Annotated in this window: 108 protein-coding genes and 3 tRNA genes (2 of these 111 running past the window's edge); 64 read left to right on the top strand and 47 right to left on the bottom strand. The window is 64.9% G+C overall.

Going from position 1 to position 111,164, the window contains the following annotated elements:
* Together BRSPCE3_RS08990 and BRSPCE3_RS08995 are read left to right on the top strand one after the other, a co-directional pair.
* On the top strand, nt 1-295 hold the end of the coding sequence (locus tag BRSPCE3_RS08990) for a tRNA-uridine aminocarboxypropyltransferase (RefSeq protein ID WP_244065439.1). 431 nt of this gene lie to the left of the window's left edge; only the last 295 of its 726 coding nucleotides appear in the window; its start codon lies off the left edge, out of view; the stop codon is at nt 293-295.
* 55 nt (nt 296-350) lie between these two features.
* Nucleotides 351-424 (top strand) — tRNA-Cys (locus tag BRSPCE3_RS08995).
* A 43-nt stretch (nt 425-467) separates the two neighbouring features.
* Here BRSPCE3_RS08995 and BRSPCE3_RS09000 read toward each other — a convergent pair.
* Both BRSPCE3_RS09000 and BRSPCE3_RS09005 read right to left on the bottom strand, forming a co-directional pair.
* On the bottom strand, nt 468-650 hold the full coding sequence (locus BRSPCE3_RS09000) for a hypothetical protein (protein WP_244065440.1): 183 nt from the start codon (nt 648-650) through the stop codon (nt 468-470).
* A 359-nt stretch (nt 651-1,009) separates the two neighbouring features.
* Nucleotides 1,010-1,657, bottom strand: coding sequence for a TetR family transcriptional regulator (locus tag BRSPCE3_RS09005; protein WP_244065441.1), 648 nt, complete (start codon nt 1,655-1,657; stop codon nt 1,010-1,012).
* A gap of 91 nt (nt 1,658-1,748) precedes the next feature.
* Between BRSPCE3_RS09005 and BRSPCE3_RS09010 the strand changes: the two genes are divergently transcribed.
* The 8 genes from BRSPCE3_RS09010 (at nt 1,749) to BRSPCE3_RS09045 (ending at nt 9,931) form a co-directional block, all read left to right on the top strand.
* Nucleotides 1,749-2,234, top strand: coding sequence for a DUF1772 domain-containing protein (locus BRSPCE3_RS09010; RefSeq protein WP_244065442.1), 486 nt, complete (start codon nt 1,749-1,751; stop codon nt 2,232-2,234).
* Between the two features lie 144 nt (nt 2,235-2,378).
* Nucleotides 2,379-2,717, top strand: a complete 339-nt coding sequence (locus tag BRSPCE3_RS09015) for a hypothetical protein (protein WP_244065443.1) — start codon at nt 2,379-2,381, stop codon at nt 2,715-2,717.
* A 260-nt stretch (nt 2,718-2,977) separates the two neighbouring features.
* Nucleotides 2,978-3,052: transfer RNA gene (locus BRSPCE3_RS09020), tRNA-Asn, on the top strand.
* Between the two features lie 136 nt (nt 3,053-3,188).
* Nucleotides 3,189-3,368, top strand: a complete 180-nt coding sequence (locus BRSPCE3_RS09025) for a hypothetical protein (RefSeq protein ID WP_244065444.1) — start codon at nt 3,189-3,191, stop codon at nt 3,366-3,368.
* Between the two features lie 136 nt (nt 3,369-3,504).
* A complete protein-coding gene (locus BRSPCE3_RS09030; RefSeq protein WP_244065445.1) occupies nt 3,505-4,170 on the top strand; it encodes a protein-L-isoaspartate O-methyltransferase in 666 nt (221 codons plus the stop codon).
* Between the two features lie 215 nt (nt 4,171-4,385).
* On the top strand, nt 4,386-5,768 hold the full coding sequence (locus BRSPCE3_RS09035) for a TolC family outer membrane protein (RefSeq protein ID WP_244065446.1): 1,383 nt from the start codon (nt 4,386-4,388) through the stop codon (nt 5,766-5,768).
* 342 nt (nt 5,769-6,110) lie between these two features.
* Nucleotides 6,111-6,848, top strand: coding sequence for a PopZ family protein (locus tag BRSPCE3_RS09040; RefSeq protein ID WP_244065447.1), 738 nt, complete (start codon nt 6,111-6,113; stop codon nt 6,846-6,848).
* 215 nt (nt 6,849-7,063) lie between these two features.
* A complete protein-coding gene (locus BRSPCE3_RS09045) occupies nt 7,064-9,931 on the top strand; it encodes a valine--tRNA ligase (protein WP_244065448.1) in 2,868 nt (955 codons plus the stop codon).
* 15 nt (nt 9,932-9,946) lie between these two features.
* Here the strand turns inward: BRSPCE3_RS09045 and BRSPCE3_RS09050 are convergent, their stop codons facing one another.
* Nucleotides 9,947-10,552 (bottom strand): DNA-3-methyladenine glycosylase, encoded by a 606-nt coding sequence (locus tag BRSPCE3_RS09050; protein WP_244065449.1) that lies wholly within the window; start codon nt 10,550-10,552, stop codon nt 9,947-9,949.
* Nucleotides 10,553-10,684: 132 nt separating this feature from the next.
* Here BRSPCE3_RS09050 and lipA point away from each other — a divergent pair, with 132 nt between their 5' ends.
* The 3 genes from lipA to BRSPCE3_RS09065 all read left to right on the top strand — a co-directional run bounded on the left by lipA (nt 10,685) and on the right by BRSPCE3_RS09065 (nt 12,729).
* Entirely contained in the window at nt 10,685-11,644 is a 960-nt protein-coding gene (lipA, locus tag BRSPCE3_RS09055; protein WP_244065450.1) for a lipoyl synthase, read from the top strand.
* Between the two features lie 78 nt (nt 11,645-11,722).
* A complete protein-coding gene (locus BRSPCE3_RS09060; protein WP_244065451.1) occupies nt 11,723-12,262 on the top strand; it encodes an AAA family ATPase in 540 nt (179 codons plus the stop codon).
* Entirely contained in the window at nt 12,262-12,729 is a 468-nt protein-coding gene (locus tag BRSPCE3_RS09065; protein WP_244065452.1) for a type II toxin-antitoxin system RatA family toxin, read from the top strand. Before BRSPCE3_RS09060 ends, BRSPCE3_RS09065 begins: the two co-directional genes overlap by 1 nt.
* A gap of 84 nt (nt 12,730-12,813) precedes the next feature.
* Here BRSPCE3_RS09065 and BRSPCE3_RS09070 read toward each other — a convergent pair whose 3' ends face one another.
* The 3 genes from BRSPCE3_RS09070 to BRSPCE3_RS09080 form a co-directional block, all read right to left on the bottom strand.
* The gene (locus BRSPCE3_RS09070) at nt 12,814-13,206 is read right to left on the bottom strand and encodes a BA14K family protein (RefSeq protein ID WP_244065453.1); all 393 of its coding nucleotides are present in this window, start codon (nt 13,204-13,206) and stop codon (nt 12,814-12,816) included.
* Nucleotides 13,207-13,379: 173 nt separating this feature from the next.
* On the bottom strand, nt 13,380-13,979 hold the full coding sequence (locus BRSPCE3_RS09075) for a CinA family protein (RefSeq protein ID WP_244065454.1): 600 nt from the start codon (nt 13,977-13,979) through the stop codon (nt 13,380-13,382).
* 1 nt (nt 13,980) lies between these two features.
* Nucleotides 13,981-15,177, bottom strand: coding sequence for a bifunctional 2-C-methyl-D-erythritol 4-phosphate cytidylyltransferase/2-C-methyl-D-erythritol 2,4-cyclodiphosphate synthase (locus tag BRSPCE3_RS09080; protein ID WP_244065455.1), 1,197 nt, complete (start codon nt 15,175-15,177; stop codon nt 13,981-13,983).
* A gap of 284 nt (nt 15,178-15,461) precedes the next feature.
* On the opposite strand from BRSPCE3_RS09080, the gene dusB reads away from it, so the two are divergent.
* From dusB to mgtE, 9 genes are all read left to right on the top strand, one after another.
* A complete protein-coding gene (gene dusB, locus BRSPCE3_RS09085; protein WP_244065456.1) occupies nt 15,462-16,463 on the top strand; it encodes a tRNA dihydrouridine synthase DusB in 1,002 nt (333 codons plus the stop codon).
* A complete protein-coding gene (locus tag BRSPCE3_RS09090) occupies nt 16,460-17,635 on the top strand; it encodes a nitrogen regulation protein NR(II) (protein WP_095734711.1) in 1,176 nt (391 codons plus the stop codon). Before dusB ends, BRSPCE3_RS09090 begins: the two co-directional genes overlap by 4 nt.
* A 12-nt stretch (nt 17,636-17,647) precedes the next feature.
* Nucleotides 17,648-19,090, top strand: coding sequence for a nitrogen regulation protein NR(I) (ntrC, locus tag BRSPCE3_RS09095; protein ID WP_021079341.1), 1,443 nt, complete (start codon nt 17,648-17,650; stop codon nt 19,088-19,090).
* A gap of 184 nt (nt 19,091-19,274) precedes the next feature.
* Nucleotides 19,275-21,794: a PAS domain-containing sensor histidine kinase gene (locus tag BRSPCE3_RS09100; RefSeq protein ID WP_244065457.1), complete on the top strand. Its 2,520-nt coding sequence runs from the start codon at nt 19,275-19,277 to the stop codon at nt 21,792-21,794.
* 17 nt (nt 21,795-21,811) lie between these two features.
* A complete protein-coding gene (locus tag BRSPCE3_RS09105) occupies nt 21,812-23,182 on the top strand; it encodes a sigma-54 dependent transcriptional regulator (protein WP_244065458.1) in 1,371 nt (456 codons plus the stop codon).
* 375 nt (nt 23,183-23,557) lie between these two features.
* Nucleotides 23,558-23,806: an RNA chaperone Hfq gene (gene hfq / locus BRSPCE3_RS09110; protein ID WP_006020546.1), complete on the top strand. Its 249-nt coding sequence runs from the start codon at nt 23,558-23,560 to the stop codon at nt 23,804-23,806.
* An 11-nt stretch (nt 23,807-23,817) separates the two neighbouring features.
* Nucleotides 23,818-25,212: a GTPase HflX gene (gene hflX, locus BRSPCE3_RS09115; RefSeq protein WP_244065459.1), complete on the top strand. Its 1,395-nt coding sequence runs from the start codon at nt 23,818-23,820 to the stop codon at nt 25,210-25,212.
* 43 nt (nt 25,213-25,255) lie between these two features.
* Complete coding sequence (locus tag BRSPCE3_RS09120; RefSeq protein ID WP_244065460.1) at nt 25,256-26,431, top strand: FAD-dependent oxidoreductase; 1,176 nt, start codon at nt 25,256-25,258, stop codon at nt 26,429-26,431.
* Between the two features lie 158 nt (nt 26,432-26,589).
* Nucleotides 26,590-27,960 (top strand): magnesium transporter, encoded by a 1,371-nt coding sequence (gene mgtE, locus BRSPCE3_RS09125; RefSeq protein ID WP_244065461.1) that lies wholly within the window; start codon nt 26,590-26,592, stop codon nt 27,958-27,960.
* Nucleotides 27,961-28,108: 148 nt separating this feature from the next.
* Here the strand turns inward: mgtE and mazG are convergent, their stop codons facing one another.
* A complete protein-coding gene (mazG, locus tag BRSPCE3_RS09130; protein ID WP_244065462.1) occupies nt 28,109-28,963 on the bottom strand; it encodes a nucleoside triphosphate pyrophosphohydrolase in 855 nt (284 codons plus the stop codon).
* A gap of 128 nt (nt 28,964-29,091) precedes the next feature.
* On the opposite strand from mazG, the gene queC reads away from it, so the two are divergent.
* Nucleotides 29,092-29,811, top strand: coding sequence for a 7-cyano-7-deazaguanine synthase QueC (gene queC, locus BRSPCE3_RS09135; RefSeq protein ID WP_244065463.1), 720 nt, complete (start codon nt 29,092-29,094; stop codon nt 29,809-29,811).
* 368 nt (nt 29,812-30,179) lie between these two features.
* Here the strand turns inward: queC and BRSPCE3_RS09140 are convergent, their stop codons facing one another.
* The 3 genes from BRSPCE3_RS09140 to nthA are packed head-to-tail and all read right to left on the bottom strand — an operon-like array spanning nt 30,180 to nt 31,842.
* Nucleotides 30,180-30,557: a nitrile hydratase accessory protein gene (locus BRSPCE3_RS09140; protein WP_244065464.1), complete on the bottom strand. Its 378-nt coding sequence runs from the start codon at nt 30,555-30,557 to the stop codon at nt 30,180-30,182.
* On the bottom strand, nt 30,557-31,216 hold the full coding sequence (gene nthB, locus BRSPCE3_RS09145; protein WP_244065465.1) for a nitrile hydratase subunit beta: 660 nt from the start codon (nt 31,214-31,216) through the stop codon (nt 30,557-30,559). Before nthB ends, BRSPCE3_RS09140 begins: the two co-directional genes overlap by 1 nt.
* On the bottom strand, nt 31,213-31,842 hold the full coding sequence (gene nthA, locus BRSPCE3_RS09150; RefSeq protein WP_244065466.1) for a nitrile hydratase subunit alpha: 630 nt from the start codon (nt 31,840-31,842) through the stop codon (nt 31,213-31,215). Before nthA ends, nthB begins: the two co-directional genes overlap by 4 nt.
* A gap of 74 nt (nt 31,843-31,916) precedes the next feature.
* On the opposite strand from nthA, the gene BRSPCE3_RS09155 reads away from it, so the two are divergent.
* On the top strand, nt 31,917-32,723 hold the full coding sequence (locus BRSPCE3_RS09155) for an enoyl-CoA hydratase/isomerase family protein (protein ID WP_244065467.1): 807 nt from the start codon (nt 31,917-31,919) through the stop codon (nt 32,721-32,723).
* 9 nt (nt 32,724-32,732) lie between these two features.
* Here the strand turns inward: BRSPCE3_RS09155 and BRSPCE3_RS09160 are convergent, their stop codons facing one another.
* The gene (locus BRSPCE3_RS09160; RefSeq protein ID WP_244065468.1) at nt 32,733-33,980 is read right to left on the bottom strand and encodes a DUF763 domain-containing protein; all 1,248 of its coding nucleotides are present in this window, start codon (nt 33,978-33,980) and stop codon (nt 32,733-32,735) included.
* Between the two features lie 233 nt (nt 33,981-34,213).
* Here BRSPCE3_RS09160 and BRSPCE3_RS09165 point away from each other — a divergent pair, with 233 nt between their 5' ends.
* Nucleotides 34,214-34,921 carry a L,D-transpeptidase gene (locus BRSPCE3_RS09165; RefSeq protein WP_244065469.1) on the top strand — a complete coding sequence of 236 codons (708 nt, stop codon included), beginning with the start codon at nt 34,214-34,216 and terminating at the stop codon, nt 34,919-34,921.
* A gap of 88 nt (nt 34,922-35,009) precedes the next feature.
* On the opposite strand, the gene BRSPCE3_RS09170 is transcribed toward BRSPCE3_RS09165, so the two are convergent.
* Nucleotides 35,010-35,498, bottom strand: coding sequence for a ferritin-like domain-containing protein (locus BRSPCE3_RS09170; protein ID WP_050404515.1), 489 nt, complete (start codon nt 35,496-35,498; stop codon nt 35,010-35,012).
* A 174-nt stretch (nt 35,499-35,672) separates the two neighbouring features.
* Here BRSPCE3_RS09170 and BRSPCE3_RS09175 point away from each other — a divergent pair, with 174 nt between their 5' ends.
* The 5 genes from BRSPCE3_RS09175 (at nt 35,673) to BRSPCE3_RS09195 (ending at nt 41,541) form a co-directional block, all read left to right on the top strand.
* Nucleotides 35,673-35,876: a CsbD family protein gene (locus tag BRSPCE3_RS09175; protein ID WP_097671907.1), complete on the top strand. Its 204-nt coding sequence runs from the start codon at nt 35,673-35,675 to the stop codon at nt 35,874-35,876.
* 115 nt (nt 35,877-35,991) lie between these two features.
* Nucleotides 35,992-36,552 (top strand): phosphatase PAP2 family protein, encoded by a 561-nt coding sequence (locus tag BRSPCE3_RS09180; protein ID WP_244065470.1) that lies wholly within the window; start codon nt 35,992-35,994, stop codon nt 36,550-36,552.
* A 374-nt stretch (nt 36,553-36,926) separates the two neighbouring features.
* A complete protein-coding gene (locus BRSPCE3_RS09185; protein ID WP_244065471.1) occupies nt 36,927-37,946 on the top strand; it encodes a TRAP transporter substrate-binding protein in 1,020 nt (339 codons plus the stop codon).
* Between the two features lie 34 nt (nt 37,947-37,980).
* Nucleotides 37,981-39,867 (top strand): TRAP transporter large permease subunit, encoded by a 1,887-nt coding sequence (locus BRSPCE3_RS09190; RefSeq protein ID WP_244065472.1) that lies wholly within the window; start codon nt 37,981-37,983, stop codon nt 39,865-39,867.
* Nucleotides 39,868-39,891: 24 nt separating this feature from the next.
* The gene (locus BRSPCE3_RS09195; RefSeq protein ID WP_244065473.1) at nt 39,892-41,541 is read left to right on the top strand and encodes an acyl-CoA synthetase; all 1,650 of its coding nucleotides are present in this window, start codon (nt 39,892-39,894) and stop codon (nt 41,539-41,541) included.
* A 139-nt stretch (nt 41,542-41,680) separates the two neighbouring features.
* Here BRSPCE3_RS09195 and BRSPCE3_RS09200 read toward each other — a convergent pair whose 3' ends face one another.
* From BRSPCE3_RS09200 to BRSPCE3_RS09235, 8 genes are all read right to left on the bottom strand, one after another.
* Nucleotides 41,681-42,148: a MarR family winged helix-turn-helix transcriptional regulator gene (locus tag BRSPCE3_RS09200; RefSeq protein WP_244065474.1), complete on the bottom strand. Its 468-nt coding sequence runs from the start codon at nt 42,146-42,148 to the stop codon at nt 41,681-41,683.
* A complete protein-coding gene (locus tag BRSPCE3_RS09205; protein ID WP_244065475.1) occupies nt 42,129-42,887 on the bottom strand; it encodes a nitroreductase family protein in 759 nt (252 codons plus the stop codon). The genes BRSPCE3_RS09200 and BRSPCE3_RS09205 overlap by 20 nt, the downstream gene beginning before the upstream one ends.
* A gap of 151 nt (nt 42,888-43,038) precedes the next feature.
* Nucleotides 43,039-43,845, bottom strand: a complete 807-nt coding sequence (locus BRSPCE3_RS09210) for an MBL fold metallo-hydrolase (protein ID WP_244065476.1) — start codon at nt 43,843-43,845, stop codon at nt 43,039-43,041.
* Nucleotides 43,842-44,633: a TatD family hydrolase gene (locus tag BRSPCE3_RS09215; protein WP_244065833.1), complete on the bottom strand. Its 792-nt coding sequence runs from the start codon at nt 44,631-44,633 to the stop codon at nt 43,842-43,844. The genes BRSPCE3_RS09210 and BRSPCE3_RS09215 overlap by 4 nt, the downstream gene beginning before the upstream one ends.
* 14 nt (nt 44,634-44,647) lie before the next feature.
* The gene (metG, locus tag BRSPCE3_RS09220) at nt 44,648-46,621 is read right to left on the bottom strand and encodes a methionine--tRNA ligase (RefSeq protein ID WP_244065477.1); all 1,974 of its coding nucleotides are present in this window, start codon (nt 46,619-46,621) and stop codon (nt 44,648-44,650) included.
* Nucleotides 46,622-46,725: 104 nt separating this feature from the next.
* Nucleotides 46,726-47,766 (bottom strand): DNA polymerase III subunit delta', encoded by a 1,041-nt coding sequence (locus BRSPCE3_RS09225; RefSeq protein ID WP_244065478.1) that lies wholly within the window; start codon nt 47,764-47,766, stop codon nt 46,726-46,728.
* Nucleotides 47,763-48,449 (bottom strand): dTMP kinase, encoded by a 687-nt coding sequence (gene tmk, locus BRSPCE3_RS09230; protein WP_244065479.1) that lies wholly within the window; start codon nt 48,447-48,449, stop codon nt 47,763-47,765. Before tmk ends, BRSPCE3_RS09225 begins: the two co-directional genes overlap by 4 nt.
* Nucleotide 48,450: 1 nt before the next feature.
* Nucleotides 48,451-49,605 (bottom strand): D-alanyl-D-alanine carboxypeptidase family protein, encoded by a 1,155-nt coding sequence (locus BRSPCE3_RS09235; protein WP_375709893.1) that lies wholly within the window; start codon nt 49,603-49,605, stop codon nt 48,451-48,453.
* Between the two features lie 275 nt (nt 49,606-49,880).
* Here BRSPCE3_RS09235 and BRSPCE3_RS09240 point away from each other — a divergent pair, with 275 nt between their 5' ends.
* A complete protein-coding gene (locus BRSPCE3_RS09240) occupies nt 49,881-50,813 on the top strand; it encodes an alpha/beta fold hydrolase (RefSeq protein WP_244065481.1) in 933 nt (310 codons plus the stop codon).
* 48 nt (nt 50,814-50,861) lie between these two features.
* On the opposite strand, the gene BRSPCE3_RS09245 is transcribed toward BRSPCE3_RS09240, so the two are convergent.
* Nucleotides 50,862-51,794, bottom strand: coding sequence for a septal ring lytic transglycosylase RlpA family protein (locus BRSPCE3_RS09245; RefSeq protein ID WP_375709878.1), 933 nt, complete (start codon nt 51,792-51,794; stop codon nt 50,862-50,864).
* 786 nt (nt 51,795-52,580) lie between these two features.
* On the opposite strand from BRSPCE3_RS09245, the gene BRSPCE3_RS09250 reads away from it, so the two are divergent.
* Nucleotides 52,581-53,015: an NUDIX domain-containing protein gene (locus BRSPCE3_RS09250; RefSeq protein ID WP_244065483.1), complete on the top strand. Its 435-nt coding sequence runs from the start codon at nt 52,581-52,583 to the stop codon at nt 53,013-53,015.
* Here BRSPCE3_RS09250 and BRSPCE3_RS09255 read toward each other — a convergent pair.
* On the bottom strand, nt 53,008-53,439 hold the full coding sequence (locus BRSPCE3_RS09255) for a low molecular weight phosphatase family protein (RefSeq protein ID WP_244065484.1): 432 nt from the start codon (nt 53,437-53,439) through the stop codon (nt 53,008-53,010). The genes BRSPCE3_RS09250 and BRSPCE3_RS09255 overlap by 8 nt on opposite strands.
* A gap of 420 nt (nt 53,440-53,859) precedes the next feature.
* Here BRSPCE3_RS09255 and BRSPCE3_RS09260 point away from each other — a divergent pair, with 420 nt between their 5' ends.
* Together BRSPCE3_RS09260 and BRSPCE3_RS09265 are read left to right on the top strand one after the other, a co-directional pair.
* A complete protein-coding gene (locus BRSPCE3_RS09260; RefSeq protein ID WP_244065485.1) occupies nt 53,860-55,020 on the top strand; it encodes a calcium-binding protein in 1,161 nt (386 codons plus the stop codon).
* 61 nt (nt 55,021-55,081) lie between these two features.
* Nucleotides 55,082-55,366, top strand: a complete 285-nt coding sequence (locus tag BRSPCE3_RS09265) for a hypothetical protein (RefSeq protein ID WP_244065486.1) — start codon at nt 55,082-55,084, stop codon at nt 55,364-55,366.
* A gap of 47 nt (nt 55,367-55,413) precedes the next feature.
* On the opposite strand, the gene BRSPCE3_RS09270 is transcribed toward BRSPCE3_RS09265, so the two are convergent.
* A tRNA-Ser gene (locus tag BRSPCE3_RS09270) sits at nt 55,414-55,503 on the bottom strand.
* Between the two features lie 198 nt (nt 55,504-55,701).
* Between BRSPCE3_RS09270 and BRSPCE3_RS09275 the strand changes: the two genes are divergently transcribed.
* Nucleotides 55,702-56,121, top strand: a complete 420-nt coding sequence (locus tag BRSPCE3_RS09275; protein ID WP_244065487.1) for a hypothetical protein — start codon at nt 55,702-55,704, stop codon at nt 56,119-56,121.
* 125 nt (nt 56,122-56,246) lie between these two features.
* Here BRSPCE3_RS09275 and BRSPCE3_RS09280 read toward each other — a convergent pair whose 3' ends face one another.
* A complete protein-coding gene (locus BRSPCE3_RS09280) occupies nt 56,247-56,618 on the bottom strand; it encodes a hypothetical protein (protein WP_244065488.1) in 372 nt (123 codons plus the stop codon).
* A 99-nt stretch (nt 56,619-56,717) separates the two neighbouring features.
* On the opposite strand from BRSPCE3_RS09280, the gene BRSPCE3_RS09285 reads away from it, so the two are divergent.
* Both BRSPCE3_RS09285 and BRSPCE3_RS09290 read left to right on the top strand, forming a co-directional pair.
* Nucleotides 56,718-56,915, top strand: a complete 198-nt coding sequence (locus BRSPCE3_RS09285) for a hypothetical protein (protein WP_244065489.1) — start codon at nt 56,718-56,720, stop codon at nt 56,913-56,915.
* Between the two features lie 327 nt (nt 56,916-57,242).
* Nucleotides 57,243-58,340 carry a 2OG-Fe(II) oxygenase gene (locus BRSPCE3_RS09290; protein ID WP_244065490.1) on the top strand — a complete coding sequence of 366 codons (1,098 nt, stop codon included), beginning with the start codon at nt 57,243-57,245 and terminating at the stop codon, nt 58,338-58,340.
* A gap of 44 nt (nt 58,341-58,384) precedes the next feature.
* Here the strand turns inward: BRSPCE3_RS09290 and BRSPCE3_RS09295 are convergent, their stop codons facing one another.
* Together BRSPCE3_RS09295 and BRSPCE3_RS09300 are read right to left on the bottom strand one after the other, a co-directional pair.
* Nucleotides 58,385-58,657: a hypothetical protein gene (locus BRSPCE3_RS09295; RefSeq protein ID WP_244065491.1), complete on the bottom strand. Its 273-nt coding sequence runs from the start codon at nt 58,655-58,657 to the stop codon at nt 58,385-58,387.
* A gap of 173 nt (nt 58,658-58,830) precedes the next feature.
* Nucleotides 58,831-59,751: an alpha/beta fold hydrolase gene (locus BRSPCE3_RS09300; RefSeq protein WP_244065492.1), complete on the bottom strand. Its 921-nt coding sequence runs from the start codon at nt 59,749-59,751 to the stop codon at nt 58,831-58,833.
* A 149-nt stretch (nt 59,752-59,900) separates the two neighbouring features.
* On the opposite strand from BRSPCE3_RS09300, the gene BRSPCE3_RS09305 reads away from it, so the two are divergent.
* Nucleotides 59,901-60,359: a helix-turn-helix domain-containing protein gene (locus BRSPCE3_RS09305; protein ID WP_244065493.1), complete on the top strand. Its 459-nt coding sequence runs from the start codon at nt 59,901-59,903 to the stop codon at nt 60,357-60,359.
* Between the two features lie 84 nt (nt 60,360-60,443).
* On the top strand, nt 60,444-60,611 hold the full coding sequence (locus BRSPCE3_RS09310) for a hypothetical protein (RefSeq protein ID WP_244065494.1): 168 nt from the start codon (nt 60,444-60,446) through the stop codon (nt 60,609-60,611).
* Between the two features lie 12 nt (nt 60,612-60,623).
* Here the strand turns inward: BRSPCE3_RS09310 and BRSPCE3_RS09315 are convergent, their stop codons facing one another.
* Nucleotides 60,624-61,442 carry an aminoglycoside phosphotransferase family protein gene (locus BRSPCE3_RS09315; RefSeq protein WP_244065495.1) on the bottom strand — a complete coding sequence of 273 codons (819 nt, stop codon included), beginning with the start codon at nt 61,440-61,442 and terminating at the stop codon, nt 60,624-60,626.
* A gap of 200 nt (nt 61,443-61,642) precedes the next feature.
* On the opposite strand from BRSPCE3_RS09315, the gene BRSPCE3_RS09320 reads away from it, so the two are divergent.
* The gene (locus BRSPCE3_RS09320; RefSeq protein ID WP_163153833.1) at nt 61,643-61,900 is read left to right on the top strand and encodes a hypothetical protein; all 258 of its coding nucleotides are present in this window, start codon (nt 61,643-61,645) and stop codon (nt 61,898-61,900) included.
* 11 nt (nt 61,901-61,911) lie between these two features.
* Here BRSPCE3_RS09320 and BRSPCE3_RS09325 read toward each other — a convergent pair whose 3' ends face one another.
* The 5 genes from BRSPCE3_RS09325 to BRSPCE3_RS09345 form a co-directional block, all read right to left on the bottom strand.
* Complete coding sequence (locus tag BRSPCE3_RS09325) at nt 61,912-63,255, bottom strand: sorbosone dehydrogenase family protein (RefSeq protein WP_244065496.1); 1,344 nt, start codon at nt 63,253-63,255, stop codon at nt 61,912-61,914.
* A gap of 81 nt (nt 63,256-63,336) precedes the next feature.
* Nucleotides 63,337-64,947 carry a DHA2 family efflux MFS transporter permease subunit gene (locus tag BRSPCE3_RS09330; RefSeq protein WP_244065497.1) on the bottom strand — a complete coding sequence of 537 codons (1,611 nt, stop codon included), beginning with the start codon at nt 64,945-64,947 and terminating at the stop codon, nt 63,337-63,339.
* Nucleotides 64,944-66,011, bottom strand: a complete 1,068-nt coding sequence (locus BRSPCE3_RS09335; RefSeq protein ID WP_375709879.1) for an HlyD family secretion protein — start codon at nt 66,009-66,011, stop codon at nt 64,944-64,946. Before BRSPCE3_RS09335 ends, BRSPCE3_RS09330 begins: the two co-directional genes overlap by 4 nt.
* Nucleotides 66,012-66,186: 175 nt before the next feature.
* The gene (locus BRSPCE3_RS09340) at nt 66,187-67,680 is read right to left on the bottom strand and encodes a sensor histidine kinase (protein WP_244065834.1); all 1,494 of its coding nucleotides are present in this window, start codon (nt 67,678-67,680) and stop codon (nt 66,187-66,189) included.
* Nucleotides 67,681-67,696: 16 nt separating this feature from the next.
* Entirely contained in the window at nt 67,697-73,987 is a 6,291-nt protein-coding gene (locus BRSPCE3_RS09345) for a HAMP domain-containing protein (protein ID WP_375709880.1), read from the bottom strand.
* A 282-nt stretch (nt 73,988-74,269) separates the two neighbouring features.
* Between BRSPCE3_RS09345 and BRSPCE3_RS09350 the strand changes: the two genes are divergently transcribed.
* The gene (locus BRSPCE3_RS09350) at nt 74,270-76,258 is read left to right on the top strand and encodes a PAS domain-containing sensor histidine kinase (RefSeq protein ID WP_244065499.1); all 1,989 of its coding nucleotides are present in this window, start codon (nt 74,270-74,272) and stop codon (nt 76,256-76,258) included.
* A gap of 15 nt (nt 76,259-76,273) precedes the next feature.
* Here the strand turns inward: BRSPCE3_RS09350 and BRSPCE3_RS09355 are convergent, their stop codons facing one another.
* Nucleotides 76,274-76,492 carry a hypothetical protein gene (locus BRSPCE3_RS09355; protein ID WP_244065500.1) on the bottom strand — a complete coding sequence of 73 codons (219 nt, stop codon included), beginning with the start codon at nt 76,490-76,492 and terminating at the stop codon, nt 76,274-76,276.
* Nucleotides 76,493-76,621: 129 nt separating this feature from the next.
* A complete protein-coding gene (locus BRSPCE3_RS09360) occupies nt 76,622-76,972 on the bottom strand; it encodes a hypothetical protein (protein WP_244065501.1) in 351 nt (116 codons plus the stop codon).
* Nucleotides 76,973-77,033: 61 nt separating this feature from the next.
* Here BRSPCE3_RS09360 and BRSPCE3_RS09365 point away from each other — a divergent pair, with 61 nt between their 5' ends.
* Together BRSPCE3_RS09365 and BRSPCE3_RS09370 are read left to right on the top strand one after the other, a co-directional pair.
* On the top strand, nt 77,034-77,234 hold the full coding sequence (locus BRSPCE3_RS09365; RefSeq protein ID WP_244065502.1) for a DUF3072 domain-containing protein: 201 nt from the start codon (nt 77,034-77,036) through the stop codon (nt 77,232-77,234).
* A gap of 104 nt (nt 77,235-77,338) precedes the next feature.
* Nucleotides 77,339-77,593, top strand: coding sequence for a hypothetical protein (locus BRSPCE3_RS09370; RefSeq protein ID WP_244065503.1), 255 nt, complete (start codon nt 77,339-77,341; stop codon nt 77,591-77,593).
* Nucleotides 77,594-77,792: 199 nt separating this feature from the next.
* Here the strand turns inward: BRSPCE3_RS09370 and BRSPCE3_RS09375 are convergent, their stop codons facing one another.
* Nucleotides 77,793-78,050 (bottom strand): hypothetical protein, encoded by a 258-nt coding sequence (locus BRSPCE3_RS09375; RefSeq protein ID WP_244065504.1) that lies wholly within the window; start codon nt 78,048-78,050, stop codon nt 77,793-77,795.
* Nucleotides 78,051-78,162: 112 nt separating this feature from the next.
* Here BRSPCE3_RS09375 and BRSPCE3_RS09380 point away from each other — a divergent pair, with 112 nt between their 5' ends.
* Nucleotides 78,163-80,232 carry an ATP-dependent helicase gene (locus BRSPCE3_RS09380; protein WP_244065505.1) on the top strand — a complete coding sequence of 690 codons (2,070 nt, stop codon included), beginning with the start codon at nt 78,163-78,165 and terminating at the stop codon, nt 80,230-80,232.
* Nucleotides 80,233-80,376: 144 nt separating this feature from the next.
* On the opposite strand, the gene BRSPCE3_RS09385 is transcribed toward BRSPCE3_RS09380, so the two are convergent.
* Complete coding sequence (locus tag BRSPCE3_RS09385; protein WP_244065506.1) at nt 80,377-81,108, bottom strand: adenylate/guanylate cyclase domain-containing protein; 732 nt, start codon at nt 81,106-81,108, stop codon at nt 80,377-80,379.
* An 86-nt stretch (nt 81,109-81,194) separates the two neighbouring features.
* On the bottom strand, nt 81,195-81,491 hold the full coding sequence (locus BRSPCE3_RS09390; protein WP_244065507.1) for a PilZ domain-containing protein: 297 nt from the start codon (nt 81,489-81,491) through the stop codon (nt 81,195-81,197).
* A gap of 222 nt (nt 81,492-81,713) precedes the next feature.
* On the opposite strand from BRSPCE3_RS09390, the gene BRSPCE3_RS09395 reads away from it, so the two are divergent.
* The 3 genes from BRSPCE3_RS09395 to BRSPCE3_RS09405 are packed head-to-tail and all read left to right on the top strand — an operon-like array spanning nt 81,714 to nt 84,743.
* Nucleotides 81,714-83,123 (top strand): MFS transporter, encoded by a 1,410-nt coding sequence (locus BRSPCE3_RS09395; RefSeq protein WP_244065508.1) that lies wholly within the window; start codon nt 81,714-81,716, stop codon nt 83,121-83,123.
* 11 nt (nt 83,124-83,134) lie between these two features.
* The gene (locus BRSPCE3_RS09400) at nt 83,135-84,322 is read left to right on the top strand and encodes an acyl-CoA dehydrogenase family protein (RefSeq protein ID WP_244065509.1); all 1,188 of its coding nucleotides are present in this window, start codon (nt 83,135-83,137) and stop codon (nt 84,320-84,322) included.
* 19 nt (nt 84,323-84,341) lie between these two features.
* The gene (locus tag BRSPCE3_RS09405) at nt 84,342-84,743 is read left to right on the top strand and encodes a VOC family protein (protein ID WP_244065510.1); all 402 of its coding nucleotides are present in this window, start codon (nt 84,342-84,344) and stop codon (nt 84,741-84,743) included.
* Nucleotides 84,744-84,998: 255 nt separating this feature from the next.
* Here the strand turns inward: BRSPCE3_RS09405 and BRSPCE3_RS09410 are convergent, their stop codons facing one another.
* Complete coding sequence (locus BRSPCE3_RS09410) at nt 84,999-85,769, bottom strand: Spy/CpxP family protein refolding chaperone (RefSeq protein WP_375709881.1); 771 nt, start codon at nt 85,767-85,769, stop codon at nt 84,999-85,001.
* A 447-nt stretch (nt 85,770-86,216) separates the two neighbouring features.
* Between BRSPCE3_RS09410 and BRSPCE3_RS09415 the strand changes: the two genes are divergently transcribed.
* The 9 genes from BRSPCE3_RS09415 (at nt 86,217) to BRSPCE3_RS09455 (ending at nt 95,716) form a co-directional block, all read left to right on the top strand.
* Nucleotides 86,217-87,557: an ABC transporter substrate-binding protein gene (locus BRSPCE3_RS09415; protein ID WP_244065511.1), complete on the top strand. Its 1,341-nt coding sequence runs from the start codon at nt 86,217-86,219 to the stop codon at nt 87,555-87,557.
* Nucleotides 87,558-87,671: 114 nt separating this feature from the next.
* Nucleotides 87,672-88,610: a carbohydrate ABC transporter permease gene (locus BRSPCE3_RS09420; protein ID WP_244065512.1), complete on the top strand. Its 939-nt coding sequence runs from the start codon at nt 87,672-87,674 to the stop codon at nt 88,608-88,610.
* Nucleotides 88,610-89,521, top strand: coding sequence for a carbohydrate ABC transporter permease (locus BRSPCE3_RS09425; protein ID WP_244065513.1), 912 nt, complete (start codon nt 88,610-88,612; stop codon nt 89,519-89,521). The genes BRSPCE3_RS09420 and BRSPCE3_RS09425 overlap by 1 nt, the downstream gene beginning before the upstream one ends.
* Nucleotides 89,522-89,552: 31 nt before the next feature.
* A complete protein-coding gene (locus tag BRSPCE3_RS09430) occupies nt 89,553-90,653 on the top strand; it encodes an ABC transporter ATP-binding protein (RefSeq protein WP_244065514.1) in 1,101 nt (366 codons plus the stop codon).
* 29 nt (nt 90,654-90,682) lie between these two features.
* Entirely contained in the window at nt 90,683-91,672 is a 990-nt protein-coding gene (locus BRSPCE3_RS09435) for a hydroxyacid dehydrogenase (protein ID WP_244065515.1), read from the top strand.
* 69 nt (nt 91,673-91,741) lie between these two features.
* On the top strand, nt 91,742-93,166 hold the full coding sequence (locus tag BRSPCE3_RS09440; protein WP_244065516.1) for an amidase: 1,425 nt from the start codon (nt 91,742-91,744) through the stop codon (nt 93,164-93,166).
* Between the two features lie 82 nt (nt 93,167-93,248).
* Nucleotides 93,249-93,902 carry a hypothetical protein gene (locus tag BRSPCE3_RS09445; protein WP_244065517.1) on the top strand — a complete coding sequence of 218 codons (654 nt, stop codon included), beginning with the start codon at nt 93,249-93,251 and terminating at the stop codon, nt 93,900-93,902.
* A gap of 50 nt (nt 93,903-93,952) precedes the next feature.
* Entirely contained in the window at nt 93,953-94,726 is a 774-nt protein-coding gene (locus tag BRSPCE3_RS09450) for a transporter substrate-binding domain-containing protein (RefSeq protein WP_244065518.1), read from the top strand.
* Between the two features lie 177 nt (nt 94,727-94,903).
* The gene (locus BRSPCE3_RS09455; protein WP_244065519.1) at nt 94,904-95,716 is read left to right on the top strand and encodes a DUF2147 domain-containing protein; all 813 of its coding nucleotides are present in this window, start codon (nt 94,904-94,906) and stop codon (nt 95,714-95,716) included.
* 155 nt (nt 95,717-95,871) lie between these two features.
* Here the strand turns inward: BRSPCE3_RS09455 and BRSPCE3_RS09460 are convergent, their stop codons facing one another.
* A complete protein-coding gene (locus tag BRSPCE3_RS09460) occupies nt 95,872-96,276 on the bottom strand; it encodes a cupin domain-containing protein (protein ID WP_166205030.1) in 405 nt (134 codons plus the stop codon).
* Nucleotides 96,277-96,299: 23 nt separating this feature from the next.
* Nucleotides 96,300-96,998, bottom strand: coding sequence for a ribonuclease activity regulator RraA (locus tag BRSPCE3_RS09465; protein ID WP_244065520.1), 699 nt, complete (start codon nt 96,996-96,998; stop codon nt 96,300-96,302).
* 215 nt (nt 96,999-97,213) lie between these two features.
* On the opposite strand from BRSPCE3_RS09465, the gene pxpB reads away from it, so the two are divergent.
* The 4 genes from pxpB (at nt 97,214) to BRSPCE3_RS09485 (ending at nt 100,373) form a co-directional block, all read left to right on the top strand.
* Nucleotides 97,214-97,945: a 5-oxoprolinase subunit PxpB gene (pxpB, locus tag BRSPCE3_RS09470; protein WP_244065521.1), complete on the top strand. Its 732-nt coding sequence runs from the start codon at nt 97,214-97,216 to the stop codon at nt 97,943-97,945.
* A 7-nt stretch (nt 97,946-97,952) separates the two neighbouring features.
* Nucleotides 97,953-98,987 carry a biotin-dependent carboxyltransferase family protein gene (locus BRSPCE3_RS09475; protein WP_244065522.1) on the top strand — a complete coding sequence of 345 codons (1,035 nt, stop codon included), beginning with the start codon at nt 97,953-97,955 and terminating at the stop codon, nt 98,985-98,987.
* A 31-nt stretch (nt 98,988-99,018) separates the two neighbouring features.
* Nucleotides 99,019-99,792, top strand: coding sequence for a LamB/YcsF family protein (locus BRSPCE3_RS09480; RefSeq protein WP_244065523.1), 774 nt, complete (start codon nt 99,019-99,021; stop codon nt 99,790-99,792).
* A 149-nt stretch (nt 99,793-99,941) separates the two neighbouring features.
* On the top strand, nt 99,942-100,373 hold the full coding sequence (locus BRSPCE3_RS09485) for a hypothetical protein (protein WP_244065524.1): 432 nt from the start codon (nt 99,942-99,944) through the stop codon (nt 100,371-100,373).
* Nucleotides 100,374-100,447: 74 nt separating this feature from the next.
* On the opposite strand, the gene BRSPCE3_RS09490 is transcribed toward BRSPCE3_RS09485, so the two are convergent.
* The 3 genes from BRSPCE3_RS09490 to BRSPCE3_RS09500 form a co-directional block, all read right to left on the bottom strand.
* Nucleotides 100,448-100,600 (bottom strand): hypothetical protein, encoded by a 153-nt coding sequence (locus BRSPCE3_RS09490; protein ID WP_244065525.1) that lies wholly within the window; start codon nt 100,598-100,600, stop codon nt 100,448-100,450.
* A 252-nt stretch (nt 100,601-100,852) separates the two neighbouring features.
* Complete coding sequence (locus BRSPCE3_RS09495; protein ID WP_244065526.1) at nt 100,853-102,010, bottom strand: CmpA/NrtA family ABC transporter substrate-binding protein; 1,158 nt, start codon at nt 102,008-102,010, stop codon at nt 100,853-100,855.
* Entirely contained in the window at nt 102,007-102,597 is a 591-nt protein-coding gene (locus BRSPCE3_RS09500; RefSeq protein ID WP_074130515.1) for an ANTAR domain-containing response regulator, read from the bottom strand. Before BRSPCE3_RS09500 ends, BRSPCE3_RS09495 begins: the two co-directional genes overlap by 4 nt.
* 118 nt (nt 102,598-102,715) lie before the next feature.
* Here BRSPCE3_RS09500 and rimO point away from each other — a divergent pair, with 118 nt between their 5' ends.
* Nucleotides 102,716-104,041, top strand: coding sequence for a 30S ribosomal protein S12 methylthiotransferase RimO (gene rimO, locus BRSPCE3_RS09505; RefSeq protein ID WP_244065527.1), 1,326 nt, complete (start codon nt 102,716-102,718; stop codon nt 104,039-104,041).
* Nucleotides 104,042-104,158: 117 nt separating this feature from the next.
* Nucleotides 104,159-105,448, top strand: a complete 1,290-nt coding sequence (locus BRSPCE3_RS09510; RefSeq protein ID WP_244065528.1) for a tetratricopeptide repeat protein — start codon at nt 104,159-104,161, stop codon at nt 105,446-105,448.
* Nucleotides 105,449-105,473: 25 nt separating this feature from the next.
* Here the strand turns inward: BRSPCE3_RS09510 and BRSPCE3_RS09515 are convergent, their stop codons facing one another.
* Nucleotides 105,474-105,764: a hypothetical protein gene (locus BRSPCE3_RS09515; protein ID WP_244065529.1), complete on the bottom strand. Its 291-nt coding sequence runs from the start codon at nt 105,762-105,764 to the stop codon at nt 105,474-105,476.
* Between the two features lie 309 nt (nt 105,765-106,073).
* Here BRSPCE3_RS09515 and BRSPCE3_RS09520 point away from each other — a divergent pair, with 309 nt between their 5' ends.
* Nucleotides 106,074-107,270 carry an acetylornithine transaminase gene (locus BRSPCE3_RS09520; protein WP_244065530.1) on the top strand — a complete coding sequence of 399 codons (1,197 nt, stop codon included), beginning with the start codon at nt 106,074-106,076 and terminating at the stop codon, nt 107,268-107,270.
* 142 nt (nt 107,271-107,412) lie between these two features.
* On the opposite strand, the gene BRSPCE3_RS09525 is transcribed toward BRSPCE3_RS09520, so the two are convergent.
* The 3 genes from BRSPCE3_RS09525 to pcsA all read right to left on the bottom strand — a co-directional run bounded on the left by BRSPCE3_RS09525 (nt 107,413) and on the right by pcsA (nt 109,981).
* Nucleotides 107,413-108,387, bottom strand: coding sequence for a quinone oxidoreductase (locus BRSPCE3_RS09525; protein ID WP_244065531.1), 975 nt, complete (start codon nt 108,385-108,387; stop codon nt 107,413-107,415).
* A 143-nt stretch (nt 108,388-108,530) separates the two neighbouring features.
* The gene (locus BRSPCE3_RS09530; RefSeq protein WP_244065532.1) at nt 108,531-109,256 is read right to left on the bottom strand and encodes a TerC family protein; all 726 of its coding nucleotides are present in this window, start codon (nt 109,254-109,256) and stop codon (nt 108,531-108,533) included.
* Nucleotides 109,253-109,981, bottom strand: coding sequence for a phosphatidylcholine synthase (pcsA, locus tag BRSPCE3_RS09535; RefSeq protein ID WP_244065533.1), 729 nt, complete (start codon nt 109,979-109,981; stop codon nt 109,253-109,255). Before pcsA ends, BRSPCE3_RS09530 begins: the two co-directional genes overlap by 4 nt.
* 133 nt (nt 109,982-110,114) lie before the next feature.
* Here pcsA and BRSPCE3_RS09540 point away from each other — a divergent pair, with 133 nt between their 5' ends.
* Nucleotides 110,115-111,164: the 5' portion of a UbiH/UbiF family hydroxylase gene (locus BRSPCE3_RS09540; RefSeq protein ID WP_244065534.1), read on the top strand. 135 nt of this gene lie beyond the right edge of the window; the window shows 1,050 of its 1,185 coding nt (coding positions 1-1,050); its start codon is at nt 110,115-110,117; its stop codon lies off the right edge, out of view.

Here is a 111,164-nt window from a genome sequence, read left to right on the forward strand (position 1 = left end):
GGCCAAGGCGCTGTGGTGGCGCAACGCCTGGATGCTGAAATGCCAGCGGGTGATTCTCGGGCCGAAACGGCCCTCGCTGTACGGCAAGCTGCGCCGGGAACCGCGCCGCGACGGCCTGTCCACCATCGAGGCGGCAGCGATCCTGCTCGCTGGGCTGGAGAAGCGGCCGGATATCGCCACAGCGTTAACCGATAGTTTTGAGCGGATGCTGGCGAGATTCCGCGAAGTGCAGGCCGAAATGCCGGAATTGGCGCCCAAACCGAAGAAGCGGGACCTCCGGAAGCGCCGGCGTTAGCTGTCCAGCTTGGTTGCCTATCGCGGAGAGGGCGTATATGAAGTGCGCCGCAAGGGGCCACGTGGCGGAGTGGTTACGCAACGGTCTGCAAAACCGTGTACACCAGTTCAATTCTGGTCGTGGCCTCCACTCACCTCATCAATGGCTTGCAGCCAACACATGAAAAGCCGCTTTAGCTCGCGGCGTACCAACCTTCGGGAAACGGAATCAGCGGCCACGGCGCCTGGTTGTCATTGGCGGCGCGCGGCGCCGGCTGAATGCGAGGCGAGGGTTGAGCCACGAAATCCTCCTGAGCAATAGGCGCGATCGCCGTCCGCACGGCGTCCAGCAGCAGATCAAATTCGACTTCGCTCATCGCGCTCTCCGAGGTTCGAGAGCGCCATGGTCGCAAAACTGTCTTCGGTCCGGATTGAGCTAATCGTTCGAATTTTATGAAAAGAACGATGGCGCCCGCTTTGGTTAATGAACGGCTGACGACCCCGCGGGGAACCTAGGTCGGCAGGGCCGCACCTCGTGTGAGACAAATCACATCTTGCGAAAAACTCTTCCCGGACTTTCCGGCGGTACTCATAGCGCTCGAATGTCGCAGGAATTTTAGGAAGACATGACAATGACGACAAACGCAGCGGGCTGCTCCTGAACGGTGCACATCGTGTAGGCCTGCTGTCTATCGCCTCTGCGCGGAGGAAATTCCCGAAACCCGCGCGCGCGTGATCATGTCAGCCCGGAGAGATCAGCCGGCAGCATGGCCTTGAATTGCGTCAACGCCTGCCGCGCCTTCTTCGGCGGCAGGGTGATGGCGTGACGCACCGCGGCCGCGATCAGCGTCATCAGCAGCCCTGAGAATGTGGTGAGGGTGGCGGCAGGCACGGTGGGTGCTACCCGTTTGATTGCATCGGAGAGCAAGCCGGAGAGCACGGCCATGTCGTCCGCATCGAGCCTCTGCAGGGCGCGGTCGGCTTGCGTCGCCTGCCAGATGTCGCGCATCACAGGCTCGCGCATGAACATCTCGTAGTAGCTGTCGACGATCCGGCACAGCGCCGGGTGCAGGTCGTGCTCGGCCGCGACGGCGGCCAGATCGCGCCCGACGCAATCACGTCCGACGGCGTTGTGCCGCTCCGCCAGCGTGCCGATGATCGCGGCCTTGTCCGGGAAGTACTGGTAGAGTGAGCCGAACGCGATGCCGCTGCGTTCGACGATGTCGCTCATGCGGAAGGCCTCGCTGCCCTTTTCCGCCATGATCTCGGTCGCGCAGGCAAGGATGCGCTCGAACCGCTCGCGGCTGCGCTGCTGCGTCGGCGCAAGCCGCGCCAGGGCGGGCAGGGGCGCCTCCTCCGTGCGCGCGGTCTTTCGTTTCGCCATCGCTCTCCTCCGCAGGGGCTTGACGTTTCTAATACGAGAGTTTATCGCATTTTTCAAATACGAGTATCTCTCGCATTTGGAGGATGGAACGATGCGCAATGTCCTGACCTCGGGCTTGTTGTGGTTTTCGGCGCTCGGCTGCGGGCTGCTTGCCGGGGTCTATTTCGCGTTCTCGGCCTTCGTCATGACCTCGCTCGGCCGCATCGAACAATCCGCCGGCATCTCGGCGATGAACGCGATCGATTTCGGCATCGTGCGCTCGCTGTTCATGCCGGTCTTCCTCGGCACCACGCTGTCCTGCGCCGTGCTGGTCGTGCTCGGCGCGCTGCGCTGGCAGGAACCGGGCGCGGTGGCGATGATTGGCGGCGGCGTCCTCTATGTCGTCGGGATGTTCGTCGTCACGGCGGTCTTCAACGTGCCGCTGAACGATCAGCTTGCGGCCACCGATCCCGCGAGCGCTGCGGCCGCGCCGGTCTGGGCGCGTTATCTGACCGACTGGACCTTCTGGAACCACGTGCGGACCATCGCCTCGCTCGCGGCGACCGCGCTGTTCATCGTGGCCATCGCGGCGCGATAGCGCGGTTTCACGCGCTGCGCTTCGCATTTTGTGCACGATTTGTACTCGTGCGGCGCGGTCGTTAAGGAAGTGATGCCGCACGCCGACGTGCGGCCGACTGCCAGGAGAATTTCAACGAAACACATTTTACCGGCACTGCTTGTGATGGGACTGGCGCTGATTGCATCGCCCGCGTCAGCCGCCGATAACCGCAACGTCTCGGTGGTCAACGAGACCGGATACGCCATCAAGTTTCTCGGCTTCAACGGGCCCGATGACGGCCTCGACGAGTGGGAGAACGAGCTCGAGGGCACGCTGAAGAATCAGGACACCGCGTACGTCGAGTTCGGCAACGACGACGAAGGCTGCGTCTGGAATATCAAGGTGGACTGGGCCAACTACAATGAATCGGTGCTCTGGAAGAACGTCAACCTGTGTAAGCTCAACGTTCTGAGGCTGCGCTACGACCCCGGCACCAAGACCACCTCGTTCACTGCGGAATGACGATGGCGGCACGCGCGGCGTGCACGCCGAAGAATCAAGGGCGCGGCGGATTGGCCGCGCCGGCGGCGTATCGAGGCCCTCTCGGCGCCGATAGCGGGACAGCCGGGACAGGCCTGCATCACCCTGGAACGCCCGCAAAGCCTTGCGCGGCAGAGGTTTACTGTCTCTGGCTAAAGTTTCGCCGGAGGCCCATTTGGTTCTTTGCAAGCCCGAAAGGCTTTGTTATACGCTGCCCGCTCGCGAACGTTTTGTTCGCCTATTCCTCGGTAGCTCAGCGGTAGAGCATTCGACTGTTAATCGAATGGTCGCTGGTTCGAATCCAGCCCGGGGAGCCAGTTTTGCTGGCCCCATCAAACTCTCGTCATCGCCAATCACAAGCTTGTGGCCCGCAACCGGCAGGCCAAAAACGTCGTCAAATCGACTCAATAGCCGTCGACACTTTGTCCTGCCGGGTCTTGAGAGGTGATTTTGATGGCCATTAACCTGATCGACCTGTCGATGCCGCAGCCGACACTGGTGCCGAATGATGCGCCCTGCATCAGCGACGATGAGTGTGTTCGCCGGCTCGCGAGGGCCGTCGAGGAGCATGATTCCGAGCATCTCGATGAGGTCGCCCGCTTGATCGGCCGGCTCGCCGTTACGATCGAATAAAACGCACCAGGGTGCGCGTCCCGGGAGCGCGTTTCGCGCGCCAACGCCGTGTTGCGTTTTGGCGGAGCTTGTTCCAAAAGATGGCCCTGTTCTAGCTTCTCCAGCGGCAATGCCGCGACTTGCAGGGTCTCCGCCAATGAACGGTTTTTCGACCGCGCGCCAGTACATGGTCGATGGTCAGGTGCGTCCGAGCGACGTGACTGACGATCGAATTCTCGAAGCCATGCTGACGGTGCCGCGCGAGGTGTTCGTCCCGGCCAGCAAGCAGGCGCTCGCCTATCTGGACCTCGATCTGGATGTCGCCGAGGGCGGCGCGGCCAAGCGCTGTCTGATTACGCCGGCGCTGCTCGCCAAGATGCTCCAGGCCGCCGAGATCAAGGTGACCGACCGGGTCCTGGTCGTCGGCTGCGCGACCGGCTACGCCGCCGCCATCGTGGCGCGGTTTGCGGCGCAGGTCAGCGCGACGGAGAGCGATCCGGCGCTTGCCCCGAAGGCGACTGCCGTCTTGGCCCAGCTCGGGCTGCAGAACGTGACGGTCAGGACCGCCGCGGCCGCCGACGGCGATGCCGCGGGCGCGCCCTATGACGTCATCGTTCTCAATGGCGCGACCGAGATCGTTCCGACCGGGTTGTTCGGCCAGCTCAAGGAGGGGGGCCGGCTGGTCGGGGTGTTCGGCCTGACGCCACCGCCGCGCGCCACCCTCGTGACCCACTCCCACGGGGATTTCGGCCATCGCGAGCTGTTCGACGCCGCGGCGCCCGTGCTGCCCGGATTCGAGCGGGTTCCTGCCTTCGTCTTCTGACCGCTACCGCGCTGCGCTGGCTGATAAAATCCCGTTCTGAATCAGAAGTGTGGCCCGTTTGCCCCATGTGAAGAGTTTCCACCATGTTCCGTTGCGGGGTAGTTCCGTTGCCCTTAGCTGCGGACTAAGGTGAGGCGGGACTCACTTCGTCTGAAGCGACCGCCGGAACTGACTTGGGTGTGGAGACGGCGACTACAATGATTGGATTACCGGGGATGCGTGGGGTGAAGGCTATCACCGCGGCTGCGACTGCCGTCCTGATATTGGCAGAGATGGGCCCCGTGCCCGCGCTGGCCGAAACGATCGAATCCGCGCTGGTGCGGGCCTACCAGAACAATCCCCAGCTGAACGCACAGCGTGCGTTCGTGCGGTCGACCGACGAAAACGTTCCGCAGGCGCTCTCGGGTTACCGTCCGAAGGTCTCGCTGACGGCCACCGCCGGCGGGCAATACACCGACGAACAGTTGACGCAGGGGAGCCCGGCATTGTCCGGCGTGAGCCGGCAGCGCACCGTCGGCATCACCGCCAGCCAGTCGCTGTTCAACGCACAGAATGCGCCGAAGGTGCGCCAGGCCGAAAGCCAGGTGTCGTCGGCGCGTGAAGGCTTGCGCGTGCTCGAGCAGTCCGTGCTTTTGAGCGCCGCCACCATCTACATGGACTATCTCCGCGATTCCGCCATCGTCGAGGTTCAGCGCAGCAATACGCGGGTGCTGGAACAGACGCTGAAGCAGACCCAGGACCGCTTCAACGTCGGCGAAGTGACGCGAACCGACGTTGCGCAGTCCGAGGCCCAGCTTGCGGCCGGCAAAACCCAGCAGCTCACCGCCGAATCCAACCTGACGACGACGCGATCGAACTATCGCCGCATCATCGGCAACGAGCCGCAGAATCTCGCGCCAGGCTCGCCGGTCGACCGGTTCCTGCCGGCGACGCTCTCTGCCGCTGTCGAGCTCAGCCTGACCCAGAACCCGAACGTCACCGGTGCGATGTTCGGCGTCGACGTCAATTTCCTGCAGACCAAGGTTGCCGAAGGCGCGCTGCTGCCGACGGTTGGGCTGCAGGCATCGGTCAGCCAGGGCTATGAGACGCAGTTGACCGTGTACCGCCTGTTCAACGCCTCGGTCGGGGTTCAATTCTCGCTGCCGATCTATCAGGGCGGCACGGAATATTCCCTGATCCGCCAGTCCAAGGAATCGCTGGCGCAGCAGCGTCTGGTGCTGGATCAGACCAGGGATCAGGCCCGCGCCAACGTGATCACCGCCTGGGGCCAGCTGGTCGCCGGCAAGTCGCAGGTGTCGTCGGCGCAGGCGCAGGTCGCCGCATCCGAGATCGCGCTCAACGGTGTGCGTGAAGAAGCCAAGGCCGGCCAGCGCACCACGCTCGACGTGCTCAACGCGCAGCAGGCGCTGGTCACCGCGCGCAACACGCTGGTCAACGCACAGCACGATCGCGTCGTCGCGTCCTACAACGTGCTGAACTACATCGGCCGGCTGTCGCCGCAGGTGATGGGCCTTTCGACCACCGTCTACGATCCGAGCGTGCATTACCAGCAGGTTCGTGACAACTGGACCGGCGTCCGCACACCCGACGGCCGCTAACGTCCGGACATCTTCACGTCGTCATCGCTTGTCGCGCCATGTTTGTGGTTCTGAGTTAATCAGGACCACGGACAGGCGCGTTTGCTTGCAATCGATAATTGGCCTGACATACCGTTTTATCGGGCAGCAAGGCGATTCGCGGCGAGCCGGCGTAGCGTGATGACAGGTGCGACGCCACCTGTCATCACGCTGCATTGGGCGACACGAAGCTTGCACGAGGCCGCGGGCGGGCGTGATCTGGGGACAAGTCGGGCGGGAGCAACGAAAATCTCCGCCCGCTTCATCGGAACCGGCGAATCCTCTCAGGCTTGATGTAAAATAAGTTTCGATGTGGAGTCGGAGATGACGCAACCTGCGAAGGTCCAAGAGCCCTCGATGGAGGAGATCCTGGCGTCGATCCGTCGCATCATTGCCGATGACGAGGCGAAGCCGGCCGCAGCCGACAAACCTGCGGCGGTCGCAGCGCCGCCGCCCAAGGTCGAGCCACCAGCAGCCAAGCCCGCGATGAAGAGCCCGCCGCCCGCAGCGCCTCCGGCCGCGAAGGCTGCCGCGCCAGCGCCGAAGTCGGCGCCGCCTGCACCGGCGCCAGCCAGCAACAGTCAGGACGACATCGATTCGCTGCTCGCCAGTCTCGACGAGGCGACGCCCGCGGCCGAGATCAGGCCGTCGCCGCAGCCCGAGGCCCAACCCGAAGCCGATGTGTTCGAGCTGACCGACGATATGGCACTGCCGGAGCCGGCCGCCGCGCCGTCGTTCCGCAAGGTCGAGCCGCAGGACGATGTCGAGTTCACGGAAGCTCGCACACGGGCGCCGGAACCGATGCGAGAGCCGGTTCGAGAAGCACCGGCGGTCGAAACCGCGCCGATGCAGCAGATCATCTCGGGAACCACGATGCGGGCGGTCGAATCCGCCTTCAACTCGCTGGCCAACACCGTGCTGAGCAACAATGCTCGGACGCTGGAGGATCTGGTCAAGGAGATGCTGCGGCCGATGCTGAAGTCCTGGCTGGACGACAATCTGCCGGGGCTGGTCGAGCGGATCGTCAAGGCAGAGATCGAGCGGGTCTCCCGCGGGCGCTAGCGCCGCCGCACGGGCCTTGGCAGCCGCTATTCAGCTCCCCAAATGCCCCAGAGAGCCGCGGTTCTGGTAAGGTCAGAGCCGAAACTCTAACCCCCTGTTTTGACGCGTTTCGCTCGAAAACGCCTTCGACGCCCGCTTTTGGCGTGCCGGTCCGGTTGACTTGGTGCGCTCTGGCGGCTTTCTACCCTTTCCCCCATGGTCCACAGCGCATTGTCATGATCGAGAAAAACTACCAGCCCGCCGATATCGAGCTCCGGATGGCCCAGATCTGGGAGGAGAGCGGTGCGTTCAAGGCCGGCCAGCCCGAGCGCAAGGACGCCGCGCCTTTCACCATCGTGATCCCGCCGCCGAACGTCACCGGCTCGCTGCACATGGGCCACGCGCTCAACAACACGCTGCAGGACATCCTGTGCCGCTTCGAGCGGATGCGCGGCCGCGACGTGCTGTGGCAGCCCGGCACCGACCATGCCGGCATCGCCACCCAGATGGTGGTCGAGCGTCAGCTGATGGAACGGCAGGAGCCGGGCCGCCGCGACATCGGCCGGGCCAAGTTCCTCGAGCGGGTCTGGCAGTGGAAGGCCGAAAGCGGCGGCACCATCGTCAACCAGCTGAAACGCCTCGGCGCATCCTGCGATTGGTCGCGCGAGCGCTTCACCATGGACGAGGGGCTGTCGCGCGCCGTCGTCAAGGTGTTCGTCGAGCTGCACCGCCAGGGCCTGATCTACAAGGACAAGCGTCTGGTCAACTGGGACCCGAAGCTGCTCACCGCGATCTCCGATCTCGAAGTGGTGCAAAAGGAGATCAAGGGGCATCTCTGGTACCTGCGCTATCCGATCGAAGGCCGCAGCTTCAGCCCCGAGGATCCGAAATCGTTCATCGTGGTCGCGACCACGCGTCCGGAGACGATGCTCGGCGACACCGCGGTCGCGGTGCATCCGGACGACGAGCGCTACACCGACCTGGTCGGCAAGCACGTCATCCTGCCGCTCGTCGGCCGCAAGATTCCGATCGTCGCCGACGACTACTCCGATCCCGAGAAGGGATCGGGCGCGGTCAAGGTGACGCCGGCGCACGACTTCAACGATTTCGAGATCGGCAAGCGCCACGGCCTGCCGCAGATCAGCGTGCTGGATCAGGAAGGCTGCCTGAATCTCACCGGCAACGAGGACTATCTGCGCGGCTTGCCGGCGGGCGTCGACGAATTCGCGGCGGAGTTTCACGGCATCGAACGCTTCGCCGCGCGCAAGAAGATCGTGGCGCGGCTGGAGGAGTTCGGCTTCCTCGAGCGGATCGAGCCCAACACCCACATGGTGCCGCATGGCGACCGCTCCGATGTGGTGATCGAGCCCTATTTGACCGACCAGTGGTACGTCGATGCCCATACGCTGGCGCAGCCGGCGATGGCGGCGGTGCGCTCGGGCGAGACGACGTTCGTCCCGAAGAACTGGGAAAAGACCTATTTCGAGTGGATGGAGAACATCCAGCCCTGGTGCATCTCGCGCCAGCTCTGGTGGGGCCATCAGATCCCGGCCTGGTATGGACCCGACGGCAAGGTGTTCGTCGCCGAGACCGAGGAAGAGGCGGTCGGCAACGCGCTCGGCTATTACGTCGAACAGGAAGTCATCACGCCGGAGCAGGGCCACGACATGGCGGTTGACCCCGCCAAGCGTGAGGGCTTCATCACGCGTGATGAAGACGTGCTCGACACCTGGTTCTCGTCGGCATTGTGGCCGTTCTCGACGCTGGGCTGGCCGGACGACACGCCGGAGGTCGCGCGCTACTACCCGACCAACACGCTGGTCACGGGTTTCGACATCATCTTCTTCTGGGTCGCCCGCATGATGATGATGGGCCTGCATTTCATGAAGCAGGCGCCGTTCTCGACCGTCTACATCCACCGCCTCGTCCGTGACGAGAAGGGCGCGAAGATGTCGAAGTCGAAGGGCAACGTCATCGACCCGCTCGGCGTGATCGACGAATACGGCGCCGACGCGCTGCGCTTCGCGCTGACCCGCGAGGCGGCGCAGGGCCATGACATCCGGCTGTCGCCGCATCTGGTCGAGACCAACCGCAACTTCGCGACCAAGTTCTGGAATGCCTGCCGCTTCGCCGAGATGAACGAGTGCGTCAAGCCGGACGGTTTCGATCCGAAGGGCGCCAAGGAGACGTTGAACCGCTGGATCGCGCACGAAACCTCGCGCGTCACCCGCGAGGTGACCGAGACGATCGAGGATCATCGCTTCAACGATGCCGCGGCTGCGATCTACCGCTTCGTCTGGAACGTGTTCTGCGACTGGTATCTCGAGCTCGCCAAGCCGGTGCTGATGGGCGAGGAGGGCGCCGCCAAGGCCGAGACCCGCGCCATGATCGCCTGGACGCGCGACGAGATCCTCAAGCTGCTGCATCCGTTCATGCCCTTCATCACGGAGGAGCTGTGGGCGGTGACGGCAAAACGCGACGGCCTGCTCGTGCTGGCGCCCTGGCCACGCAAGCCGGGCGTGACCGGCGAGCAGCTGGCGGCGATCGCGACCGCCGGTCCGGTGGTCGATCCGATCATTCCGCCAGTGATTGCCGCGCTCGACGCCGACGCGTTCAGCGATCCCGCGGCTGAAGCCGAGATCGGCTGGGTGGTCGATCTCGTCACCGCGATGCGCTCGGTGAAGGCGGAAATGAACATCCCGCCGTCGACGCTGACGCCGCTGGTGATCGTGACGACTTCGGACGAGACGCGCGACCGCGCCCAGCGCTGGAACGACACCATCAAGCGCCTCGCGCGCTTGTCGGAGATTTCCTTCGCCGACGCCGCGCCGCAAGGCGCCATGCAGCTGCTGGTGCGCGGCGAAGTGGTCGCGCTGCCGCTCAAGGGCGTGATCGATCTTGCCGCCGAACGGACACGGCTGGAGAAGGAGCTCGGCAAGGCCGATGCCGACATCAAGCGCGTCGACGCCAAACTCTCCAACGAGAAGTTCGTCGCCAACGCGCCGGAAGAGCTGGTCGAGGAAGAGAAAGAAAAGCGCGCGGCTGCGCAGGAGCGCCGGGCCAAGATCCTCGAGGCGATCGAGCTGCTGAAGAAGGCGTCATGATCCGCGCCTCGACGCTCAGAACCGCTTGCTGAGGAATTTCGATCCCTTCAGCCCGTAGCGCCAGGGCAGCTCGACGGCCTTGGTGATGCCGATCCGCACTCCCGTGACGATGTCGGGCGGCTCCAGCCGCGCGTGGAGCGCGATCGGCGGCCGGTCGAGCGGCAGTTCGCTGTGCGCGATGGTGATGCCCATCGCCTCGCACAGCTTGCCGGGGCCTGAACACAGCGCGCGCTCGTCCTCGAGCCCGCGCCGGCGGCGCATCGCGGCGAGCCCGTGGGTCGGTTCGATCGCGCGGATCAGCACGGCGCTGGCCGAGCCGGCTTCCTCGCAGACGAAGTTGACGCACCAGTGGATGCCGTAGGAGCGGTAGACATAGGAGAAGCCCGGCGGGCCGAACATCACCTGGTTGCGCGGGGTCGGGCCGTTGTAGGAGTGCGCGGCCGGTTCGGTGTGATGGTAGGCCTCGACCTCGGTGATGATGCCGCCGACGCCGCCGACCAGGAAGGTCGCGCCGATCAGCTCGGGCGCGACCTCATGGACGCTGCGGTCGAAGAACGCGCGTTTCAGAGTTTTGCCGAGGCGCGGCGCGGTCGCGCGGGTGAAGCGGGGTTTTTGAGCCATTTTGAGGTAGGAATCGGCGTGGAACGGACCGCAAGACTGCCAATATCTGGGCTGATCTGCTAGGGTCGCAGGGCGGGTTGCGAGCCGCATCAACACCGATTAGCTAAGGTCTCTCGCGACTTGCAGGCACCTATGGTCACCATCGTCGACACCATCTCCACCACTCAGCTCCGCCCGCGTCACCCCGAAAAGGTGAACCGGCCCGATGCCGTGTCGCCGCCGAAGCCGGACTGGATCCGGGTTCGCGCGCCGAACACGCGCGGCTATGCGGATACGCGCAAGATCGTGAAGGAGAACGGCCTCGTCACGGTGTGCGAGGAGGCGGGCTGCCCCAATATCGGTGAGTGCTGGGACAAGAAGCACGCCACCTTCATGATCATGGGCGACACCTGCACCCGCGCCTGCGCGTTCTGCAACGTCAAGACCGGCATGCCCGGCGCGCTCGACGCCCATGAGCCCGAACACGTTGCCGAGGCGGTCTCCAAGCTCGGCCTGGCCCATGTCGTCATCACCTCGGTCGATCGCGACGATCTCGCCGACGGCGGCGCCGAGCATTTTGCGCAAGTGATCCGCGCCATCCGTGCGCGCTGCCCGACCACCACGATCGAGATCCTGACACCGGACTTCCTGCGCAAGGAAGGCGCGCTCGAGCGCGTGGTCGCGGCCAAGCCCGATGTCTTCAACCACAATCTGGAGACCGTGCCGTCGGGCTATCTGACGGTCCGTCCCGGCGCGCGCTATTTCCATTCGATCCGGCTGCTGCAGCGGGTCAAGGAAATGGACCCGACCATCTTCACCAAGTCCGGCATCATGGTCGGCCTCGGCGAAGAGCGGCACGAGGTGCTGCAGGTGATGGACGATCTGCGCTCGGCCGACGTCGACTTCCTGACCATCGGCCAGTATCTGCAGCCGACCCGCAAGCATCACGCCGTGATGCGCTACGTGACGCCGGACGAGTTCGCCGGCTACGAGCGCGTCGCCTATACCAAGGGTTTTCTGATGGTGTCGGCGAGTCCGCTGACACGCTCGTCGCACCATGCCGGCGAGGATTTTGCCAAACTGCAGGCGGCCCGCACGGCCCGCGGCCGCTAGATTTTGTAACCGGCGGTGAGCCGGCGCCATCACGCGCCGTCGCTCGATCGAGCCATGATTGAGCCTTTGGACGGGACAATGCAGCGCGTTCTGGTGATGGGATCGTCGGGATCCGGCAAGTCGACCTTTGCGCGGCGGCTGTCCGCCATGACGGGCATCCCGACTGTGTCGATCGATGCGCTGTTCTGGAAGCCGGGCTGGATCGAATCCGACAAGAACGAATTTGAGCACCGTATGACCGAAGCCGCCCGCGCACCGCGCTGGATCATGGATGGCAACTATATGCGGCATGGTGCGGGTGAGCTGCGCCGCGAGCTCTCCGACACGATCATCTGGTTCGACCTGCCGCGATCGACCTGCATGCTCGGTATCTTCAGGCGGATTGCCGGCAGCTATGGCCAGGTCCGCCCCGAGATGGCGGAAGGCTGCCCCGAGAAGATCGACCTCGAATTCTTCCGCTACGTCTGGACCTATCGCCAGCAGCAGCGGCCGAAGCTGCTCGAATATTTTGCCGGTCTGCGCGCCGATCAAGCGCTGGTCTGCTTCACCGATCGGGCCCAGGCGGACGATTACCTGAAGCGCCTCGCACGCCTGCAAAACCGTGCGAGTATCCACTGATGCCGCGATTCTCCAGCAAACGGCGGGTCCGCCACACCGCATCTCAAATGTTCGATCTGGTCGCCGACGTCGAGCGCTATCCCGAATTCGTGCCGCTGTGCCAGGCGCTCAAGGTCCGCCAGCGCACGCCGAAGGACGACGGCACCGAGATCGTGGTGGCCGACATGACGGTCTCCTTCAAGCTGGTCAAGGAAACCTTCACCAGCAGGGTGACGCTCGACCGGCCCAACCTGAAGATACTGGTCGAATATCTGCGCGGCCCGTTCAGCAATCTGGAGAATCGCTGGAGCTTCGAGCCGAAGTCCGAGGCCGAATGCGATGTCGGCTTCTTCCTGAACTACGAGTTCAGGAGCCGGATGCTGGCGATGCTGATGGGCTCGATGTTCGACGCCGCCTTCTCACGCTTCGCGGCGGCGTTCGAGAAGCGGGCGGATCAGGTCTACGGCAAGCCTCAGCTGTCGACGTAGCGACGCCGCCTCGGCATTCCCGGAACGCAAATGCCCGGCGCAGGGCCGGGCATGACGGATGATGCGTGGGGCTCGTTCGCCGACTTACGGGCAGGAACGACGTACGCCGCCGGAGGCGATGTAGGTACCTGACGCCGGGTCGTAGGAGCGGAAACGCTGCGAGCAATAGGCGTCGTTGTTGGCCTTGGCCTGGCTTGCTGCGATGGCGCCACCAATGATCGCACCGGCCGCAAGCCCGCCGATGATCGCAGCGCCGTTTCCGCCACCGTGATGGTGGTATCCGCCACGGTAGCCGCCGCGATAGCCATAGCGCGGGCCGCCGCCGTGCCAGTGACGGTACTGGACGTGTTCGACGGAGGTCGGCTGGTCCTGCGGGCGTGCAGGTACGAGCGGGGCGGCGAACGAGGGAGCAACAGTCGACAGAGTCATGGCGCCAGTGGTGATTGCGGCCACGACCAAAGTTCCCAACTTCATCATTTTCTCCTTGTTGTGGGATTTTGCTGTTCGAAGAACGGCTGAAACAGCAGAGTTGGATCAACAGAAAACGGCGAGCTGACGTCCAAGTTCCACCTGAGATAGGCGGCACTGGGTCGCAGTTGACTTGAGGGTAGTGTGAAGTCGGCGCTTTGCGCGATTCGACTCTCGTCGACCTAGCCGCGCGGCGGCCGCCGGCGTTTCGCAGCGTGGCTTCGCGGCGAGCGGGCAACCCTCGGCCGCAACCGGCTGGCGGCCTCGCGGCGCGGCTTTGCGGCCTGCGGCGGGCGCGCGAGTTCCATCAGCATGCGTAGCGCCTCGACCACCGAGCGCTGCCGCACCGTGCTGCGGCCGATCGCGCCGAAGCGTTGCTCGCGATGCAGGATGCGGCCGTCGCGCGCGGCGACGGCGAAATGCACCAGGCCGACCGGCTTGCCCGGCGTCGCGCCGCCGGGGCCGGCAATGCCGGTGATCGAGACCGCAAGGTCGACGCCGGCCTTTTCCAGCGCGCCGATCGCCATCGCTGTCGCGGTTTCCTTGCTCACCGCGCCGAATGTCTCCAGCGTCGCGGCCCTGACGCCGAGCATGACCCGCTTGGCCTCGTTCGAATAGGTGACGAAGCCGCGGTCGATCACGTCGGACGAGCCGGGGATGTCGGTGAGTGCGCCGGCGACCAGGCCGCCGGTGCAGGATTCGGCGGTCGCGATGGTCAGCTTGCGCATCCGGCACAGGTCGAGCAGCGAGCGGGAGAGGGCACGAGCGTCGCTGCCGCCCATCTCAGGCACTCCAGCCGTCTTCATTCCAGGGGAGGCGGACCGTGGCGCTCGCGGTTGCCGCGATGCCTTCCTCGCGGCCGGTGAAGCCGAGCCGCTCGCTGGTGGTCGCCTTGACCGCGACGCGCGAGATGTGGACGCCGGAGATCTCCGCGATCTTCGCCCGCATGGTGTCGCGCAGCGGGCCGATCTTCGGCCGCTCGCAGATCATCGTCACCTCGAGATTGGCGATCCGTCCGCCGCGCGCGGTGACGCGCTCGATGGCGTATTTCAGGAACTGGTCGGAGGAGGCGCCCTTCCACTTGGCGTCGCTCGGCGGGAAATGCGAGCCGATGTCGCCGTCGGCGAGCGCGCCGAGGATCGCGTCGACCAGCGCATGCAGCCCGACGTCGCCGTCGGAATGCGCCAGGAAGCCGCGTGTGTGCGGCACGCGCACGCCGCAGATCATCACATGGTCGCCGTCGCCAAAAGCGTGCACGTCGTAGCCGGTGCCGGTCCTGATGTCGCCGAGCTGGCTTGCGAGCCGCGCTTCCTCGCGCACGAAGTCTTCGGGTGTGGTGAGTTTCATGTTGGCAGCATCGCCTTCAAACGTCGCAACGGTCAATCCCGCCCATTCGGCAAGCGCGGCATCGTCGGTGAAATCGCTGCGGCCCTCGCGCGCCGCGCGACGATGCGCCTCCAATATTACGTCGAAACGAAAAGCCTGTGGCGTCTGCGCGATCCGCAGCCGCGCGCGCTCCGGCGTCGCCTCGACATCGCCGGTATCGCCGGTGAGCTTGATCGTGTCGGTGACGGGAATCACCGGGATCGCAGCCCCGGTTCGACCGGCCGCGGCGATCGCGCGCGAGATCACCGCGGGCGTAACGAAGGGGCGGGCGGCGTCGTGGATCAGAACGATGTCCGGCTTCTCGCTGGCGAGCGCCTCGAGCCCGGCATGGACCGAGGCCTGCCTTGTCGCGCCGCCAGGCGTCGGCGGCTGATGGCGGAGGCCCGCGACCGCTTCATCGAACAGCGCGGCATCGTCAGGATTGACCACCGGCTGTACCGCGAAAACGTCCGGATGTCCGGAGAACGCCTCCATGGCGCGGTAGATCACCGTCTGTCCGCCGATCGTCCGGTACTGCTTTGGTCCGCCTGCGCCGGCGCGCAGTCCACGGCCGGCTGCGACAAGGATGGCTGCGGTACGCTCAGGCTTCGGCATTTTGAACCAGTGACAGACGAATCGGGGATGAGGGGAGCGGCGTCGACCGCCGCGCACAGCCCTTAGCATGACCGCTGCGCAAAAACAGAGCGTTTGCGATGACTGTGGGAAAAGCAGATTTTGTTGCAGTGCACTTGCACTGGTGGTAGGAATGTCTAAACCGTAGGCATGAACCTTGACTGCACAAGAATTGTGCGCAGAATAGACACCGTCAGCTGCAATGGCGTGGCTGACAGAACGACGAGACGGCTGTGACCGGCGTGCAAAGTACCCCTCGTAACCCATTGAAGATAGGTGATATTGCTGTCGCCAACCGGGTTCTCCTCGCGCCCATGTCCGGCATCACGGACGCGCCGTTCCGGCGACTCGCCGCTACCCTGGGCGCCGGCCTGGTGGTCTCCGAGATGACCGCCAGCGACGATCTGGTGAACGGCAAGCCGATGTCGAAGCTGCGTTGTGAGGCAGCAGGGATCGGGCCCCATGTGGTCCAGCTTGCGGGCTGCGAGACCCACTGGATGGCGGAGGGCGCACGGATCGCCGAAGGCGCCGGTGCCGACATCATCGATATCAACATGGGCTGCCCGGCGCGCCACGTGACCGGCGGTCAGTCCGGCTCGGCCCTGATGCGCGACCTTGATCACGCGGTGACGTTGATCGAGGCGACGCTGGCGGCAGTCAAGGTGCCGGTGACACTGAAGATGCGGCTCGGCTGGGACGATCGCTCGCTCAATGCGCCCGAGCTGGCGCGTCGCGCCGAGGCGGCAGGCGTGCAGATGATCACGGTGCATGGCCGCACCCGCTGCCAGTTCTACAAGGGCGAGGCGAACTGGAGCGCGGTGCGCGCGGTCAAGGAGGCCGTCACGATTCCGGTCGTGGTCAATGGCGACATCACCTCGTTCGACAAGGCTCTCGGTGCGCTGGAAAAGTCGGGCGCCGACGCCGTCATGATCGGTCGCGGCGCGCAGGGCCAGCCCTGGCTGCCCGGCCAGATCGGCCGCCGGCTCGAGACCGGGATCGCCGAGGCTGCGCCGTCGCTGGCGGAGCAGCTCAAGCATGTTCGCGCACTCTATGACGAGGTCTGCAGCCATTACGGCCTGCGTATCGGGCTCAGGCATGCGCGCAAGCATCTCGGCTGGGCGCTGGAGACCGCTGCGGCTTACAGCTGCGCGCCGGCGGCAACGCTGAAGGCCTGGCGGCAGACGATTCTGACCTCGGAGGAGCCGTCCGGCGTGCATCGAGCGCTGCAGGACGCCTACGACGATTTTGCCTGGAGTGCTGCCGCATGACGTCAGCCATGGAATTTCGACGGCCCGTGCCGACCGACGGCGAGGCCATCCTCAACGCGCTGCCCAATCCGGTGCTGCTGGTCGCGCCCGACGGGCGGATCGTCGATGCCAATATCGCAGCCGAGTCCTTCTTCGAGATATCGACCCAGTTCCTGCGCCGGCAGTCGCTCAAGGAGCTGGTGCCGTTCGGCAGCCCGCTGCTGGCGCTGATCGAGCAGGTGCGGGCCAGCGGCTCGCCGGTCAACGAATACAAGGTCGATCTCGGCACGCCGCGGATCGGTGGGGATCGCCAGGTCGACCTGCATGTCGCGCCGCTGACCGAGCGGCCCGGGCACATCGTGGTGATGCTGCAGGAGCGCACCATTGCCGACAAGATGGACCGCCAGCTCACCCATCGCAGCGCGGCGCGCTCGGTGATCGCGCTGGCCGCAATGCTCGCCCACGAGATCAAGAACCCGCTGTCGGGCATTCGCGGCGCCGCGCAGTTGCTGGAGCAGCAGGCGTCCTCCGAGGACCGCCTGCTGACCCGCCTGATCTGCGACGAGGCCGACCGCATCGTGACGCTGGTCGACCGCATGGAAGTGTTCGGCGACGACCGTCCGGTGGCGCGCGGGCCGGTCAACATCCATTCCGTGCTCGACCATGTGAAGCGGCTGGCGCAGTCCGGCTTTGCCCGCAATGTCCGTTTCATCGAGGACTACGATCCGTCGCTGCCGCCGGTGCTGGCCAACCAGGACCAGTTGATCCAGGTCTTCCTCAATCTCGTGAAGAACGCAGCCGAGGCGGTTGCCGATCTCGGCACCGATGCGGAGATCCACCTCACCACGGCGTTCCGGCCGGGCGTGCGGCTGTCGGTGCCCGGCAAGAAGTCGCGGGTCTCGCTGCCGCTGGAATTCTGCGTCAAGGACAACGGCTCAGGCGTGCCGGAAGACCTGCTGCCGAACCTGTTCGATCCCTTCGTCACCACCAAGCAGACCGGCAGCGGGCTCGGCCTCGCGCTGGTCGCCAAGATCGTCGGCGATCACGGCGGCATCATCGAATGCGAGTCGCAGCCGCGCAAAACCACCTTCCGCGTGCTGATGCCGATGTACAGCGCCGCCAAGCAACACGACCAAAGCAACCGCGATGACGTTCCGGGTACGTCCTCGCCTGCCTCTCAGGACGCACGATGAGGAACACCAACAATGCCTGCAGGTAGCATACTTGTCGCTGACGACGACACTGCCATCCGGACCGTCCTGAACCAGGCGCTGTCGCGCGCCGGCTACGAGGTTCGCCTGACCGGCAATGCCGCGACGCTGTGGCGCTGGGTCAGCCAGGGCGAGGGCGATCTCGTCATCACCGACGTGGTGATGCCCGACGAGAACGCGTTCGATCTGCTGCCGCGGATCAAGAAGATGCGGCCGAACCTGCCCGTCATCGTGATGAGCGCGCAGAACACCTTCATGACGGCGATCCGTGCCTCCGAGCGCGGCGCCTATGAATACCTGCCGAAGCCGTTCGACCTGAAGGAGCTGATCACCATCGTCGGCCGCGCGCTGGCCGAGCCGAAGGAGCGGGTCTCCAGTCCCGCCGACGACGGCGAGTTCGACTCGATCCCGCTGGTCGGCCGCTCGCCGGCGATGCAGGAAATCTACCGCGTGCTGGCGCGGCTGATGCAGACCGACCTCACCGTGATGATCTCGGGCGAGTCAGGCACCGGCAAGGAGCTGGTCGCCCGCGCGCTGCACGACTACGGCCGGCGCCGCAACGGCCCGTTCGTTGCGGTCAACATGGCGGCGATCCCGCGCGACCTGATCGAGTCAGAACTGTTCGGCCATGAGCGCGGCGCGTTCACCGGCGCCAACACACGCGCCTCCGGTCGCTTCGAGCAGGCCGAGGGCGGCACGCTGTTCCTCGACGAGATCGGCGACATGCCGATGGAGGCGCAGACCCGTCTGCTCCGCGTGCTGCAGCAGGGCGAATACACCACCGTCGGCGGCCGCACCCCGATCAAGACCGACGTCCGGATCGTCGCGGCCTCCAACAAGGACCTGCGCATCCTGATCCAGCAGGGCCTGTTCCGCGAGGATCTGTTCTTCCGCCTCAACGTGGTGCCGCTGCGGCTGCCACCGCTGCGCGAGCGGATCGAGGATCTGCCCGACCTGATCCGGCACTTCTTCTCGCTTGCCGAGAAGGACGGCCTGCCGCCGAAGAAGCTCGATGCCCAGGCGCTGGAGCGCCTCAAGCAGCACCGCTGGCCGGGCAACGTCCGCGAGCTGGAGAACCTCGCCCGGCGGCTTGCTGCGCTCTATCCGCAGGACGTCATCACCGCCTCTGTGATCGACGGTGAGTTGGCGCCGCCTGCGGTCACCTCGGGCAGCACCGCGACCGTCGGCGTCGACAATCTCGGCGGGGCGGTCGAGGCCTATCTGTCCTCGCACTTCTCGGGCTTCCCGAACGGCGTGCCGCCGCCCGGCCTCTATCACCGCATCCTCAAGGAGATCGAGATCCCGCTGCTGACCGCAGCGCTGGCGGCCACCCGCGGCAATCAGATCCGGGCCGCCGACCTGCTCGGATTGAACCGCAACACGCTGCGCAAGAAGATCCGGGACCTCGATATCCAGGTCTACCGGAGCGGCGGCTAGCGCTGACGGGGCGGGGCGAGGGCCCCGCCATCGCCTACCGTTATTGAGTAGTCACAAATGGTTTTGAGGACACGGCGCCGCACTGCGGGTTGCGCCGCGGAAATGTCGCAATTCGGCAACATTGTGATATGATTGCATCAGTTCGCAATTCCCGCGGGCGATCGCACTCAGCTCAATTGCCGGTATGACCAGCGCAGAGACCACCGCTTCAACGTTACACGCGCCCCCGGCCGAGCCCAATGCAGAGGCCGGAGCGGAGGCCCGTGGCTTCCCCTTGCGGCGCTGGCTGGCGCCGTTCGCCATCGCCCTCGCGCTGCTGTCCGGCTTCCTCACCTTCGTGGTGCTGACCAACCTGACCCCGATCGAGCCGACGCCCGAGGTGGTCCGCTCCTTCCTGATGATCAATGCCGGCACCATCCTGCTGCTGGTCGGCATCATCGTCCGGGAAGTCTGGCAGATGGTGCAGGCGAGGCGGCGCGGCCGGGCGGCGGCGCGGCTTCACGTGCAGATCGTCGGCCTGTTCTCGGTGATCGCGGTCCTGCCCGCCGTGCTGGTCTCGATCGTGGCCAACGTCACCATCGAGCGCGGCCTCGACCGGCTGTTCTCGGGTCCCACCAAGGAGGTGATCCAGAATTCGCTGACCATTGCCAGCGCCTACATGCAGGAGCATGCGCAGCTAATCCGCGGCGACATCCTGGGGATGGCCAACGACATCTCCCGTGCGCGGCTGACCCCGCTCTACGACCAGGACCGCCTCTCGTTCCGCGAGTTCCTGACCGCCGCCGCCGCCGCCCGCAACCTGCCGGTCGTGGTGCTGATGGACAAGGACGGCCACATCCTGGAGAGCGCCGAGACCGGGATCAATCTGAGCTACGCACTGCCGCCGCCGGACTTCCTCAGCAAGGTCAACGACACCGATCCGGAAATCTCGGTATTCCCGGAGAGCTATGTCGCCTCCGTGGTTCGCCTCAAGACCTTCGACGACACCTTCCTCTACGTGGCGCGCCTGCTCGATCCGGCCGTCGTCGCCCAGCTCAAGCAGACCCAGACCAGCGCCGCCGAATATGCCCAGCTCGAGACCCGAAGGCTCGGCATCCAGGTCGCGTTCGCGCTGATGTTCGCGGTGATCGCGCTGACCATCCTGATGGCCTCGGTGCTGATCGGGCTGAACTTCGCCAACGGCCTGGTGTCGCCGATCCGACAGCTGATGGGCGCGGCGAGCGAGGTCTCGACCGGCAATCTCAACGTCCAGGTGCCGGTCCACAAATCGGCCAGCGACCTCGCGCTGCTCGGCGAGATCTTCAACAAGATGACCCAGGAGCTGCGCACCCAGCGCAACGAGCTGGTCGATGCCTCCGAGACCATCGACAGCCGCCGCCGCTTCATCGAGGCGGTGCTGTCGTCGGCGTCTGCCGGCATCATCGGGGTCGATGCGTCAGGCACCATCGGCGTGCTCAACCGTTCGGCGGAGAAGCTGATCGGGCACGCCGAGTCGGAGACGCTCGGTCATCCGCTCTCCGACGTGCTGCCCGAGCTCGACGAGATGATGAAGACTGCGCGCGAGGGAACCCAGCGGCTGGTGCAGGGGCAGGTCACGATCCTGCGCGACGGCAACGAGCGCAACCTGTCGGTTCGCGTCTCGGCCGAGCAGACCAGCCAGTCGCGCGACAGCTACATCATCACGCTCGACGACATCACCGAACTGGTCTCGGCGCAGCGTACCTCGGCCTGGGGCGACGTTGCGCGCCGCATCGCCCACGAGATCAAGAACCCGCTGACCCCGATCCAGCTCTCCGCCGAGCGGATCCGCCGCAAGTTCGGCAAGACCATCACCGAGGAGAAGGACAAGTCGATCTTCGAGCAGTGCACCGACACCATCGTGCGCCAGGTCGACGACATCAGGCGGATGGTCGACGAGTTCTCGCGCTTTGCGCGGATGCCCAAACCCGTGATGGAAGGCGAGGACGTCGCCGACGTGGTGCGCCAGGCCGTGTTCCTGATGAAGGTCGCGCATCCCGATCTCGACATCGAGGCCGACATCAAGCAGTCGCCGCTGCCGGCGCAGTTCGACCGCCGGCTGATCTCGCAGGCGCTGACCAACATCATCAAGAACGCCACCGAGGCGATCGAGCAGGTGCCGCCCGAAGAGCTCGGCAAGGGCCGCATCGACGTCGTTGCGCAGCGCGAGGGTGACGACATCCTGATCGACGTCGTCGACAACGGCATCGGCCTGCCCAAGGTCGCGCGTGCGCGCCTGCTGGAGCCTTATGTCACCACGCGGGCGAAGGGCACCGGTCTTGGACTTGCGATCGTCGGCCGCGTCCTCGAGGACCATGGCGGCCGGATCGAGCTCAAGGACGCGTCCGATTTCCGTGAGGGCCAGCGCGGTGCCTGGATGCGGCTGCGCTTTTCCGTCACAGGCCAGGCGGCCAAGCCCGAGGCGAAGCCTGAGACGAAACCAGAGAGTAAGGACCAAGAACCGGGCGCAAAACCGGACAAGATCGATCCCAGCAGCAAAAAAAATCCGCAGGAAGAGCCGACCAACGGCCCGGCACAGGCGACCAACAATGAACCAAAAATCCAAGAACCAAGCCGACAACCCGTTCAGCAACAACCAAACAATCAAGAGCCAGATGCTCGAGAGCCGAAAATCCAAGAGCCAGAAATCAAAGTGCCAAAATTCAAAGCCGCGACGAGCGACTGACAAGGCAGGTGTAACCCATGGCCAGTGACATTCTGATTGTCGACGACGAAGCCGACATTCGCGACCTCGTTGCGGGGATCCTGGACGATGAGGGCTTCTCCACGCGCACCGCGCGCGACAGTGATTCGGCGCTCGCCGAAATAGCCAACCGCCGCCCGAACCTGGTCTTCCTCGACATCTGGCTGCAGGGCTCCAAGCTCGACGGCCTGCAGCTGCTGGAGCAGATCAAGAAGGACAATGCCGATCTGCCGGTCGTGATGATCTCCGGCCACGGCAACATCGAAACCGCTGTCGCCGCGATCAAGCGCGGCGCCTATGACTTCATCGAGAAGCCGTTCAAGTCGGACCGGCTGATCCTGGTCGCGACGCGCGCGCTGGAGACCTCGCGGCTGAAGCGCGAGGTGAAGGAGCTCAAGCAGCTGGCGCCCGCGGCAAGTGTCCTGACCGGCCGCTCGGCCTGCATGAACCAGCTGCGCCAGACCATCGACCGCGCCGCCAAGGCCAACAGCCGCATCCTGATCGTCGGTCCCTCCGGCGCCGGCAAGGAGCTCGCCGCGCGGACGCTGCATCATGCTTCCGGGCGCGCCGAGGGGCCTTTCGTCGTCATCAATGCGGCTGCGATCACGCCGGAGCGCATGGAGATCGAGCTGTTCGGCATCGAGGGATCGAACGGTGAGCAGCAGCGCAAGGCCGGTGCGCTCGAGGAAGCGCATGGCGGCACGCTGTTCATCGACGAGATCGCGGACATGCCGCGCGAGACCCAGAACAAGATCCTGCGCGTGCTGGTCGATCAGACCTTCCAGCGCCAGGGCGGCACCGGCAAGGTGCACGTCGACGTCCGCATCATCTCCTCGACCGCGCGCAATCTGGAGGAGGAGATCGGCGCGGGCCGTTTCCGCGAGGACCTCTACCACCGCCTCTCGGTGGTGCCGATCCGGGTGCCGCCGCTGTCGGAGCGTCGCGAGGACATCCCCGAGCTGATCGACTATTTCATGGACCAGATCTCGGCCGCCACCGGCCTGCCGAAGCGGCAGATCGGGCAGGACGCGATGGCCGTGCTGCAGTCGCATGTCTGGCCTGGCAATGTTCGCCAGCTCCGCAACAACGTCGAGCGGGTGATGATTCTCGCCGGCGGCGGGCCGGAGGCGATCATCACCGCCGACATGCTGCCGCAGGACGTCGGCTCGATGGTGCCGGCGATGCCGACCTCCAACAATGGCGAGCACATCATGGGCCTGCCGCTGCGCGAAGCGCGCGAAGTGTTCGAGCGCGACTATCTGATCGCCCAGATCAGCCGCTTCTCCGGCAACATCTCGCGCACGGCGGAGTTCGTCGGCATGGAGCGCTCGGCGCTGCATCGCAAGCTCAAGGCACTCGGGGTCGGCTGACCCCGGGACGGCCCCCGACCAGTGGTGGCCGGCGGGCCTGGAGCGAAGCCCCGGCGATGGCCGCCGGGGAAGCCGGACCAGGCTAGAGGGCCGGGGAGGACGGCCGGCGAGGTGAGAGCTGGACTGGTACAACCGGGGATTTATCCACTCTCCACGAGAATATTCGTCTCTTTCCTTGCCCGTTCTTAGAATTGCCACCGTGTTCCTACGGACTGCACTGCGAACCGGCTTGCCTAAAAACCGCGCGTGGCCTCTAATCCTACCGCTACGCCTGCCAGAGGGGGATCTCAGGGCAGGTGGGCAGCCGGAGGAGGCTCCGTTAGAGAGCAACAACCGGTTCAATAAAAAGAAGCACAAGCTTGCGGGACAAAAACAATGGCGGCAGACCGCGCACAAAATCTACAAGACACCTTCCTTAATCACGTTCGTAAAACCAAGACGCCACTGACGATCTTTCTGGTCAACGGAGTAAAGCTGCAGGGCATTGTCACGTGGTTCGACAATTTCTGTCTGCTGCTGCGGCGCGACGGTCACTCGCAGCTTGTCTACAAGCACGCGATCTCGACCATCATGCCCGGAGCTCCGATTCAGCTGTTCGAAGGTGGCGAGGACGCACCGGCTTGAGAGTGAACTGATTGGAACCCTTCAGTCGTGAAGGGGGCGCCGAACGGACCAAGTCTAGGCCCGGGTCGGCGGGGAACAGCAGCACCGGGCGGGTGATCGTCATCGGCCCGTACCTGCGCACGCGCCGTGGCGACGGCGATGCGCAAACGGAATCCTCTATCCGCGACTACGAAGCGCGGATCGAGGAGGCTGCCGGCCTCGCCGCTGCGATCGACCTCACCGTGGTGGAATCCGTCATTGCGCCGATCAGCCAGATCCGGCCTGCGACCTATCTCGGCAAAGGCAAGGTCGAGGAGATCAACGGCCTCGTCGCCAGCAACGAGGTCGAGCTCGTGGTGATGGATTGCGCGCTGTCGCCGATCCAGCAGCGCAATCTCGAGAAGGCCTGGAGCACCAAGGTGCTCGACCGCACCGGCCTGATCCTGGAGATCTTCGGCCGCCGCGCCAAGACCAAGGAAGGCGCGCTGCAGGTCGAGCTCGCGCATCTCAACTACCAGCGCAGCCGGCTGGTGCGATCGTGGACCCATCTCGAGCGCCAGCGCGGCGGCTTCGGCTTCATGGGCGGCCCCGGCGAGACCCAGATCGAGGCTGACCGCCGCCTGATCGGCGACCGTATCACGCGGCTTGAGAACGAGCTGAAGAAGGTGCAGGCGACGCGGCGGCTGCATCGCGCCGGCCGCCAGCGCGTGCCGTACCGCGTGGTGGCGCTGGTCGGTTACACCAATGCCGGCAAGTCGACGCTGTTCAACCGCCTGACGCGCGCCGACGTGCAGGCCGCCGACATGCTGTTTGCGACGCTCGATCCGACCTTGCGCGCGCTCAATCTGCCGCATGGCGGCAAGGCGATGCTGTCCGACACCGTCGGCTTCATCTCCAATCTGCCGACCCAGCTTGTGGCTGCGTTCCGCGCCACCCTGGAGGAGGTGCTGGAGGCCGACATCATCCTGCATGTCCGCGACATCTCGCATGAAGATGCCGAAGCGCAGGAGCGCGACGTCGAGGGCGTGCTGCGTCAGCTCGGCATCGATCCCGACGCCAACGGCGGCCAGCGTATCATCGAGGTCTGGAACAAGATCGACCGCTTCGATCCCGAGGAGCGGGACAATCTGCGCAACATCGCCGCGCGCCGGCCGCCGGAGCGGCCATGCTTCCTGGTTTCGGCCGCAACCGGCGAGGGGATCGAGGCGCTGCTGTCAGCGATCGAGGATCGCCTCGCGGCCAAGCGCATCACGCTCAATCTTTCGATCGACGCCGCCGACGGCGCCGGCATCAGCTGGCTGCATCGCAATGCCGAGGTCCTGACCAAGGAGCTCCGTGGCGAGCGCTTCGACATGACGGTGCGCGTCGACGAGACCAAGCGCGACATCGTCATGTCACGATTCGATGCTCTGCCGCACGGGACGTAACGTCCCGGACATCCGCGGCGGCAAGGGGATCGAAGGGGGACCGATGTTCAATCGTCGAGCATTTCTCGGCGGCGGCCTGGCGAGCGCTGCGGTCGCGGGCATTTCAACGCGTGCGGTCGCCGACACCGCGGCCTTCGTCGACGCGCCCGCGCTCCGGCCGGTGCTTGCGCGTCCGGACCGCATGTTTCGTGTCACCGTATGCCTGCGTCCGTTCCGCGCCTCCGGTCCGCGCATCGAGGCGGAATGGATCGACAGCAAATATGTCGTGCACAATTACGGACACGGCGGTAGCGGCTGGTCGCTGTCCTGGGGCGCCGCGCAGGAGGCCGTGCCGCTCGCTTTGCAATTGAGCGCGCGCAACGTCGCCGTCCTCGGCGCCGGTGCGATCGGTCTGACGACGGCGATCACCGCCCAGCGGATGGGCGCGGCCGTCACGATCTACGCCAAGGAGCGCTTCCCTCAGGTGCGCTCGGCACGCGCGACCGGGGATTGGTCGCCGGACTCGCGGATCGCGATGGAAGCGGATGTCGCACCGGACTTTGCCGAGCGCTGGGAACGGATGGCACGGACGACCTTTGCCACCCATCAAAGCTATCTCGGCCTTGCCGGCAATCCGATCGAATGGACGGATCGCTATCTGCTCTCCGACGATGCGCCCGATGCCGACGGCCGTCCGCACCGGCGTCAGCATGCCGCGGGCGAGGGCCAGAAGAAATTCCTCGAACTGCGCGGCCGGATCAGGTCGCTGACGCCGCGATGGGAGCTGCTGGCCGCCGGATCGAATCCGTTTCCCGCGCCGTATGCGTGGAAGAGCGCTTCGCTCACCTACAATGTCACGGATCTCTACCGTCAACTGGAAGCTGAGTTTCAGCGCGCCGGCGGGCTGTTCGTGCCGATCGAACTGCACACGCCGTCGGATCTGTCGAAGATCCGCGAAACCGTCGTCGTCAACTGCACCGGCTACGGCGCCCGTGCGCTGTTTCAGGACGAGAGCATCGTTCCGGTGCGCGGCCAGATCGCCTGGCTCATTCCCCAGCCGGATGTCAATTACGGGGTCTTCTACCGTAACCTCAGCGTCCTCGGCCGGCGCGACGGCATCGTCGTCCAGCCGGTCGGCGAGAACGACTATTTCGGCTTCAACGACGACAACGAGACGCCAGACCTCGCCGCCGCGCGCCAGGCGGTGGAAGACGCCGCGAAACTGTTCAGCCGGGCCTGATCGGCGCTCCGGCACGGCGCCTTGCAATCTCCCGAAATATGACGAGGCCGTGACGCGGCCTCACTCCGATGCGGCTGCGACGTGCCGCCGCACTTTCCGTTTGAAATCTGCGCCGCCTTGGTTCATTGCGCTGCTGGACGCAAAGCCGAGGCCGATCGATGCAGGACACCAGCGAAACCATCACCCACGACACGCTCGCCGGCCAGAACGGGGATCTCGCCCACGCGCGGGCCCCTGAAATCGTCGATGCTCTCAACGCCCGGGAGCCGGAGGAGGCGGCGAAGCTGCTGCAATCGCTTCCCGCCGAGAAGGCGATCGAGGTGCTCGACCTACCCGGGCTCGACAACACCTGCGAGATCCTGGCCGAGCTGCCCCAGGACACCGCGCTGTCGCTGCTCTCAGGCGTCTCCGACGACCGCGCCGCCGACATCTTCAAGGAACTGGTCGAGCCGCTGCGCACCACGCTGCTGAACGGCCTCAATCCGGAGACCCGTAGCGTCATTTCGGGGCTGCTGGCCTATCCCGAGCGCAGCGCCGGCAGCATCATGACGACCGAATTCGTCAGCGTGCCCTCGAACTGGACCATCGCCGAGGTCCTGCATCACATCCGGATGGTCGAGCGCACCCGCGAGACCGTCTACTCGATCTTCGTGATCGACCCGGCCAAGAAGACGCTGATCCAGGCGGTGCCGCTGCGCCGCCTGATCTCGGCCGATCCGCATGCCAATGTGCTGACCGCAGCGCCCGCGCGCAAGCCGCTGATGATCGCGCCCGAGGCCGACCGCATGGAGGCGGCGCGGCTGATCTCGCGCTACGATCTGCTCGCGATCGCGGTCGTCGACGGCCCCGGCCACATCCTCGGCATCGTCACGGTCGACGACGTGATCGACGCCATCGTCGAGGAATCGACCGAGGACGCCCAGAAGTTCGGCGGCATGGAAGCGATCGACGAACCTTATCTGCGGATCGGTTTCGGCGAGATGATCAAGAAGCGCGCCGGCTGGCTGTGCGCGCTGTTCCTGTCGGAAATGCTGACCGCAACCGCGATGCAGTCGTACCAGAGCGAGCTCGAGAAGGCGATCGTGCTGACGCTGTTCATCCCGCTGATCATGAGCTCCGGCGGCAATTCCGGCTCGCAGGCGACCTCGCTCTTGATCCGCTCGCTGGCGCTGCACGAGGTGCGGCTGCGCGACTGGTGGCGTGTCGCCGTGCGCGAACTGCCGACCGGCATCGTGCTCGGCGCCATTCTCGGCCTGATCGGCATCGTCAGGATCACGCTGTGGCAGACGCTCGGCCTGTTCGATTACGGCCCGCATTGGGTGCTGGTCGCCGCCACCGTCGGCGCCGCGCTGGTCGGCATCGTCACCTTCGGTTCGCTGTGCGGCTCGATGCTGCCCTTCATCCTCAAGCGCATCGGCTTCGACCCGGCGAGCGCATCAGCGCCGTTCGTCGCGACATTGGTCGACGTGACGGGGCTCGTGATCTATTTCGGCGTTGCGGCCGTCATCCTGCGTGGGACGCTGTTGTAAAGAGTTTGCAGGGCAGGATCGCTACGCTACATCCACAAACTCACCGTCGTCCCTGCGAAAGCAGGGACCCATAACCACCGGCCCTCGTTGTTGAGCACAGCCGCAATTCCGGATGGGCTGGGACTGGCACCGTCGGCCTATTGTTAGATCACGCGGTATGGGTCCCGGCCTTCGCCGGGACGACGGCGGTAACTGCGGTCTTCGCCTCGTTCCACAACGCGTCCATCTCTTCCAGCGACGCGCCATCGAGCGATCGTCCCTTCGCAGCCAGCGTCTGCTCGATATAGGCGAACCGCCGCTCGAACTTGGCGTTGGTCGCGCGCAGCGCGGTCTCCGGATCGGCGTCGACGTGGCGGGCGAGGTTGACCAGCGCGAACATCAGGTCGCCGGTCTCCTCCGTGATCTCGGCCTTGTCGTTGCGGTCGAGGGCGGCCTCGATCTCGTCGGCCTCCTCGCGGATCTTGGCGAGCACCGCGCGCGGGTTGTTCCAGTCGAAACCGACGGTCGATGCCTTGCGCTGCAGCTCCATCGCGCGCGTCAGGGCAGGGAGGCCGGCCTTGACGCTGGCCAGCAGGGATTTATGCGCGGTGTCCTCGGGCGGGCGCCGCGCGGCGCGCTCGGCCTTCTCCTCGGCCTTGATGCGCTCCCAGGCGCTCTTGACGCCGGCGGGCTGGATGTTGCCGTCCTTGTCGGCAAAGACGTGCGGATGACGGCGGATCATCTTCTTCGTGATTGCCTCGACCACGTCTCCAAACGCAAACGCGTTCCGCTCTTCCGCCATCTGTGCGTGATAGACCACCTGCAGCAGCAGGTCGCCGAGCTCCTCGCGCAGGTCCTCGAAATCGCCGCGCGCGATCGCATCCGCGACCTCATAGGCCTCCTCGATCGTGTACGGCACGATGGTCTCGAAGTTCTGTTCGAGGTCCCACGGGCAGCCGGTCACCGGCGTGCGCAGCGCGGCCATGATCTCGATCAGGCGGGAAATGTCGCGGGAAGGGGTCATGGGGCACCGGCATCAGAGGGGTATCGGCTTTATGCCAAAATGGCCTCTCCGATCCCAGCAAAACACGTCGGAAACGCGGCGCTGTCCACGGATTGGCCGCGGCGTTATCAGGTGCTAAATCGCGTTCCATGACCGATCAAACCAATTTCGACACGGCGCTGGTGCTGTTTTCCGGCGGCCAGGATTCCACCACCTGCCTGGCCTGGGCGCTGGACCGCTTTGCGCGCGTCGAGATGCTCGGCTTCAGCTACGGCCAGCGCCATGCGATTGAACTCGACTGCCGCGACCGGTTGCTGGACGGCATCAGGGCGCTGCGCCCGGACTGGGCGGCAAAGCTCGGCGACAGCCACACGCTGGCGATCCCGACGCTGTCGGAGATTTCGGATACCGCGCTGACCCGCGACGTCGCGATCGAAATGGGCGCGGACGGCTTGCCCAACACCTTTGTGCCCGGCCGCAACCTCGTGTTCCTCACCTTCGCCGGGGCGCTGGCCTACCGGCGCGGCATCCGCCACATCATCGGCGGCATGTGCGAGACCGACTATTCCGGCTATCCGGATTGCCGCGACGAGACCATCAAGGCGCTGCAGTCCGCGCTCAGCCTCGGCATGGCCAGGGACTTCGAGCTGCACACGCCGCTGATGTGGCTCGACAAGGCCGCGACCTGGCGGCTCGCGCATGAGCTCGGCGGGGCAGGGCTGGTCGATCTGATCCGCGAGCATTCGCACACCTGCTATCTCGGCGAACGCGGCGCGCAGCACGATTGGGGCTATGGCTGTGGCGAATGCCCGGCCTGCAGCCTGCGGGCCAAGGGCTGGCGGGAGTATGTCGCGCAGGGCGGCCCGTAACCGGGCTGACAGTGGTGCGCAGGGGCGCACTGCCAAAATATCGAAAACAACCCCATGCACAGTAGCCGTCGGCTGCCGGCGTTCGACACGGAACGCTTGACACGTCGGGCAACTCAGCGATATTTTTCCATTATTCCGAAATCGTGGGGCGTGCGTCGCGAGCCAGCAAATTCAGTGTCGTCCCGGACCCATACGCCGCGGCAGGCGTTGTAGGTGGGACCCGTCGTTCCAGCATCGCTTAACAATTTGCATTTGGGGTTATGGGTCCCGGCCTTCGCCGGGACGACGATGAGGATGGGGGCGCGATTCAAAGCGCCCGACCACGCGCTGTCATCATTCGCACACGCAGGTGATCACGGCATTCGGCGCTACTCGAAATCCGCCGGCGTCAGCACGATCGGCTGGCCGTGCGGGGTGCGGTCGGCGGCGTGGTCCCAGGCGTCGCGGTAGCGGTGCATGGTCTCGTGCGTCGTGACGCCCTTGGCGGCGACGAGGTGTTCGAGGGTTGCCAGCCAATGCTGGTAGTAGGTCTCGCCGGTGTCGGGATCGCCGGCGGCCTGCGCGCGCTTGATCTGGTCGGCGAGGGCTGCGGCCCATTCGGGCCAGGTGAACACGCCGCGGTCATGCAGCGTCAGCGCCATCGCGAAGGCCTGCGCTTCCCACGGCGCGCGGAACACCGGGCCGTCCTGATCGCGCGGAATGCTGGAGACCGCGCTGGTCGCGCGCGCGGCGGCGCCGGCATCCATCACACCGCCTCCAGGTACGGCTCGAACGCGTCGATCGAGACCTTGATGGTCGGATCGGAGTCCGGTCCCCACAGCTCGCGTCCGTCGAACACGACGGTGTACAGCCATTGCGGATGCTCGCCGGCGTCGTTGGCGACCGTATCGGGAAACACGTGACAGCCATGATCGCGCTCGACCACCCCGACATGGCCGCGCACGTAGCGCGGCAGCCGCGTGTGGGTGGCGGGATGGATGTTCTTCGCCCGCACCCGATCGCCGGCCTTGAATTTCGCAGCCGCCGGCGCGGGGCGGCCGAACTTGCCGCGCACCATGATGCGCTCGACATCGGGCATCGAGAACTTGCCGTGCTTGAGCGGTTTTGCCGGCGCGACGGCATGTCCGGATGCGACGTCGTCCTTGGAGATATAGCCCTTGTCGAGCAGCAGGGCTTCCAGCCCAAGGAACCATTTCTTGTAATACGAGCTTGACAGATAGACCTGCGGCGGCAGGGTCTCGCGGTAGAAGCGCGAGGCGTCGATGTTGAAGGCGCCGGCCGCGCCCATCGCGCGGACCATGGCGAGCACCCGCGATTCCCATTCCTCATGGAACATCGGCTCGTTCGGCTCGGGCTCGACTTTCCCGAACCCGTCCATGCCGCCCATGTCGTGGACGCCGTTCATGACGGGGCTCCCGGCGTCTTCGGGAAGCCGGTGCCGATCATGGAATCGCGCGTCACGAGATCGGCGAGTTGCTCTTCGCTCCAGCCTTCGGTCCCCGCGGGCCGCATCGGCAGCACCAGGAAGCGCGTCTCGGCGGTGGAATCCCAGACCCGGATTTCCGTCTCCTTCGGCAGGCTGACCCCGAAATCAGCGAGCACGCCGCGCGGATCCTTTACGGCGCGGGAACGATAGGGCGATGCCTTGTACCAGACCGGCGGCAGCCCGAGCATTTCCCAGGGGTAACAGGAGCACAAGGTACAGACGACCATGTTGTGGCGGCCAGGCGTGTTCTCGATCGCGACCAGATGGTCGCCGACCCGGCTGACGTGGCCGAGCGTGCCGACGGCCTTGGTGGCATCCTCGAGCAGCGCCTGCTTGAAGGCGGGATCGCTCCAGGCCTTGGCGACGACCCTGGCGCCGTTGTGCGGGCCGATCTTGGTCTCATAGGCCTGCACGATGGCGTCGAGCGCGGCAGCCTCGACATAGCCCTTTTCAGTCAGGATCGATTCCAGCGCGCGGACGCGCAGTTCGGTCTCCGACAGTTCGGAATGGTCGTGATCGTGGTGGTGATGATCATGTTCGCTCATGCCCAGAGAATAGGCGAAATGGCCGTGCTATGTCGAGGCAAGCAGTACACAACAATGCGAGCGGGGAGGTATGCGTGGTTGACGATGTGACGATCGAAAAGGGCCTCGGACCGGAGGGCCGCATCGCGGTGGTGCGGTTCGACCGCGGCGACGGTATCAACGCGCTGTCGCCGCAGGCGCTGCGGCAACTGACCGATGCGGCGCGCAGCTTCGAGGACGATGGCGACACCTCGGTGGTGGTGCTGACCGGCGGCGCCAAATCGTTCAGCGCCGGCTTCGACCTCAAGGATGCCGAAGGACGCTCACGCCAGACCATGGATATGGGCACGCTGCGCCGTCACCTGAAGCTCGGGCCGCGGCTGACGCGCGCCTGGCAGGAGATGGAGCAGGTCACGATCGGCGCGATCGAGGGCTTTTGTGTCGGCGGAGGCGTGGCGCTCGCGGTCGCGCTGGATTTCCGGGTGATGGCGCGCGACGCGCATCTACGGGTGCCGGAGATCGCGCTCGGCATGAACATGAGCTGGCAGAGCGTGCCGCGCATGTTGCATCTGATGGGCCCGGCGCGCACCAAGCAGGCGGTGATCCTGGCCGATGACCGGATCTCGGCCGAGGAAGCCTATCAATGGGGTTTGGTGGAGCAGGTGACTGATCCGGGCAAATCCTATGAAGCAGCGATGGCGCTCGCGGCCAAGGTCGCCGCGCAACCTCCGATCTCGGTGGCGATGACCAAGCTGACGGTCAACCGGCTGGCGCATGCGCTCGACGATCTCGCCAGCCACATGGATCTCGACCAGTTCGCGCTGGCGAGCCTGACCGACGACCACAAGGAAGGCGTCGCGGCGTTCCTCGGACGACGCAAGCCGCGCTTCAGGGGGCGCTGAGAGGCGTGCCTAGCGCTTGGTGATGCGATCGCGGCCGGCGAGGTCGGCCTCCCAGCCGAACACCGAGCGGCCGTCGAGGTCAGGCGAACGCGCGCGCTCATTGGCGACGTAAGCATCGAACGACGGGCCGGTCGCGGTCCGCTCGAGGCGACGGGCTTGGTCATCCAGCCGCTTCAGCGCCTGCAGCTCCTCGTCGCGGCCGAGCTTGGCCTGCATCACCGCCGATTTCAGCACGCCGATGGTCTCGTCATAGACCTTGATCGGCACCGGAAACGGATGACGGTCCTTGCCGCCATGCGCCAGCGAGAAGCGCGCCGGATCGCGGAAACGGTACGGTGTGCCGTGGACGACCTCGGCGACCATCGCGAGCGACTCCACGGTGCGGGCGCCGACGCCGGGGGTCAACAGCAGCTCGGGGAAGTCCAGCGGCCCGCGCTCAGCGGCGGCGGCGAGGGTGCCGTGCAGGCGGCGGATGAAGACATCGCTGGAGCGCACGTCGTGATGCGCGGGCATGATGAGGTGCAAGAGATCGCCCTGTGCCTCGACCTGCTCGGTCAGTCCGGCATATTCCCGTGCGATGCCGTCGGGACCAAGCCCGGCGAGCAAATCGAGCTGAGCCTGGCGCGAGGCATCGGCGCGGTGGTCGGTCAGATTGACGATCTCGCCCTGCGATGGTCCGTCGATCGCGCTGTGCGGCTCGTCGACGAAGCTGCGCAGGCCTTCGGAATGCCAGTGATAGCGCCGCGCCTGCCGCTTGCTGTCGCTCATGCCTTGCTGGACCACGGTCCATTTGCCGTCCGTGGTGACGAAGAAGCCATGCAGATAGAGCTCGAAACCATCCTGGACCGCGGCGCTGTCGACCTTGGCGACCAGACGGCTGGCGCGGGTGAGGGCAACGCCGTCGAAGCCGGTCCGCTCGCCCAGCGCCGTCAGCTCGTCCGGCGTGCGCCGCGAATGCTTGCCGCGGCCGCCACAGACATAGATGCCGAGCTCGTCCTGCATTGGCGCGAGCCCGCGCTTGAGCGCGCCGATGACGCTCGTGGTGATACCAGACGAATGCCAGTCCATGCCCATCACGGCGCCGAACGACTGGAACCAGAACGGATGCGAGAGCCGCTGCAGGAACGCTTCGCGGCCGTAATGATGAACCACGGCCTGCGTGATGATCGCGCCCAGCGTCGCCATGCGCGCCGCCAGCCACGGCGGCACGCGGCCACCATGGAGAGGCAGATCGGCGCTGCCGGTACGTCGGGCCACTGGTCTGCGAGCCTCGAACTGGTGTCGTTGAGTCGGGGTCAGACTATCAGGCAAAGCCCTCGGGCGTCGTGAATCCACACATCAGACCGCCCCACAAAACGGAATTCCTTAGCGTTTTCTTGGAAGTTTCCCTTCATAAAAAAGCGCGAAATCCTCCATAAGGGTGTCGTAACGGGGTGTTTCCCCGACATAAGATTGTTGCGACTTCTGGAAAAGCTCGGAAAATCCGGATCATGATCATGGGCCGTGGAATTGCCGACGCCGACGCGATGGGTAAGGGCGCTCTGCCTGGGCATCGGTCGAGATTTCTCAATCGCCGGGCGTTTCTGTTCGGCTCCGCTGCCGGTGTTGCCGCACTGAGCCTGGCCGGTTGTGCATCCGATTACATGAGCCTGGCCGAGGCTGAGAAAGTCTACGGGCCCGTGCCCGACGAGAAATTCCCGATCCCTGGGGTCGATGTCAGCAAGGTCAAACCGCAATATTTTCGCAAGACGGTGCGCTACGACAGCGACGAGGCGCCCGGTACGATCATCATCGATCCCGGCAAATACTATGTTTATCGCATCGAAGGCGAGGGCAACGCGACCCGCTATGGCGCCAATGTCGGCCGCGATGGATTCCGCTGGAGCGGCGAGGCTTATGTCGGACGCAAAGCCGAATGGCCGGTCTGGACGCCGCCCAAGGAGATGATCGCGCGCCAGCCGGAGGCGGGCAAATATGCGCGCGGCATGCCGGGAGGTCTCGACAATCCACTCGGTGCCCGCGTGCTCTACCTCTATCAAAACGGGACATACACGCTCTACACGATCTACAGCACCAGCGACCCCGAAACCATCGGGAACGGCATCACGAGCGGCTGTACCGGTCTGCTCAGCCAGGACATGATCGACCTCTATTCGCGGACGCCGCTCAAAACCAAGGTGATCGTGCTGCCGGCCTAGGCCAACGCCGTCGGCGGCCCGGCGCCGGCTCGGCCAGCGCGCAGCCCGGGGGCAGCTGCCAGAATGGCTTGCTTCATTGCGAATCTCCTCAGGCCGCTTCGGCGTTGATGGCGCTGACGGCGAGCTTGGTGAGCGCTTCATCCGTCTTCTTTTCTTCGGCTAACGTCTGGTCGATGAGCTTGACGGCATCCTTCATGCTGAGTTTGGTGGCCCATGCCTTCAGTGTGCCGTAACGTGCGATCTCGTAATGCTCGACCGCCTGCGCCGCGGAGACCAGGCCCGGATCGAGCGCCGGAGTGTCGGCGTACTCCTCCATGATCTCCTTGCCTTCGTCGAGGATACCCTCGATGGCGTCGCACTTCTTGCCACGCGCCGGCTTGCCCATCAGGTCGAAGATCTGCTCCAGCCGATCGATCTGTCCTTCGGTCTCGTCATGATGCTTCTCGAAGGCGGCACGCAGCTGGTCCGACCCGGCGGCTTTGGCCATGCGTGGCAGCGCCTTGAGGATCTGCTTTTCGGCGTAGTAGATGTCCTTGAGGGTATCGAGGAAGAGGGCGCTGAGGTCTTTCTCCGACATCGGTAGCTCCGTGAGTTTGGGTGATCCGTACCCACAACGGGCACTCTGCAACCTCGTTCCTATCTGCGACGGTTCACCCGCGGATCGCGATTGCGTAGCTTTGCCGCAAGCCTTTCAAGGAACGAAGCGTCGGCGCGTCTGTTGGACGGCTCATCTTTCAAATGGAGAGCCGCGATGGATTGGAATCGTGTCGAAGGCAACTGGAAGCAGGTCAAGGGCAAGGTCAAGGAGCAGTGGGGCAAGCTGACCGATGACGACCTCGATGTCATTGCCGGCAAGCAGGATCAACTCGAAGGCCGTCTGCAGCAGCGCTACGGGTATGCCAAGGATCAAGCCACGAAGGAAGTGAATGACTGGTACGGCCGCCAGAAGTGGTGACCGCTACGGCATTCAGGGCCCCGCTTGAGCGGGGCCCTTTGCTTTGCGCCGTTTGGAACAGGTGCGAATGCGAAACGTTTGAAAGATGCCGTCGTCGCCTTAAGCGAGGGCATCCATGCCGATCACGGTCCGACCGACCCAGCCGGATATTGCCATTGCGCGCGTTATCTCGCGCAACACAACCCCGCCAACAGAACGCGCCGCCTCAATCCTGACATGGGCGGCGGACGAGCATGTCGTCTGCGCCCTGGCACTTGGATGGTGGCTATGGTGTCGAAGCAAGCCAGAGCCGCGACGCCTGGCGAGCGACCATCTTCTGGTCACGGCGTTGACCGCATCCCTGGTCCCGCACCTGCTCAAATTGGTCTTCAACCAGAAGCGGCCGGACCGGCTCACCGTCGTTGGTCATCTGCACGGCATTCCGATCTCCGGCAGGGCCGAGGACTCGTTTCCGTCAGGACATGCAATTCAGGTCGGCGCCATCAGTTCGGCGGCGAGTGAGCTTCCCGAGGGCGAACGTGGGATCGTCCGTGCGCTCGGCGCTTGTCTGATTTCGACGCGCGTGCTGTTGCTGGCGCATTGGGCCAGTGACGTCGTCGTGGGATCGGCGATCGGGGTTCTGCTCGAGCGGTTGATCCGATGCGTCACGAGGTACGGGCGGCGGGAGCAGGTCTGAGACGATCGATTAGCTCAGGTCCAAGTCACAAAATCCATCAGCCGGGGCGATCGTGGCCACTCCCATATCCATAATTCGCATAAGGTATATTATGGAATATTTATATCTACAATTAGATCAGATATTTAGTGGGAAATCTTCGCACGGGTCCTCAGCCTGGCATCTATCCGGGCTTGTCCCGGTCGCTAGTCCGGCTCGTGCAGACACCACAGCAATCCACGCGCGTTCGTCTCGTCAGAAAGCCGATATTGCCGCGGCGTACGGACGCTGCAATAAGCGCCAGCTGTGCAGAGATCGCTGGTGACCCCGTGGCATCAGGTCCGTATAGGATGGCATCTCAGAACAACAACAAGCCTCTCGAGGGAGCAAACCCAATGAGCTTTTCACGACGCACGCTGCTGAAGGTCTCCGCCGCTTCCGCCGTCCTGGGCGGAATTGGCGCGCCGTATGTGGCGCGCGCCCAGTCGGCCGAGTTCTCCTACAAGTTCGCCAACAACCTGCCGGAGTCGCACCCGTTCGTGGCACGCGCCCGGGAGATGGCTGCGGCGATCAAGACCGAGACCAACGGCCGGTTTGACCTCCAGGTGTTCCCGAACAGCCAGCTCGGCTCCGATACCGACATGCTGAGCCAGGTGCGCTCCGGCGGCGTCGAGTTCTTCACGCTGTCCGGCCTGATCCTGGCGACCCTGGTGCCGGCCGCCTCGATCAACGGCATCGGTTTCGCATTCCCGGATTATCCCACGGTCTGGAAGGCCATGGACGGCGAGCTCGGCGCCTATGTGCGCGGCGAGATCAACAAGGCCGGCCTCGAGGTCATGGACAAGATCTGGGACAACGGATTCCGCCAGACCACCTCGTCGACCAAGCCGATCACCGGTCCGGACGATCTCAAGGGCTTCAAGATCCGCGTGCCGGTGTCGCCGCTGTGGACCTCGATGTTCAAGGCGTTCGATGCATCGCCCGCCTCGATCAATTTCAGCGAGGTCTATTCGGCGCTGCAGACCAAGATCGTCGAGGGCCAGGAAAACCCGCTGGCGCTGATCTCGGCGGCGAAGCTGTACGAGGTGCAGAAGTACTGCTCGATGACCAACCACATGTGGGATGGCTTCTGGTTCCTGATGAACCGCCGGGCCTGGGCAGCGCTGCCGGACGATATCAAGACCATCGTCGCCAAGAACGTCAATGCGGCGGCCGTCAAGGAGCGCGAGGACACCGAGAAGCTCAACGCCACCGTGAAGCAGGAGCTCACCGGCAAGGGCCTCGTGTTCAACCAGCCCGAGGTCGGGCCGTTCCGCGACAAGCTGCGCGCCGCCGGCTTCTACGCCGAGTGGAAGGGCAAGTACGGCGACAAGGCCTGGGATCTGCTCGAGAAGTCCGTCGGCAAACTGTCCTAATCGGTCGGGCGGGAGGCTTGCCAGGAGGATTGCCATGGCTCATGTCGAGATGACGCCGGCCGTGGCCGGCGAGGCGGCGTCACAGCCCCCTCGCCGCCGCTCCGTTCTCGGTTCCATCGAGTCAGCGCTCGGATGGCTGGTCGAAATTCCGGCGGCGATCCTCGTCGTCGCCGAGGTCGTCATCCTGTTCGCCGGCGTGGTGTCGCGCTACGTGCTGCACGCGCCGCTGATCTGGTCCGACGAGTTGGCCTCGATCCTGTTCCTGTGGCTTGCGATGCTGGGTTCGGCGGTCGCATTCCGCCGCGGCGAGCACATGCGGATGACGGCGCTGGTCGCGAGCGTCGGACCGCGGCTGTGGGCCTATCTCGACGTGGTCGCGACCTGTGCCGCGCTGGCGTTCCTGATCCTGATCCTGCATCCGGCCTATGAATATGCCTACGAGGAAAGCTTCATCACGACGCCTGCGCTGCAGATCTCCAACACCTGGCGTGCGGCGGCGCTGCCGGTCGGCACCTGCCTGATGGGGCTGTTCGCGCTGCTGCGGCTGGCGCGCGTGGGTGATTTCAAGACCTTCCTGCTGGCCGCGCTGACGGTGGCCGCGCTGATCGGCGTGTTCTGGCTGGCGCAGCCGATGCTGCGGCCGCTCGGCAACCTTAACCTGATCATCTTCTTCGTCGGCGTAGTCGGCTTCTGCGTGTTCGCCGGCGTGCCGATCGGCTTTGCCTTCGGCATGGCGATCTTCGGCTATCTGGCGCTGACGACGCGGACGCCGCTGATGGTGCTGGTCGGCCGGATGGACGAGGGCATGAGCCACCTGATCCTGCTGTCGGTGCCGCTGTTCGTCTTCCTCGGCCTCCTGATCGAGATGACCGGCATGGCGCGCGCGATGGTCGCGTTCCTGGCGAGCCTGCTCGGCCATGTCCGCGGCGGCCTGCATTACGTGCTGGTCGGCGCCATGTATCTGGTCTCCGGCATCTCCGGATCGAAGGCCGCCGACATGGCCGCCGTCGCGCCGGTGCTGTTCCCGGAAATGAAGGAGCGCGGCGCCAAGCCGGGCGATCTGGTCGCCCTGCTCGCCGCCACCGGCGCCCAGACCGAAACCATTCCGCCGAGCCTGGTGCTGATCACGATCGGCTCGGTCACCGGCGTCTCGATCTCGGCGCTGTTCACCGGCGGCCTCTTGCCCGGCGTCGTGCTGGCGATCACCCTGTCGGGGCTGGTGTGGTGGCGCTATCGCGGCGAGGATCGCAGCCACGTGCAGCGCGCCACCGGCAGCGAGATCGGCAAGGCGTTCGTGTTCGCCCTGCCCGCATTGGCCCTGCCCTTCGTGATCCGCTACGCGGTGGTCGAAGGCATCGCCACCGCCACCGAGGTCTCGACCATCGGCATCGTCTATGCGTTCGTCATCGGGCTTCTGATCTACCGCAAGTTCAACTGGCGGCGGCTGGTGCCGATGCTGATCGACACCGCGTGCCTGTCGGGCGCGATCCTGTTCATCATCGGCACCGCCACCGGCATGGCCTGGGGCCTGACCCAGTCCGGCTTCTCGCGCGCGCTGGCAGCGTCGATGACCGGACTGCCGGGCGGTTCGGCGACCTTCATCGCGGTCTCGATCCTGGCCTTCGTGGTGCTCGGCAGCGTGCTCGAGGGCATTCCGGCGATCGTGCTGTTCGGGCCGCTGCTGTTTCCGATTGCGCACCAGGTCGGCGTCCACGAGGTGCACTACGCCATGATCATCATCCTGGCCATGGGCATCGGACTGTTCGCGCCGCCGTTCGGCGTCGGCTATTATGCCGCCTGCGCCATCGGGCGCGTCGATCCGGCCGAGGGTATCCGGCCGATCTGGGGCTACATGCTGGCGCTGTTGATCGGCCTGATCATCGTCGCCATCTTCCCCTGGATATCGATCGGATTCCTTTGAGAACCTAGCGGATTGGATCAAGCCATGGGTGCAGCTCAAAACCAGTACTCGATCGGGCTGGACAAGACGCCAGCCAATTACGTGCCGCTGACGCCGCTGAGCTTCCTGGCGCGCTCGGCCGCGGTCTATCCCGACCACATCAGCGCGGTCTATGAGGGCCGCAGCTTCACCTGGAAACAGACCTACGATCGCTGCAGGCGGTTCGCGTCGTATCTCGCGGGCCGCGGCATCGGCGATGGCGACACCGTCGCGGCGATGCTGCCGAATATCCCGGCGATGAACGAGCTGCATTTCGCGGTGCCGATGACCGGCGCGGTGCTGAACGCGCTCAACATCCGGCTCGATGCGGCGTCGATTGCGTTCCAGCTCGACCATGGCGGCGCGAAGATTATTCTGGTCGACCCCGAATTCTCCGGCGTGATCGCGGAAGCGTTGACCCTGATGACGGGCGCAAAGCCGTTCGTGATCGACGTCGACGATGCCGCTTTCGCCGGCGGCAAGCGGATCGGCGAGATCGAGTATGAGGCGGCGGTCGCCGCAGGCGATCCGGCTTTCGCCGAGCGGCCGCCGGCCGACGAATGGGACGCGATCGCGCTGAGCTATACGTCCGGCACGACGGGCAACCCGAAGGGCGTCGTGACGCATCACCGCGGCGCCTATCTCAACGCCGTCAGCAACATCCTCGCCGGCAATCTCGGCCAGCATCCGGTCTATCTCTGGACGCTGCCGATGTTCCACTGCAACGGCTGGTGCTTCCCGTGGACGATCGCGGCGACCGCCGGCGTCAATGTCTGCCTGCGCAAGGTCGATCCGGCGAAGATCTTCGAGCTGATCCCCAAGCACGGCGTCACCCACATGTGCGGCGCGCCGATCGTCTACAACACGCTGATCAACGCGCCCGATGCGCCGAAGGCCGGCAAGGCCAAGCCCGTGGTCGGCTTGATCGCGGGCGCTGCGCCGCCGGTTGCGGTGCTCGAAGGGGCTGAAAGCATCGGCATCAGGCTGACCCATGTCTATGGGTTGACCGAGGTCTACGGCCCCGCCTCCGTCTGCGCCGAGCAGCCCGGCTGGGACGAGCTGTCGGCGGATGCGCGCGCGCAGCTCAAGCGGCGCCAGGGCGTCTCGTATCCGCTGCAGGAAGGCGTCACGGTGCTCGATCCCGAGACCATGCGCGAGGTGCCGCGCGACGGCGAGACCATCGGCGAGGTCATGTTCCGCGGCAACATCGTGATGAAGGGTTATCTGAAGAACGAGAAAGCGACCCAGGAAGCTTTCGCCGGCGGCTGGTTTCACACCGGCGATCTCGGCGTGCTCGACGAGCATGGCTACGTCATCATCAAGGACCGCTCCAAGGACATCATCATCTCCGGCGGCGAGAACGTCTCCTCGGTCGAGGTCGAGGACATCCTCTACAAGCACCCGGCCGTGCTGTTTGCGGCCGTTGTCGCCAAGCCCGATCCGAAATGGGGCGAAGTGCCCTGCGCCTTCATCGAGCTGAAGGATGGCGCCAAGGCGACCGAGGCCGAGATCATCGCCTATTGCCGCGAGCACATGTCGGGCTTCAAGACGCCGAAATCCGTGGTGTTCGGGGTGATCCCGAAGACCTCCACGGGCAAGATCCAGAAATTCCTGCTGCGCAACCAGGTCGGATCGGCCAAGGCGATCTCGGCCTGAGACGGTGCCACATACCCGCCGTCGTCCCGGCGGGTTTCGTTGTTAGAGTGCGATGTGGCCCAGCGTTGCAACACAACTGGCATTCGTGGTTATGGGTCCCGGGTCAAGCCCGGGACGACAGCGAGGATGTGGCGATGGCTCAGCCCTCAGCGAGGCGGCCGAGCAGATCGTACAGCACTCGCCTCTCGTCGGCCTTGAGCGGCGCCAGCGTCCTCGCGGTGCATGCGAGTTCGATCGGGATCAACTGCTCGACCAGCGCGGTGCCGGCCACGGTCAGGTCGATCAGGATCAGCCGCTTGTCGGTCGGGTCGCGCCGCGTTGCGACCAGCCGCCGCTTCTTCAGCCGCAGCACGACGTCGCGGATATTCGCCGGCTCCATCGCCACGAGACGGCCGAGCAGATTTTGCGACAGCGCCCCGCGCTCATAGAGCCGGGCCAGCGTCGCGTATTGCGGGGCCGTCAGATCGTAGGAGCCGATCCGATCGACTAGGTTGGACGACGCGCGCTGATAGGCTCGCCGCAGCAGGAAGCCGACCTGGTCCTCCAGCCGGTAGTCCGATGCAAGGCGCCTGACCGGCGCGGCTGCCTTAGTCGACGTTCTCGGCATCGCGGTACATCACCTTGTGGCGGGTGGTTGCGACCCACTCGTCGATCTCGGCTTCTGTCATGACGTGCGAGGCATCGAACCTGTTCCAGTTGCTGATGTCGGAAAGGCTCTTCTTCCAGCGCTTGTACGGCGGCTTGGCCGGCGGACCGAAGCACATGATGTCGAGCACCGATAACTCGTCGGGAATGCCGAGCAGCGGCTTCATCGCCTGTTGGGCCTTCTCCTGCCCGATCGCGGTCACCCACCAGACGTTATAGCCGAGTGCGGCGGCTGCGAGATGCGCCGACATCGTCGCCGCCGCGACGCTCTGCAGCAGGATCCGCTCGGCATTCTCCTTGTACATCTTGTCGAGCTCGGAGCCGTCATTGAGCACGGGAAACGCCTTGACCCAGCGGAAGTCGCTGGCGACGACGATGAAGCCCGGCGCCGATGCGAGGCCCCGATAATCGGGCGTCGGAAACTTCATCTTGAGCCGGGCGCGCGCGACCTGCTCCTCGCGGAAATACTCCGTGATCCGGTTCTTCAGCTCCTGATCGGTGACGGCAATGAAGTGCCAGGGCTGCGCATTGGCGCCCGACGGCGCATGCCGCGCCGCCTCCAGGATCATGTCGTAATGCTCCGGCGGCATCACGTAGCTGGCGTCGAATGCCCTGGTCGTCAGGCGGTTCCTCACGACGTCCATCAGCGCGTCATATCGCGTGCGGTCGGTGTAGTCCCGCACTGCCACAGCTTCCGCCATCGAGGCCTTCCGATATTGTTATGATCATAACGATATCCGGAATGCGCGGAAGGTCAATGCCTGACAGCGGTGCCGGGCGATCACTTTGACGCGCGGAACCGCACGCCCGCGATGGGCGCGCCAAGTCGGCTTGTTCAGGCGATGTGAGGTCTCAGCCTGCCCGATCGAGCGTCAGGCGCATGCCGTCATAGGCTGGGATCACGCCGGCCGGCAGGCTCTGCCGCAGCACCTCGTAGTCGAGGTCGGAATGCATGTTGGTGATCACCGCGCGCTTCGGCTTGAAGCGCTCGATCCACGACAGCGCGTCGGCAACGCTGAAATGGCTGGGATGCGGCGCGTAGCGCAGGCCATCGACGATCCAGAGATCGAGGCCCTCAAGTGCAGGCCAGCTCTCCTCGGGAATGTCGTGCAGATCGGGCGAGTAGGCGGCGTCGCCGATGCGGTAGCCGAGCGCGGGGATGTTGCCATGCCGGACCAGGAAGGCCTCGAGCTTCAGCGGGCCGCCCTTCCCCTGCACCGTGTGGCTCTCGCCGGCCTCGATCGAATGCCGGGTCAGGATCGGCGGATAGTCGCTGCCCTCCGGCGAGATGAAGCAATAGGAGAACCGCGCCATGATGTCCTTGGCGGTCGACTGGTTGAAGTAGACCGGGATGCGGCGGCGCTGGTGCAGCACCACCGAACGCAGATCGTCGATGCCGTGGGTCTGATCGGCGTGCTCATGGGTCAGGAACACCGCGTCGATGTGCTCGACATTGGCGTCGATCAGCTGCTCGCGCAGGTCGGGCGCGGTGTCGATCACGACCCGCGTGGTTCCGTGCTCCATGGTGCGCTCGGCCATGATCGAACAGCGGCGGCGCCGATTTTTCGGATTGTTCGGATCGCAGGCGCCCCAGCCGAGCGCCGGGCGCGGCACGCCGGCGGATGAGCCGCAGCCCAGAATGGTCAGTGTCAGCGTCATGCAGCAACCTTCGGCGCCGGCACCTTGGAGAACAGCCGGAAGAAGTTTTCGGTGGTCTGCCGCGAGATCTCCTCGAGCGAGACGCCGCGGGTTTCGGCGAGCACCTTGGCGACCTCGACGACGTAGGACGGCTCGTTGCGCTTGCCGCGGAATTTGCCGGGCGCAAGATACGGCGCGTCGGTCTCGACCATGATGCGGTCGGCGGGCAACTCGGCCGCCAGCGCGCGCAGGGCCTCGGACTTCTTGAATGTCAGGATGCCCGTGAACGAGATCGACAGCCCGAGCGCGATCGCCTGCATCGCCAGCTCGCGGCCGCCGGTATAGCAGTGCAGCACGGCCTTGAACGGCCCCTTCGCGACTTCGTCCTCCAGGATGCGACCGCAATCCTCGTCGGCCTCGCGGGTGTGGATGACGAGCGGCAGCCCCGTTTCGCGGGCCGCTGCGATGTGCGCGCGAAAACCACGCGCCTGCGCCTCGCGCGAGCCGTGCTCGTAGAAATAATCGAGCCCCGCCTCGCCGAGCGCCACCACCTTTGGATGCTTGGTCAGCGCGATCAGTTCGCTCGCGGGAATGCCGTCCTCTTCGTCGGCGTGATGCGGATGGGTACCGACCGAGCAGTAGACGTCGGGGAAGCGCTCGGTGATCGCAAGCAGGCCGCCGAGCCGCTTCACCCGGGTCGAGATCGTGACCATGCGACTGACGCCGGCCGTTTCGGCGCGCCCGACGACCCCGTCGAGATCGTCGGCGAAATCAGGGAAATCGAGATGGCAGTGACTGTCGACGAGCATGAATTTCGAACCACTCACTCGGTCTTCGGTTCCACGTAGCGCGGGAATACGCCGACCGGCGCCGGCAGCACCGTGCCCGGCTTGATCCGCTCGGCGACGTCAGCGAAGCTGCGCGCATCGGCCGGTATGCCGAGGCTGTCGAGCATCTTGCCACACGACTCGGGCATCACGGCCTGCGCCATGATCGCGATCTGGCGCACCACCTCCGCGGTGACATAGAGCACCGTCTTCTGGCGTGCCGGATCGGTCTTCGCCAGCGCCCACGGCGCCTCGCCGGCAAAATAGCGGTTGGCCTCGGCGACCACGGCCCAGACCGTGTTGAGCCATTGATGGATCTGCTGCGTCGCCATCGCGGTCCGCGACGTCTCCAGCATGGCGTCGGCCTGCGTCAGGATCGCCTTGTCGCTGTCGCTGAATTCGCCGGGCTCCGGCAGCACGCCGCCGAGCTGCTTGGCGATCATCGACAGCGAGCGCTGCGCGAGATTGCCGAAATCATTGGCGAGGTCGGCATTGATGCGCGCGACGATGGCCTCGTGGTTGTAATTGCCGTCCTGGCCGAACGGCACCTCGCGCAGGAAGAAGTAGCGCACCTGGTCGACGCCATACTGGTTGGCCAGATTGAAGGGATCGACCACGTTGCCGACCGACTTCGACATCTTCTCGCCCCTGTTGAACAGGAAGCCGTGGGCATAGACCCGCCTCTGCAGGGGAATGCCGGCCGACATCAGGAAGGCCGGCCAGTACACCGCGTGGAAGCGGATGATGTCCTTGCCGATGATGTGCACGTCGGCCGGCCAGTAGCGCCAGTGCTTGTCGGTCTCGTCGGGGTAGCCGACGCCGGTGATGTAGTTGGTCAGTGCGTCGACCCAGACATACATCACGTGCTCGGGATCATCAGGGACCTTGACGCCCCAGTCGAAGGTGGTGCGCGAGATCGAGAGATCCTTCAGGCCGCCGCGCACGAAGCTCATCACCTCGTTGCGGCGCGAATCCGGGCCGATGAAATCGGGCTGGCTCTCATAGAGCTGCAGCAGCTTGTTTTGGTAGGCCGAGAGCTTGAAGAAATAGCTCTTCTCCTCGACCCATTCGACCGGCGTGCCCTGCGGCCCGCGGCGGACATTGTCCTCGCCGACCGTGGTCTCATCCTCGGCGTAATAGGCCTCGTCGCGCACCGAATACCAGCCGGCATAGGCGTCGATGTAGATGTCGCCATTGTCCTGCATGCGGCGCCAGATCTCCTGCACCGACTTATGGTGGGCAGGCTCGGAGGTGCGGATGAAGCGGTCGAACGAGACGTTGAGCCGCTCATCCATCTCCTTGAACCGCGCGGCATTGCGGGTCGCGAGGTCGTAGGGCGTCATCCCCTCGCCGGCCGCGGTCTGGATCATCTTCTGTCCGTGCTCGTCGGTGCCGGTCAGGAAGAACACATCCTTGCCGTCGAGCCGCTGGAAGCGCGCCAGCGCATCGGTCGCGATCGCCTCATAGGCGTGGCCAATATGCGGCTGACCGTTCGGATAGGCGATCGCCGTCGTGATGTAGTAGATGTTGCCGCGGTCCGCGGCAGATGCTGAGACGGACGCGGGCGCAGCCGCTGTAGGTTTGGCTTGCTTGGGCGCGCGGACCGCTGCCGGCTTCGGAGCCTTCTCGGCAACCGGAGGCTTCGGCGCAGCGGGCTTCTTTGCAACGGGAGCGACGGCCGCCGCGGCTGCCTTCTTCGGCGGCGCCTTGGTGGCCTTCGCGGCAGCCTTCTTGGCCGTCTTCTTCACAGCCTTCTTGACGGCTTTCTTGACGACCTTCTTGGCGACTTTCTTCGCAGCCGATTTCTTGGTGCCCTTCTTGGCCTTGGTCGCCTTCTTTGCCTTTTTGGCGACGCGCCCAGCCTTCTTGGTCGCGCGCGACTTCGCCGTGGCTTTCTTGGTCGCGCGAGCGGGCGATGCCTTCTTCGTCTTCTTGGCCTTCTTCGACGATTTCTTCTTAGCGGTCGCCACCACGGAATCCTTTGCAGATCGAAACGAGATTGTCGGGAGTGTCGTCAGACGGATTGTTTGCAGACGATTGTGTTTTGAGACTTGCTTGTTTTGAGACTTGGCGTCTATCGGGTCGCGTCCGCGAGCATCGAAAACACCGAGAAAACCAGCGGCTTGCGCTCCAGATTGTAGGCTTCGGTATCGCGCGCGGCGCGGACGATCTTTTCCCATACCTCTGCCAGCCGTGCAAGGCGCGGCAGGTTGGCATTGGCGTCGCCGCTGCGCATACGCTCGCTCATCCAGCGATCGATGCCGTCGATGAAGGCGGCAAGCGCGACGCGGTCGCTGGTGCCGAGCGCTTCGCCCAGCGCGTGCAATTCGCGCGGATCGACGTTCGGAAGCGTCGCGAGCAGCGCGGCCGTGCGCTGCTGCAGTTTCAGCGCGTCGCCGCCGAGCAGCGCCAGCGCCCGCCCGACGCTGCCCTCGGAGGCCGCCGCGGTTTCCGCCAGCGCCGGATCGTCGGAGGCGATGTCGGTCGCCGCTGCGGCCGCGCGCACGACATCATCCGTCTCCAGCGGCCGCAGCAGCAATTTGCGGCAGCGGGACAGGATAGTCGGCAGCACCCGTGACGGCGCGTGGCTGACCAGCAGGAACAGCGACTGCTGCGGCGGCTCCTCGAGGATCTTCAGCAGTGCGTTCGCGGCATTGGGATTGAGCTCGTCGACGGTGTCGACGATGCAGACGCGCCAGCCGTCGACCGCAGCGGTCGAGCCGAAGAACGAGATCGTTTCCCGCGTCTCGTCGACCGTGATCACGGTGCGCATCACGCCGCGGTCGTTGAGGCCGCGCTCCAGCACCAGCAGCCCGCCATGCGCGCCGGCGGTGATCTGCCGCGCCACCGGATCGGACGGATCGACGCGCAGCGTCGGGGCCGCCTGAACCTGGGACGATTTGGGATTGCGGAACGCCAGCACGAAGCGCGCCATGCGGTAGGCCAGCGTCGCCTTGCCGATCCCCTGTGCGCCGCCGATCAGCCAGGCGTGCGGAATTCGCCCGCTGCGATAGGCATCGAGCAAGGCGGCCTCCGCCTCGCGATGCCCGAACAGATCGGGGGTTTCGCGCGGATGGCGCGCGAGGCTCTCCGGTTCGACCTTGCGCGCGCTCATGCGGGACTCGCCGCCGTGAGCGTTGCGCGCAGGTGCTCGCGCAGCGTGGCCCATATCGTGGCCGCGACCGTATCCTGATCCGCCGTGGCGTCGATCAGCACGCAGCGCTCCGGGTCTTCGGCCGCAATCCGGCGGTAGGCCTCGCGCAAATCCTGATGGAACTTGATGCCCTCGGCCTCGAAACGATCGGCGGTCGCATTGCCGCGGCGCACGGCGGCGCGCTGCAGGCCGATCTCGACCGGCACATCGAGGATGAAGGTCAGATCGGGTTTGAGATCGCCGATGGTGACGCGCTGCATCGCGTTGACGAGACCGGGCGAGACCTGCCCGAGCTGGCCCTGATAGGCGCGCGTGGAATCGAAGAAGCGATCGCACAGCACCCAGATGCCCTGGTTGAGCGCCGGCAGGATCACGGTGCGGACATGGTCGTCGCGCGCGGCGGCAAACAGCAGCGTCTCCGCCTCTGGCCCGAGCAGCTTGCCCATCCCCGACAACACGACGTGACGGATGATCTCCGCGCCCGGCGAGCCGCCGGGTTCACGGGTCACGATCGCACGCAGCTTGGCGACATCGAGCCGTTCGGCGAGCTTGCGGATCTGGGTCGATTTCCCCGACCCCTCGCCGCCCTCAAAGGTGATGAAGCGACCGCGCAAGCTCGGCCGTTGGACTGCTGCTTCCGCCATGTCAGAGCTTCCCGACCCCGGCGCGGATCATGCCGATGACGAGCTCCTGGGCGCCGTCGAGCGCGCGCCGCATCGTCGATCCGGTGCCGACGGCATCCGCCGCGAACACCGGCGCTTCCATCGCGACATTGGCGCCGCGCCAGACCCTGACGACGCCGATCCTCTGGCCGGCGGCGATCGGTGCCTTGACCGGACCTTCATAGATGACGCGCGCGAGCAGCTTGTCGTTGCCGTTCTTCGACACCATCACCTTGATCGGATCGGGGCTGACGAGCTTGACCGAACGGCTGTCGCCGCCGAACACCCGGGCATAGCCGACCGGCTGATTGGCTGCGATCAGGGGCCGGGTCTCGAAGCTGCGGAACCCCCATTCCAGCATCTTCTTGGCTTCGGTGGCGCGGTCCTCGGAATCCTCGAGGCCGTTGACCACGACGATCAGGCGCGTGTCGTTCTGCACGGCTGAGCCGACCATGCCGTAGCCGCCCTCCTTGGTGTAGCCGGTCTTCAACCCGTCGGCGCCGGGCAAGGCGTTCAGCAGCGGATTGCGATTCTGCTGGCGGATCTTGTTCCAGGTGAATTCCTTCTCGCCGAACAGCTTATAGCGGTCCGGGTAGGTCAGGATGATGTGGCGCGCCAGCGTCGCGAGTTCCCGCACCGTCATCTTGTTGGCCGGGTCCGGCAGCCCGTTGGAATTGCCGAAGGTCGATTTGGTCATGCCGAGCTCGCGGGCGCGCTTGGTCATGAAATCGGTCGCGAACGTATGCTCGTTGCCGGCAATGCCTTCGGCGAGCGCGATGCAGGCGTCGTTGCCGCTCGGGATGATCGCACCATGCAGGAGATCATCGACCGAGACCTTGCTGTTGATCGCTGCGAACATCGTCGAGGTGCCGGACGGCGCGCCGCCCCGGCGCCAGGCGTTTTCGCTGATCCGGTATTCGTCCGTGAGCTTGATGTCACCCTTCTTGATGGCGTCGAACACCACCTCGGCGGTCATCAGCTTCATCATGCTGGACGGCGCGCGCAGCTCGTCGGCGTTCTTCTCGAACAGCACGCTGCCCGAGGAGGCCTCGACCAGGATCGCGGTCGGCGCATCGCCGTCGAACCCGCCCTCTTCCTTCTTGGCGCCCTGAACGCTGTTGTTGGCGGCGTAGACCATCCCGCCGCAGCCGATCGCAAGCGCGACCGCGGCCGCGACCAGGCCGCGCCAGCAACGCCCGGCGCGAGCAGACAACGTGCGGGGAACTGCGGTCGGGGCTGGCATCGGCGATGTCCTGAAAGACTGCGTTCTAACAGCTGGAAGTACCGCAAACAACTGAGGTTTCAGCGCTTGTGCACGGCCGGCTGGATTGCCGGCTGGGTTGAACGTCCGTATCCTTGCCGGTAAGGAACCAGCCAACGACAACAGAACCGGCAAACAAGGCGGAAACGCGAATGTCATCCTCCCGCACCATTTCGGCGAACGGCATCGACATGTTCGTGTGCGAGGCCGGGCAAGGCCCGCTGGTCGTGCTCTGCCATGGCTGGCCGGAACTGTCGTACTCGTGGCGGCACCAGATCGCTGCATTGGCCGCGGCCGGCTTCCGGGTCGTCGCTCCCGACATGCGCGGTTTCGGCCGGACCAGTGCACCGGCCGAAGTCGGCGCCTACACCATCTTCGATACCGTCGGCGACATGGTTGCGCTGGTGGCCGCGCTCGGCGAGAAGGCGATGATTGTCGGTCACGATTGGGGTGCGCCGGTCGCCTGGCATGCGGCCCTGTTCCGCCCCGATATCTTCACCAAGGTCGCCGGCCTCAGCGTGCCGCCGCCGTTCCGCGGCCGCGGCCGTCCGCTGGAGACCCTGCGCGAGAGCGGCATTACCAACTTCTATTGGCAATACTTCCAACCGCCCGGCGTGGCTGAAGCCGAGTTCGAGCGCGACGTCGCTCACACGATGCGGCTGGTGCTCGGGCGCGGCGTCTCCGATCCGAGCTCGATGTTCGTCGACGAGGCCAAGGGCTTCCTCGGCAAGCTGCCGACTGGCATGCCGCTGCCGGCCTGGATCACCGAGGCTGACATCGCCGAGTTCGCCGAAGGCTACCGGCAGTCCGGCTTCCGCGGCGGCCTGAACTGGTACCGCAATCTCGACCGCAATTGGGAGCTGACGGCGCCCTGGCAGGACGCCCAGATCCATCAGCCGTCGCTGTTCATCGCCGGCTCGAACGATTCGGTGATTACCGGGCTGATCGGCGCCAAGCGGGTTGCGGACATGGAACGCGTGCTGCCGAACCTCAAGCAGAAGCTGATCATCGAGGGCGCCGGCCACTGGATCCAGCAGGAGCGCCCCGATGAGGTCAACGCAGCGCTGATCGCGTTTCTGAAATGATCAGGCCAAAGGCTTGATTCGCAACGGCCCGATTCGCAATGGCTTGGTTTAGTAGAGCCCGCGCCCGCTGAGGACTTCGGCGGGGCCGCGCGCGTCGATCGGCACATAGGCCGCCGCCGGGCTCGGGGTTGCGGCGTAGCGCGGATCGCCCTCGTAGGAGACTTCGCGCTGATTGTTGGCGACGCGACGGTGCGACCGGCTTGAGGCCGACATTTCGGACGTCGCATTGGCCGAGGCGTAGTCGGCCTGGGTGTTGCCGAGGCTGTAGGGCCGCCCTTCGGGGAGCGGGACATCGCCACGGACCCGGCCCGACGAGGACGACATCTCCGGGATGAACGGCCGGGCCGAGGCGACACGGACCATCGACGGCGACGGCGCCGGCGTGCCAGTGCGCAAGGTCGCCATCAGCTGGCGGTCGTCGGAGCCTTCGAGCGGTGCCCGGCCGACATATTCGACGCGGACGCGGGCGACGCCATTGCCTTTGAAATCAAGCAGTTCGGCGGCTTTGTTGGAGACGTCTATGAGGCGGTTGCCGTGATACGGGCCGCGGTCATTGACGCGCACGACGAGCGATCGGCCGTTGCTCAGATTGGTGACCCGCGCGTAGCTCGGCATCGGCAAGGTCGGATGGGCGGCCGTCAGCGAGCCCATGTCGAACACCTCACCATTGGCGGTCAGGCGGCCGTGGAAATCATCGCCGTACCAGGACGCCATGCCCTCGGCGCGATAGTTCTCGTTCTCTTCCGGCACATAGGTGCGGCCGGCGACGACATAGGGCTTGCCGATCCGGTAGGTGCCGCCGCCCTTCGGCACGGGATCGCCGAGCGCCACCACGCGTGGGCTGGACGACACGCCGTATTTCGGATCGACACGGCTGGCGAACTTGTTGGAGGAGGCGCAATTGGCGAGGACGAGGCACGTCGCCACCGCAACGGCGCCGCGCGCCGTCCGGATCATCGAATCTGGCCGTCTAATCCCCATCTGCCCCAAGTACCATTCTGCCGGACCCGCGCCTACTCCGAGGCGTCGGGGTCGAATTTGTCACCGTGCGGCCCACCTCCGCACCGGATGGTGAAGATATCGCAACCGGAACACGGCGGAAATGGGGAGAGCCGCCGGGCGGTGGCGTCTTGGTGAATGGTCTGTTGCGCCTCCTCCGTCATTCTACTGGCCCCGGCCCGCGCAAAGCGCCCTCGCCTGTCCCGCGATCAGACACACTGTTGCAGCAAGTCATCAGTCGGGGGGCATCTTGGATTCCAACAATTGAATCTTTTTGACTGTGCAAGGCTGCAATCGTTTTCTCTCCCGCGTGGGGCGCAAAGGAAGTTTGCGATGATCGAGACGGTTACAGCGGTGATGGGCCTGGTGAGTGCGGCGATCTTCTTGGCGCATGCCGTGGAAGGCTATCGGTACCGGGCCTGACGGTCCGTCAAAGGCGGAAAGACGCGTCACCTCTTTCCAGGAGTGAAAGTTCGGAAAGCTTTAATCAATTCGGATGAGCATCGGTTGAAGGCAGGTGTGTCATGCGTAATCACGATTTGGTCTCCGACGGATTTCTAACCCTGACCGCAGCAAGCCTCGTGCTGCTGTGCTCTAGCCTTCTGGCGTTCGCTTTCGGCTGAACGTCGTCCTCGAGGCGCGCGCAAGGGCCGCGCCTCCCCTCAGGCCGCCAACCTGCCTCTCAGGCAAACAAATGGCCGGCCGCACCTGCCGCATGAACCAGCAAAAGGCCGACCGCACATCCAGCAGATGCGTGCTGGTGACGAGATGAGCAACCTCGTGAGAGAAGGAACATCGGCGCTGCTCATCAGCACCGACGGCCGTTTGCTGATGCAGCTGCGCGATGATCTTCCGCACGTCTCCGATCCCGGCAAGATCAGCCTGTTTGGCGGCCGGCGCGAAGGGACCGAGTCATTCCTGGAGTGCGTGGTTCGCGAAATCCATGAGGAGATCGGCTACTATCTGCCGCCGGAGCGCTTCGAGCTGATCGGCAAATACTCCGGAACAGACCATTTGACGCCAAACGGCACCCTGCACGGCGAGGTGTTCCTTGTGCGAGACGTGCCGATCGATCAGTTGACGGTGACCGAAGGGCGTCTTGAGATTGTCGCCATGGACGAGCTTGAACGCGTCAGCGGCAGGCTGGCGCGTCCGGCGGAATATGCGCTCGAAATATTCCTGAAGCGCGAACCGATCAGCTGAGCGACGATACCAGCTCGCGGACGCGATCATCGAGCATCGCGAGCGCGACCGAAGGATGTGCCACGTCGATATCGTCGACGTGCCAATAGGTCACCCTGTCGGCGACCTCCGGGAACCGGCGCTCGATCAGCGGACGGTGCTCGGTCTCCTTGAGCGCGATCACCAGGTCGACGTCGGTGAAGTCGGCCAATACGCATGGCTGCGGATAGCGGGTTGCGCCCTCCGGGGCGATGCCCCCTGCGCGGAGACGATCGTCGGCGAAAACCGACATCGGCCCGACATTGTCGGGCGAGCCGCGCTCGGCAGCTCCCCTGGAGAATGCGCGCCACGCCAGCTGTCGGGCTCTTGCGAGATGGTTGAATAGCTCTTCTGCATATCGGCTTCGGTAGTAGTTGCCGGTGCACAGGAACAGGACACGCTTCATGGGTGTGATGATGGCCAATGGCCGCCGTCGCGGTCAACGGCATTGCGCGCATGAATGCCTTGCGGCGCTCGGCCCGAAGCCGGCGTCAAATCCCATGGGCCCCGTGTATTGGACAAATGGCCCCGCGGGCACGGGCTCTTGGCGGCTCGTATCACCCGCACATTTGGCGGAAGGTGTGTCCTGTCAACTCTGCAGCGGTGCGGCCGGCGCTGTGCACGTCACAGCGAACTGGCACGACATGACGAGCCATGCGGTGCCGTTCACAAGAAACTGGAAAACATAATTGCCCGCAAAAATACGGCTGTTCCGGTGGGCGGAGAAGTTGCAATTGACGGCGCATACGTGTCCGATGGGCGGACGGCCTGGAACGCACGGACGAGCCAGGGGATATTTGTTTAATCGATTTTGGAGAATTGTTTTATGGCGACTTATTACGGCGGCGACGGCAACGACAACTATATCGATTCCACAAGCGCAGCAATGTATGGCGGCGGCGGCAATGACACTCTCAACGCGGACTACGATGGCGCGACGTATCTTGACGGCGGACAAGGCGACGACAGGCTTGCGGAATATTACGGTGGCACGTCTCCTCAATCGACGATGTACGGCGGTAGCGGCAACGACGTTTTGGCGGGTAACCCAAACATCGCCGCTCAAGACGTTCAGTATGGAGGTACGGGCGATGATTATATTGTCGCTCCCGCTTTCACGCCGTTGACTTGGACCGCGGGAGAAATCAGTGGAGACGAAGGCAGAGATGCCCTCTACGGCGGTTGGGGCGCCGATTTAATCTACGGCGGAGAGGGAGACGACTCAGGATCGAACATCACGGTTGCTGGAGGTGGAAGCGTTAGCCCGGGTCTTTATGGCGGCGGCGGAAACGACACCCTGTACGGAGGGACAGGCAACGATCTGTTGTTCGGAGGTGCCGGCAACGATTGGCTCTATGGCGGCGACGGCAATGACTCGATCTACGGAGACGCGGGCAACGACACGATATTCGGCGATAGCGGTGTCGATCTATTGGAGGGTGGCGACGGCAACGACTGGATTGTGGTGGCCAGCGACCTCTCTACTTCGGTTGGAGGAGCCAATGTCTACGGCGGCGCCGGCGATGATATAATCGAGTTCTACAACCGCGCCAGCTACACCGTCGCAAACGGTGACGATGGCAACGACGTAATTCTCAATCTCGGCCCAGCGGGCAACTCGTATGAATATGGCGGCAATGGCGACGATACGCTGTTCGGTGGTCTCGGTGTCGACGTCCTCCTTGGGGGCGCAGGTAACGACTTTTTCGACGGCGGCAAAGGCGTGAACTACTTTTTTGGTGGCGGTGGCCGGGATGTTTTCGAGACGGAGGACGTGCCCAGTGTTGCAGTTGTTCAAGACTGGAATTCAGCTACCGATGCCGTAGAGCTGTTTAAGACAGGATTGCACTCGTTTGCGGATGTGTTGTCGCACTCTTACCAAAATGGCGCGTACTTCGTCGTACAGATCGACGATGACACAGCAGTTTGGCTTAACGGGGCTACGGCTAGCACGCTCACCGCATCGAACTTCGCGATCGTGGGTTAGACGAAAAGACGCCGGGACTCGAAGGGCGAGTCCCGGCGTTTGAATACGGCGATTTCGAAAGATGCCCATCACCCGAAAGCCGCTCGAGATCCCGCCGAAGGTCGCCCGCCAGTTCGCCGCGGACATGCAGGCCTATCACGCCGAGCGCGACGATATCCGACGCGATCGGACCGCGGTCGGCAACAGGCACATGCTGCTCGAGCACATGCAGGGCTTGAAGCTTGCCAGCCCTATGTTCCTCCGCTCAAACCGTCCTCCGAACCTGGGGGCCCTGGCTACGGTCTGCGCCCTGATCATGAGGAACGGCGGCGAACGAGAGAATACAGTGCGCCGACGAAAGCGCTGATTCTACTGGGGATTCCGAACAGTGGAGAACAACGGAGTACGCTGTACTGGCGGAAGGGGTGGGATTCGAACCCACGGTACCCTTGCGGGCACGCCGGTTTTCAAGACCGGTGCCTTAAACCACTCGGCCACCCTTCCGGATCAATCGGATCAGGCCCTTAGCGTAGGGCGCCGCCGAACGCAACGCGAACTTGGCGAACGAGCCAGTCAGCTCCGGCCTCCGCGTTGTCGGTTCCGGCGCCTGAGTGATGCCCCTCACGGTATTGGCCGACGGAAAGCTTCACGATGCACGTCATGGGAGACCAAACGGTCTCTTCTCAACCAGGAGGGAATGCCATGGCCTGCGGAATGCGAGAGACAATCACGGTGAGTTACTGGGGCGTGTGCTGGAAGTGGGGCTTCATCCCCTACCCCTGCAAGAAGACGAAAACGGAAGTGAAGTACCAATATGACTTCCGTCCCTGGCGCACCAGGTTCAGCTGGTCGCCCTTCCGGCGCAGTTACGAGGGCTGCTGCAACGGCGCGCTGTTCGGATGGTCGTACTGGACCTGGTCACCGTTCGGCACCGGCAACGGTCCCTGGATCGATCAGACCTTAACGTATTTCTCCGACTCGCAGATTGGTTCGACTGGCCCCTGTCCGTTCAAGAGCACGTCCAGTCAGCCTGCGAAACTGTCGGAGGCGGCCGCCGGCTCGATTGTGCCGGCTGCAACCGGCGAAGAGCTCTACGAGGACCATGGCTGTCCCTGTGTTTAGGAGCATCTCGGTTCGTTACGAACCGCTTCGCCTGTTGATCAGCGCTTGCAGCCCGGCTGGCGGACGCCGGCCGGGCATCTTTCCAACGGCTGCCGATCGGCGCGCAGCAGGGATAACGGGCACGCCTAGAACTTGCGTCCGGAGGCTTCCATCTTTCTGCATTCCCCGCTGACGGTAAGGGATCTCCCCTCCGACCTCAGGGTTTTGTTGGCCCTGCCTGACTGTCGGGAAACCGTGATCGACAGCGAAGCTACGTGGTCCTTTCCATCGACAACAATGTTTGCCGTGCCGTCGAAGGAAAAGGAATCCTCGTCCACTCTCCAACCTCGCGCCGTGTCGATGTAGTACTGCAGGGTCGACGCGGCCATGTTCCAATCATCTGTTGAAGCTGCCGGAAAATCGCACTCCAATGCTGCGACCACAGCTTGCGCGTGGCCTTCCAGGGTCAATGCTCCCAGGGCCAGAAGTGATAGAAATCCATTGCGTATGACCTGCACCTGAAACTCCTCGAAGCAATGATCGCGTATCAAATAACATGCTCGATTTTACCCCATTCTCCTCACCTGAAATTCCCGTGGTTCTACGGCCATCCTCTCATGCCCAACCGCTTCGGTGAAGTGTCCCAGCATACCTTTCACGATCACGCCGCGGTACGCGAGTTCATGATTCGCGCGGCACTCGCCGACGCGACAGCCCCGATCGTCGTGCTTGGTGACAGCATCACTGAAATGGCCCCGCTGCCACGGCCTGGCGCGAAGCTGCCCGACGGCATCCACTTCACCGCTGCCGCCTAGCAGGCATGGGTACCGGCACTCGAGGCGGCGATCTCGGCGGAATGCACCATGTGATCCGGGGACGGACCGCCTTGTACAATTCGCCCGGTCTATTCAAACCGGGCCTCGAGTGCTGGCCACGCCGGCGCGCCCTCACGCCGATCGCTGGGCATTTTGGACCATTCATGGCATCTTCATCGCCATTCAGTTGGGCATGGCCCCTGCGCCGCTCGGGCGGTGGACGGCCATGTCGGATACCCGGATCGCATTACGGCTATCTCTTGTTTGGCGCTCGCTGGGGCAGCGTGAAGCGAAATTTATACTCGGATGAATAATTGAGGTGATCGGATGGATCAAAGTCACGAGGAGAAGCCGGGTATTGGTCCGGGAAGTGCAGCCCCGTGGTTTTCACAACAGACGCTCTCGGTGCCGAATTATACTTTTTCGACTGCAGCGGGCCGCTATCTCGCCCTCTGTTTCCTTGGCAGCGCGGGCGACGATCCGGCACGCGAATTGATCCAGCAGGTTCTGGACGCGGCTGACGTTTTCAACGGCAAGCACGCGGCCTTCTATGGCGTGACGGTCGATCAAAGGGACAAGGCCGAACAGAAGTTATCCGAGAGAGACGGAGTACGGTACTTTCTGGATTTCGACGGCAAGATCAGTCGTCTCTACGGGGCAATCTCTCAGGCCCAAGCCAACCAATCCCGCTACACGCGAATGTGGGTACTGATCGATCCAACGCTGCGCGTGATCGGCCTGCTTCCGCTTGCGCGAACGTCTTGGCTGATATCGCACCTGCGTTCTCTGCCGCCACCAGATCGCTTCTCCGGAATACGATTGCAGGCGCCGATCCTCTATCTGCCAAATGTTTTCGAGCCGAGCTTCTGCAAGCAGCTAATCGATCTTTATGAGGCAAACGGCGGCGAAATGTCCGGCGTCATGCGTGAGATCGACGGGAAGACGGTCGGGGTGACGGACCTTCGGTTCAAGGCACGGAGAGATTTTCTTCTGGAAGATGCCGACCTGAAGCGGCAGGTCGACCAGAGAATCGATCGGGCGATCGTCCCTGAGATCGCCAAGGTTCACCAATTCAAGGCCACTCACATCGAACGATACATGGTCGGTTGCTACGACGCCGCCGACAAGGCGCACTTTGCGCCCCATCGTGATAACACCACCAAGGGAACGGCCCACCGTCGCTTTGCCGTTTCAATCAATCTTAACGAGGATTTTGAGGGAGGCGAAATCGGCTTCCCCGAATACGGACCTCAATCATTCAAGCCGCCCACAGGATGCGCCGTGGTCTTCTCTTGCTCATTGCTGCACGCCGTGAGCCTGGTCACGCGCGGAAGGCGCTATGCCTTTCTGCCTTTCCTCTACGACGAAGCGGCCGCGGAGATCCGCGATCGGAACCGGAGCTTCATTGCAAAAACCGAACCGTGAACAGTCACGCTGTCGGTGGATGGCCGATTGGCCTTCCATCGACGTCAGCAGCCGCGGCAGATGGTCTTGAGCTTTGCGTTCAGTTTTGCGTTCTCATCGGCAAGCATCTCGACAACGCTTCGCTTCTTGGACGGCGTTTCAGAAGAGCCCGATGACGCAGTCTTGTCTTTCTCCAAACCGTTGCCTGCGATCGATGCGGCCTTGTCGTAACAGGACAGTCGATCGCTGGCGTTCGAAATGGCCGAGCATCCGGACGTTTGAGCGGCCGCGCCCTGGCAAATGATGACAAGAAATGCAGCGAATGGAACAATCCTCATCTGAAACTCCGTCGAGTAAATCTGCTGCGGGACTGCGCTACGGCATTGTTGAGCTAGCCCATAAGGCGTCTATAGCATTTTTCACAGGCCTGGCGATCAACCGTCTGCTGGCTGACGCAACCGACTGAGGTTCATTTGCCGCGCTTTCACGCGCCCCCGCCGATCGGACAACGTCACGTCTGCCGGATGAACTGCGCGATCAGGCCAGCGATATCCTGCGGCGCATCCTCGAAGCAGTAATGCCCGACGCCGGCCAGGCGCTTCACCGGCGCCGCCGGGAAGATCGCGGAAAACAGCGGCAGGAAGTGCTCTGCGCGCAGCGTGCGGTCCGCCTCCCCCCAGATCGCGAGCGCGGGCTTGCTGCGGATCACGCGGTCGGCAGCGGCATCGGGCGCCGCGAAGACATGCGCACCGGTCGCAAAGCCCTTGGCCCATCCGATCGCACCGAGGCAGTCGGCCGGACGCGCGAACGGCGTGCCGTAGGCCGCGAGCCACGCGTCGGTGATGACCGAATTATTCTCGAAACCATTGAGCTTCAGCGTGCTCAGGATGTTGAAGCCGAGCTGTCCCAGAACCGGCTCGATCTCGCCGTTCGCCTCGGCGTTGGCGATCCATTGAAACCAGGGCGAGACTTGCGCATTGGCCGTGACGCGCTCGAACAGATCGCTTTGTCCGAACGGCGTCGGCCCGTTGGCCGAGATGATGCGGCGGATCCGATCCGGATGGCGGGCCGCAAACCCCATGCCGACGGGGCCGCCGAAATCATGCATGACCAGGGTGATGTCGGTGAGGTCGAGCGCGCCAACCAGCGTCTCGAGATTGTCGACGTGATCCTGCAGCCAGTAGCTGCGCTGTGCCGGCGTCGCGCTCTTGCCGAAGCCCATGTGATCCGGAACGACCACGCGGTGCGTCGCGCTCAGGACCGGTACGAGGTGGCGGAACAGATAGCCCCAGGTCGGTTCGCCGTGCAGGCAGAGCACCACCTCGGCGTCCCGCGGGCCTTCATCGAGATAGTGCATCTGGAAGCCTGGGGCCGCGCTGAAATGCGGTGCGAACGGAAAGGTGCCCTCGAAGGTGGCATCGGCTCGGATCATGGCAGGCCTCATGGTTTTAATTTGAAACCATCGTATAGCGCTTGAGGTTTTAGTTTGCAACCGATATATCGGACGCACGGTCGGATGGTCCCTGAGGCCAGGACACACCGCCGATCCACCCAGGAAATGAGGAGCGTCGGCGAATCGCGATGGCCAAGAGAGTGAGCCACAGGGACTCGATATGCGGCGTGGCCCGGCCGCTGGATGCGATCGGCGACTGGTGGTCGCTGTTGATCGTGCGCGATGCGTTCGACGGGCTGCGCCGGTTCGGCGAATTCCAGAAGAGCCTCGGGCTTGCCAAGAACATCCTCTCGGCCCGGCTCCGCAACCTTCTGGCGCACGGCATCATGGAGACGGTGCCTGCAGCCGACGGCAGCCCCTATCAGGAGTATGTGCTGACCGAAAAAGGACGCGGGCTGTTCCCGCTCCTTGTCGCACTCCGGCAGTGGGGCGAGGATTTCTTCTTCGAACCCGACGAAGCGCATGTGCTACTGGTCGACCGAAAGAATGGCCTGCCCGTGCGACGGCTCGAGCTGCGCGCGCAGGATGGACGCGTTGTTGGTGTGGAAGACACGATGGTGCGGCTGCCATCGGCATCAGCTGAGTGAACCATCAGCGCGCCGCGCGCATCGTCATCAGCAACCGGATGTTAACCGTCCTTGCCGCAGCATCCGCGCGTGGAGGTTCGACCAATGCAGACATTCCGGATTTCGCTGAGCGATGGGGAGCGGAAATTCCACACGGTGATTCAGGCGCCGGACCCCGCCTCCGCACGCATCAAGGCGGCTTACTTCTTCGACATATCGAAGTGGCGGATCTTGAGCGTGTCGCTGAGTGGAGCCAGTGCCGCGGCGGCCTAGCCGCTGCGCGCGCTACGCCATCCGGTCGAGTTCGGTCGCGGCAAGCTTTGCAATCTGCAGGTCGATTTCGGCGAGCGGATCGTGGTCGCCCAGAAACCACGCGGCCGACAGACCGGTCCAGGCGACAATCCATGACAGCAGGCGCCGGCGATCCAGCCGTGCCGCTTCCGCGACGATGTCGAGCCGCTCCGCAAAGCGTCCGGGCTCGGTTGCGACCGGCCGTGTCGGATCCGCAAGATCCGGATTGGTGAAGATGTTGGCGAAGTCGAAGCCGCGCTCGCCGACGAGATGCTTCGGGTCGATCGCGAGCCAGCCGCGCGCGCCGAAGTCGAGCACGTTGTCATGGTGCAGGTCGCCATGCAGCACCACGGTCTCGCGCTGATCGCCCAACAGAGTTTTGGCGATTTCAGCCGACCGGTTCAGGATGCCGCCGTGTGCCCGGGCCGCGGGCCATAACTCGCGAAACCAGTGCGTGAGCGGCGTCAACTCGGGCCGCGGTTTCGCGCGCGCGGCGTGCAGGCGATCCGCCGTTGCACAGAGGATCCCGCAGGCGTCGTCGTCCCGGCCGGTTCGCGCCATCTCGCTCAGCGAAGCCGGCCCCATCGCCCGTTCGAGCAGCAGCGCGTCGCCGTCACGGGCAAGCACGCGCGCCGCGCCGTCTCCGTCCCACCATTCCATGACGACAGCGCCGAGCCGCTCGTCCGGCTCGTGCGAGAGCTTGAGCATGGCCGGCTCGCCGTGCCGCCGCACCGGCAGCAAGTGCGCGGCGTGCGTCACAATCGGTTCGCCGTCGGGAATGAGTCTCCAGGACGAGAGATAGCGGGCGAACATGTGGGCGGACCGACCGGCGATGAAAAGCGAGACTTGTGGTTCTAATCATTGCTACCGCGCGCTGCCACGCTGGTTCCCTGCGGCGCTTCGTGGCAGGGCCGCGCGAACCAGTTCCCTCTCGTCCTGCCCATGTTGGCTGATGACAGCCCCCACCCTTCTCGCGCTACAATGTCGCAGCCGGTGTGACGGAGGATGTGGCGATGCCGCGAAAGGGAATTACCGGACACGACGAATGGGTGGTCACGGAGGCCCTGGCCACGGCGCTGGTCGCGCTTGAACAGCTGCCGTCGAAGCATCAGCCGCGCGCGCATATGGAGGATGTCCGGAAGATCCTGACCGCGAGGTGTGAGGCCGGCGCCGTGACGCTGCACCTGGCGCAGGCCAAGTGCCGGTTGTTTCCGGATACCGATCCGCTGACGATCTATGAGGATTACGGCCTCAAGGACGGCTTGGGATAGCGGCCCGGCGGCTAGTCGTGGCTGACGCGCCAGATGGTGCCGTTGCCGTCCTCGGAGACCAAAAGTGCACCGTCGCGTGCCACCGTCACGCCGACCGGGCGGCCCCAGACCTCATTGTCGCCGATGACAAAGCCGGTGACGAAATCCTCGTATTCGCCGGTCGGCACACCATCCTTCAGCCTGATGCGAATGACCTTGTAGCCGGTGCGCTTCGAGCGATTCCATGAACCGTGTTCGGCGGCGAACGCATCGCCGCGATACTCGGGCGGAAAGCTGCTGCCGGTGTAGAAGGTCAGGCCGAGCGAGGCCGAGTGCGCCTGCAACAGCACGTCGGGAACCGTCACCTTGTCCTTCAGGTCTGGCCGTGCGCCGGCATGCGCGGGGTCCTCGTTGGCACCGATGTAGTACCAGGGCCAGCCGTAGAACGCGCCTTCGCGGATCCGCGTCACATAGTCGGGCACGAGGTTGTCGCCGCGGCCGTCGCGCTCGTTGGTTGAACACCATGGCGTGCCGCTGCCGGGCTGGATCGCGAGCCCCACGCAATTGCGGATCCCGGTGGCGAACAGCTTCTGGTTCTTGCCGTCGGGATCGAAGGCGAGCACGGCGGCGCGATCGGTCTCGGCGCCCCAGGCTGCGCCGAGTGCGTGGTCGCGGCTCCAGGCCTCGATGCCTTCGGGAGGCTTGCCCAGCCCCTCGCCGGCGTTGCCGGCGGAGCCGACCGACACCAGCATGCGCTTGCCGTCAGGCGTGAACACGATGTCGCGCGTCGAGTGGCCGTAGCCGTGAGGAAGATTGGCGACAATGGTCTCGGGCTTTCCGGACGCCTTGAGATCGCCGTTGCGGTAGGCAAAGCGCACCACGCCGTCGGTATTGGCGACGTAGAGCCATTGCGGATTGTCGCCGTTCGGAAAAAACGCGATACCGAACGGCCGGTTCAGGCCGGATGCGTAGACCTCATTGGTCGCGGGCTTGCTGGCACCATTGTCGCTGCGCAGGACGCGGATGCGGCCGGAGCCGGTCTCCACGACGAAGATGTCGCCATTGGGCGCCGTCCGGATGATGCGTGGGCCGCTGAGCCCGCTCGCAAACAGCTCGACCTTGAACCCCGCCGGCACCTGCGGCACCGCCGATGCCGGTCGCTGCACGACGCGCGACGAATTGCTGCTGGAGGCCGTTGCCCCTGGCCTCGGCAAATCCTGCGGCGTGATCAGGCGCACCGTGCCCGGTTTGTCGCGCTGCCAGTCGCCGAACGCCTCGGCGCCCTTCAGCACCGGTTCAGCGCCCGCCCGCGCGATGCCGATCGCTGCGAGGATGATGACCGACAGACCCGCGCCGGCAAACTTTGTCTTACGCATATGCTCCTCGCGTGAGATCCATTCAGTCAGCCAATTGATAGCGCGCTTCAACCGCAATCTGCGTTCACAATGTCGTCTGCTTCAATGTCCGTTGGATGGCGTCGTCAGATCGACCGGCTTGATGATCAGGGCAAGCGGGATCATGACAAGGCCGATAATCGAAAGCATCCAGAACACATCGATATAGGCGAGAAGATCGACCTGCCGCTGCACGGTCTGGCCGACCCAGGCAATCGCCTGCGCCGCGGCATCCGAAGCATTCGACCCCTGCGACTGGAAGTAGCGCGTCATCGCGTCGATGGTCTGCTGATACCCGAGATCGGACGGCGCGGCGTGCTCGATCAGACGGCTCTGGTGGAATTGCTGGCGCTGCGCCAGCGCCGTTTGCGCCAGCGCGACGCCCATCGACCCGCCGATGTTGCGCGCGACGTTGATCAGCGCCGAGGCCTGGTTGGTCTTGTCCGGTGGCACACCGTCATAGGATGCCGTCGTGACCGGCAGGAACAGGAACGGAAGTCCTGCGGAGAGGAAGATGCGCGCCAGCGCGGCGTAGCCATAGGTGATGTCGCCATTCAGCCCGGTTAGATGCCACATCGAGAATGCGACGATGCAGCCGCCGATCGCGATCAGGTATTTCGGCTGCACCCGACTGACGAGGCTGCCGACCACCGGCATCAGGATCAGCGTCACGATGCCGCCGGGCGACAGCGCGAGCCCGGCAAGCAACGCGGTGTAGTTCAGCTCGGTCTGCAAGAACTGCGGCAGCAGCTGTGTCGACGAGATCAGCACCGCTCCGGTGCACAGCATCACCAGGAAGCACGATCCGAATTGGCGACGTCCCAACAGGCGGAGGTCGACGATCGGATCCTTGCGCGTCAGCTCCCAGGGGATCAGCGCGATCAGGCAGACCGCCGACGCCAGCGCGAAGCCTGTGATCATGCCGGAGCCGAACCAGTCCTTGCGCTGGCCCTCGTCGAGCACGAATTCGAGCGAGCCGAGCCCGATCGCGACCAGCATGAAGCCGATATAGTCGACGCGCAATCCGTCCTTGAGCAACTCCTTGCGTTCCTGTTCGGCGCCGGATGGCTCCTTGATCAGTGTTCCGACCAGGAACAGCGAGATCAAGCCCATCGGCACGTTGATCAGGAAGATCCAGTGCCAGGTGTAGGTGTCGGTGATCCAGCCGCCGAGCGTCGGTCCGATCACGGGAGCAACCACCACAGCGACGCCGTAGATCGCAAACGCCTGGCCGCGCTTGGCCGGCGGAAAGGAGTCGGCGAGGATCGCCTGCTCGCTGGTTGCCATGCCGCCGCCGCCAAGGCCTTGGATGATCCGGAACAGGACCAGCGCCTCGAGGCTCCAGGCCATTCCGCAGAGCAGCGAGGCGAATGCGAAGGTGCCGACGCAGATCATGTAGAAGCGTTTGCGGCCGATCACGGTCGAGAGCCAGCCCGAGATCGACAGCACGATGGCATTGGCGACGAGATAGCTGGTGATGACGTAGGTGCTCTCGTCGATGCCGACCGCGAGGCTGCCTGCGATATGACGCAGGGCCACGTTGGCGATCGTGGTGTCGAGCACCTCCATGAAGGTCGCGATCGAGACCACGAAGGCAATCAGATAGGGATTGTGCCCGCCGGCAGCCGAACGCTCCGGCGACCAGGCGGCGCCGCCTGCCGTGGCGTCGCTCATCGCACCCTGGTCCAGGGCACGACCGACATGCCCGGCCCGACCGGCACATCATCAGGCCAGTTGTCGACCACGATCTTCACGGGGACGCGTTGCACGACCTTGACGAAATTGCCGGTCGCGTTCTCCGCCGGCAGCAGGCTGAACGCGGTGCCCGATCCCGGCTGAACCGAGGCCACGTGACCGGTGAGCTTGCGCCCCGGATAGGCATCGATCCTGATCTCGACCGGCTGTCCCGGCCGCATGTCCGTCAGCTGCGTTTCCTTGTAATTGGCGGTGATCCAGACCTCGTCGGGAACGAGCATCATGACGCTCTGCGCCGGCGCAACAAAGGTGCCGACCGCGCCGCTCAGTTTGACGACGCGTCCCGACTGCGCCGCGACGATGCCGGTGTATTGCAGGTTCAATTCGGCCTGATCGAGCTGGGTCTGCGCCTGCTCCCGCGATGCCTTGCTGCTTTTGAGCTGAGCCTCGAGCGTTTTGACGCCGAGTTCGGCCGCGGTCACCGCCGTCCTGGCACGGCTGGCATTGGCCTGCTGGGCGTCGAGATCCGAGTGCGTCTGCTGCTGCCGCTGCACGGTGCCCGCCCCTTTGTCGACGAGGTCTTGCGCACGGGCGGCCTCCTGCTCGGCAAATTTCAATTGTGCGTCGGCTTGTTGCGCTTGCGCCTTGGCTTCCTTTATCTGCTCCTGCTGGCTGTCGATCTGCGCCTGGACGTTGGCGATATTGGCTTCGGCGACCGCGACCTGGGCGTTGGCCTGGTCGACCGATATCTTGTAGTCGCGCTCGTCGATCCGCGCGAGCAGATCGCCGGCATTGACGTGCTGGTTGTCGGTGACCGGAACCTCGACGACATAACCGCCGACCTTGGCGGCTACGGCAAAGCTGCGCGCGGCCACGAACGCGTCATCGGTCGATTCATAGTGGCGGATGTTGAGCCAATAGGCCCCGCCACTGACGAGTGCGAGCAGCAGCAGGCAAACGCCGGCCGTCGCGAGGATCCAGTGTTCGCGCAAACGGTCGCGCATCGACGGCTTGCGCTCGGTCTGCTGCTGCGATGAGGCCATTTGGTCCGGCCGCGACGTCTGCTCGGGGGCGCGCTCAGGCTCGCGCGGCTTCTCCGCGGACGGCCCGCGCTCTCGGGTTTGGGCATCCACGGCAGCACCTCAAGCTACGTACGGGAGCGATCAGCCCTCGTTAACCGCAGCGTCCGGCGCTTGGTTCCTGTTTCGGTGGGATGCGCTACACGGCCCTGGAACTGACCATCGGCTTGTGCTCCACGGCCGACGGTTCGCGGAACGCCGGCGTGTCCCCGACAAGCGCCTTGAGCGGAACCGTGAGCCGGCATATCAAACCCTCGGCGCGCCAATCGAAGTCGGCCTGTCCGCCGAGCTGGGTCTCGATGCTGGCGATCACGCTCCTGGTGCCGAATCCTTTCTGCTTCGGCTTGGTCACCGGAGGCCCGCTGGATTCCACCCAGGCCAGGATCAGCGTATCGTCGTGCACTTCCCAGGTGATTGCGAGCCGGCCTGACAGCACCGACAGGCTGCCGTATTTGGCGGAGTTGGTGACGAGCTCGTGCAACGCCAGCGCCAGAGTCTGCGCGGTCGCGGGTTGCAGCTGCACCTCCGCGCCCTCGATCTGGATCTGCCCGGCCTCGGAATAAGGCGCGATCTCTTCGGTCACCAGCCGCCGGATCTCGGCGCCCTGCCAGCTCGACAACGACAGCACGGTGTGGACGCGCGCCAGCGCCGTGATGCGGCCTTCGACCGCCCGCACATAGGCGGTCACGTTCTGCGCCCGCGTCAGCCGCACGATCGACTGCGCCAGCGCGAGCGCGTTCTTGGCGCGATGGTCGACCTCGCGGGTCAGCAGGCTCTGCCGCTCCTCGGCCTTCTTGCGGTCGGTGATGTCGACGGTGACCCCGCTCACCCGCACCACCCTGCCGCTTCTGTCGCTGGTGGCCGCGGCTGTGCCGACACACCAGCGTATCTCGCCGTCCGGTCGCACGACGCGGAATTCCGCCTCATACGAGGTGTGGCCGTTGCCGAAACCGGTCCAGCCCTGCCGGAGTTGCTCGACATCGTCGGGGTGAAACCGCGCCTGGATATTGTCTGATGTCAGCGCGAAGGATTTCGGATCGACGCCGAAGATCTTGTATTGCCCCTCGTCCCACATCCAGTCGCCGTTGACCCAGTCCCAGTCCCACGAGCCCATCTTGCCCGCGGCGATCGCCATGCTGCGGCGCGCCTCGCTCTCGACCAGCCGCGTGGTCGACTGTTCGAGTTCCGCGGTGCGCGCACGCACCCGGTCCTCGAGCTCGGCATTGAGGCGTTCGAGCTGCCGTGTCTTGCGGTAGAGCTCGGCGAATACGCGGATCTTGGCGCGCAGCACTTCCGGCACGACCGGCACCGGGACGTAGTCGACCGCGCCCATCTCGTAGCCGCGCAGGCGATCGATATCGCTGACCTGTATCGCCGAGATGAAGATCATCGCGGTCTTCTGGAAACGCGGATGCTCGCGGATCATGGCCGCCAGCTCGAAGCCGTCGAGCTCGGGCATGCAGACGTCGACCAGGATGACCGCGACTTCGTTCTTGAGCAGGAACTCGAGCGCTTCGCGGCCCGACGAGGCCGCGACGAGCGTCTCGCCGAGCTCCTTCAGGATGACCTCATAGGCCAGCAGCTTCGCCGGTTGGTCATCGACCAGAAGGATGTTTACCTTTTCTTGGTCCATCATGTTCGATCGCCGATCAGCGGTGCAGCCACATGCGGATCGCCAGCAGCAGTTGCTCGGTGTTCACGGGTTTCGCCAGATAGTCGGACGCGCCTGCTTCCAGGCATTTCTCGCGGTCGCCCTTCATCGCCTTCGCCGTGAGCGCGATGATCGGCAGCCGCGCGAAGGCGGGATTTTGCCGGATAGCGCCGATGGTCTGGTAACCGTCCATCTGCGGCATCATGATGTCCATCAGCACGATCGCAATCTTCGGATTGGATTCGACCAGCGAGATCGCCTCGTGACCGGTTGTCGCAGTCAACACCTTCATACCTCGACGCTCAAGCACGCTCGACAGCGCGAAGATGTTGCGGGCGTCGTCGTCGACCAGCAGCGCGGTCTTGCCAATCAGATCCTCATCGGAACTATTGAGCTTCTCCAGCATCCTCTGTTTTGCGACGGGCAATTCCGTGATCACACGGTGCAGGAACAGTGACGTTTCGTCGAGCAGGCGTTCCGGCGACTCGACACCCTTGACGACGATGCTGCGCGCCATCGTGTGCAGTTCCGCGTCCTCTTCGGCCGAAAGTTCCCGGCCCGTAAACACGACAACGGGAATATTGGAGAGCGTCTCGTCCTTGCGGATCTGATCCAGCACCTCGAAACCGCTCATGTCGGGCAGCCGCAGATCGAGCACGACGCAGTCGCACGGATTTTCGCGCAACGTCGACAGCGCCCCTGCTCCGGTACTGCTGGTCACGATCTCGATATCCTCGTGGCCGAGCAATTCGGTGATACTGAGCTGCTCCGCCGCATTGTCCTCCACGATCAGCAGGCGCTTGCGGCGTGGCCTGGCATATTCCTTGATCTGCGACAGCGCCGCGCTGACGCCCTCGGTCGTGGTCGGCTTGTTGACGAAGGAGAAGGCGCCGCGCGCCAGCGCGTGTTGCCGGTCCTCGTCCAGCGTAATGATCTGGACCGGAATGTGACGGGTCAGCGGATTGTGCTTGAGCTGGCTCAGCACGGTCCAGCCGAGCATGTCAGGCAGGAAGACGTCGAGCGAGACCGCGCTCGGCTGGAACTGCTTGGCGAGATCCAGCGCCTCGGCGCCGCGGCTGGCGACCAGGACCTTGAAGCCCTTGTCGCGTGCCAGATCGATCAGCACCCGCGCGTAGTGCGGGTCGTCCTCGACGATCAGGAGGATGGTGTCGCCGGGTTCGAGATTGAGCCGGTCGTCCGCAAGCTGCTCGATGACGCGCTCCTGCGCACTAGACGCCTGCAGCGATGGCGCCGCGGTATGCGGCATCGGGAGCGGCAGTGCCTGCGGGCGCAACGCGGCCGACGGCCCGGCATATTTCAGCGGCAGATAGAGCGTGAAGGTCGAGCCCTTGCCAGGCGCGCTGCGCAGATGGATCTCGCCGCCAAGCAGGCCGGCCAACTCGCGGCTGATCGCCAGTCCAAGACCCGTGCCGCCATATTTGCGGCTGGTGCCGGCATCGGCCTGCTGGAACGCCTCGAAGATCAGCTTCTGCTTGTCCTGGGGAATGCCGATGCCGGTATCCGACACTTCGAACGCGACGACGGCGGGCGCAGCATTGAGGATTGGATGCTCCACGCTCCAGCCGCCGAGCGCAGCCGACACGGTCAGGCTGACGCCGCCTTCCGCGGTGAACTTGAATGCGTTCGACAGCAGGTTCTTCAAGACCTGCTGCAGCCGCTTGGAGTCGGTCACCATGCTGCGCGCAAGATTGGCGTCGACATCGACGCTGAACGACAGGTGCCGGTTCTCCGCCTCGTGCCGGAACGGCCGCCCGACGGTCTCGAGCAGGCTCGAGGTCAGGATTTCCTCGGCGTCGACCGTCACGGTGCCGGACTCGATCTTCGACAGATCGAGGATGTCGCTGATCAGGTTCAACAGATCGGTGCCGGCGCCGTGAATGGTGCGGGCGAATTCGACCTGCTTGCCGGTCAGATTGCCGTCCGGATTCTCGGTGAGCTGCTGCCCGAGGATCAGGATCGAGTTCAGCGGCGTCCGCAGCTCGTGCGACATGTTGGCGAGGAATTCGGACTTGTACTTCGAGGTCAGCGACAGCTCGGTCGCCTTCTCCTCCAGCGCGCGGCGGGCCTGCTCGATTTCCTGGTTCTTGCGCTCGACGTCGACGTTGCGTTCGGCGAGCTGCTGGGCCTTCTGCTCGAGCTGATCGTTGGTCTGCTGCAATTCCCTCTGCTGGGTCTGAAGCTCGCCGGCGAGCGTCTGCGACTGCTTGAGGAAGGCCTCGGTCTGCATCGTCGCCTCGATACTGTTGAGCACGATGCCGATGCTATCGGTCAGCTGTTCGAGGAAGGTGATCTGCGAGGTCGTGAACGACGAGATCGAGGACAGCTCGATCACCGCCTTGACCTGGTTTTCGAACAGCACCGGAAAGACGACGAGATTCTTCGGCATGATCCGCATCAGCGCCGAATTGATCGGCACCGCATCGCCGGGAATATCCGAGACGAGGCGCTGGCGCTTGTCGAGTGCGCACTGGCCGATCAGCCCCTCGCCGAATTGGACGATCTGCGGATGCGGATTGCTGCTGTCGCCGGCATAGGCCGACAGCAGGCGCAACTGCGCATTCTCGGGATTGTCGACCTGGTAGATCACGCCCATATGCGCGTTGATCAGCGGCGCAAGTTCCGTCAGCAGCAGGCGGCCGACGGTCGCAAGATCGCGCTGACCCTGCAGCATGTTGGTGAAGCGCGCCAGATTGGTCTTCAGCCAGTCCTGCTCGGTGTTGCGCTCCGTGGTGAGACGGAGGTTGCCGATCATCGTGTTGATGTTGTCCTTCAGCTCGGCGACCTCGCCGCGCACGTCGACCTGGATCGAGCGCGTCAAGTCGCCCTTGGTCACCGCGGTTGCCACTTCGGCGATCGCGCGGACCTGGGAGGTCAAATTGGCCGCGAGCAGGTTGACGTTGCCGGTGAGGTCCTTCCAGGTACCGGCGGTGCCGGGCACGTTGGCCTGACCGCCGAGCCGTCCCTCGACGCCGACCTCGCGTGCCACGCTGGTGACCTGTTCGGCGAAGGTCGCGAGCGTCTCGGTCATGTTGTTGATGGTGTCGGCGAGCGCGGCCACCTCGCCCTTCGACTTCACGGTCAGGTTCTGCTTCAGGTCGCCGTTGGCGACCGCGGTCACCACCTTGACGATGCCGCGCACCTGCTCGGTCAGGTTCGCCGCCATGACGTTGACGGTGTCGGTGAGGTCCTTCCAGGTGCCGGCCACGCCGGGCACCTCGGCCTGGCCGCCGAGCCTGCCTTCGGTGCCGACTTCGCGCGCCACGCGCGTCACCTCGCCGGCGAAGGCGTTGAGCTGGTCGACCATCGTGTTGATGGTGTTCTTCAGCTCGAGGATTTCGCCCTTCACGTCGACCGTGATCTTGCGCGACAGGTCGCCGCGCGCCACGGCCGTGGTCACTTCCGCGATGTTGCGGACCTGGGTGGTCAGGTTCGCGGCCAACAGGTTGACGTTGTCGGTCAAGTCCTTCCAGGTGCCGCCGACGCCGGGCACCACGGCCTGGCCGCCGAGCCGGCCTTCGGTGCCGACCTCGCGTGCCACGCGGGTCACCTCGGCGGCGAACGAGCGCAGCTGCTCGACCATCGTGTTCAGGGTGTCCTTGAGCAGCAGGATCTCGCCGCGCACGTCCACCGTGATCTTCTTCGACAGGTCGCCGCCGGCGATCGCGCTCGCCACCTCGGCGATGTTGCGGACCTGCGCCGTCAGGTTCGACGCCATGAAGTTGACGTTGTCGGTCAGGTCCTTCCAAGTGCCGGCGACCCCTGGCACCTCGGCCTGGCCGCCGAGCTTGCCTTCGGTACCGACTTCGCGCGCCACGCGCGTCACCTCGCCGGCGAAGGCGTTGAGCTGGTCGACCATCGTGTTGATGGTGTTCTTCAGCTCGAGGATTTCGCCCTTCACGTCGACCGTGATCTTGCGCGACAGGTCGCCGCGCGCCACCGCGGTCGTCACCTCGGCGATGTTGCGGACCTGCGCCGTCAAATTGCCGGCCATCGAGTTGACGTTGTCGGTCAGGTCCTTCCAGGTGCCGGCGACGCCGGGCACGTTGGCCTGGCCGCCGAGGCTGCCGTCGGTGCCGACCTCGCGCGCCACGCGCGTCACCTCGCCCGCAAAGCGGTTGAGCTGATCGACCATGGTATTCAGGGTTTGCTTCAGCTGCAGGATCTCGCCGCGCACGTCGACCGTGATCTTGCGCGACAGGTCGCCGCCGGCGATCGCGGTCGCGACTTCGGCGATGTTGCGGACTTGGGCCGTCAGGTTGCCGGCCATCGAGTTGACGCTGTCGGTCAGATCCTTCCAGGTGCCGGCGACGCCGGGCACCTCGGCCTGGCCGCCGAGCTTGCCGTCGGTGCCGACCTCGCGCGCCACGCGCGTCACCTCGCCGGCGAAGGCGTTGAGCTGGTCGACCATGGTGTTCAGCGTTTCCTTCAGCTGAAGGATTTCGCCCGACACGTTCACGGTGATCTTCTTCGACAGGTCGCCCTTCGCCACCGCGGTCGCGACTTCGGCAATGTTGCGGACCTGCGCGGTCAGGTTCGAGGCCATCGAGTTGACGCTGTCGGTGAGATCCTTCCAGGTGCCGGCGACGCCGCGCACTTCGGCCTGGCCGCCGAGCTTGCCCTCGGTGCCGACTTCGCGCGCCACGCGCGTCACTTCGCCGGCAAAGGCGTTGAGCTGGTCCACCATGGTGTTGATGGTGTCCTTCAGCTCGAGGATTTCGCCGCGCACGTCGACCGTGATCTTCTTCGACAGGTCGCCATTGGCGACCGCGGTGGTGACGCCCGCGATGTTGCGGACCTGCGCGGTCAGATTCGAGGCCATGAAGTTGACGTTGTCGGTGAGATCCTTCCAGGTGCCGGCGACGCCGAGCACGTTGGCCTGGCCGCCGAGCTTGCCTTCGGTACCGACCTCGCGCGCCACGCGCGTCACTTCGGAGGCGAAGGCATTGAGCTGGTCGACCATGGTGTTGAGGGTTTCCTTCAGCTGAAGGATCTCGCCGGACACGTTGACCGTGATCTTCTTGGAGAGGTCGCCGCCGGCGATCGCGGTCGCGACGTCGGCGATGTTGCGGACCTGCGCGGTCAGGTTCGACGCCATGAAGTTGACGTTGTCGGTCAAATCCTTCCAGGTGCCGGCGACGCCGGGCACCTGGGCCTGGCCGCCGAGCTTGCCTTCGGTGCCGACTTCGCGCGCCACGCGGGTCACTTCCGAGGCGAACGAGTTGAGCTGGTCGACCATCGTGTTGATGGTGTCCTTGAGCTCGAGGATTTCGCCTGACACGTCGACCGTGATCTTGCGCGACAGGTCGCCGCGCGCCACCGCCGTGGTCACGTTGGCGATGTTGCGGACCTGGGCGGTCAGGTTGCCGCACATCGCGTTCACCGAGTCGGTCAGATCCTTCCAGGTGCCGGCGACGCCGGGCACGATGGCCTGGCCGCCGAGCTTGCCGTCGGTGCCGACCTCGCGGGCCACGCGCGTCACTTCCGAGGCGAACGAACGCAGCTGATCGACCATCGTGTTGATGGCTTCCTTGAGCTGCAGGATCTCGCCGCGGACGTCGACCGTGATCTTCTTCGACAAGTCGCCATTGGCGACCGCGATCGTCACCTCGGCGATGTTGCGGACCTGGCCGGTCAGATTGTTGGCCATCGAATTGACGCTCTCGGTCAGGTCCTTCCAGACGCCGGTCACTTCCGGCACCTGGGCCTGGCCGCCGAGCTTGCCCTCGGTGCCGACTTCGCGGGCGACGCGCGTGACCTCCGAGGTGAACACCGAGAGCTGCTTGATCATCGTGTTGACGATGTTCGCCGACTGCAGGAATTCACCGCGCAGCGGCCGGCCCTCGACGTCGAGCTGCACGGTCTGCAGCAGGTCGCCCTGCGCCACCGCGGCGACTGCGCGGGTGACCTCGCGGGTCGGCCACAGCAGGTCGTCGATCAGCGTGTTGACCGAGCTTTCCATGTCGGCCCAGGCGCCACTGGCGAGGCCGAAATTGACGCGCTGGCGGGTCTGTCCCTCGCGGCCGACGACCTGTCCGACGCGCGCCAATTGCTGCGCCATGCGCTCGTTGGCGGCGGCGATCTCGTTGAAGGCGTCCGCGATCTTGCCGTCGATCCCGAGATAATCGCCGCGCATCCGGACCGAGAAATCGCCACCGCGCATCGCCTGCAGCGACTGCAGCAGGTCGTGCGAGGAATCGAGACTTCCGTTCGATGATTGGGCGCGGCGTGTATCAGCACGGGGACGAGGCGGCGAACCGAGATCGGTCATGGAATTTCCCCTACGCGCTGGCAACGAATCCAAGGACTCGGAAAAGCCAGTGCGACCATAAGAATGACTGCCCTTGATCTATTCAAGCGGGAAAACGCCAAAACCGCGATTTGTGACGCAAACCGAGGGGCTTAATCGCGGATGGAACCAAAAGTTCCAATCTGCATTGGAACTTTTTCCGGCTGGCGTAGGCCGTTCGTATGGCTAGGTCGTCTCGGGCGCCCGTGACCCTATTGGAACATTGGCCTTCCCGGAACGTTCCCGGCGCTGGCAGGATTGGTGATGGTTAAAAAATCAGACCAGCTCAAGCGGGGCATTTTCGAGAGCGAGCGCAGATTCCGGCTGTTGGCCGGAGGGGCCATCGACTGTGCGATTTGCACCCTCGCCTCCGACGGGCGGGTGATCCACTGGAACAAGGGCGCCGAGCGCATCACCGGCTATCCGGCCAAGGCAATCCTCGGCAAGCACTTCTCGGTCTTCTACCCCGAAGAGGATCGCGCATCGGGGCTTCCCGCGAAAGCGCTGCAGATGGCGCGCAAGGAAAAGCACGCCGAGGCCGAAGGCTGGTGCATCCGCAAGGACGGATCGCAATTCTACGCCTCGGTCCTCATCGATCCGATTTACGAGAAGCGCAAGCTGGCCGGCTACGCGATGGTCACCCGCGACATCAGCGAACGCCGGCAGGCGCGCGCGGAGCTCGAGGCCAGCGAAAGCCAGTTCCGCCTGCTGGTGGGCAATGTCACCGACTACGCGCTGTACATGTTGACGCCGGCCGGCATCGTCGCCAACTGGAACGCCGGCGGCGAGCGCATCAAGGGCTATTCGCCCGCCGAGATCATCGGCCAGAGCTTCGCGCGCTTCTACACGCCCGCCGACCAGGCGTCAGGCAAGCCGGCCCGCGCGCTCAGGATCGCGGAAGAGACCGGGCACTACGAGGAGGACGGCTGGCGGGTCCGCAAGGACGGCTCGTTCTTCTGGGCCAGCGTGGTGATCGATCCGATCCGCGACAGCGACGGCAACCTGGTCGGCTTTGCCAAGATCACGCGGGATATTTCCGAGCGGCGCGAGGCGCAGCAGAAGCTCGAGCAGGTGCAGCGCCAGCTCGCGGAATCGCAGAAGATGGATGCGCTGGGCCAATTGACCGGCGGCGTCGCGCACGACTTCAACAACCTCTTGATGATCATTTCCGGTAATTTGCAACGGATCAAGCGTGAGGTGACGAGCGAGCGCGGCCGGCTCGCGCTCAGCGCCATCGAGACCGCATCCGAGCGCGCCGCTTCGCTGACCGGCCAGCTGCTCACCTTTGCGCGCCGCCAGAGCGTCAACCCGCAGACCATCGATGTCACCGACAGGATCACTGCGGTGCGTGAAGTGCTGAGCAGCGCACTCGGCGGCGCGATCAAGCTGAACATCGAGATCGAGCCGGATCTCTGGCCGGTCTTCGTCGACCCGAACGAATTCGAGACCGCGCTGATCAACCTTGTCGTCAACGCGCGCGACGCGATGACCAATGGCGGCACGCTGACTGTCGCAGCCCGCAACGTCCCGGCAACCGCCGAGGTCGCCGTCAGCGTGGCCGATACCGGAGAAGGCATCCCCCAGGATGTGCTGAGCAGGGTGTTCGACCCGTTCTTCACCACCAAGCCGGTCGGCAAAGGGACCGGCCTCGGGCTGTCCCAGGTCCACGGCTTCGCGCATCAGGCCGACGGCCGGATCGAGATCGCGAGCACGCTCGGCAAGGGCACGACGGTCACCATCCACTTCCCGCGCGGGACCGCGACCGCAACGGAGGCGCCGGAGGGCCACAGCGTGCGTGGCTCCGCCACCATCCTGCTGATCGAGGACAATCCGGCCGTCGCCGACGCGAGCACAGGCCTGCTCGAGCAGCTTGGCTACACCGTGCGCTGGGCCCCGAACGCGGAGGCTGCCTTGTCGGAAATCGACGCCAACGGCATCGATCTGGTGTTCAGCGACATCGTGATGCCCGGCCGGATGGATGGGCTGAAGCTGGCGCGCGCGATCCGCGACCGGAAGCCCGAACTGCCGATCCTGCTGACGACAGGCTACAGCGAGAGTGCGCGTGACGTGCGGTCGGACTTCCCGGTCCTGCGCAAGCCGTACCGGATCCATGATCTCAGCCGCGAACTCTCGAAGTTGACGGGGCGAGATCCCGCCGGTGCGACAGGCCCGCCGTCAGCAGACGCCTCGAGCACGTTCGATTCCGCGGCGGGCGACGGTTCGGCCAAGCCAAAGGCGAAGGCCCGGTCCTAGGTTCAGACCGCTGGGCTAGCGATCCGCGGGCCAGGTTCGGCGCACCAATAGCACCCGTTCGATGCGGCTGCACTGTTCGCAGCGGTACTGAAGGATGTCCCTGCCGTCACCGCCCGGAGAGCTGCTCTCAAGCCGCATCGTCCTGATGCAGCCGACGCAGGAGATCAGCGTCAGCAACGGGCTGCGATCGTCATTCATCGATGCCCGCGGTGGCGCGGTCGGATCGGCGATCATGGCGCTGGGCGATGCTATGGTGTTGGCTCTCACTCCAAGAAAATGCTCATCCCGTGGGTCGGGTTCCCGCCGCGAAACCAGATTTGGGCGCGAGCCAAGGTGACGTGCCTGTCCGCTCGCGCGGGCCGATCAAACCCTTGCGTTGCCGTGGCCCGGCCTGAGCCTGCCCTTGTCCGATTTGACGGGCGCTGATTTGACGGGGGTCGGCTTTGCGGACGTCGGCTTGGCGGACGCGACGGGGCGATCCCCATAGGTGCGGCTCAGCCGCTCGCGAACCGTGGGGAGGCGCTCGCCGCCGCCGGCGGCCTTCCAGCGGCCGATCAGCTCGGCCACCTCGGCGCGCATCGCCATTAGCCGGTAGGACGCCTCGCTGCAGTCGAGGTCACGATTGACCTGATCCCTGATCGACGCCTCGACCAGCGTCATCTCGGCTCGCAACGTGCTGATCTTCCGTCGAATTTCATTGATCTTGTTGTCCATGGCTTGTTAGAACAAAAATAGAACATATTGTCAAGTCACGATCCAGCAAGCGAGGTGAGCGATGAGCATGGCAGCGGTGAAATTCGGCGGGGTTGCAGAGCGCCTTGGCGGGCTGATGACCCGCGGCCAGGCGCTACGGTTGAGGAGCCTCGCCGAGGAGGCCTATCAGCCGAACCAGTATGCGCGTGACCTGACCTCCGACGAGGCCGAACGGCGGATCGATGCCCTCAGGGCCGAGATCGCGCTGGCGGACTCTTTCTGACCGGCGCCCCCCTCACCGCGCCGGACACCCCTTTAAGGCTTTGATATAGCGGCGCAGCTAGTTCTGTTCCTGGTATTGCTGCCTGGTCCTGGGGGAGGCCTGACGTGCTGGAGCTGGAGAAGCGGTCGCCGCTTGCGTTCCCGATTACGCTGAAAGACGGGCGAACGCTCGCGACTGTTGGCGACGCTGCGGACTATCTGTCCACGCTGAGCATGGATCAGCGCGAGCGCGGCTACTGGAAGACGGCGATCATGATGTTCAACAACGCCATGCGCGAGCCGAGCTATCTGAGGATCGCGACGATGAACCTGCGCTCTGCCCTTGTGTATGACCGCCTCGTCGACGACCTCGGCCACTGATTGTGGCCTCGGTCCCTGATTGTGGTGTCGCGGCTACAGCCGAATCGGCGGTGATTGCGTAAGGCCCTGTTCGTTATGGCCGCAAACAAGGTAACGGCGGTACACGCGACGGCCGGGACGCGCAACGCGCTTTGGTCGTACTCTCGGGCCGCCTCGGAGGGCCAAGGCGGCCCATTTCTTTTCAAGGCAATCCTGTCTTTCAAAGCAATCTTGCGCGCACGAACAGCACCCGCAACGCGTTGGTTGCTTGCACCGTCAGCATGGCGTTACCAGCCGCGCGCTCCAGCGCACCCACGGCATCGTCGTGCAGTGCGCGGAACTCCATCCATTCGACGGCGCTCAGATTGCTGATGAAGCGGTAGGCCTGACCGACCGTCGCGAGCGTCACCGTCTCGCCGTTCAGCCGCACCTTGAATGTCGCCTTCAGCGGCGTGTCAGATTTGGAAACGTCAACCATGGCGCGGTTGTGCTCCGCAGCGCGTTAATGTCAATCTAATTTCTCTGCTTCCGCGCCGGTGCGTCGGCCCCACTGAATCGCAATGTCTGTTAGCGTTTCGTGGGGGTGATTCGTGCCTGATCTTGCCAACACAGCCTATCTCGATGCGCTCAATTCCGAGCAGCGCCGTGCGGTCGAGCACGGGGTCGGCAAGGATTGCATCGTCGGCGCGCCGCTGCTGGTGATCGCGGGCGCGGGCTCCGGCAAGACCAACACCCTCGCCCATCGCGTCGCGCATCTGATCGTCGCAGGCGCCGATCCGCGCCGCATCCTGTTGATGACTTTTTCGCGGCGCGCCGCCGCCGAGATGGCCGGCCGCGTCGAGCGGATCGCGCGGCGCGTGCTCGGCGATCGCGCCTCGGTCATGACCGACGCGCTGAACTGGGCCGGCACGTTCCACGGCATCGGCGCGCGGCTGCTCCGCGAGTTCGCCGAGCGGATCGCGCTCGATCCCGCCTTCACGATCCATGACCGTGAAGATTCCGCGGATCTGATCAACCTGGTTCGCCACGACCTCGGTTTCTCCCGCACCGAGAGCCGGTTCCCGACCAAGGGCACCTGCCTTGCAATCTATTCGCGCTGCGTCAATGCGGAGATGCCGATCGAGGCCGTGCTCGGCCAGTTCTTCCCGTGGTGCGCCGGCTGGGCCGGCGAACTGAAGCAGCTGTTCGCGGCCTATGTCGAAGCCAAGCAGCGCCAGAACGTGCTCGATTACGACGACCTGCTGCTCTACTGGGCGCAGATGGTGACCGACACAGGACTGGCCGAGGAGATCGGCGGCCGCTTCGACCATGTGATGGTCGACGAATATCAGGACACCAACCGCCTGCAGTCCTCCATCCTGCTCGCGCTCAAGCCTATGGGGCGCGGGCTCACCGTGGTCGGCGACGACGCGCAGTCGATCTATTCGTTCCGTGCCGCCACCGTGCGCAACATCCTCGACTTCCCGAGCCAGTTCAGCCCGGCCGCCGAGATCGTCACGCTCGACCGCAACTATCGCTCGACCCAGCCGATCCTCTCCGCCGCCAATGGCGTGATCTCGCTCGCGAAGGAACGCTTCACCAAGAACCTGTGGACCGACCGGACCTCGACCCGCAAGCCGCTGCTGGTCACGATTCGCGACGAGGCCGATCAGGCGCGCTACATCGTCGAGCAGGTGCTGGCCAACCGCGAGGAAGGTACGCTGCTCAAGCACCAGGCGGTGCTGTTCCGCACCTCCTCGCACAGCGGACCGCTCGAGGTCGAACTGACCCGCCGCAACATTCCCTTCGTGAAGTTCGGCGGGCTCAAATTTCTCGATGCCGCGCACGTCAAGGACATGCTGGCGCTGCTGCGCTTCACCGCCAATCCGCGCGACCGGGTCGCCGGCTTTCGTATCCTGCACCTGTTGCCCGGCGTCGGCCCGGCGTCAGCGCAGCGCGTGCTCGACCGCATGGCTGAGGCCGCCGATCCGATCGCAGCCCTCGTCGCGCTGCCCGCCCCGCCCCGCGCCGGCGCCGACTGGCGGCTGTTCGTCGAGGCGATCGAAAACCTCCGCTACTCGGAGTGGCCGGTCGATATCGAGCGCGCGCGGCTCTGGTACGAGCCGCATCTCGATCGCATCCACGAGGACAGCGAGGTCCGTCGCGCCGATCTCATTCAGCTCGAGCAGATCGCCGCCGGCTATCCGTCACGCGAACGCTTCCTCACCGAATTGACGCTCGATCCGCCCGATGCGACCAGCGACCAGGCCGGCGTGCCGCTGCTCGACGAGGATTACCTGATCCTGTCGACGATCCATTCCGCCAAGGGCCAGGAATGGAAATCCGTCCATGTGCTCAACGTCGTCGACGGCTGCATGCCCTCCGATCTCGGTACCGGTACCTCGGCCGAACTGGAGGAGGAGCGCCGCCTGCTCTATGTCGCGATGACCCGCGCCAAGGACGATCTGCATTTGCTGGTGCCGCAGCGCTTCTTCGTCCACGGCCAGGCCGCCAAGGGCGACCGCCACATGTACGCCTCGCGCACCCGCTTTATCCCGGAACGGTTGCTGCCGATGTTCGAGCGCACCACCTGGCCGCGCGCCGCCGCCGCGCAAGCCTCCTCCACCAGCCGTGCGCCGCCGATCGACATCGGTGCCCGGATGCGCGGCATGTGGCGCTGACGCCGGCCAAAAAATTTCTTGCTGACGACAGGAACGAACGGCCGGGCCTCGCGTTGAGCGGCTGTTCGTAATCGGCAAACGACCATCCCGACGGCTTCGGCGCGGTGTTCCGCGCTGGAGCCGTCTTTTTTGCGCCGCATCAATTCACGCAGGAAATAGTGTGACGGGCTGATCGAAGCCCTTCAGGGTGTAATCGGACCCGGCTGCCGTGATCATGTCGCGGGTTCGATCCCGCACCGCCGATGTCACCAGGATCTCGCCGGACTTCGCCGCGGCCTGCGCGCGTGCCGCGCGGTTGACCACCGTGCCGACGGCCGTCAGATCGCGATGGGTGTGGCCGAACTCGCCGAAATTGGTGTCGCCGCTGTCCATCCCGATCCCGATGCCGAGTTCGATGTCGCCGGCGCCGATCGTCCGCACCAGCGCGTCGTGCCTGTCCTGAAAGCGGCGCTGGATGTCGCGCGCGGCCAACAAGGCCTGCGCCGCATGATCGTCCCGCCGCACCGGGAAATTGAAGATCGCGAACACGGCGTCGCCGATCGTCTTGTTGAGGATCCCGTCATAGCGCCAGATCGCTGCGGCGCAGTCGTCGTAGAAGGCATCCAGCAGCGATGTCAGCCCGTCCTGCGCGATGGTCTGCGTCAGCGTGGTGTAGCCGCGCAAATCGGCGAACAGGATGGTGGTGTCGATGGTCACGGCGCGCGCCTTCATGATCTTCGAGAACGCCATCTCGCAGATCGTGCAGGTGTTCGGGTTCATGCGGCTCGGCCGGACGCCGAACAGGCGGAACGGCGCCGACAACGGACCGCGCAGCGGGATCGGCATGCGCAGGTTTTGCCAGCAGCCGAGGCAGATCGTTGCAGGTTCCGGAGTCATCGGCGTATCACCTGCTGTTGCAGCAGCGAAACCCGGGGCACGCTAGCACAGTCGATCATGGGCGTCCCCAACCGAGATTGCCGCGCTCAGGCGGTCGTCACGAAACTCAGTCCAATCCGCGTCTTCTTGCTCCAGACCACCTGGCATTCGTAAACGACCGAAGGGTCGCGAGCGGTCACGAGGCGGAATCTGTGCGGCACGAAGGCCGGATTCTCGACCTCGATGGCCGCCCCTTCCGGGGATATGTTCACGATCGTGCAATGCATGACCGAACCGCCCGACGAGACGTAGCCGGGCTCATTGACCTCGGTTCGCGGATGCCTGCGCTTTTCTTCCACCCGGCCTCCCCCGGCTTTGTTCACGCAAACGTGGGCGATCGGCATTGCGGGAGTCAACGGCTCCGGCGGCTCGCATCGGGCTTTCGCACCATGATTTGTTCGCGGCAGTCAGCCGAATTGCTTATCGCGTCCGTGCAGATGAGCCCCGCGTCGGCGCGGGCTTGTGGTTCGCGACGGCGCGAGGATAGCCTCTCGCCATGGGCGATGCGCCGGCGCAACGCACGCTCCTGACAACAACGAACAGGCGCCATTGGGGAGACGCGCGCCATGTTCGAGATTCTCGATCGCCGGACGACTCTGACCGGCAACCAGATCAAGATCCTTGCTGCGGCCATCATCGGCGATGCGCTGGAATTCTTCGACTACTTCCTGATCGGCTTCGTGCTCGCGTTCCTGATCGGGCCCTGGAAACTCACCTTTGGCCAATCGGCCACCGTGCTGATGAGTTCCGGCATCGGCGCCATCATCGGCGCCTATCTCTGGGGCTGGCTGGCCGACCGGGTCGGACGCCGCATCGTCTTCATCGGCACGGTGCTGAACTTCTCGATCGCGACCGGCCTGCTCTATTTCACGCCCGACAATGGCTGGGTTTATCTCGCGATCCTGCGCTTCTTCGTCGGCACCGGCGTCGGCGGACTTTATTGCGTGGACCTGCCGCTGGTGCAGGAGTTCATGCCCTCGCACAAACGCGGCTGGGTCGGCGGGCTCGTCACCTGCGTGATCCCGCTCGGCGTCGGTCTCGGCGCGGTGCTGGGCGCGATCATGGGCACCGATCAATGGCGGCTGCTGTTTGCGATCGGCGTGCTGCCGGCGGTCCTGGTGCTGCTGGTTCGGCTCTGGGTTCCGGAGTCGCCGCGCTGGCTGTGCCGGCAGGGACGCTATGACGAAGCCCGCAAGTCGCTCGCCTGGGCCCTGCAGGTCGAGCCGTCCGAGCTGCCCTTGCCGAGCGCGGCCGATGCCGGGCCGATCGTCAGGACCAGCTGGTTCGACCTGTTCAAATATCCGCGCAGCCTGATCGTGTCCTGGCTCGGCAATGCCGGTGCGCAGACCGGCGTCTACGGCATTACGCTCTGGGCGCCCGCGCTGTTCGTGCTGTTGCTCAAGGTGACGCCGCAGCAGGCCGCCAAGATGATGATCCTGCTCAGCATCACCGGCTTCCTCGGCCGCATCTCGTTCTCCTGGTTCTCGGAACTGCTGGGGCGGCGCGTCGCGGGCGGCCTGCTCGGCCTCGGCGCCGGCGCGCTGACGATCATCGCCGGCTATCACTACGACACGACACTGTTCGGGATGTCGGCGTTCTGGCTGCTGCTGGCCGCGGCGTTCTTCTTCGCCGACGGCGGTTTTGCCATCGTCGGCCCCTATGCCGCGGAGGTCTGGCCCTCGCATCTGCGCACCACGGGCATGGGATCGGCCTACGGTTTCGGCGGCATCGGCAAGATCATCGGGCCGGTCGGGCTTGCGCTGATCGTCGGCTCGAACAATTACCTCAAGCCGGATGTGCCGCTGACCCAGATCCCGACCGCCTTCGTCTATCTCGGCTGCTGGTTCCTGATGGCGGGCGCGGTGTATCTGTTCTTCGGGCTCGAGACCCGCGGCAAGTCGATCGAGCAGATCGACAGGGAACTGAACGCGGCGGCCGATGTCGCCGCCTCCACAACAACCATCCGGCGCGCCTGAAGGAGATCGACATGAGCGTGACGTCAGCCGATCTTGCCGGCGATCCTGAGGTGATCGCCCGCGCCGAGGCGATCAGGGACGCGGTGGCGGCCGCCTCCGACGATATCGAAACGACGCGCCGGCTGCCGCCCGAGCTGCTCGACCGGCTGCATGAGGCGCGGCTGTTCCGCCTGCTGCTGCCGCGATCGAGCGACGGGATCGAGACCGATCCCGTCACCTTCTTCCATGCCATCGAGACCATCGCCAAGGCCGATGCCTCGACGGCGTGGTGCCTGAGCCAGGCCGGCGGCTGCGCGATGTCGGCCGCCTATCTCGACCTGCCGGTGGCGCAGGAGGTGTTTGCCGACCCGCGCGCCGTGCTGGCGTGGGGGCCCGGCCCGAAGGTCAGGGCGGTCGAATGCGACGGCGGCTACCGCGTCAGCGGGGTCTGGTCGTTTGCCTCGGGCGGACGCCACGCCACCTGGCTCGGCGCCCACTGCCCGGTCTACGCCGCCGACGGATCGCCGCGGCGCGACGCCAATGGTGAGCAGGTCGAGCGCACCATGCTGGTGCGGACCGAAGACGTCGCATGGACCGACATCTGGAACACGGTCGGGCTGCGCGGCACCGCCAGCGACCAGTTCGCGCTCGACGACTTCTTCGTCCGTGCGGACCATTCGATCACCCGCGAGTTCGACCGCGAGTGCCGCGAGAATGGCCCGCTGTACCGGATGAGCAACCACACCTGCTATCAGATCGGCTTCGCCGGCGTTGCCTGCGGCATTGCCCGCAGCGCGCTGGACAATTTCGTCGACGTCGCCCGCAACAAGGTGCCGCGCGGCATGAAGAAGACGCTGCGCGATAACGCCGTGGTGCAGTCGGGCCTCGCCCAGGCCGAGGTCAATCTGCGCGCCGCCCGCGCCTTCCTGCTGCAGTCGATGGCCGACATCTGGAGGGATCTGGTCGCCGGCGACACCATCACGGTGGCGCAGCGCATGACGATCCGGATGGCGGCAACCCACGCCATCCACAAGGCGCGGGAGGCGGTCGACTTCGCCTACAACACGGCCGGCGCCACCGCGATCTTCGACGGCCATCCGCTCGAGCGCCGCTTCCGCGACATCCACACCGTGACCCAGCAATTGCAGGGCCGCTTCAGCCATTTCGAGACCGTCGGCGCCTGGATGCTCGGCGTCGAGGCCGACCTCAGCTTCGTCTGAACTCTCAAGGAGAACAACCATGCCATTGGGCGGACTACAGCATTTCACCATCGAACCGCAGGATCTGGAGAAGACCAGGGAGTTTTATTGCGACGTGCTCGGGCTCGAGAACGGCGATCGGCCGCCGCTCGATTTCCCTGGCTACTGGCTCTATTCCGGCGGTCAGGCCACCGTCCATTTAATGGGCACCCGCAAGCCGCGTGACGGCATCGTGGTGCGCGGCACCGAGAAGAAATATGACGACACCGGCCGCCTCGACCACATCGCCTTTGCCGCCAGCGATGTCGAGGGTGTGCGCAAACGCCTGCAGGCGAACAACATCAGCTTCCGCGAGCAGATCGTGCCGCGCACCGGAGACACCCAGATTTTCCTCTACGATCCCGACGGCGTCGGCGTGGAGTTGAACTTCCCGAAGAGTTGAGCCGGCCTCGCCGGATTGCCCCTGCTCGACGATTGGCTGGCGCATATCGCCGGCCAATTTTCATGTCGCGCAACGGGTTCCCGACATGGCCTAGACTCGGCCATCACTCGGGCGCGATATGGTCCGTTTTTCTTCAACATTGAATGACGAATTAACCGGGCCGCGCCGCTGCGGCAGAATAGCCGGGTGCTGCGCCTTTAACCTACCCCAGGGCATGGTGGCCCGGCTATTCGTCCCCACTTCGCCGTGCGCAGTTCAGTCGAGCCCGCGTTCGTGGCTGAGGCGGACCATTTCGTTGATGAAGATTTGTTTCTGCTTGTCGTCGAGGCTCGCATAAAGCGGCTCGGCGGCGTCGGCGACGCCGCGCTGATCGACTGCGCGATCATTGAGGAACTGGGCCTCGTTGCGCATCTGCTCGATGATGTCGTCGGGTGGATCGCGCTGCGCGCGCGCGATGCGCAGGTTGAGGCGGTCGGCGCCGTTGTGGCCGAGATAGTGCATCGCACTGTTGAAGCCGGCCCAGTTCTTCTCCTGCTCCGGCGTCAGGTTGAGCTCCTTCTTGATCCGATCGATGTTGGCGTCGCTGTTGGAGACGATCTGCTCGGCCGTGAGCTGCGGCGCGCCGGCCTGGGTCAGCACGGTCGGCGCCTGTTTCGCACCCTTGTCCTTGGCGCCGGCCTTGGTCGATTCCTTGGCCGATTTGGCGGCCTTGGCGCCCTGCTTGTCGCCTGACGCCGGGGCCTGTGCATTCTTGCCGTTGCCGGCATTGGGGCTGGCGTTGTTGGCATTGTTGCCGGTCAGCACCCCGGTGACGCCTGTCACCACGCCGACAACGCCGCCGATCGCGCCGCCCAGAACGCCGCCAACCGGCCCGGCGGCCTTGTTGCCCTCGCGCGCGCCTTTTTCAACACCCTGCACGATCTGCGCATCGACCATATGAGGCACTGCGAACAGTGTGACGGCGGCGGCCCCAACCGCGGCGCACAATCTCCATTGCGCTCGCAGCTTCGCAACCGGAATGAGCATGATCGGGTCTCCGTGATCGATGGTGGATGGCAGAACTGACGTGGGGGTAGGTTCGACGAATCCGGACTTTATCGTTTCCGGCTTCGGCGAGTCTATCGGTCGCGCCGGGCATCAACATGACGGAACATGGCTCGATCAGCTGGACCGGAAACCTGCGGCTCAACCGCGCACGGTGTGCAGGCGTGTCCGCGTCAAACCTCGCGTGCGTCGCAGCATGATCGAGGAAGTGCCGCTAACCACCCGCAACTGCGGCGAAGCTGACGACACTGCCTGCGATTTGACCACAACGTTAGTTCTACATGGCACGAGCATCTCGTTTCTCGACAGCAGCCGGCAATTCTGTTCTGATCAGTGGCAACGAAATCCCGCGACGCCGCGCGAACGCGACGCACAAAACAACAACGGGATGCAAAGTCTTTATCCGTCGGCTGCCAGGGAGGGATCGCCATGTCACGGAAGAAGCTTTCACGCCGAGAATTCGTTGCAGCGACAGCGCTGTCATCGGCCGCTTTGATTACAGCCCCTTACGTGCGTGGCGCATACGCAGCCGGAAAGCTCTCGATGGGCTTCTGGGATCACTGGGTGCCAGGCGCGAACAGTGCGTCCACCGAGCTCGTCAATGAGTGGGCCGCCAAGGAAAAGGTCGAGGTCCAGATCGACTACATCACCAGCCAGGGCAACAAGAACATCGTCACCATCGCCGCCGAGGCGCAGGCGAAATCCGGTCACGATATCTTCCAGATGCCGACCTGGTGGCCGCAGGCCAATGCCGAGCTGCTCGAGCCGGTCAACGACATCATGGACCCGCTGATCAAGCTCAACGGCGAGGTCAACGGCACGGTGAAGTATCTCGGCCAGGCCGACGGCAAATGGCTCGGCGTTCCCGCCAGCGTCGGCAGCCAGATCAAGGGCCCCTGCTCCCGCATCGACCTGATGAAGAAGTACGCCAACATCGACGTGCAGGAGATGTATCCGGCCGGCAGCCCGCCGAAGGCGGACAACTGGACCCTCGATACGTTCCTCAAGGCGGCGGAAGCCTGCCACAAGGCCGGCTTCCCGTTCGGGATCGGCCTCGGCGAGACCAGCGACAATGTCGACACCGCCGGCGCGATCTTCCAGTCGTTCGGCGCCCAGCTGGTCGACGCCAAGGGCAACCTCACCGTCAAGACCGACGCGGTGCGCCAGTCGCTCGAGTTCTACAAGAAGCTGCTCGCCTTCCTGCCGCCCGACGTTGCCGCATGGGACGATGCCTCCAACAACAAGTGGCTGGTCGCCGGCAAGGGCGCGATGATCATGAACCCGCCGAGCGCCTGGGCGGTCGCCAAGCGCGACGCGCCGCAAGTCGCGGAGCAATGCTGGACACACGGGTTCCCGGCCGGACCGAAGGGACGCTTCGCACCCTATCTGCCGTTCTTCTGGTCGATCTGGTCGTTCTCGAAGAACAAGGAAGCCGCCAAGAGCCTGCTGTCGCACCTGTCGCAACCGGCATCGATCGAGAAGATGGTGGTCGCGAGCGGCGGCTACGACCTGCCGGCCTACGAAAAGCTCACGACGTTGAAGGTCTGGGAAGAGATCGGGCCGCCGAAGGGCACGCTCTACCACTACCCGAACCCGTTCAAGCACCAGACGCTGTCGATTGCGGCCTCGCCCGCGCCGCCCAAGGTCGCGCAGCAGATCTACTTCCAGGCCACCCTGACCAAGATGTGCCTGCGCTACTACCAGGGTGAAGCCATGGAAAAGACGCTGGCCTGGGCCGAGGGCGAGTGTGAAGGCTTCATGCGAAGCTGACGAAAGGCGAACCCTGCGCGGCCGCCAGTAGCGCTGGCCGCGCGAAGGCTCGTCTTGCATTCCGGCCGCCGGAGCGGCGAGCTGTGCAACCAACCCGCGCGAGGGACCAGCGTTATGGTTGACGTCGCATTCCAATCCAACCGCACAGCTGCGGCCCAGTCCGGGCGAAAGCGTGTCGGCCTGCGCAACGCGCTGCGGCGCAAGTCGATGTCGGCGTTCCTGATGACGCTGCCGTTGATCCTCCTCATCGCCATCCTGGTGATCTATCCGGCGATCTACTCGCTGCACCTCGCGACGCTGAACAAGGCGATGACGAAGTTCGTCGGCTTCGGCAATTTCGAGTTCCTGTTCAAGCGCGAAACCTTCTGGCTGGTGGTCAAGCAATCCTGCATCTTCGCGATCTCGGCGGTGGTCTTCAAAGCGCTGATCGGGTTCATCGTCGCGCATTTCGTGCACAACGTGCCCGCCAACAAGCAGCGCAAGTGGCGCGGCATGCTGCTGGTGCCATGGGTGATCCCGCCGGCCATGAGCACGCTGGCCTGGCTGTGGCTGTTCGACCCCTCCTACAGCGCCTTCAACTACACGCTGTCCATCTTCGGCATCGGGCCGATTCCGTGGACCGGCGACGCGATGTGGGCGCGCTTCTCGGTGATCCTGGTCAACGTCTGGTATGGCGCGCCGTTCTTCATGATCATGTATCTGGCGGCGTTGAAATCGGTGCCCGACCAGCTTTATGAAGCGGCGGCGATCGACGGCGCCAATTGGTGGCAGCGGATCTGGTACGTGACCCTGCCGATGATGCGTAACATCATCGCGATCACGACGCTGTTCTCGCTGATCGTCACCTTCGCCAATTTCGACATCGTGCGCATCCTGACCGCGGGCGGGCCGCTCGACCACACCCACATCTTCGCCACCTGGGCGTTCCGCGTCGGCATCGAGGGCAGCGACATTCCGCTCGGCGCCAGCGTCTCGCTGTTCATGGTGCCGATCCTCGCGGTCGCGGCGATCTTCATCCTGCGCGACATCACCAAACGCGGGAACGAAGCCTGATGAGCACGATGACGATCGACAAGTCCGGACCGACCCGCAAGGTCAAGTACGGCAGCATGAGCCGCGACCGGACCTGGGCGCTGCGCTGGTCCTATTTCTTCCTGACGCTGTTTGCGATCTTCTCGCTGACGCCGCCGTTCTACATGCTGATCACCTCGCTGAAGGGCAGCGCGGAGATTTCGGCGGCGACCAATCCGTGGTGGGTGCACCAGCCCACACTCGAGAACTACGTCCAGCTCCTGACCTCGAACCAGTTCCTGCGCTTCTTCTGGAATTCGGCCTGGGTCTCGATCATCGTGGTCACCATCACGATGCTGATCAGCGTGCCGGCCGCCTTTGCGCTGGCGCGGATGAAGTTCTGGGGCTCCGCGACGCTCGCGACCGGCGTGTTCCTGACCTACCTGATCCCGGACAGCCTGCTGTTCATTCCGCTGTTCAAGATGTTCGCGGTGTTCGGCGACTGGACCGGCATCCAGCTGGTCAATCGCTGGTACGTGCTGCTGTTCATCTATCCGACGCTGACGGTGCCGTTCTGCACCTGGATCATGATCGGCTATTTCGCCTCGATCCCGAAGGAACTCGACGAGGCCGCGATCATCGACGGCGCCAGCTGGTTCCAGACGTTGACCCGGATATTCATCCCCGTCGCGCTGCCCGGCCTGATCGCGGCGACGATCTTCGCCTTCACCGTGTCCTGGGCCCAGTTCCTCTATCCCCTGGTGTTCACCACCTCGACCGACCAGCTGGTGCTGCCGGTCGGCATCATCACCACCCTGATCAAGGGCGACGTCTTCAACTGGGGACAGATCATGACCGGCGCCCTGCTCGGCGCCGCGCCGCCGCTGATCATCTACGCCTTCCTGATGGACTACTACATTGCCGGCCTGACCGCCGGTGCGACCAAGGGCTGAACGCGACAAAGGTAGGATAAGGGTAGGATTCATGGCCGACGTCAGTTTGCGCAAGGTGGTGAAACGTTACGACGAGGTCGAAGCGGTGCGCGGCATCGACCTCGATATCGCCGACCATGAGTTCGTGGTGCTGGTCGGGCCGAGCGGCTGCGGCAAGTCGACGACGCTGCGGATGATCGCCGGCCTCGAGGACATTTCCGACGGCGACATCATGATCGGGGGCGATGTCGTCAACGACGTGCCGCCGAAGGACCGCGACATCGCGATGGTGTTCCAGAACTATGCGCTCTACCCGCATATGACCGTGGCCGAGAACATGTCGTTCGGGCTGCGGCTGAAGCACTACCCCAAGGCCGAGATCAAGAGCCGGGTGACGGAAGCCGCCCGCATGCTCGACATCACCGACCTGATCGATCGCAAGCCGAAGCAGCTCTCCGGCGGCCAGCGTCAGCGCGTCGCGATGGGCCGCGCCATCGTGCGCAATCCGAAGGTGTTCCTGTTCGACGAGCCGCTGTCCAACCTCGACGCCAAGCTGCGCGTGCAGATGCGGATCGAGATCAAAAAGGTGCACCAGAAGGTCCGCACCACGACCGTCTACGTCACCCACGACCAGGTCGAGGCGATGACGCTGGCCGATCGCGTGGTGGTGATGAACCACGGCAAGATCGAGCAGATCGGCACGCCCAACGAGCTCTACCACAAGCCGGCGACCAAGTTCGTCGCCAGCTTCATCGGCTCGCCCGCGATGAACTTCGTGCCGTGCCGGCTCGAGGACGTCGGCGGCAAGCTCAACGTGCGGCTGACCGATCGCCTCGGCTTCACGCTGCCGCCGGCGCGCGCCGCCCGTTACCAGGCGCTCTCCCGCACCGACAAGCTGCTGCTTGGCATCCGGCCCGAGCATGTCATGGAGGCGCGGCCGCACGCTGAGCCCGGCGTCGAGCCGTTCGATGCGGTGCTCGACGTCACCGAGCCGATGGGCATGGAGACCCTGGTCTATTTCACGCTCGAGGGCAGCCAGGTCTGCGGCCGGGTCAGTCCCAATGCCGGCGCACAGGATGGCAGCCCGCTCCGATTGGCTGTGGACCTCAACAATATGCATTTGCTAAACGAGGTGACCGGCGCCGTCCTTTGACGGCGCACAAGAAACCTCAAGGGCAGGAAATGGCCACCAACAAGAAGAAGATCTTCATCACCCAGACTCTGTCGCAGGGGGCACGCCTGCTCCTCAATGAGCGGGACGACGTAGAACTCATCGAATTTCCCAACCTGATCTCCGCCCCGGACTTCCAGGCGATGCTGGAGCAGCACGCGCCGGTCCATGGCGTGGCGCTTGGCGCGACCCGGTTCGGCGAGGCGGAGCTTGAAGCCTCCAAGGGTATGTTGGTGGTGACCCGGATCGGCGTCGGCTATGACGCCGTCGACGTGCCCGCGCTGTCGCGCCGCAAGGTGCCGCTGATGGTCGCAGGCACCGCGAACTCGCCATCGGTCGCCGAGCAGGCCCTGTTCATGATGCTGACGCTGGCCAAGCGCGCGAACGAGATGCACGCAATGGTCAAGGACGGCACCTGGGCCAGCCGGCTCGGCGTGCTGCCGTTCGATCTCTACGGCAAGACCGTCCTGATCGTGGGCTTCGGCCGCATCGGCACCCGCACCGCCAAGCGCTGCCTTGCGATGGAAATGAACGTGCTGGTGTACGATCCCTACAGGCCCGCCAGTGAGATCACCGCCGCGGGCTGCGAGGCCGTGCCGAGCCTGGAGGCGGCGCTGCCGCGGGCGGATTTCGTCACCATCCACTGCCCGAAGTCGCCCGAAACGGTCGGCCTGTTCAACGCGGCACGGATCAGGCTGATGAAGCCGACCGCCTATCTCATCAACACCGCGCGCGGCGGCATCGTCGACGAGACGGCGCTGCACGACGCGCTCGTGTCGGGCAAGCTTGCCGGCGCCGGCCTCGACGTGTTCGAGGTCGAGCCTCCGCCGGTCGGCCAGCCGCTGCATGCGCTGCCGAACGTGATCATGGCGCCGCATGTTGCTGGTGTCACCGTCGAGGCCGTCGATCGCATGAGCGAGCAGACTGCGCGCAATATCCTGAGCGTGCTGGATGGCGATCCGCTGCGCCAGAATGTGATCAACCAGGACGTCCTCGGCTGAGCTTTCAGCCTTCCTCGTTTGCGCCGCGGCCGATCCAGCGGGTTCGGCCCGGCGATGCGGAGCATGCACATGGCCTTCAAGGAATTCGGCAACTACGATGCGGTCGGTCTCGCCGAGCTCGTCCGCAACAAGGACGTGACGCCGAAGGAGCTGCTCGACGAAGCGATCGCGCGCACCGCGGCCGTCGATCCGAAGATCAACGCCGTCGTCGTCAAGCACTACGACTACGCCGAGCGCCAGATCGCCAAGGGATTGCCTGACGGTCCCTTCACCGGCGTGCCGTTCCTGCTGAAGGATCTCGATCTGCTCGAGGGCACCCGCACCACCTCGGGCGCGAGCCTGCTGAAGGAGTTCGTCGCCGACCACAACGGCACCTTGAGCCAGCGCTTCCTGGATGCCGGGCTTGCGATCTTCGGCAAGAGCTCGAGCCCGGAATTCGGGCTGATGCCGACGACGGAATCCCGTCTGTTCGGCCCGACCCGCAATCCCTGGAATCTCGATCATTCCTCCGGCGGCTCGTCCGGCGGCGCCGGTGCCGCGGTCGCGGCCCGCATCCTCCCCGTCGCACACGCCAGCGACGGCGGCGGCTCGATCCGGATCCCCGCCTCCGCCTCCGGCGTGTTCGGCATGAAGCCGACGCGCGCCCGCAACCCCTGCGGTCCCGATCGCGGCGAAGGCTGGGGCGGCTTCTCCGTCGGCCATGTGCTGAGCATCAGCGTCCGCGACAGCGCGGTGATGATGGATGCAATCCACGGTCCGGAGCCGTCGAGCCTCTACGTCGCGCCGGCGCCGGAACGGCCGTTTTCGCAGGAAGTCGGCCGCGACCCCGGCCACCTGCGCATCAGCTTCACCGACAAGTCGCCTTACGGCGATGCTGTTGATCCCGAGATCGCCGCGGCGGTTCGTGACATCGCCAGGCTGCTGGCAGACCTCGGCCATTACGTCGAGGAGCGCGCGCCGCCGCTTGCCGCCGATCCCGCCGCGGTCATGACGACGATCGTCGGCGGCAACACGGCGCTGACGATCCGCCTGCTCGAGCAGCGCGTCGGGCGCACGCTGACATCGGACGATGTCGAACGGCTGACGCTCGCCAGCGGCCAGAACTCGGCCAAGATGAACCCGGCCGACTACGTCGCCGCGCAGCTTGGCGCGTTCCAGATCTCGCGCGGGCTCGCGACCTTCTTCGAAGGCTGCGACATCTTCCTCAGCCCGACACTGTGCGCGCCACCGCTCCGCCTCGGCGAATTGAACACGATGTCCGAGGATCTGACCCACATCGCGCCGGTGCTGCGCCGCTACATGCCGGGTACCTCGATGTTCAACATGTCCGGTCAACCGGCGATGTCGGTGCCGCTGGCCTGGAACAAGGCCGGATTGCCGCTCGGCATGATGTTCGCGGCCAAGCTCGGCGAGGAAGGACTGCTGTTCCGTCTGGCCGGCCAGCTCGAGCAAGTGCGTCCGTGGAAGGACAAGCGGCCGCCGGTTTGCGCCTAGCTGACAAAGGGCAGTCAGATCAGGTAGATAGGAAGGGCGTCGGCGCGATTCCGCCGGCGCGTCATGCTTGGGAGGCCGAAACGTGAGTGATCCGACCGACAATGCGCTCGCCGCAATCGCGAGCATTCTCGATCAGACGACAACGCCTCCCGACACGGCCAAACCGTCCGACAAGACCACGGACAAGGCACCTGAGCCCGTCAAGGCGCCGCAGGTCTCCATCTCGATCGCCATGCCGCCGCCCCTGCCATCGTCCGTGGAGGTCGTGACCGTCGAGACCGTATCCGTCGAGACGGTGACCGTCACGACCACCTCCGTCGAAGCCGCGTCTGCCGAGCCGGCGGCGGTCGAGCAGCCCGAGCCAGCCGAACCCGAGCCGGCGATCCAGTCCGAGCCGAGCGAACACGCGCCGAGCGAACCTGCGCCTGAGCCGGAGCCGTTCCAGCCGCCGCAGCCGATCGAGGCCAACGGCTATTCAAAGTCCGGCCCCGGCCCGATGGCCGCGCTGCGCTTCCGCTGGACGGTGCGCGAGGACGACGGCCGGTACTATGTCGACGAGACCGTCGGCGAAGGATCGACCCCGCTCGTCAACGGCCCGATGGACAGTGACGCCGCGATCAAATTCGTCGACGACCGCGAGGCCGAAGCGCGACGGCGCTTCGAGCAATTCAGGCACGAGATCGCCAGCCGCACGGCGGCCGCCCTTCAGGCGAGCAGAGACCGCAACGAGGCCTGAAACGCGATAGCTGCTCAGGACATCACAGAAACGCGGATGGAGAGAACTTGATGTTTCGCGCGCTGGCCGGCCTCGCTCTCGCTTTGCTTCTCTCGGCCGCGCATGCGCAGCAGGCGCCATCCCGGCTCGATGAGATCGTCCAGCGCGGCACACTGCGTGTCGGCATGACCGGCGACTATTTGCCCTTCACGGCGCTCGACAAGGAGACCAACACGTTCCGCGGTTTCGACGTCGACATGGCGCAATCGCTCGGCAAGGCGCTCGGCGTCAAGGTCGAGTTCGTGCCGACGTCGTGGCCGCAGATGACCAGGGATTTCGAGGCCGGCAATTTCGACATCGCGATGGGCGGCGTCTCCATCACCCTCGACCGGCAGAAGAAGGGGCTGTTCTCGACCCCGATCATGCGCGAGGGCAAGACGCCGATCGCGCGCTGCGCAGACACGGCGAAGTACGAGACGCTCGCCGAGATCGACAAGCCCGGCACCCGAATCATCGTCAATCCCGGCGGCACCAACGAGCGGTTCGCGCGTGCCCATGTGAAGGCCGCCGACATCCGCGTCTTCAACGACAACACCAGGATCTTCGACGAGATCGCCAAGGGCGACGCCGACCTGATGATGACCGACGCATCCGAGACACGGTATCAGCAGAAGCTGCATCCCGGCGTACTCTGCGCCGTGCATCCCGACAAGCCGTTCGACTTCGCCGAAAAGGCCTACTGGATGCAGCGCGACGTTGCCCTGAAGGCGTTCGTCGACCAGTGGCTTCATATCGCGCGCGAGGATGGCAGCTACGCGAAGATCTACGCGGCGTGGTTCGAATAGCCCGCGTCAAACCCGCATGCTCGCAATTTGCCGCATGGCCTGAAACCGGACCGCAATCCAGTGGTTTGAACCTCAGCCGCGAGGGCACGACTCATGTTCTGACCGTGATTTGGGACACGTTCAACAAGGCGGTCGCCGGTTAGCCTTGCGAACGGGTTCCCTGCACCGGAGGTCGAGATGAGAAAGCTTCTGGCGATCGTCACGCTGGTTGTGGCGAGCACGGCTGCAGTGCAGGCGCAATACACGTTCGACTATGGCGGCCGCATCATCCGCATCGATCCGGATCGCGGAACGGTGTCGATCCCCGGCGTCTACGACAATACCGGCCGCAGCACCAAGCGCGCCAAACACAAGGACGCCGAGCAGAAGCGCGAGACCGCTCCGAAGGACGCCAGGACCGATTCTCCGTCGATACCTGCCACGCCGCCTGCGGCCGCTGCATCACCCTCTCCAGCTGCGGCTGATCAGGCCGCTACTCCGGCAGCGCCGGCAACGACGGAGCCCGCCAACCCGAGCGGCGCGGCGTCGCCACCTTCGGCCACCACAGCGACCACACCGCCGCCGCCACCCTCGCCGCCTGCCGTTCAGCAAAGCGCTGCGCCCGCGGCAAAGTCTGCCGCGGCGCCCACCGTCGGTGCCGCTCCGCCAAGCGCGCCTGCACCCAGGCCGGCTGCGAACCCCGTGCAAGCTGCCAATTCACCGCTCGGCGTCTGGCTGACCGAGGAGAAGGAAGGCAAGGTCCGCATCGAGCAATGCGGCGCCAATCTCTGCGGTTACGCGGTCGACAAGAAGTCAAGCGCCAACGGCGAGCAGATTCTGATCAACATGAAGCCGGGCAAGGACAAGTGGAGCGGCCGGATCTTCGATCCGAACAGCGGCAGCACCTATGATTCCACCATCGCGATGAAGAGCCCCGATATGCTCCGCGTCCAGGGCTGCGCGTTCGGCGGCATGTTCTGCGGCGGCCAGACCTGGACGCGGGTGAATTGACGCGGACCAAGTAGCCTGGATGGAGCGAAGCGAAATCCGGGATTCGTACCGCGGGAAAGATCGCCCGGATTGCGCTCGCTTCATCCGGGCTACACAGGAAAACAAAAAAGCCCCGCTCGAGAGCGGGGCTTTTGATTTGGGCCAGCGGCGACGGCTCAGCCGAGCTTGCCGTTGTATTCCTCGTCGGTGACGTGCTCCATCCAGGTCGAGAACACGCCGTCGAGTGCCTCCTGCATGGCGATATGGGTCATGCTGTTGTCGGGGGAAGCGCCGTGCCAATGCTTCTCGTTCGGCGGAATCCAGACCACGTCGCCAGGGCGGATTTCCCGGATCGGGCCGCCTTTGGCCTGCACGCGGCCGATGCCCGAGATCACGTACAGTGTCTGCCCGAGCGGATGGGTGTGCCAGGCGGTGCGCGCACCGGGCTCGAACGACACCCGCGAGGCGTTCAGCCGGGCCGGCGCCGGCGCCATGTTGATCGGGTCCTGCAGCACGCTGCCGGTGAAGTTCTCCTTCGGCGCGCGGCGGGTCGGCCGTGAGCCGGAAACGTGGATATCCATGGGGTTACCTCCCTTTCTTGACGTTATTTCTTGGTCGCGGCGTAGCGGGCCTTGGTCTCGGCGTTCATTGGATAGAGGCCGGGCAGCTGGGCGCCATTGTTCACCTCATTGACGATCCAGGCTTCCATCCGCTCCTGTTCCGGGCCTTCGGCAAGCACATGGTCGAGGAACGCCTGCGGGATCAGCACCGCGCCGTCCTGATCGGCCACCACGACGTCGTTCGGAAACACGGCAACGCCGCCGCAGCCGATCGGTTCGCCCCAGCCGACGAAGGTCAGGCCTGCAACCGACGGCGGCGCGGCATAGCCGTCGCACCACACCGGCAAGCCGGTGCCGAGCACGCCCTCGACGTCACGCACCACGCCGTCGGTGATCAGCGCCGTCACCCCGCGCTTCATCATGCGCGCGCAGAGGATGTCGCCGAAGATGCCGGCATCGGTGATGCCCATGGCGTCGACCACAGCGATGCAGCCCGCCGGCATCGCCTCGATCGCGGTGCGCGTCGAGATCGGCGACGACCAGGATTCCGGCGTTGCCAGATCCTCGCGCGCCGGCACGAAGCGCAGCGTGAAGGCGGGTCCGACCAGCCGCTTCTGTCCGGGCCTCAGCGGTTTGGTGCCGCGCATCCAGATGTTGCGCAGGCCCTTCTTGAGCAGGACCGTGGTGATGGTGGCGGTGGACACGTGCGACAGCGTCGCGATCGCCTCAGTGGACAGTGACATCTGGAAAGCTTGCTCCGATGGAGAGGGAAAAGACCGGCGCATGTTGCCGGGCAAAGGCCTTGCGTCAAGGGCTGCGAGAAAATCCTGCGATCATCCAAATTTATCGCCGGCATGCCGATTAATTTATTGAAGTTGCTGCATCATTTTGCACGAAGCGAATTCCGTTTTAGCTAGAAACACGCTAGCTTGATGGCGACCGAAGCCTGCTTGATCCAATGGCCGAAACCCTCAATCCTCCCCGCCTTTTGCCGAGTGGCGACAGCGCCATCACGGTGGAATTCAGCCGCACCATCGACGACGCCGCCAACCGGCGCGTGCTGGCGCTCGACCGCGTGATCGCGGCCGAGCCGATCGCCGGCATCACCGAGACCGTGCCGACCTACCGCTCGCTGCTGGTGCATTACGACCCCGTGCAGATCTCCTTCGATGCGCTGGGCGCGCAGCTGCTGGCGCGCGCCGCCAAGGCGCCGCCGTCCGAGACCGGAACGCGGCGCTGGCGCATCCCCGTCACCTATGGCGGCGAGCACGGCATCGATCTCGAGGACGTGGCGAAAACGCTCGGCACCACGCCCGACCAGATCGTCGCGCGCCACGTCGCCGGCGACTACCGCGTCGCCATGATCGGCTTCACGCCGGGCTGGTCCTATCTCAGCGGGCTGGAGACGTTCCTGCACATGCCCCGCCGCAAGGACCCGCGGCTCTTGACCCCGGCCGGCACCATCTCGATCGGCGGCATCCAGACCGGCGTGCAGTGCCTGGCCGGCCCGAGCGGCTGGCACCTGCTCGGCCGCACCCCCGTGCGAACCTATCAATTGCATCGCGACCCGACCTTCCTGCTGGAGCCGGGCGACGCCATCACCTTCGCGGCGGTCGACGCCAAGACCTTTGCCGAACAGGACCGTGCCGCCGAGGCCGGCGCGTTCGTCGCAGAACTGGTGACGCCATGAGGACACCATGAGCAAGCTCGTCGTCACCTCGATCGGTCCGGCGAGCTCGGTGCAGGACGCTGGTCGTCCGGGCTCGCAGCGCTATGGTCTGGTGCCGAGCGGCGCGATGGACCGGCTTGCGCTGGCCGCCGCAAATACGCTGGTCGGCAACGAACTGTTTGCTGCCGCGGTCGAGATCGGCCCGTTCGGCGCCAGCTTTACCGCGCGCGGCGGCGCGGTGCGTGTCGCCCTCGCCGGCGCACCGCGCAATGCGGACATCGGCGGCCGGCCTGTTGCGTTCGACAGCTCGGCGACGCTTGCCGATGGCGAGACGCTCAATCTCGGCTTCGCACGCGGCGGCTCGTTCAGCTATCTCGCGATCGAGCACGGCATCGAGGGCGAGCCGATGTTCGGCAGCCTTGCCGTCAACGCCCGCGCCGGGCTCGGCAGCCCCTACGCGCGGCCGCTGCAAAGCGGTGACGAGTTGAAGACGAAAGCTGCGAGTGGCGCCGCCGAACGCCGTATCGAATTGCCGGCCGCCACCGATGCACCGATCCGCATCGTGTTCGGCCCGCAGGACGACGAGTTCGCCGAGGACAACAAGAAGCTGTTCACCGACAGCGAGTGGAAGATCTCGGCCACCAGCGACCGCATGGGCTACCGCCTCGAAGGTCCCGTCATCAAGCATCTCGACGGCCACAACATCGTTTCCGACGGCACCGTGAACGGCAGCATCCAGGTGCCCGGCAACGGGCAGCCGATCGTGCTGATGCCGGACCGCGGCACCAGCGGCGGCTATCCGAAGATCGCGACCGTGATCACGGCCGATTTCGGCCGCTTCGCCCAGATCTCCGCCGGTCGGCCGTTCCGCTTCAAGGCGGTGTCAATGGTGGAAGCGCAGGCCGAGGCGATCAAATTCCACGCGCTGCTGCATTCCCTGCCCGACCGTCTCCGCGGCATCGAGGACTTTGGCCTCAACATCGAGGCGTTGAGAGATGCTAATGTCGCTGGACAGGCGGTCAGCGCCATCGATGCCGCGACATGGCAGGTGGCCGTCCCGTAAGATCAAACCAACAACAAGCGGATCTGTTGTCATGACCTCAACCATCGACCTCAATTGCGATCTCGGCGAAAGCTTTGGCCCGTGGGAAATGGGCAATGACGCCGCGATGATCGAGCTTGCGACCTCGGTCAACGTGGCCTGCGGTTACCATGCCGGCGACGCCGATATCATGCGCAAGACAGTCGAACTCGCGAAGGCGCGCGGCGTCAGCGTCGGTGCGCATCCCGGCTATCGCGACCTGCACGGCTTCGGCCGCCGCCCGATGCCGGGCCTGACCTCATCGGAGATCGAGAACCTGATCGCCTACCAGATCGGCGCGCTGCAGGCGATCGCGACCGCGGCCGGCCACAAGGTCACCCATGTCAAGGCGCATGGCGCGATTTCCAACGTCGCCTGCGAAGACGACATGACCGCACGCGCGATCGCCAATGCGATCAGGGCGGTCGATCCCAGCCTCGTGTTCGTGGTGCTCGCAAACTCAAAACTGGTGCGCGCCGGCGAAGCCGCCAATCTGCGGATGGCGCATGAAGTATTCGCCGACCGCGCCTATGAGGACGATGGCAATCTGGTGTCGCGCAAGAAGCCCGGCGCGGTGCTGCACGATCCCAAGGCGATCGCCGATCGCGTGGTGCGCATGGTGCAGGATGGCGCGGTGGTCTCGGTGACCGGCAAGGTGATCAAGATGCAGACCGACACCGTGTGCATCCATGGCGACACCCATGGTGCGGTCGAGATCGCGCGCGATCTGCGCGCAGCATTGAAGCAGGCCGGCATCACGGTCGCGCCGTTCAAGACCGCGCATTGAGCCGCAGCGCATCAATCCGCAAGGGCCGGCCGCCGCGCCGGCCCTTTTAGATTCCGTTAAGAGTCTTCTTAAACCCAAACTTGCCGTTTGATTGCTAGGTGCAACTTCCGAGCCTTTGATTGTCCTCACAGGAAATTGGGTACGAAAGCATGTTCCGCACCAGCCTCTCTCTCGCCATTGCGGCGGTTGCCACTGCCGCCTTCAGCAGCGCGGCGTCCGCCGGCTGCTACAGCTGCTATACGCCGCCGCCCCAGCCCTGCACGACCTGCTATCAGGTGCAGACCGTGCCGCCGCAATATCGCACGGTGCAGGAAACCGTGATGGTGGCGCCGGGCCGCGTCGTCGCGCATCGCACGCCGGCGCAGTATCGCACCGTGATGGTGCCGAAGACCGTGATGGTCGCGCCCGAAGGCGTCGCCTATGAGCGCATCGCGCCGCAATACGCGACGCAAGAACGCACGCAGATGGTTTCGCCGGGCTATTCCTACTACGCGCCGGTTCAGCAGACCTGCAGCACCTGCGGCGGCGGTGGCTACGGTTACGGTTACGGCTACGGCTATGGTCGCGGCTACGGCTACTGAGCCGTCAGCATCCAGCCGACACAAAGCCGCCGCCTGAGGACATCAGACGGCGGCTTTGCAGTTCTCTCAGGGCCTCAGAACGGATGGACCGACAGCGTGCCGAACACGATGGCCGCGATCACCGCAAAGGCGCTGTACAGCGCCGCGGTGTGAACTCCGGTCCCGGACTTCCTTGAAATGTGTCGCGCGTAAAAGTGCAGGCGGGCTTCCGCCGATAGCTCGCGCATGGTCGATCTCCAACGCCCCATTGTCGAGCATATGGAATAGCGTTCGCGGCCGGATTCAAGCGGGCGGCAGAAATAGCGATGCCGCCGCCTTCGGGAACCCGGTTCCGAGAGGAATATTCTTTCCCGCCGCTTCGGCCGAGAATCCTATTCGTTGCAATTCGAGGCGTCGGGAACCCGCGCCGGACCGACGATTATCCAAAAACTCGAAAACAACCCCATGCACAGTAGCCCAAAGCGGCCGCCGCACCGCGCTCAGGGCTTCCACCGCCCGATCTTGAACGCCTCCAGGTGGCCGGGCACATCGCCCGGGTCGAACGGCGGACCGGCGAAGGCGCCGATGGCGCCGGAGCTATCTGCCGGGCGTCCGCACGCTGCGTCATAGAGGTCGGGCCTGAACACGGCCATTGCCGCCTTCAGCGCCTCCGGCCGGTAGGGCGTCTGGCCCCAGCGCACCATCTGGGCGTAGAGCCAGGCCGCCTGCCCCGGGTCCGGCCGCGCCGCCGCCTCGCGCCCGACGAGCAGATAGCGGTTGCTCTCGCGCATGGTGCCGTCGGGCGAGATCTTCAGCCGGCCATCGAGCGTGCGCTGGATGACGCTGGCATCGACGCCGAGCCGCTCGGGCTGCGCCAGGATCTGCGCCACCTCGGCCCTGTTCCCGGGCTGCTCGATATACTCGGCGGCGCGCAGATGCGCGCGCACCAGCGCGGCCACGACATCGGGATGCTTCTCCGACCATGCCTGGCGTACCGCCAGCACCTTCTCCACCGCGCTGAGCAGGATGTCGGAGACGAAGTGCAGGATGTGGCCGATGCCGAGATCGACCGCGATCGAATTCCAGGGCGCGCCGACGCAGAACGCGTCGACATGACCGTTGGCGAGGCTGTCCACCATGTAGGGCGGCGGCAGCACCACGAGCTGGACGTCCTCGTCGGGATCGACGCCGCCGGCGGCCATCCAGAACCGCAATTGATAATTGTGGGTCGAGAACGGGAACGTCATGCCGAAAGTCAATGGCTCAGCCCCGCTCTTGCGTCGCTTCGCCACCACGCGCGCGAGCGCCTGCGAGGTGGCCATCGGGTCGAAGCGGTCGCCATCGAGCTCTTCCATCAGCGCGGCGTGCAGCGCCGGCGAGACCGTGATCGCATTGCCGTTGAGCCCGAGATTGAACGGCGCCGCGATCGGCACCTTGACGTGGCCGAGCCCGAGGTGTGACGCGATCGCGACCGGCGCCAGCAGATGGGCAGCATCGAACAGGCCGATGTTGAGCTTGTCGCGGACGTTCGACCACGACACTTCCCGCAGCAGCGTGATGTCGAGGCCCTCGGCGGCGGCAAAGCCCTTGTCGACCGCGACGATCAGGGCGGCGGCATCCACCAGCGGAATGAACCCGATGCGCAAGGATGTGGTCATTTCAGCAGCTCCGACGCCGTCAGGATCGATTGCGCGATCTCGCCGATCTTCTTCTTCTCGCGCATCGCGGTCGAGCGCATCAGCACATAGGCCTCTTCCTCGGTCAGCCCCTTCACCTTCATCAGGATGCCCTTGGCGCGGTCGATCACCTTGCGCTCCTCCAGCGCATGCTTGGTGCGGTCGAGCTCGTCCTGCAGCTTGGCGAAGGCATTGAAGCGCGACACGCAGAGATCGAGAATCGGCTTCATCCGCTCCTTCTTCAGGCCGTCGACGATGTAGGCGGAGACCCCCGCCTCTACCGAGGCTTGGATCGAGGCGGCGTCGCTCTGGTCGACGAACATCGCGATCGGCCGGCGGACCGCGCGGCTGACCTGGAACATCTGTTCGAGCACGTCGCGGCTGGGGTTCTCGAGGTCGATGACGATGATGTCGGGGTCGAGCGCATAGATCCGCGAGAGCAGGCTCTGCATCTCGCTGATATGCACCACGTCCGTATAGCCGGCCTCCCGCAGTCCCTCCTCCAGGATGGCCGCACGGATCGGGCTCTCGTCGACAATGACGATCTTGGGAGACGATTCAGCGCTCATCGACCACTCTTAAAGCCCGGCAAGAGCCATCCATATCACGCCGGAAGCCCCGGGAAAGGGTTGTAATTCTCGGCAATTGGGACTAGCTCCTGCCCATCAATCAGGCAGATTCAGAGATATGCAAGAGGCCGCCACGCCGAAAGTGAGCTTTGTGTCCTTGGGGTGCCCCAAGGCGCTGGTCGATTCCGAGCGCATCATCACCCGGCTGCGCGCGGAGGGCTATGAGCTCGCGCGGAAGCATGACGGCGCCGACATCGTCATCGTCAACACCTGCGGCTTCCTCGACAGCGCCAAGCAGGAATCGCTGGCCGCGATCGGCGAGGCCATGGCCGAGAACGGCAAGGTCATCGTCACCGGCTGCATGGGCGCCGAGCCGGAGCAGATCGAGGCCGCCTATCCCGGCGTGCTCTCGATCACCGGGCCGCAGCAATATGAGAGCGTGCTGGACGCCGTGCACCGCGCGCTGCCGCCGGCGCACAACCCGCATCTCGACCTGGTGCCGCCGCAGGGCGTCAAGCTGACGCCGCGGCACTACGCCTATCTGAAGATCTCCGAAGGCTGCAACAACCGCTGCAGCTTCTGCATCATCCCGAAGCTGCGCGGCGATCTGGTGTCGCGGCCGGCCAATGACGTGCTGCGCGAGGCCGAGAAGCTGGTGAAAGCCGGTGTCAAGGAATTGCTCGTCATCTCGCAGGACACCTCGGCGTATGGCGTCGACCTGAAATACGCCGAGAGCCCGTGGCAGGATCGCAGCGTCCGCGCCAAGTTCTACGACCTCGCCAGGGAGCTCGGCGAGCTCGGCGCCTGGGTCCGGCTGCAGTACGTCTACCCCTACCCGCATGTCGACGAGGTCATCGGCCTGATGACCGAGGGCAAGGTGCTGCCCTATCTCGACATCCCGTTCCAGCATGCGAGCCCCGACGTGCTGCGCGCGATGAAGCGCCCGGCCGCCCAGGAGAAGACGCTGGCACGGATCCAGAAGTGGCGCGAGCAGTGCCCGGAGCTGACGCTGCGCTCGACCTTCATCGTCGGCTTCCCCGGCGAGACCGATGCCGACTTCGCCTACCTGCTCGACTGGCTCGATGAAGCCGGGATCGACCGCCTCGGCTGCTTCAAATACGAGCCGGTCGCCGGCGCGACGTCGAACGCGATCGGCAATGCCGTGCCCGACGAGGTCAAGCAGGAGCGCTGGAATGCACTGATGGCGCGGCAGCAGAAGATTTCGGCCAAGCGCCTGAAGCGCAAGGTAGGCACCCGCCAGCAGGTGATCATCGACGAGGTCGGCCCGACGGTCGCCAAGGGTCGGTCAAAGGCCGACGCGCCGGAGATCGACGGCGCCGTCTATCTCACCAGCCGCCGCCCGCTCAAGGTCGGCGAGATCATCACCGCCAAGATCGAGCGCGCCGACGAATACGACCTGCACGGCAGCGTCGCCGGATTCTAGCTCCAGGCGATTGCTTCAAGACCTCCACGGTCGCCAGACCGCGCCCGCTCCTGTGAACCTGGCCGCAGTCTCGGCTCACAAAGCAGTGGCGGCCATTCGGCCGCACGGAGCCTGGTCTTGCGGCAATCATGGAAGCGACCGTTCGCGCGCGGCCGGCTGGCGGCGGCAATTCTGATCCGGCTCGCGCCGGCGCTCGCCGCCACGGCAGCGGTGGCGGAGCCCCAACCATCCTCTGAAGCCATATCCTCTGAAGCCATGGCGCAAGCCTGGTGCTTCAGCAAAAAGGACACCGCGCAGCGCATTGGCGGCTGCAGCTTTCTGCTCGCCCTGCGAAAGCTGAAGGCGAAGCAGCGCGCCAGCGCCTTCCTTAATCGCGGCGGGGCCCATCTCGAAGGCAACGATCTTGATCGCGCGATCGACGACTTCACGGAAGTGATCAAATACGAGCCGATGCGGGGCAAGGGGCTGGCCAACCGCGGCGAGGCCTATCGCCGCAAGGGCGACGTCAATGCCGCCATCGCCGATCTCGATCAGGCCATCGCGCTCGATCCCAGGGATGAGATCGCGCGCTACAACCGCGGCATCGCCCACAGCGACCGCGGCGAACCCGATCTCGCCATCGCCGATTACGACGAAGCCATCCGCCTCAGCCCGAAGGAGGCATGGTACTACAACAATCGCGGCAACTCCTACATCGACGCCAAGCAGCCCGAGCGCGCGATGGTCGACTATGATCGCGCCATCCGTCTCGATCCGAAATTCGCGCTCGCCTATTACAATCGCGGCAATGCCTATCGCGGCCGCGACGATCTCGACCATGCGCTGGCCGACTACGACACGTCGCTCCGGCTCGATCCGCGCTATGCGCCGGCTTACGGCAACCGGGCCCGGGTGTTTCGCGATCGCGGCGACATCGATCGGGCCCTGGCCGATTTCGATCAATCGCTGCGGCTCGATCCGGCCGGCTACCGCGACTACTACGCGCGGGGCAATCTGCACCTTGGACGGCAGGATTACACGCGGGCATTCGACGACTTCAGCAACGCGATCAGGTTCAATTCGAAATACGCGGCGGCGCTCAACGCGCGCTGCCTGACGCTCGTGATCCTGGGCCAGCCGCAGCAAGCCCTCGCCGATTGCGAGCAGTCGCTGCATTGGAGGCCGGACGATCCCTACACGCTCGACAGCCGTGGCATCTGTCGCCTCAAGCTCGGCGAACTCAGCGCTGCGATCGCGGATTTCGATGCGGCGCTGAAGATCAATCCGAAGCTCGCGAGTTCGCTCTATGGCCGCGGCGTCGCGCGGCGCAAGACCGGCGATGCCGATGCGGCGCAGGCCGACATCGCTGCCGCCCAGGCGATTCAGTCCGACATCGCCAGGGAATTCGCGCGCTATGGCGTCGAATGACGCGCGTTCGGAGTCCTGGTCCAGATTACTGCGCGGGAGCGGCCAGCGCCGCGTCCAATGTGCGCAGCACGCGATGGATACGGACTGACGTGCCGATGCCTGCGTTGCGCACGTAGGCATCGATGACCGCCTCGCTCTCGACCACGACGAGGCCGAACAGCTTGCGGTCGTCGGTCGCATAGGTGCAGATCCAGTGCATCTTGCCCTGCGTCGCGATGATGGCGTCCAGCGCGATCCGCGCGTGCCGCGCCGCCTGCGCGTCATCGGTCACATCAAAGCCGGGCGGAAGGTCTCGTTCGATCAGCAGCTTGATCACGGCGTTCCTCCAAGATTGCCTCGTCGCAACCTAACACGCTCCGCGAACCACTTGCCCGCGATATCGCCCGCCGCTTGACACCGCTGCCCGTTCGGCTGTATGGCCCTGCGCCATGAAGCTGAACCGGACCCACCGCCGCGCCATCAACCGTCGTCGCACCCGCGACGATGCTGGGCTGCGCCGTGTCCGACGCCATCGCTGATTAGCTGACATCAGCCAAGGTTTTCGAGAAGGCCGCGCCCCCAAAGCGCGGCTTTCTTGCTTTTCGGCCTGCCCCTAATCCCCACACCGACCCCAGAGGAGATCGATATGACCAACGCCGCCCATCCGTTCGACGCGCTGATGGACATCACCGCCCGCCCCGAAGTCGTGTTCGTGCGCGGCGCAGGCTCGTATTTGTGGGACAGCAACCGCAACCGCTATCTCGACTTCGTGCAGGGCTGGGCCGTCAATCCGCTCGGCCACTCGCCGGTGATCGTGGCCGACGCGCTGGCCGCGCAGGCCAGGCGGCTGCTGACACCGAGCCCGGCGTTCTACAACGAGCAGAGCCTGAAACTGGCAAAGCTGCTGGTCGACAACAGCTGCTTCGACCAGGTGTTCTTCGCCAATTCCGGCGCCGAGGCCAACGAAGGCGCGATCAAGCTCGCGCGCAAATATGGCGCCAAGTACAAGGGTGGCGCGCACGAGATCATCACCTTCGAGGGCGGCTTCCACGGCCGCACGCTCGCGACCATGTCGGCCTCAGGCAAGAAGGCGTTCGAGCCGCTGTTCGAGCCGAAAGTCTCAGGCTTCCGGAAGGCCAAGCTGAACGACATCGAGTCGGTACGGAAGTTGATCACGTCGTCGACGGTCGCTGTCATGCTCGAGCCGATCCAGGGCGAAGCCGGCGTGTGGCCAGCGACGGACGCGTTCCTGCAGGAGTTGCGGGCGTTGACCCAGCAGCGCGGCCTGCTGCTCATCGTCGACGAGATCCAGACCGGAATCGGCCGAACCGGAAAACTGTTCGGCCATGAGCATGCCGGGATCGCGCCCGACATCATGACGCTCGGCAAGGGCATCGGCGGCGGCGTGCCGCTCGCGGCACTGCTGGCAACCGAGCATGCTTCGTGCTTCGATCACGGCGATCAGGGCGGCACCTTCAACGGCAATCCCCTGATGTGCGCCGCGGGACTCGTCGTGCTCGATCAGATCGGCCAGCGTGATTTCCTGAAATCGGTGGCCGATGCCGGCCTCCTGCTCGAACGCGAATTGCAGAGGCTGTCGGCGCGGCACGGGCTCGGCGACATCCGGGGCCGCGGTCTGCTGCTGGCGCTCGATCTCAAAATGCCGATCGGCGCCGCCGTGGTCGCCGAGGCGTTTGCGGCCGGCGTGCTGATCAACTCGCCGCAGCCGGACACGCTGCGCTTCATGCCGGCGCTCAACGTCACGCGGGAGGAGATCTCTGCTGTGATCGATTGCCTGGATACCGTGCTGACGAAGGTCGGTGCAGCCAGACGGGTGGCGTAGCGGCAACCGCGCCCGTCATTGCGAGCCACCCGGTCGGCGCGCAGCGCCGCCGGATGACAGGCTCCGCGAAGCAATCCATCCCTCCGCGTATCCGGGACGATGGATTGCTTCGTCGCTTCGCTCCTCGCAATGACTGGAGCTTCTACGGCCGCAAGATCGCAGCGCCGGTCGTCGCCCTGCTCTCCAGATCGATATGCGCCTTGGCGACATCCTTCAGCGCATAGGCGTGGTTGATCGGCACGTGCAGCTTGCCGTTGATCACGGCGGCGAACAGCGTGTCGGCGCCTTCGAGCAATTCCTTGCGGGTGCCGACATAGTCGTTGAGCTTCGGCCGGGTCGCGAACAGCGAGCCGTGGTTGTTGAGCTCGGCGAGCGGGAACGGCGGCACCGGACCCGACGCGTTGCCGAACGAGACGAACAGGCCGCGCGGCCTGAGGCACGACAGCGAGCCCGGGAAGGTGGTCTTGCCGACGCCGTCATAGACAACGTCGCAGAGCTCGCCGCGGCTGATCTGCTTGACGCGTTCGACGAAGTTCTCCTCGTTGTAGAGGATGACGTGGTCGCAGCCATTGGCGAGCGCGAGGTCGGCCTTCGCCTGCGAGCCCACGGTGCCGATGACGTGCGCGCCGAGCGCGTGGGCCCACTGGCAGGCGAGCAATCCGATGCCGCCGGCCGCGGCATGGATCAGCACCCGATGGCCCGGCTCGACCTTGAAGGTCTTGTGCAGCAGGTACCAGACCGTGAGCCCCTTGAGCATCAGCACGGCGCCCTGCTCGTAGGTGATGTGGTCGGGCAGCTTGACGAGCTTGTCCGCCGGGATGACGCGCTCCGAGGCGTAGCCGCCGAGGTTGTAGTAGTAGGCGACGCGGTCGCCGGGATGGAAATTGGTCACCCCCGGACCGACCGCCAAAACCTCGCCCGCGGCCTCGTTGCCGGCGATGAACGGCAGGCCGGGCGCCTTGTAGAGGCCGGTGCGGAAATAGACGTCGATGAAGTTCAGCCCGACCGCGTGCTGGCGGATCCGGACCTCACCGTTCCCGGGCGGGCCGACCTCGACATCCTCGTAGGTCAGGACTTCCGGGCCCCCTACCTTGTGCACGCGCACAGCCTTGGTCATGTCGTCGCTCCCCTCAAATTCACGCGTCCGGCGAGCGAATGCCATCGGCGCCGCCTTGTCAACCAAACCGCCCGGAACCGGGCCTAAAGTTGTTTGAGCATGATCTCTTCGGAAAACCGCTTCGCACTTTTCCGGATCATGCTCTAGCGCACCGCCTTCTTGCGGTTGCGCTTGGCCAGCACGTTGAACATCTCGACCGCCACCGAGAAGACGATCGCGAAATAGATGTAGCCGCGCGGAATGTGGAAACTGAATCCGTCGGCCACCAGCGCCACGCCGATCAGCACCAGGAAGGCCAGCGCCAGCATCTTGGTGGTCGGATGCTCCGCGACGAACCGCGCCACCGGTCCGGACGAGATGTACATGATGGCGCAGGCGATCACGACCGCCGCGATCATGATCTCGATGTCCTGCGCCATGCCGATCGCGGTGATGATCGAGTCCAGCGAGAACACCAGGTCGATGATGATGATCTGCACGATCACCCAGAAGAACGCGCTGGTGCTCGGCTTGTCGTCGGGCTCGGCCTCGCGCGCCTCGACCTCGCCATGGATCTCGTGGGTCGCCTTGGCGATCAGGAACAGGCCGCCGCCGATCAGGATGATGTCGCGCCAGGACAGCGCGACGTCCTTGACGGTGATCACCGGCTGCGTCAGCCCGATCAGCCAGACCAGGATCGAGAGCAGCAGGATGCGGAACACCAGCGCGAGGAGCAGGCCGATCTGCCGCGCGCGGTTGGCCTGCGGTTGCGGGATCCGCGACACGATCACCGACAGGAAGATGACGTTGTCGATGCCGAGCACGATCTCGAGCGCAGTCAGGGTCAACAGCGCAGCCCAGGCTTCCGGGCTGGTGATCAATTGCATCATGCTCTGAAGGCTTTCATCCGGCGGATCAAGGTATCGCTGCCGACGATGTAGACGGCAATGGCGCACAGACCGAAGGTAATCGGGGCTCCGACCACGAAGTCGTTGGCGAGCGTGTAGGCGCCGAGCAGCGCCCAGGCGCCGAGCAGCCACAGCGTCAGCCAGCGCAGCCGCACCACGCGGAACGGGTGCAGCACATGGAACGGCGCGAAGGTCAGCACGATCAGGAGCGCCACCACGACGGTCGACAGCACCGGCGGCAGATGCAGCAGGAACAGATAGAACGCCGCCGCATTCCACAGCGCCGGGAAGCCGCGGAAATGGTTGTCGTCGGCCTTCATGCGGCGGTCGGCGAAATACAGCGCGCTCGAGACCACGATGCCGATGCCGAGGATCGGCGCCGCCAGCGGCAGCAGCATGCCGCTCGCGGTGATCGCGTAGGCCGGCACGAACACATAGGTGACGAAATCAACCACCAGATCGAGCACCTCGCCCGACCAGTTCGGCTGCAGCCGCACCACGTCGAGCCGCCGCGCCAGCGGGCCGTCGATCCCGTCGATGATCAGCGCGACCCCGAGCCAGGCGAACATGTTGGCCCAGTGCTCGCGCACCGCCTCCAGCATCGCCAGCAGCGCGACCCCGGCGCCGAGCGCCGTGAAAATATGAACGGAGAATGCGGCGGTCCGCATCCGTTCTGGCAACGCATCGGGCTGGCTCGAATGCTCCATCGGCCGAAGTGCTATCAGGAATCGGCCCCCTTTGCATATGCGCTCTTGCGGCGTTCCGCCGCGCAAGGCGTTGGAAACTCTTGTTGGTTAGCGATGGCTTGAAAATCGGGCCAGGCATGTCAAATGTCCCGATATGACCGACAGCTCGCAGGATTATGACGTTCTCGTAATAGGCGGCGGTCCGGCCGGATTGACGGCCGCGATTGCCCTCGCCGATGCCGGCGCACGCACCGCGCTTTTGGCGCGTCGCGCGCCCTATGCCGACAACCGGACCACCGCGCTGCTCGGCGCCTCGACCGAGATCCTGGAACGGCTCGGCGTCTGGCAGCGCTGCAGCGACAAGGCCGCGGCGCTCAAGACCATGCGCCTGGTCGACGACACCGGGCGGCTGATCCGCGCGCCGGAGGTGCGGTTCACCTCCGACGAGATCGGCCGCGAGCAGTTCGGCTTCAACATCGACAACCGCGCGCTGGTCGCAGCACTCGAGGAGCGCGCCGGCGAAATGACCGCGCTGACCCGGTTCGACGACGAGGCCGCCTCGGTGCAGCCGGATGACGCGGGGGTCGCCGTGGTGACGCGGCAGGGCCAGTCGCTGCGGGCACGGCTCGTGGTCGGCGCCGACGGACGCAATTCATTGTCGCGCGAGGCCGCCGGCATCGAGGTGGTGAGCCGCGAACTCGGGCAATCCGCCCTCACCTTCAACATCACCCACAGCCGGCCGCATCAGAACATCTCGACCGAGTTTCACACCGAGCACGGCCCCTGCGTGTTCGTGCCGCTGAGCGGCAATCGTAGCAGCGTGGTCTGGGTCGCCGCACCCAAGGAGGCCGAACGGTTGAAGGCGCTCGGCGACGAGGAATTGTCCGTCGCGGCGGAGCGGCAGTCGCATTCGATCCTCGGGCGCGTCGAGGTCCAGGGCGGGCGTCACGTGTTTCCGCTGGCGATCGAGCGGCCGCGGCAGTTTGCGAAAGACCGGGTCGCGCTGGTCGGCGAATCCGCCCATGTGCTGCCGCCGATCGGCGCGCAGGGGCTCAACATGGGGCTGCGCGATGCCGCCGACATCGCCGAGATCGTGGGCCAGGCGATCGGCCGCGGCGAGGATCCCGGTGCGCCAAACGTGCTGGCGCGCTACCAGGCGGCGCGGCGGCCCGATGTCGCCAGCCGGACCTGGGCGATCGACATC

This window comes from Bradyrhizobium sp. Ce-3, assembly GCF_022835695.1.
GTDB lineage: Bacteria > Pseudomonadota > Alphaproteobacteria > Rhizobiales > Xanthobacteraceae > Bradyrhizobium.

Excerpts from the sequence above, each read along its gene's own strand:
- BRSPCE3_RS09000 (WP_244065440.1), bottom strand. The coding sequence starts at position 650 with ATGAGCGAAGTCGAATTTGATCTGCTGCTGGACGCCGTGCGGACGGCG.
- BRSPCE3_RS09005 (WP_244065441.1), bottom strand. The coding sequence starts at position 1,657 with ATGGCGAAACGAAAGACCGCGCGCACGGAGGAGGCGCCCCTGCCCGCC.
- BRSPCE3_RS09010 (WP_244065442.1), top strand. The coding sequence starts at position 1,749 with ATGCGCAATGTCCTGACCTCGGGCTTGTTGTGGTTTTCGGCGCTCGGC.
- BRSPCE3_RS09015 (WP_244065443.1), top strand. The coding sequence starts at position 2,379 with ATGGGACTGGCGCTGATTGCATCGCCCGCGTCAGCCGCCGATAACCGC.
- BRSPCE3_RS09025 (WP_244065444.1), top strand. The coding sequence starts at position 3,189 with ATGGCCATTAACCTGATCGACCTGTCGATGCCGCAGCCGACACTGGTG.
- BRSPCE3_RS09030 (WP_244065445.1), top strand. The coding sequence starts at position 3,505 with ATGAACGGTTTTTCGACCGCGCGCCAGTACATGGTCGATGGTCAGGTG.
- BRSPCE3_RS09035 (WP_244065446.1), top strand. The coding sequence starts at position 4,386 with ATGCGTGGGGTGAAGGCTATCACCGCGGCTGCGACTGCCGTCCTGATA.
- BRSPCE3_RS09040 (WP_244065447.1), top strand. The coding sequence starts at position 6,111 with ATGACGCAACCTGCGAAGGTCCAAGAGCCCTCGATGGAGGAGATCCTG.
- BRSPCE3_RS09045 (WP_244065448.1), top strand. The coding sequence starts at position 7,064 with ATGATCGAGAAAAACTACCAGCCCGCCGATATCGAGCTCCGGATGGCC.
- BRSPCE3_RS09050 (WP_244065449.1), bottom strand. The coding sequence starts at position 10,552 with ATGGCTCAAAAACCCCGCTTCACCCGCGCGACCGCGCCGCGCCTCGGC.
- lipA (WP_244065450.1), top strand. The coding sequence starts at position 10,685 with ATGGTCACCATCGTCGACACCATCTCCACCACTCAGCTCCGCCCGCGT.
- BRSPCE3_RS09060 (WP_244065451.1), top strand. The coding sequence starts at position 11,723 with ATGCAGCGCGTTCTGGTGATGGGATCGTCGGGATCCGGCAAGTCGACC.
- BRSPCE3_RS09065 (WP_244065452.1), top strand. The coding sequence starts at position 12,262 with ATGCCGCGATTCTCCAGCAAACGGCGGGTCCGCCACACCGCATCTCAA.
- BRSPCE3_RS09070 (WP_244065453.1), bottom strand. The coding sequence starts at position 13,206 with ATGATGAAGTTGGGAACTTTGGTCGTGGCCGCAATCACCACTGGCGCC.
- BRSPCE3_RS09075 (WP_244065454.1), bottom strand. The coding sequence starts at position 13,979 with ATGGGCGGCAGCGACGCTCGTGCCCTCTCCCGCTCGCTGCTCGACCTG.
- BRSPCE3_RS09080 (WP_244065455.1), bottom strand. The coding sequence starts at position 15,177 with ATGCCGAAGCCTGAGCGTACCGCAGCCATCCTTGTCGCAGCCGGCCGT.
- BRSPCE3_RS09090 (WP_095734711.1), top strand. The coding sequence starts at position 16,460 with ATGACGTCAGCCATGGAATTTCGACGGCCCGTGCCGACCGACGGCGAG.
- ntrC (WP_021079341.1), top strand. The coding sequence starts at position 17,648 with ATGCCTGCAGGTAGCATACTTGTCGCTGACGACGACACTGCCATCCGG.
- BRSPCE3_RS09100 (WP_244065457.1), top strand. The coding sequence starts at position 19,275 with ATGACCAGCGCAGAGACCACCGCTTCAACGTTACACGCGCCCCCGGCC.
- BRSPCE3_RS09105 (WP_244065458.1), top strand. The coding sequence starts at position 21,812 with ATGGCCAGTGACATTCTGATTGTCGACGACGAAGCCGACATTCGCGAC.
- hfq (WP_006020546.1), top strand. The coding sequence starts at position 23,558 with ATGGCGGCAGACCGCGCACAAAATCTACAAGACACCTTCCTTAATCAC.
- BRSPCE3_RS09120 (WP_244065460.1), top strand. The coding sequence starts at position 25,256 with ATGTTCAATCGTCGAGCATTTCTCGGCGGCGGCCTGGCGAGCGCTGCG.
- mgtE (WP_244065461.1), top strand. The coding sequence starts at position 26,590 with ATGCAGGACACCAGCGAAACCATCACCCACGACACGCTCGCCGGCCAG.
- mazG (WP_244065462.1), bottom strand. The coding sequence starts at position 28,963 with ATGACCCCTTCCCGCGACATTTCCCGCCTGATCGAGATCATGGCCGCG.
- queC (WP_244065463.1), top strand. The coding sequence starts at position 29,092 with ATGACCGATCAAACCAATTTCGACACGGCGCTGGTGCTGTTTTCCGGC.
- BRSPCE3_RS09140 (WP_244065464.1), bottom strand. The coding sequence starts at position 30,557 with ATGGATGCCGGCGCCGCCGCGCGCGCGACCAGCGCGGTCTCCAGCATT.
- nthB (WP_244065465.1), bottom strand. The coding sequence starts at position 31,216 with ATGAACGGCGTCCACGACATGGGCGGCATGGACGGGTTCGGGAAAGTC.
- nthA (WP_244065466.1), bottom strand. The coding sequence starts at position 31,842 with ATGAGCGAACATGATCATCACCACCACGATCACGACCATTCCGAACTG.
- BRSPCE3_RS09165 (WP_244065469.1), top strand. The coding sequence starts at position 34,214 with ATGATCATGGGCCGTGGAATTGCCGACGCCGACGCGATGGGTAAGGGC.
- BRSPCE3_RS09170 (WP_050404515.1), bottom strand. The coding sequence starts at position 35,498 with ATGTCGGAGAAAGACCTCAGCGCCCTCTTCCTCGATACCCTCAAGGAC.
- BRSPCE3_RS09175 (WP_097671907.1), top strand. The coding sequence starts at position 35,673 with ATGGATTGGAATCGTGTCGAAGGCAACTGGAAGCAGGTCAAGGGCAAG.
- BRSPCE3_RS09180 (WP_244065470.1), top strand. The coding sequence starts at position 35,992 with ATGCCGATCACGGTCCGACCGACCCAGCCGGATATTGCCATTGCGCGC.
- BRSPCE3_RS09185 (WP_244065471.1), top strand. The coding sequence starts at position 36,927 with ATGAGCTTTTCACGACGCACGCTGCTGAAGGTCTCCGCCGCTTCCGCC.
- BRSPCE3_RS09190 (WP_244065472.1), top strand. The coding sequence starts at position 37,981 with ATGGCTCATGTCGAGATGACGCCGGCCGTGGCCGGCGAGGCGGCGTCA.
- BRSPCE3_RS09195 (WP_244065473.1), top strand. The coding sequence starts at position 39,892 with ATGGGTGCAGCTCAAAACCAGTACTCGATCGGGCTGGACAAGACGCCA.
- BRSPCE3_RS09200 (WP_244065474.1), bottom strand. The coding sequence starts at position 42,148 with ATGCCGAGAACGTCGACTAAGGCAGCCGCGCCGGTCAGGCGCCTTGCA.
- BRSPCE3_RS09205 (WP_244065475.1), bottom strand. The coding sequence starts at position 42,887 with ATGGCGGAAGCTGTGGCAGTGCGGGACTACACCGACCGCACGCGATAT.
- BRSPCE3_RS09210 (WP_244065476.1), bottom strand. The coding sequence starts at position 43,845 with ATGACGCTGACACTGACCATTCTGGGCTGCGGCTCATCCGCCGGCGTG.
- BRSPCE3_RS09215 (WP_244065833.1), bottom strand. The coding sequence starts at position 44,633 with ATGCTCGTCGACAGTCACTGCCATCTCGATTTCCCTGATTTCGCCGAC.
- BRSPCE3_RS09225 (WP_244065478.1), bottom strand. The coding sequence starts at position 47,766 with ATGAGCGCGCGCAAGGTCGAACCGGAGAGCCTCGCGCGCCATCCGCGC.
- tmk (WP_244065479.1), bottom strand. The coding sequence starts at position 48,449 with ATGGCGGAAGCAGCAGTCCAACGGCCGAGCTTGCGCGGTCGCTTCATC.
- BRSPCE3_RS09235 (WP_375709893.1), bottom strand. The coding sequence starts at position 49,605 with ATGGTCTACGCCGCCAACAACAGCGTTCAGGGCGCCAAGAAGGAAGAG.
- BRSPCE3_RS09240 (WP_244065481.1), top strand. The coding sequence starts at position 49,881 with ATGTCATCCTCCCGCACCATTTCGGCGAACGGCATCGACATGTTCGTG.
- BRSPCE3_RS09245 (WP_375709878.1), bottom strand. The coding sequence starts at position 51,794 with ATGGGGATTAGACGGCCAGATTCGATGATCCGGACGGCGCGCGGCGCC.
- BRSPCE3_RS09250 (WP_244065483.1), top strand. The coding sequence starts at position 52,581 with ATGAGCAACCTCGTGAGAGAAGGAACATCGGCGCTGCTCATCAGCACC.
- BRSPCE3_RS09255 (WP_244065484.1), bottom strand. The coding sequence starts at position 53,439 with ATGAAGCGTGTCCTGTTCCTGTGCACCGGCAACTACTACCGAAGCCGA.
- BRSPCE3_RS09260 (WP_244065485.1), top strand. The coding sequence starts at position 53,860 with ATGGCGACTTATTACGGCGGCGACGGCAACGACAACTATATCGATTCC.
- BRSPCE3_RS09265 (WP_244065486.1), top strand. The coding sequence starts at position 55,082 with ATGCCCATCACCCGAAAGCCGCTCGAGATCCCGCCGAAGGTCGCCCGC.
- BRSPCE3_RS09275 (WP_244065487.1), top strand. The coding sequence starts at position 55,702 with ATGGCCTGCGGAATGCGAGAGACAATCACGGTGAGTTACTGGGGCGTG.
- BRSPCE3_RS09285 (WP_244065489.1), top strand. The coding sequence starts at position 56,718 with ATGCCCAACCGCTTCGGTGAAGTGTCCCAGCATACCTTTCACGATCAC.
- BRSPCE3_RS09290 (WP_244065490.1), top strand. The coding sequence starts at position 57,243 with ATGGATCAAAGTCACGAGGAGAAGCCGGGTATTGGTCCGGGAAGTGCA.
- BRSPCE3_RS09295 (WP_244065491.1), bottom strand. The coding sequence starts at position 58,657 with ATGAGGATTGTTCCATTCGCTGCATTTCTTGTCATCATTTGCCAGGGC.
- BRSPCE3_RS09300 (WP_244065492.1), bottom strand. The coding sequence starts at position 59,751 with ATGATCCGAGCCGATGCCACCTTCGAGGGCACCTTTCCGTTCGCACCG.
- BRSPCE3_RS09305 (WP_244065493.1), top strand. The coding sequence starts at position 59,901 with ATGGCCAAGAGAGTGAGCCACAGGGACTCGATATGCGGCGTGGCCCGG.
- BRSPCE3_RS09310 (WP_244065494.1), top strand. The coding sequence starts at position 60,444 with ATGCAGACATTCCGGATTTCGCTGAGCGATGGGGAGCGGAAATTCCAC.
- BRSPCE3_RS09315 (WP_244065495.1), bottom strand. The coding sequence starts at position 61,442 with ATGTTCGCCCGCTATCTCTCGTCCTGGAGACTCATTCCCGACGGCGAA.
- BRSPCE3_RS09320 (WP_163153833.1), top strand. The coding sequence starts at position 61,643 with ATGCCGCGAAAGGGAATTACCGGACACGACGAATGGGTGGTCACGGAG.
- BRSPCE3_RS09325 (WP_244065496.1), bottom strand. The coding sequence starts at position 63,255 with ATGCGTAAGACAAAGTTTGCCGGCGCGGGTCTGTCGGTCATCATCCTC.
- BRSPCE3_RS09330 (WP_244065497.1), bottom strand. The coding sequence starts at position 64,947 with ATGAGCGACGCCACGGCAGGCGGCGCCGCCTGGTCGCCGGAGCGTTCG.
- BRSPCE3_RS09335 (WP_375709879.1), bottom strand. The coding sequence starts at position 66,011 with ATGGCCTCATCGCAGCAGCAGACCGAGCGCAAGCCGTCGATGCGCGAC.
- BRSPCE3_RS09340 (WP_244065834.1), bottom strand. The coding sequence starts at position 67,680 with ATGGACCAAGAAAAGGTAAACATCCTTCTGGTCGATGACCAACCGGCG.
- BRSPCE3_RS09345 (WP_375709880.1), bottom strand. The coding sequence starts at position 73,987 with ATGACCGATCTCGGTTCGCCGCCTCGTCCCCGTGCTGATACACGCCGC.
- BRSPCE3_RS09350 (WP_244065499.1), top strand. The coding sequence starts at position 74,270 with ATGGTTAAAAAATCAGACCAGCTCAAGCGGGGCATTTTCGAGAGCGAG.
- BRSPCE3_RS09355 (WP_244065500.1), bottom strand. The coding sequence starts at position 76,492 with ATGATCGCCGATCCGACCGCGCCACCGCGGGCATCGATGAATGACGAT.
- BRSPCE3_RS09360 (WP_244065501.1), bottom strand. The coding sequence starts at position 76,972 with ATGGACAACAAGATCAATGAAATTCGACGGAAGATCAGCACGTTGCGA.
- BRSPCE3_RS09365 (WP_244065502.1), top strand. The coding sequence starts at position 77,034 with ATGAGCATGGCAGCGGTGAAATTCGGCGGGGTTGCAGAGCGCCTTGGC.
- BRSPCE3_RS09375 (WP_244065504.1), bottom strand. The coding sequence starts at position 78,050 with ATGGTTGACGTTTCCAAATCTGACACGCCGCTGAAGGCGACATTCAAG.
- BRSPCE3_RS09385 (WP_244065506.1), bottom strand. The coding sequence starts at position 81,108 with ATGACTCCGGAACCTGCAACGATCTGCCTCGGCTGCTGGCAAAACCTG.
- BRSPCE3_RS09390 (WP_244065507.1), bottom strand. The coding sequence starts at position 81,491 with ATGCCGATCGCCCACGTTTGCGTGAACAAAGCCGGGGGAGGCCGGGTG.
- BRSPCE3_RS09395 (WP_244065508.1), top strand. The coding sequence starts at position 81,714 with ATGTTCGAGATTCTCGATCGCCGGACGACTCTGACCGGCAACCAGATC.
- BRSPCE3_RS09400 (WP_244065509.1), top strand. The coding sequence starts at position 83,135 with ATGAGCGTGACGTCAGCCGATCTTGCCGGCGATCCTGAGGTGATCGCC.
- BRSPCE3_RS09405 (WP_244065510.1), top strand. The coding sequence starts at position 84,342 with ATGCCATTGGGCGGACTACAGCATTTCACCATCGAACCGCAGGATCTG.
- BRSPCE3_RS09410 (WP_375709881.1), bottom strand. The coding sequence starts at position 85,769 with ATGCTCATTCCGGTTGCGAAGCTGCGAGCGCAATGGAGATTGTGCGCC.
- BRSPCE3_RS09415 (WP_244065511.1), top strand. The coding sequence starts at position 86,217 with ATGTCACGGAAGAAGCTTTCACGCCGAGAATTCGTTGCAGCGACAGCG.
- BRSPCE3_RS09420 (WP_244065512.1), top strand. The coding sequence starts at position 87,672 with ATGGTTGACGTCGCATTCCAATCCAACCGCACAGCTGCGGCCCAGTCC.
- BRSPCE3_RS09425 (WP_244065513.1), top strand. The coding sequence starts at position 88,610 with ATGAGCACGATGACGATCGACAAGTCCGGACCGACCCGCAAGGTCAAG.
- BRSPCE3_RS09430 (WP_244065514.1), top strand. The coding sequence starts at position 89,553 with ATGGCCGACGTCAGTTTGCGCAAGGTGGTGAAACGTTACGACGAGGTC.
- BRSPCE3_RS09435 (WP_244065515.1), top strand. The coding sequence starts at position 90,683 with ATGGCCACCAACAAGAAGAAGATCTTCATCACCCAGACTCTGTCGCAG.
- BRSPCE3_RS09440 (WP_244065516.1), top strand. The coding sequence starts at position 91,742 with ATGGCCTTCAAGGAATTCGGCAACTACGATGCGGTCGGTCTCGCCGAG.
- BRSPCE3_RS09450 (WP_244065518.1), top strand. The coding sequence starts at position 93,953 with ATGTTTCGCGCGCTGGCCGGCCTCGCTCTCGCTTTGCTTCTCTCGGCC.
- BRSPCE3_RS09455 (WP_244065519.1), top strand. The coding sequence starts at position 94,904 with ATGAGAAAGCTTCTGGCGATCGTCACGCTGGTTGTGGCGAGCACGGCT.
- BRSPCE3_RS09460 (WP_166205030.1), bottom strand. The coding sequence starts at position 96,276 with ATGGATATCCACGTTTCCGGCTCACGGCCGACCCGCCGCGCGCCGAAG.
- BRSPCE3_RS09465 (WP_244065520.1), bottom strand. The coding sequence starts at position 96,998 with ATGTCACTGTCCACTGAGGCGATCGCGACGCTGTCGCACGTGTCCACC.
- pxpB (WP_244065521.1), top strand. The coding sequence starts at position 97,214 with ATGGCCGAAACCCTCAATCCTCCCCGCCTTTTGCCGAGTGGCGACAGC.
- BRSPCE3_RS09475 (WP_244065522.1), top strand. The coding sequence starts at position 97,953 with ATGAGCAAGCTCGTCGTCACCTCGATCGGTCCGGCGAGCTCGGTGCAG.
- BRSPCE3_RS09480 (WP_244065523.1), top strand. The coding sequence starts at position 99,019 with ATGACCTCAACCATCGACCTCAATTGCGATCTCGGCGAAAGCTTTGGC.
- BRSPCE3_RS09485 (WP_244065524.1), top strand. The coding sequence starts at position 99,942 with ATGTTCCGCACCAGCCTCTCTCTCGCCATTGCGGCGGTTGCCACTGCC.
- BRSPCE3_RS09490 (WP_244065525.1), bottom strand. The coding sequence starts at position 100,600 with ATGCGCGAGCTATCGGCGGAAGCCCGCCTGCACTTTTACGCGCGACAC.
- BRSPCE3_RS09495 (WP_244065526.1), bottom strand. The coding sequence starts at position 102,010 with ATGACCACATCCTTGCGCATCGGGTTCATTCCGCTGGTGGATGCCGCC.
- BRSPCE3_RS09500 (WP_074130515.1), bottom strand. The coding sequence starts at position 102,597 with ATGAGCGCTGAATCGTCTCCCAAGATCGTCATTGTCGACGAGAGCCCG.
- rimO (WP_244065527.1), top strand. The coding sequence starts at position 102,716 with ATGCAAGAGGCCGCCACGCCGAAAGTGAGCTTTGTGTCCTTGGGGTGC.
- BRSPCE3_RS09520 (WP_244065530.1), top strand. The coding sequence starts at position 106,074 with ATGACCAACGCCGCCCATCCGTTCGACGCGCTGATGGACATCACCGCC.
- BRSPCE3_RS09525 (WP_244065531.1), bottom strand. The coding sequence starts at position 108,387 with ATGACCAAGGCTGTGCGCGTGCACAAGGTAGGGGGCCCGGAAGTCCTG.
- BRSPCE3_RS09530 (WP_244065532.1), bottom strand. The coding sequence starts at position 109,256 with ATGATGCAATTGATCACCAGCCCGGAAGCCTGGGCTGCGCTGTTGACC.
- pcsA (WP_244065533.1), bottom strand. The coding sequence starts at position 109,981 with ATGGAGCATTCGAGCCAGCCCGATGCGTTGCCAGAACGGATGCGGACC.